Here is a 114,264-nt window from a genome sequence, read left to right on the forward strand (position 1 = left end):
ACCGACATCTCGGACCCGCATCAGCGTGAGGTCGCCTCGCACCGCCTGATCGCCAAGATGCCGACGATTGCGGCCTGGGCCTACAAATACCACACAGGTCAGCCCTTCGTGTATCCGCGCAACGATCTGGACTATGCGTCGAACTTCCTGCGCATGTGCTTCAGCGTTCCGGCCGAAGAGTATGAGGTGAACCCGATCCTCAGCCGTGCGATGGATCGCATCTTTACCTTGCACGCGGATCACGAACAGAACGCCTCGACCTCGACCGTGCGTCTGGCATCGTCTTCGGGTGCGAACCCGTTTGCCTGTATCGCCGCCGGTATCGCCTGCCTCTGGGGTCCGGCGCATGGTGGTGCGAACCAGGCTTGCCTTGAGATGCTGGAAGAGATCGGCACCGTCGATCGTATCCCCGAATACATAGCCCGCGCCAAGGACAAGAACGATCCGTTCCGCCTGATGGGCTTCGGTCACCGGGTTTACAAAAACTTCGATCCGCGTGCGAAGGTCATGAAGCAATCGGCGGATGAAGTGTTGGATCTGCTGGGTGTCGAAAACAACCCCAAGCTTCAGGTCGCAAAAGCGCTGGAAAAACAGGCGCTGGAAGATCCGTATTTCGCCGAGAAAAAGCTGTTCCCGAACGTGGACTTCTATTCGGGCATCATCCTCGAGGCGATGGGCTTCCCAACCTCGATGTTCACACCGATCTTCGCCCTGTCGCGCACTGTTGGCTGGGTTAGCCAGTGGAAAGAGATGATCGCCGATCCTCAGAACAAGATTGGCCGCCCGCGTCAGCTGTATCTAGGCGAAACACTCCGCGACTACGTGGATATCGAAAAGCGTTGAACCGCGCGTCAAACCAAACAGAACCAAGGCTCCGGACGTTCTCCGGGGCCTTTTTTGATCCTGAGTTGTTGTAGCGCTGCGTCACTTGCCCCGTCGGTTTTTGCACCTGCTTCTCTCAGCCTAAGACCATGGATATGGTCTCGTGAAATTGTAGAAACCCTGTGTTGCGATGGTATGTCGGTTCCTTCAAATAGCCTTTCTGGCGTTCTTTGCCTTTCCGGCGTCTGGCTTGGCGCAAGGGATTCTTGAGGACATTTTCAAACAGATCCAGCGCGAAAACGCGGCGGGTTCTCTGGCGATTTTAGGCCTTGCTGGCATCCCTGATGACTCAGCCAGTGCGATCTCGCTGCAATCGAACACGGGAAACCGCGAGTACGACTTCAAATCCGCGCAATTGGGCGGGGGCTTTCGGCTGAGCGAAGGCGTACCCATCTACCTTGAAGGCTATATCGGCTATGCGCGCTATGACCCGGTCCTGTTCTTCTCTGGCTCCGGCGAGACCACCACGTTGCCACTCAAATGGACAAGCGCCGCTGTAACAGGCGGTATCGGCTACCAATTTGACTTGGGAGAGCGATGGAAACTGACGCCCATGGCGCATATCTCGATCGGGCGCACCCAATCTGACACGTCAGTCGCCGCTCAAGTGATCGCCGAGCGGCTTGGCATAGAAGCTGATTTCCTCGAAAGCGGCGGTCTCTGGGCCGGAGGTGCGGGCGGTTCGCTGACGCTGGATTACGCACGCCCTCTGACCAATGACCGAGAGTTCGAGATGAGCCTTCGCTACACGCATATCGAATACTGGCCCATTGGTGACGACGAAGACCTCCTCGTGCAATCGACGGCTGCAAATGCAGTGCTTTGGTCACGGTACCGGTTTCCGACAGGCGGTCGGATGTTTGGCCGACCGGTACGTTGGGTCGGGGATCTGTCTATCTCTTACCTGGCCGGGGATCAGTCGATTGTTCTGGGCACAGATTGGCTGGCCCGCGTCGGCGGCGGGATCGAGGTTGATCTGTCCGACACCTGGGTGCCATGGGTGAGTACCACACGGATCATGGTCCGCTACTATGGCAGCGACACGGTCAACGGGTTCACAGCCGGGATCGGTATCAGTTTCTGACGCGCGACCTAAAACAGGCTCATCTGATCGCCCGGCTGCGCAGGTTTTGCGAAAAGATCGCGACGCAGTTCGTCGGACTTCACCTTCAGGCCCAAACGTTTAACGGCTACCTTGAAGCGCTTTGAGATCAATTCGGCATACTCGCCTTCTCCCCGCATCCGGTGACCCCAGCGCGGGTCATAGTCGCGACCTCCATGCATCTCGCGCAGCCGCGTCATGACCTTTTCGGCCCGCGCGGGTTCATGTTCGGCCAGCCAGTCCTGCCACAGCACCGAAACCTCTCGGGGTAGGCGCAACATGATCCAGCTCGCGGTGTCGGCACCGGCCTCATGCCCGGCCTCCAGCAGAGCCTCCAGTTCATGATCGGTTAGCCCGGGCACAACGGGCGAGGTCATTACCCGCACCGGCACCCCTGCCCCGGTGAGACGTCGAATGACCTCCAGCCGCCGTTTGGGAGACGGCGCGCGCGGCTCCATCCGGCGAGAGAGGCCCGCGTCCAAGGTTGTTAGGGATATCCCGACCCGAACTAGACCCTGCGCGGCCATGGGGGCAAGAATATCCAGATCCCTCTCGATCAGGGTCCCTTTGGTCACGATCGCTACGGGGTGGTTGAAATCCCTCAGAACCTCAAGACAGGCCCGCGTGATCCCGCGTTCTTTTTCAACGGGTTGATAAGGGTCGGTGTTGGTGCCCAAGGCAATCGGCGCGACTTTGTAGGACCGTGCGGACAATTCCTTGCGCAGTACCTCGGCTGCATTGCCACGCGCGGTCAAACGGGTCTCAAAATCCAGCCCTGCCGACAGTCCAAGGTAGGCATGACTGGGCCGCGCAAAGCAATAAACGCAGCCATGTTCGCACCCCCGATACGGGTTGATCGAGCGGTCGAACGGCAGGTCGGGAGAGCGATTATAGGTGATCACACTGCGCGCCACCTCGTCCCGGACCTCGGTCCTCAGAAGCGGTTGGTCTTCTTCGATGTCCCAGCCGTCATCCGTTTGGACCGTGGCAAGTTTTTCAAAGCGACCCGCGTCGTTGGATGCGGTCCCCCGAGCGCGGATATTGGTTTGAGGTTGCATTTGTTCACCATACGTTCTCATACTATAGGTAAGCGAATACTGAACGCGAGGCAACCACCCCCTGTTTTAGCTAACCTGAGCCAGACACAGGATGATCATGCATATTATTCTGTCGCCCGATGCCGATTTTTGACATAAACGTCGGTCCCGAAACCGCCGAGGTCGCAATCGTCACAGTAAATCTGCGACGTTTTGGCCAAAACGAAAAAAATGCCACCCCGGACCAAGGGTCCGCACAGCTCAGGAAAACACCCCATGTCCGACGAAGAAGACATCATCCTGTCCGAACTGAACGACGAAGAGCTTGTTGAACAGATGTTCGACGATCTCTACGACGGCTTGAAAGAAGAGATCGAAGAAGGCACCAACATCCTTCTCGAGCGCGGCTGGACCCCCTACGACATCCTGACCAAAGCTCTGGTCGGCGGCATGACCGTGGTTGGCCACGACTTCCGCGACGGTATCCTGTTCGTGCCCGAGGTTCTGCTGGCCGCCAACGCCATGAAGGGCGGTATGGCGATCCTGAAGCCTCTGCTGGCTGAAACAGGCGCACCGCGCGTGGGCAAGATGGTCATCGGCACCGTGAAGGGCGACATCCACGACATCGGCAAGAACCTTGTTTCGATGATGATGGAAGGCGCTGGCTTCGAAGTTGTAGACATCGGCATCAACAACCCGGTCGAGAACTACCTGGAAGCGCTGGAAAACGAACAGCCCGACATCCTGGGCATGTCGGCCCTGCTGACCACGACCATGCCTTACATGAAGGTTGTGATCGACACGCTGGTCGAGCAAGGCGTTCGCGATGACTACATCGTTCTGGTCGGCGGCGCACCGCTGAACGAAGAGTTCGGCAAAGCCATCGGCGCTGACGCATATTGCCGTGACGCGGCTGTGGCTGTTGAGACCGCTAAGGACTTCGTCTCGCGCAAGCACAACCAGCTGGCGGGATAAGAACACCGTTTCTGTTCTGAAAGGGCCGCTCGATTTCGGGCGGCCTTTTTGTTTCAAGCCGCGTTTTCGGGCAAAATCACCCGGACCAGCCAGCCAGAGGACTCCGGAATGTCACAGAACCAGCATCCCGATGACGCCCGTCTAACGACCGATGGATATGACGAAACCGGCAAGGGGCGTATCCTTTTGCTGGCCTGCGGGGCCTTGGCGCGCGAGATTCTGGACCTCAAGAACCGCAACGGCTGGGACCATATGGACCTGACCTGCCTACCCGCGATCCTTCATGTCCACCCTGAGAAGATCACTCAGGCCGTTGAAGATGCGATTGCCAAGCATCGTGAGCAGTATGATCAGGTCTTCGTCGTCTACGCGGATTGCGGCACCGGTGGCCTGCTACAGCAGGCCTGCGACCGGCTTGGTGTCGAGATGGTCAAGGGCCCGCATTGCTATTCGTTCTTCGAAGGGAATGAAGCCTTTGCCGCACAGGGCGAGGACGAGACAACCGCCTTTTACCTTACCGATTTTCTGGCCCGGCAGTTCGACGCATTTGTCTGGAAACCGCTGGGTTTGGATCGCCATCCCCAGCTGCGAGACATGTATTTCGGGAACTACACCAAACTGGTCTATCAGGCCCAAACGGATGATCCCGCGCTAACGGCGCGCGCGCAGGAATGTGCCGAGCGTATGGGACTGGATTTTGAGCGCCGCTTGACCGGCTATGGCGATCTGGAAACCACGCTAACCGATTGGGCGACTAGAACGCGCTGACGCTACGCTTTTTCCTGCGCGACTTCGCGGATGCGTTCGATCATCGCCCTCAGACCGTTCGACCGCTGAGCGGACAAGTGGTCATTCAGGCCCAGCCGCGCCAACTCTCCGCCGGCGTCGACCTTGATCACCTCAGCAACCGGCAAGCCGTTGTAAAGAAGACGTAAAACCGCAATCAGACCACGAACGATCAGCGCATCGCTATCCCCATCGAAACGAAACACGCCGCCATCGATCATAGGGTGCAGCCACACCTGGCTGGCGCAACCGTCCACTTTGGTGGCTGGAACTTTGAGCGCATCGTCCAGCGGCTCCATCGCTTTGCCCTGCTCGATCACATGGCGATAGCGGTCCTCCCAATCTTCGAGGAACTCGAAGTCTTCGACAATTTCTTCAAAGGCGGGCGTTGCCATGGCGCGGCGGTCCTTCTGTTTCATTCACAATTGTGACCTATGCCGACGATAGCCACCTGTCCAGCCCTCGCCGTGGCTTTTCAAGGCAAGGAAATTGCGCTAACCCATTGCGTGAATGACTGTTAAAGCCGTGGGTCCATGCAAAAATCACTGTCTCTTCTTATCATCGCCGCGTTGACCCTGTCTGCCTGCAACAGCTGGCGCAATTCTCGAGCGAACCCGTCGAACTGGTTCGGATCCAGCCAGCCCGCCCCAGTCGAAACAGCCCCGGTAGACGAGGCCTATGCGCTGGTGCCAAGACAAAGCGATGGCATCGGCCTTTTTGACCGTCCCATAGAAGAAGACACCAGTGTTCCAATTGCAAAAATTGACGAACTGCGGATCGACGCAACACCGACCGGAGCGATTGTCTATTCTTCGGGCACGGCGCAACGCCAAGGCGCGTTCAACGCCCGTCTGGTGCCCGTGAATTCGGAGGAAAACCAGAAGAACGCCGTGATGGAGTTCACCTTCCTAGTGAATTACCCCAAGGCGCAGACTGCGCAGGGTACAGAGCGTTCGCGCATGGTCTCCGACGCCATCAACGTCTCCCGGCAAGAGCTAGAAGGCATCCGTCTGGTCCGCGTGGTTGGGCAGCAAAACGCCTTGGAATCGCGTCGCCGCTAAGCGATCAGAGGGGCACGACCTTCACGTTTTGCCCCATTGCAGCCAGTGCGATCTTGCCTTCGCACAGCTTCAGAGCATCCTCACCGAACACCTCGAACCTCCAGCCGGTCATTGAGGGAAGGCCGCGCTCGCCCGCTGCGATCTGGTCCAGTTCGGCGCTGGTGGCGATCAGCTTTGCCGCCACGCCCGAGCTTTCGGTTTTCGATTTCAGCAGCACCCGCAACAGATCAGCCAGCGCTGGGTTCACCTTCAGTTTGTCGCGGCTCGTGTCGACCTTGGGCAGCTGTTCGAGTGGGCAGTTCACACCCTTTTTAACGGCCGCCAGAATGCCTTCCGCAATTGCCCCTTTGCGCGCCTCTCGCAGCAGTAGGCGCGAGCCGCCAAGGTCCGATGGCGTTTTGGGTTTAGTTGAGGCCAGTTCGATCAGCGCGTCATCTTTGAACACGCGGTTGCGCGGGATGTTGTTGTCCTGTGCGTGAGTTTCGCGGAACTGCGCCAACTCCCGCACAACCGCCAGAAACTTGGCCGAGTTCGTCCGCGTTTTAACACGCTTCCAAGCATCCTCGGGCCGGATGTCATAAGTGCCGGGCTGGGTCAGGATGCGTAGTTCCTCGGACACCCAATGGCTGCGCTTGGTTTTCTCAAGCTCGGCCGCGAGATGTTCGTAAATCTTGCGCAGATGGGTCACATCGGCCAGCGCATAGGTCTTTTGCGCATCTGTCAGAGGACGCCGCGACCAGTCGGTAAAGCGCGAGGTTTTATCCACCCCCTGCTTGCAGATCTTGCGCACCAGCGTCTCATAGCCGACCTGTTCACCAAAGCCGCAGACCATCGCGGCAACCTGCGTGTCAAACAGCGGGGTCGGGAATACATGCGCATCGACCCAGAAGATCTCAAGGTCCTGACGTGCGGCGTGGAACACCTTGACCACGCTCTCATTCCGGAACAGCTCATAGAGCGGCTCAAGCGAGATACCTTCGGCCAGTGGGTCAACCAGAACGGCACTGTCTTCTTCCTCGGAGGGGACGGCCAATTGCACCAGACATAGTTTTGAATAGTAGGTCCGCTCGCGCAGAAATTCTGTATCTACAGTGACATAGGGAAAGGCAGCAGCAGCCCAGCAGAAATCAGCCAGCTCTTGCGTCGTTGTCAGAGTTCTCATGCGCCGTACTATTCTTGTTCTTTGTGTGACTGCCCGTTTTTCTACCGTCCCGAGCGTTATCGGCGACCATAGGACGAATTTCCGCCGGGTGTAAATCACCCAAGGACGATCAGGGCAGCATAAGAACGGACCTGTTGCCTTCCGCATACCGCCGCAGCACCGGCGGGTAGAGCTGATGCTCAAAAACCAACACTTTGGCGGCCAGGCTGTCGGGGGTGTCCTCGGGTTCAATGGCGACCCGCGCCTGCCCCAGAATTGGGCCATCATCCAGCGCCGCGGTGACCTCATGCACGGTGCAGCCGTGTTCGGCGTCACCGGCTTCGATCGCGCGGGCATGGGTGTGCAGGCCTTTGTATTTCGGCAGCAACGAGGGGTGAATGTTCAGCATCCGCCCCTGAAAGCGCGAGACGAAATCGCCGGTCAGGACCCGCATGAACCCGGCCAGACATACAATATCGGGTTGCGCGGCCTCAAGCGGCTTCAGTAACTCCGCCTCAAACGCCGCTCGATCCCCATTAAAAGGGCGGTGATCAACCACAGCCGTTTCTATCCCGCGATCCCGCGCCTTTGCCAGACCACCGGCCTGCGCGTCGTTAGACAGAACCAGACATGGGCGCGCAGGGTGATCTCCGGTCATGCTGTCGACCAGAGAAACCATGTTTGACCCGCCGCCGGAAATCAGGATCGCGACGCGCTTGTGGCTCACAGCAGTTTGCCCGAATAGGCCACGCCAGCCTTGTCAGTCACGGTGCCGATGCGCGACACGGTCTCACCCGCCTCAGTCAGCAAAGCAGTCAGCGCGTCGGCCTGATCTTCGGCGCAGACCACGATCATGCCGATGCCGCAGTTGAAAGTCTTCAACATCTCAGCTTCGGCAGTCCCGCCAGTTTCGGCCATCCAACCGAAGACAGGCGGCAAATCCCATGCGTCCAGATCGATCTGCGCGCCCAGCCCTTCGGGCAGAACACGCGGCAGGTTTTCGGTCAGACCGCCGCCGGTGATATGAGCCAGCGCATGCACACCCCCAGCGCGGATCGCGGCCAGTGCAGGCTTTACATAAAGCCGCGTCGGCGTCAGCAGCGACTCGCCCAACGTGCCGTCGCTAAAGGGCGAGTCGGCCTCCCAGCCCAGCCCGGAAATCTCGACCAGTTTGCGCACCAGAGAGTAGCCATTGGAATGCACCCCGTTGGAGGCTAATCCCAACAGAACGTCGCCCGCCGCTACGCCGTCGGGCAGATCGGCACCGCGCTCCATCGCGCCGACCGAGAACCCGGCCAGATCGAAATCGCCATCGGGATACATGCCCGGCATCTCGGCAGTTTCGCCACCGATCAAGGCGCATCCCGACTGCGCACAGCCTTCGGCAATCCCTTCGATGATCCGCGCGGCAGTATCGGTGTCCAGCTTGCCAGTGGCGAAATAATCGAGAAAGAACAATGGCTCAGCGCCCTGGCAGATCAGGTCGTTGACGCACATGGCCACAAGATCAATGCCAACGCCATCCACAACACCAGTATCAATCGCGATCCGCAGCTTGGTGCCGACACCGTCGGTGGCCCCCACCAGAATCGGATCTTCATAGCCAGCGGCCTTGAGGTCGAACAGCGCGCCGAACCCGCCCAGACCGCTCATGACACCGGGGCGATTGGTGCGTTTTGCAGCAGGCTTGATGCGGTCGACCAGAGCGTTGCCTGCATCAATATCCACACCCGCGTCGGCGTAGGTGATTCCGTTCTTGCCCGCTGTCATGGCCTATCCTTCATGAATGGTTTGCGGGCGAGTTAGTCGATTGTGCGCTTTGATGCAACGGTCAGGCTTGACGCGGGCGTTCACCGTGGTACTCAAAGCGCTCAGGCGGGCCTGTAGCTCAATTGGTTAGAGCAGAGCGCTCATAACGCTTTGGTTGCGGGTTCAAGTCCTGCCGGGCCTACCAAATTCCGCTGTTTTCATAAGAACGCCGCGCCTCTAGCGCCCTACAATGATGTCGGCACACAGCCCGCCTAATCTCTCGCTTTTGCCAAGGCGCAAGACGCCGCCATGGGCACGGGCGATGTCGGCCACGATGGCAAGGCCCAGACCAACACCGCTGCCTTGGTTCTGATTGCGTGCAGGGTCCAGCCGGGAAAAAGGCTTAACGGCCTCGGTCCGCTGTTCGGGCGGGATACCTGGCCCATCATCCTCGACCCGGATGCGTAGAGATTTGGGCGTCAGCGTCAGGCTGACATCCGCCTTGCTGCCATACCGCACGGCATTACCGATCAGGTTCTCGACCGCCCGGCGCATGGCTGATGGTCGCAACATCGCTGTCCCCTGCCCGTCGACGGTAACCAGTTCCGCCTTATGGCCAGCCCGTCTTGCATCGCTGACGATCTGCGTCAGCAAAGCTTCGGGATCGACCTCTTCGGGAGCACCTTCGGCAGCACCGCGGGAAAAGTCGAGGAACGCATCCAGAAGCGATTGCATCTCGGTTACGTCCTGCTGCAACGGCGCAGCCTCTTCTTCGGGCAGCATAGACAGGCCCAGTTTAAGCCGTGTCAGCGGAGTACGCAGGTCATGGCTGACACCCGATAGCATCATTGTCCGCTGCTCCATCTGCCGCTCAATCCGCGCCCGCATGTCGAGAAAAGCGTTGCCCGCGGCCCGAACCTCGACCGCGCCGCCGGGGGAATACGGCACCACCCGTCCGCGACCAAAAGCCTGTGCAGCATCCGCAAGCCGCGTAATGGGTCGCAGTTGGTTGCGCATGTATAGAAACGAGATCGAGGTCATGATGATGGCAAAGAAAACCATCGTCACAATCAACTGATGCGGCGCCGCGGGGGACAGACGCCGTCGATCAAAGGTCAACTGCAACAGGCCCAGATGGGTGGGCATATAGAGGCGCGCCTCTTGCCCACTAGGCAGGGCAACCGCTTCAAGGTCAGGCAATTCTGCAATGAGATCTGCCTCAACCTGTGGCGCAATAAAATCGTACCATCTGCGCCGGCCGATTTCTGGCATCTCATCCGCATCGAGGAACTGCATCTTCATCGACAGAGCGCTTAGATCGGGACGCACGGCGGCCAGCGCCTGTTGCCGAGTCTCAGATTCGGCCATGGTCTGAGTGATCAGACGGACCTCCCGCGCGGCGGCTTGCGTCATTTGCGCGGTCACGTCCTCCAGATGCTTTTGCAAGAACGCAATGCCCACCACCAGCAGCAAAGCCACCACCGGCAGGACGAGAATCAGCGCAGCCCGGACATACAGGCCGCGCGGCATATAGGGTTTGAGCCATTGCGTGGACATGCGCTAAACCTAGCGGGCTGCCCGGACAAGAGAAAGAGGACAGAATGCAGGCACCTGACGAATTCAACCCGCCGGCTGGCGTGGCGCAGGAGTTGCACCCGGGTTTACGGCGCATCCTGGCTCCGAATCCTTCGCCGATGACGTATCGGGGCACAAACACCTATCTTCTGGGGACGCGGGATCTGGCGGTGATCGATCCCGGACCACTGAGCGACGCGCATCTGGAGGCGATTCTGGACGCGCTGACACCTGATCAGAGAATCAGCCAAATCCTCGTGACCCACACCCATTTGGATCATTCGCCTCTGGCCGCCCCGCTCGCGGCCCGTACCGGCGCCCCGATTCTGGCCTTTGGAGGCCCCGAGGCCGGGCGCAGTGCGGTCATGTCCGACCTCGCCCAAACTGGCATGGTGCAAGGCGGAGAAGGCATCGACACCGCGTTCCGGCCGGATATCGAATTGGCGGACGGAGAACGCGTCACAGGTGACGACTGGCAGCTTGAGGTCATTCACACCCCCGGTCATCTGGGCAATCACATCGCGCTGGCCTGGGGCGATGTGTGCTTTACGGCGGATCACGTGATGGGTTGGGCCAGCTCGCTCGTCTCTCCCCCTGACGGAGATCTCACCGATTTCATGGCGGCCTGCCACCGGCTGCAACAGCGCGACTGGTCCGTCTTTCACGCGGGTCACGGCGCGCCGATCGAAAATCCTGCCGAGCGGCTGCAGTGGTTGATTCAGCATAGGCTAGGACGAGAAGCGCAAATCCTCGCGGCGCTGGCAGATCGGCAAGGCTCGGCCCGGCAATTGGCCGAGCGTATCTACACCGACACCCCGAAAGCTCTGCTGCCCGCAGCCGAGCGTAACGTCCTGGCGCATTTGATTGATTTGACGGGAAAATCCAAGGTCACCTACGATGGCGCCCTCGCATCAGATGCGGTTTTCCGGCGACTTTCGTGAGCATGAGAAAAAATTCTGATTTCGCGCGCTTCCCCTCTGGACGTCAAAAATCGGGGTTGTTATACGCCCCTCAGTTCCGGCGTAGCTCAGCGGTAGAGCAGTTGACTGTTAATCAATTGGTCGTAGGTTCGATCCCTACCGCCGGAGCCAATCTTCTCAGCAAGTTGGTTAGTTTTCCTCTGCGTAGAACCTTCGCAGGTCTTGGTGAGAAAAAGACAAATAGGGTTAGAGCTTTTTCGGGTATTAATCGGACAATAAAGCCCACCGCCTCCGTTTGGTAGAACCCACACTATCCTAACGCCTATGAACAAATCATAGCACCTACAGAGCCACACAACGTGGGGTCGAAGGATTCGACTAGGCGGTTGTCAACAAACGAATCACACGAACCAACCGATCTACTGGAATTTCCATAGGCTCTACGTCAAAAATCGCCATCCGACCGACAAACTTCGGAGCCCTAAGAAACTCTTCGGCAGCGCGCATACGCGGGCGGTGAAGGTAGTCATCAAACAAAAGTGTCACCGGTCGCTTGATGTTAAAAGCCGTCGCCAGGGCACAACCGACGCGAAACCGTCCGTCCACCAGCACTACATCAGGATGCTGAAACCCATCGCTTTGCCAAATTGACAATGGGTATCTGGGAAACAGGTTCGATTCCTTCGTATTTACCGGGAAACCCCATTTCTTTGTCTTCCCAATGTTCACCCATGAAATATTGACTTCAGTACTCGTCTTAGGAGGATTTTCCTGGAACCACCGATGCATCATTTGAGCCCAGTATTGATCACTTTCCACACTAAAGACTTTTTTATTCTCCAATTCCCCTGCCAATACAGTGGATCCCCCGGATCCATACTCCAGAATGACAGAAGATTTTTGATAATGCTCGCGCAGTACTTCCTGCACGTCATTAGGCATAGTTAGAACTGGTTTCTTGAGCTGAGCTGTGTTCAATTCGGTCTCCAAGTTGTTGCAATGCATCTAACTGACCTCCAAAGAAAAGTATCATGAACGACAGTGATTTGAACCAGATACTGCGCTCCGCAGCTGACAAACAAAAGAAAACTAAATCAAGGTCAAGCGTACTAAAATACGCGCAGAGGCCTTTGGGTTCTGAACTCATTGAGTTCTTTTGCAGCTAAATGAGTGTCAAAGCCAGGGCGATGGTCTAGGAAGAGGTTTTTGAGTCATCGGTCGCATCGCTCTACTTCGCGACGCCAGTGTTCAAGCCTGACAAACACCGTCTCGAAACGGCTGTTGCGTTTTATGCCGACGAGTGCCGTATTTGGCGTACTTCTTGTGCCTTTTTCGAACGACGATAGCAAATTGCAATTCGTTCTCGCGGCAAACGAACCGGGGGTTGAACCGAAGTCTGAAGAGATCAGTGCCGGGGAGAAGCGGCCTGTTTGATAATTTTACTCAAAATCCCACAAGATGATCTAGACGCCATGAAAACAGCTTGCTATACGGCGCGAACCGTTCCGGCGTAGCTCAGCGGTAGAGCAGTTGACTGTTAATCAATTGGTCGTAGGTTCGATCCCTACCGCCGGAGCCAATTCCCCCAAATCACCCCGTCAACGCGTCGGCAAACTGCGTGCGCAGGGTCCGTTTCAGCACCTTTCCTGTTGCGTTCAACGGCAAAGCGTCGATGAACACAACCTTATCCGGCACTTGCCATTTGGCGATCTTGCCATCAAAGAAGGACAGCAGTTCTTCCTCTGACGGCTCCTCTCCCTCGGCCTTCACGGCGACCAGAATCGGACGCTCGTCCCATTTGGGGTGCGAAACCCCGACCACTGCAGCTGTGGCGAGTTTTGGATGGGCGACTGCGATGTTTTCCAACTCAACCGAGCTTATCCATTCGCCTCCCGATTTAATGATGTCCTTTGACCGGTCGCGGATCGTCATGTAGCCGTCGGCATCCAGTGTTGCGACATCCCCGGTGGCGAACCAGCCATCCTGTAAAAGCGCCTCGTCCTGCATCTGGAAATAGCTGTCCAGTACCCACGGGCCGCGCACCATCAGGTCGCCCTGGGTTTCGCCGTCATGGGGCAAATCGTTACCGTCGTCATCCACGATCTTCAGCTCAACCCCGTAGGGAGGCCGCCCCTGGCTTTCGCGTAGACGGTGTTGCTCTTCGATCGGTAGGTCGCGATGTTTGGCAATCGGGACATTGGTTGTACCAAGCGGGCTCATCTCACTCATGCCCCACGCGTGGACGGTGTCGACGTCGTAGACCTCACGGAAGGTTTCGATCATCGAGGGTGGGCAAGCGGCACCTCCGATCACGGTGCGATCAAGGCTGGCGAGTTTGCTGCCGGATTGCGCGGCATGGGCCAGAAGGCCCTGCCAGATCGTGGGAACACCCATCGCGACCGTCACGCCATAGCTGTCAATCAGATTGACCAGCGCCTCACCATGCAGTCCCGGCCCCGGCAGAACCATGCGCGACCCGGACATGGCACAGGCATAGGGCGACCCCCAGGCATTGACATGGAACATCGGCACCACGGGCATCACGACATCCATGGCCGAATAGCCAATGACGTCTCGCGCATTCGAGGCAAAGCCATGCAATACGGTCGAGCGATGCGAATAGAGCACCCCCTTGGGATGGCCCGTCGTGCCCGAGGTGTAACACAGGCCGGAGGCAGTGTTTTCATCCAAGACCGGCCATGCGAAATCGGTATCACCCGTCTGGATCAATTCAACATAGAATTGCAGCCCGTCGATCTGCGCCGCCGCTTCGTCATCACGAGGGCCCATCAAAACAAAGTGATGAACCTCGCCTAGCCCTTCTTGCAACGCGGCGACCAGAGGGATGAAGGTGGCGTCGAAGAACAGAACGCGATCCTGGGCGTGGTTGATGATGTAGGTCAGCTGCTCGGGGAAGAGGCGCGGATTGATCGTGTGACACACGAAACCGGCGCCCGAAGTCGCATAGTAGATCTCAAGGTGGCGGCGGTTGTTCCAGGCCAGGGTGCCGATGCGGTCTTGTGGTTCCAGTCCAAGCTTGGTTAATGCCGATCCCAACCGGCGAGCGTTGCGTGCCACTTCGGACCAATTGGTCTGCGTTACGGTGCCGTCTGTTTCAACCGACACGATTTCCGTCTGACCGTGGTAGCGCTCGGCGTGATCAATCAGTGACGAGATCAGCAAGGGCTGCGTCATCATCTGTCCCAGCATGGACATACTCCCTTTCTTGTTCAGGCCACGCTGTCGGCGGCCATTCCGTACATTGAGAGATACGCGGGCCTGTGGCAGGGCGATCAATCATGACGGTTCATTGGAAAGAACCCTGCCAAGCAATTATTTGTCTGACAATAAAAAGATTGCGGCCCGAGATTGGCCCGGGCCGCATTTCAGCACGTCAATTGCGGTGGCGCAGGGCATAGGCGACAAGGGCGGCGGTCGAGCCATCCTTGTCGTCGGCGCTTTCTTCTCCGTCCACGATCGGCCCGAGTGAAGTGGCAAGTTCTTTACCCAGTTCGACGCCCCATTGATCGAAAGAATTGATGCCCAGAAGAACGCCTTCGACGAACACCCGATGTTCATAGAGCGCAATGATCTGCCCCAACACAAAGGGCGTCAGTTTGGGGTAGATCAAGGTGGTCGAAGGCCGGTTGCCCGGAAACACCCGATGCAGTGCCTGACGGTCGAGTTCATCGCCCTGCAGGCCTTTGGCAGCCATACGGGCGCTGGCTTCGTCGAGAGACCTGCCGCGCATCAAAGCCTCGGACTGGGCAAGGCAATTGGCGAGAAGCAGGCGGTGATGATGGGCCAGTTTAGGTTCATGCCCTTCGGCAGCGACCATGAATTCGCAGGGGATCACGTCGGTGCCCTGATGGATCAACTGGTAGAAGGCATGCTGACCATTGGTGCCCGGCTCACCCCAAACAACAGGCCCGGACGGCACCGAAAGCGCGCTGCCATCCATTGCAACCGATTTGCCGTTCGATTCCATCTCGAGCTGCTGAAAATAGGCCGGTAGGCGCAGCAGCCTTTGGTCATAGGGCAACACCGCTCGGCTAGCATGGCCCAGCACCTGACGATGCCAGATTCCGACCAAAGCCAGCATTACCGGCACACTCTCGGCCCATTCGGCCGAACGGAAATGCAGGTCCATCGCCTGTCCACCCCGCAGGAAAGCATCGAATGCATTCGAGCCGATCGCGATCATCACCGGCAAACCGACAGGTCCCCAGACAGAGTACCGCCCGCCGACCCAATCTGCGAAACCGAATACGCGATCCTCGGGGATGCCGAAGGCGTGTGTTTTGTCCAACGCGCTTGAGACGGCGGCAAACTGCTTAGAAGGATCGCCTCCGCCCTCGCTCATCCAGGCCCGCGCGGTGAGGGCGTTGGTCATGGTTTCAATCGTCGTGAAGGTTTTCGAGGCCACGATCACCAATGTCCGGGTCGGGTCCAGCTGGCGCAACGTATCAGCGATATGCGCGCCATCGACGTTCGAGACATAGTGCAAACGCGGCCCATCATGGTAGGGCGACAGCGCGTGGGTCGCCATCACCGGCCCCAGATCCGAACCTCCGATACCGATATTCACAACATCGGTAAAGCTGCCCCCTGCCCCGGCAGCGGTACCTCCGCGCACTTCCTCAGCGAAGACGCGCATCCGCTGCAAAGTGTCCAGAACGTCCGGCATGACATCCTGACCATCGACCTGCACCGCGTCGCCGTCCAGGTTTCGCAACGCCGTGTGCAACACCGCGCGATCTTCGGTCTCGTTGATTTTCTGGCCAGAAAACATCGCCTCGCGGCGTGCTTCCAGATCGGCTTGGTCACATAGTTGGATCAGAGCGTCCCGAATCTCGCCGTCGAGCTGCGTTTTTGAGTAGTCGAACAGCATATCGCCGGTTGTGGCGGAGAAATTCTGTGCACGATCCGCGTCCGCTTCGAACAGGTCTAGAATGCGCGCCTGCTGCGATGCTGCTAGTGCTTTCAATCTATCCAGTCGCATGGCTCACTCCGCCCAATGCACGGTCATGCCGCCCAGAACGGCCGCGATCGGCGCCTCTTCGGGCGGCAGAGACATGGCCTTCTCCAGCGCTTCCCGCTTCTCGGCGCTGAAGATGATCAGATGTTTCGACAAGGCCCCATCTAGGACCGGAGCCGTCAGGGTGATACGCGGTTCCGGCTGCACATCCGTCCGCGCCACAGCCAGCGTCGGCGCGTTGCTGTCCAACGCTTCGGCCAGCCCCTGCATTCCCGGAAACAGCGAGGCGGTGTGCATATCACCACCCATCCCCAACACCAGCACCGACAAAGGCAGCACTGGTGCGATCAATGACTCGATCTCAGGCAGTGCGTCCTCAGGAGCGACCCCAGGGACATAGAGAGGTACATATTGCGCCACCGAGGCACGGTTGGTCAGAAGACGTTCGCGGATCAGACGCTCGTTCGAGCGGTCACTGTCGGCAGGTACACAGCGTTCGTCGGTCGGCAGCACGCGTATCCGCGCCCAATCGAGATCTGCAGCGCAGAGGACATCGAAAACCGGCCCCGGAGTCGTTCCGCCCGGCACTGCAAGGGCCACCGTGTCGTCATGCAACAACGCGGCCTCCAATTCTCCGGCCAATGCGTTGGCCACGTCGATCGCCAACATGTCGCGGTCGGCATATTCCTGAATATTCATGGCTTGATTCCTTGCCAGTGGCGACCGTCTCGTTTCATCAGCAGCTCGGCGTCGCCCGGCCCTGTGCTGCCACTGTCATAGGGTTTGGGGACATCGCCCCGCGCCTGCCATCCGGCGATGATCGGATCGGTCCAGGCCCAGGCGGCCTCGACCTCATCACCACGCATGAACAGGGTCTGGTTGCCCCGGATCACGTCCATGATCAGGCGTTCATAGGCATCGGGCGGGTCTTGATTTTCCGGCCCGAGCGCCTCGGCAAAGCTCATGTCGAGCGGGACGTCGATCAAACGCATTCCACCTTGCCCCGGTTCCTTGATTGTCACCTTCAGGGTGATCCCCTCATTCGGTTGCAACCGGATAGATAAGGCATTGGCGTGTCGCCCCGCCGCCTCTCCAAAGATCGAATGCGGTGCATCCTTGAACTGCACGTTGATCACCGAGGAGCGCGCCACCAGCTGCTTGCCGGTGCGCAGGTAGAACGGCGTCCCGGCCCATCGCCAGTTGCTGATATGCGCCTTCAAGGCCACGTAGCTTTCCGTAGTCGAGCGGGGATTTCCGACAACTTCACGATAGCCCGCCCCATCAGCCTCGGCGGCGAACTGCCCGCGTACAATGTGGTGCGGCTCAACCGGATCAAGCGCGCGGATGACCTTGAGCTTTTCGTCGCGTACAGCGTCCGGATCGAATTTTGCGGGCGGCTCCATCGCGATCAGGCACAGCAGTTGCATCAGGTGGTTCTGCACCATGTCGCGCATGGCTCCGGCGCGCTCGTAATAGTCTTCGCGCCCTTTGACACCGACCGTTTCGGCCACGGTGATCTGGATGTGATCCACATACTGGCTGTTCCAAAGCGGCTCGAACAGCATGTTGCCAAACCGCACGGCCATCAGGTTTTGGACGGTTTCTTTCCCCAGATAGTGGTCGATCCGATAGATCTGCCCTTCGTCGAAATGCGCCGCCAGCGTAGCGTTCAAATCCCGTGCGCTATCTAGATCGTGGCCAAAGGGTTTCTCTACCACGATCCTTGTATCCTCGGTTGCAAGCGCATGCGCGCGGATACGTTCGGCCAGAGGGGCAAACAGGCTGGGACCGACCGAGAAATAGAAAGCCCGCACCCGGTCCGGGGTCAGTTTGCCTGCCAGCTCATCCCACCCGCCGGTTGAGAGCGCATCCAGCCGAACATAGTCGAGGCGCTGCAGGAAACCTTGGAGATTTTCAACCTCACCCGACCGCCTGGGCGCATAGCTCCGCAACGACTCGGCCACGAGGATCCGGAACGCATCCGCCGAAAGCTCACTGCGTGCAACCGCAATGATGCGCGCGCTTTCGGGCCACTGCCCCGCGCAGAATCTGCGAAACAAAGCGGGCAGGATCTTGCGCTGCGCAAGATCCCCGGTGCCGCCGAAAATGACCAGATCGAACGGATCGACGGGAATGACGCGTGAAACCATGAGTTGTCCTTAACCTGCACCTAAGGTCATGTCCAATGTTAGCGCAATCATATTGCGTCTTTTTTCCGTCGCATGACCTGAAAACCGCCTCTTATTCGACTGGTACAGCCAAAGTAATCCAAATCACTGAGGGACGCGGCGGTTTTCCGATATAGATGTAACAGGATCATTCCAGTTTGGGTTGTTGAGATGAACAAGTTTCTGTTTTTTCTGTTTGCATGTTTCGCCGCCCCGCTTTGGGCGCAAGAGCGTTTGGCGCTGGTGATCGGCAATGATCAGTACAACTCGGTCGTTGATTTGAAGAAAGCCGTCGCCGATGCCGAGGCTGTTTCCGACAAGCTGGAAAATCTGGGTTTTGAAACTATCCAAGGTCTCAACCTCGACCGGCGCGGCATGAACCAGAAAATCGCCGACTTTACGGCTCGGCTTGAGGCTGGCGATACCGCTTTTGTGTTCTTTGCCGGTCACGGCGTCGAGATTGACGGAGAGAATTACCTGCTGCCCACCGATATTGTCGCGCCCTCGTCCGGCGAGACCGATTTCGTGAAGTCCGAATCCATCGCCCTGTCGAACCTGCTAGACCGCGTCCGTGCCACCGGCGCGCGCACCTCAATCGCCATTATTGACGCCTGCCGCGACAATCCGTTTGAAACCGTATCGGGGCGCAGCGTAGGGCGTACGCGTGGCTTGGGCCGCATCAACGCGCCTGAGGGTATGTTCGTGATCTTCTCCGCCGGGGCTGGCCAGATGGCGCTGGACCGCCTGAGCGATGATGAACCCGCGAAGAACTCGGTCTTCACCCGCGCATTGCTGCCGCGTCTGTCAGAACCCGGTCTTGAGCTGCGCAGCATGGTCTCAGACCTGCGGCGCGAGGTGCGTGATCTGTCCCGCACCGTTCAGCATACGCAGATCCCCGCCTACTATGATGAACTGTTGGGAGAATTCTATTTCACCCCAGCTGTCGCAACGGTCCCGCGGACCGCACCAACGCCCCCGACAGATGACATGCGCGCCGATCTAGAGCTTGCGCGCTCGGTCGGAACGGTGACCGCACTGGACGCATTTCTTGAGAAGTATGAGGATCGGTCCGAGAACTACTCCTACGAGGTGGCTCTGCAATTGCGCGACAGCCTTGCCTCGGTTGAGCTGCCAATCGAGACAGAGCGTACTCCGGCCCCCGAAGCCCCAGACACCCCGATTATTTCAGATTCGCGCGAAGTGATGCGCGCCACGCAATCGGCCTTGAACGCGCTGGGCTGCAGTGCAGGCGGCGCAGATGGTGTCGCCGGACCGCGCACCCGTCAGGCCTTTGCGCGCTACCGTGAAGCGAGCGCGTCGCAATTGGGGGCGGATGATTTGGGAACTCAGCACGCATTGGAAGAGTTGCAGGGCAAAAGCGGCACGATCTGCAAAGTGGTCGCTGCTCCATCCCCCACACCGTCCCCTGCGCCGTCGGTATCCACCAGCCTTTCTATGGCTGGCACCTGGCAGTTCAAGGCCACCTGCGCGGTGGTCGTGAAAGTGACCGGAACAGTGCGCTACTCTCATGCCGGAGGCAACAAATACACCGGAAGCCTCACCGACTCGTTGGGTCAAAAAGCCAACACGGTGATCTACGTGAATGACCAACAGATCAGCGGCACCGACTATTTCCCTGGCATCACAGTTCAATGGCGCGGTCGTCTGGCTGAAGATGGCAACAGCTTCACCAGCTCGGGCTCAACCGGGTGTTCGGTCTACGCGTGGCGGGCGGGATAAGGCGTCAGTTCACGCGGAACTCACCCACCATATTGCGCCATTCCCCCGGCGCGATCATCTTGCGGTGGGTGAACTTGACCGAGTGCAAAGGCCCCTCAATCTCTCGCTGCCAAAAGTCGATAAATTCGAACAGTTTTGGATGATCTGGCGCCAGATCATATTCCTGCCAGATGAACGTGTTCAGGACATGGATATAGTCAGGCATATGGTAGAAGAATTCCGCCGTCGTCAGACCGTATCCCTTCAGCATCAATTCGGTTTCGCTTTGCTGCATTCAGACCTCCGATTTCATTCAGGGTCTCTCCATGATAGCAGCAAAACCACCTAACAGTTGGATAACAAGATGTTACCCGAGTGTTACTTTGGATTTTCACGCGCGGATTCGTTGCTTGCTTGCACCTTATGTGCTGGGTCTGATAGAGTAGAACCACAAAATATAGAGTCTGCACAAGAAACGAGCAGTTTACGTGAGCGATACGCCAGAAACACCTGAAAACATGGATGAAACCCCGCCCGAGCGCCCTGTCTATGACGGCCCGACGGTCTCCATCGAATCCGAGATGCGCACGTCCTATCTGGACTATGCCATGTCGGTCATCGTTTCCCGCGCGATCCCAGATCTGCGCGATGGCCTGAAACCCGTGCATCGGCGGATTTTGTACGCCATGCACGAGACGGGTAACACGCATGAAAAGGCGTATCGCAAATCGGCCCGTCCGGTCGGCGATGTGATGGGTAAATACCACCCACACGGCGATAGCGCGATCTATGACGCGCTGGTGCGGATGGCGCAGGATTTCTCGATGTCTTTGCCGCTGCTGGATGGTCAGGGCAACTTCGGCTCGATGGACGGCGATAACCCGGCGGCCATGCGTTACACCGAAGTGCGGATGGACAAGCCCGCCGCCGCCCTGCTGGCCGATATCGAAAAAGAGACGGTCGATTTTCAGGACAACTACGACGGCAAAGACAAAGAGCCCACCGTCCTGCCCGCCCGCTTCCCGAACATGCTGGTCAATGGTGCTGGCGGTATCGCCGTGGGTATGGCCACGAATATCCCTCCGCACAATCTGGGCGAAGTGGTCGACGCCACTCTGGCTCTGATCGACGACCCGGACCTGACCTCCGAGCAGCTGATCGAATACGTCCCCGGCCCCGACTTCCCGACTGGCGGTGTGATGCTGGGTCGTTCCGGTGCGCGCAAAGCCTACTTGGAAGGCCGTGGCAGCGTCATCATCCGTGCCAAGACCCGTGTCGAGGAACTGCGCAAGGATCGCTACGCCATTGTCGTGGATGAGATACCGTATCAGGTGAACAAAGCCTCGATGATCGAAAAGATTGCCGAAGCGGTGCGCGAAAAGCGCATCGAAGGCGTGGCGCATGTGCAGGACGAATCCGACCGCAACGGTGTGCGTGTGGTGGTCGAGTTGAAGCGCGACGCGACACCTGAGGTGGTATTGAACCAGCTTTATCGTTTCTCGCCAATGCAGACGTCGTTTGGCTGCAACATGCTGGCCCTGAATGGTGGTCGGCCCGAGCAGCTGACCCTGCGCCGGTTCCTGACATCCTTCATCGACTTCCGCGAGGATGTGGTAGCCCGCCGCACCGCATACGATCTGCGTAAAGCGCGCGAGCGTAGCCATATCTTGTGTGGTTTGGCCGTGGCCGTCTCGAATGTGGACGAAGTGGTTGCCACCATCCGTTCGTCGGCAGACGCGGCTGAGGCACGCGAGAAACTGATGACCCGACGCTGGCCCGCCGCCGAGATCGAAGGCTATCTGCGCCTGATCGACGATCCTCTGTCCAAGATGAACGACGACGGCACCTATAACCTGACCGAGGTTCAGGCCCGTGCGATCCTCGAATTGCGCCTGCAGCGCCTGACCCAACTGGGCGTCAAAGAAGTCACGGACGAGCTGGAGCAACTGGCTGCCAAGATTAAGGAATACCTGGATATCCTCTCCTCGCGCGAACGCATCATGTCGATCATCGGCGATGAGCTGCGCGAAGTACGAGATCAGTTCGCCGTGCCCCGTCGCACCGAGATCGTCGACTGGTCCGGCGACATGGAAGACGAGGACCTGATCGAGCGGGAAGACATGGTCGTGACCGTCACCTCGGGCGGCTATATCAAGCGTACTCCGCTGGCCGATTTCCGGGCGCAGAAGCGTGGTGGCAAGGGCCTGTCGGGGATGCAGACCAAGGAAGAGGACGTGGTTACCACCCTCTTCGTGGCCAACACGCATACGCAGCTGCTGTTTTTCACGACCGACGGGATGGTCTACAAGCTGAAGACTTGGCGCCTGCCGCAATCAGGGCGTACCGGCAAGGGCAAGGCGATCGTCAACATCCTGCCGATCCCGACCGGAGTCTCCATCGCGGCGATCATGCCGGTCGACGTTCCGGACGAGGAATGGGAAAACCTTCAGGTCGTCTTCGCCACAAGCGCGGGCACCGTACGGCGTAACCGCCTGTCGGACTTCACCAATGTGAAGCGCAACGGCAAGATCGCCATGAAGTTCGAGGATGAGCATGCCGAGACGAAGCTGATCAACGCGCGCATCTGCTCGGAAGAGGATGATGTGATGCTGGTCACCAAATCCGGCCGTGCGATCCGCTTCCCGACGACAGATGTGCGAGTGTTCAACAGCCGCTCTTCGGTCGGTGTGCGCGGCGTGCGCCTCTCCGGCAATGACGAAGTGGTTTCGATGTCTGTCATCCGCCATTTCGATGCGACCTCGGATGAGCGTGCCGCCTACCTCAAGATGCGCCGTCTGATGGCGGGCGTCACTGATGAGGCCGAGGGCGATGAGGAAGAAGGCAATGCCGACAGCGTCTTGCCTCAGGAGCGCTATGCCGAGATGTCGGCTGCGGAGAACCTGATCCTGACCATCACAGCGGGCGGTGCAGGCAAGCTGAGCTCCAGCCACGACTACCCCGTCCGCGGACGTGGCGGCATGGGCGTTGCGGCAATGGACAAGGCGATGCGCGGCGGCGAACTTGTCGCCTCGTTCCCGGTCGAGATTGATGACCAGATCATGCTGGCCACTTCAAAAGGTCAGTCAATCCGCGTGCCGGTCGATGGAATTTCCTTCCGGTCCCGCAGCGCCGGCGGTGTGCGGGTATTCAACACCGGCAAAGGAGAAGAGGTCGTCAGCGTCGCCTGGATCGCCGATCAGGGCGATGAGGACGAGGCCGAAGAATAATCTTTCGGCTAGAGCACATGAAACAGGCGCTAACTGGACCCGGGCAGCGCCTGTTTTGATTCAGTGCCCAATAGATCAGCCACAGCCCAGAGCCGATCCTGACCCCAAATGCTCTGACCGTCGACGTGGAAGCTGGGAACACCCCAAAGGCCAACGTCTTGCAGCCTGTTTTGGTTCTGCTCAACCCGCCGACGCCAAATCTGTGATTTCAGCTCATCGCGTGCCGTGGGCCAATTCAGACCGGCGGCTTTGACGATTTGAGAGAGGCCCTTGTCGCTGGCCGCGTCTACGCCTTCCGACCAGACTGAGCGCATGAAGGTAGAGCAAAACACTGCCATCCGACCTTCGGATTCGGCGTAATCGAACAAGGCATAGCCGCGCTCGACCCCGGCGCCCAAAGGATCACAGATGCGGCCAAACGGGATACCCAGCCGCCGCGCCTCACGCGAGCAATCCTGCAGGATGTATCGGGATTTCGCCTTGGGCACTGGCAGGCCGCGCATCAGCATTGGCAAAACAGGGCTCAGGATCAGTTCCGCGTTGCATTGTTCTGCCAAGTGCTGGACCCGGTCAAAAGCCAGATAGGAAAAAGGGCTGCGGAAGGAGAAAAAGAACTCCAGAGTTTTCGGGGTGGCGGCATGGCCGTCGAACACCGGCTCTGGGGGTGGCACCAGAAGGGGGCCTGTGCCCAGCCCGGCATTTTGCAACCTGTCTTCAAGATAGTGCAGCCGATCCACACCCCAGTACCATTCGCCGCCATAGTAAAACGTGCCACCGAGGTAGTGCCCCATGGCCCGCAACGCCTGATCCCCGGCGTGCATGGCAGCGGTGGGATCAATCTGTTTGCCCGCAGGTAAGTCCCGCCCGGCCCATTGGGCGGAGCTGATGGCTTTGAGATGTTGGGCGAAATCCGACTCTCCAAGATGGGCCGCCAGACCAGCGTTGACCTCTGGCGTCACACTATCCGCCTTCGGCGCTTCCAAACCTAGCTTTTGGGCCAAGCGCGTTGCATCTTTGAGCGCGTTCTCGCGATGCGCTTTCGGATCAGGAACCGCCTCGGCTGGCGGGCCTGAGATCAAATGCGGGCGTAGCGCAATGTCATAGCGCGCCTCAAATGCTGGCAAAACCTGCGCCGTCAGCGCGCAATACGGGTCTGACGCATCGTGAAAATAGTGAACCTCGCGTCGCGCACCACGCGCCCTACGACCAAGTTCGTGCAGGCCACGACGCGCGTTTTGCAGACCTCGGCTGGTGATAATTTCGGCCAGCCGGGGTTTTACCAAAGATGTGAAGGGCACAGTCGTCTCCGCCGGGGTCAGATGCCCTACCCTAGCCACTCCCGCGCGGAATACCACGCGGGCACACGGCAACGTGAGTGGCCCGGGTTACAGCCCGTAGAGCGCGCCGAATTTCTGCTCAAGATAACTCAGCAGCGGGTCCGGCCCCGGTTCAACACCACTTGCACGCTGGATGACCTCACGCGGGGCGTAGAGTCCGCCATATTGCTGGACATTCTCGCGCAACCACGTGGTCGCGCCCGAGGTATCACCCTGGGCTAGTTGATCGTCCAGCCCAGGCACGGCGCCGCGCAGCGCCTGATAGAGACACCCGGCATAGACGTTGCCCAGCGAGTAGGTCGGGAAATAGCCGAACAGACCCACGGACCAGTGGACATCCTGCAAACACCCATTCGAGGGCTTGTCGACCCCATAACCGAAAACTGCCTTGAAGCGGTCGTTCCACGCGGCCTCAAGGTCCGAGACCTGCAGTTCCCCAGCCATCAACGCGCGCTCCAGATCAAAGCGCAGCATGATGTGCAGGTTGTATTGCACCTCATCCGCCTCGGTCCGGATATAACCGTTCTGGACGTGGTTCACAGTCGCGTAGAAGGCGTCGGCATCCGCGATCCCGAAATCTCCGAAGGCGTCGCGCATCTGGGTGAACAGCCATCCGGTGAAGGCGCGCGAGCGGCCAAGCTGGTTTTCATAAATCCGGCTTTGGCTTTCATGCACGCCCATCGACACGCCCTGTCCCAGAGGCGTCAGCGCGTAGTCGGGGTTTATACCCTGTTCATAGGCGGCGTGGCCGACCTCATGAATAGTTGAGTAAAAGCAGTTGAACGGGTCAGTCGCGCTGGTTCGGGTCGTGATCCGCACGTCCGAGCCACTGCCCGAGCTGAATGGATGCACAGCCTTGTCGACCCGGCCTCGGTTTAGATCATAGCCGAAGGCACGCGCCAGTTTTTGCGACAGGCGCATCTGTTCGGTTTCGTCGAACGAGCCATCCAGAGCCTTTGGGGAGGGTCGATCCAGAACCGCCGCCCGCAGTGCCACCAAGCGGGGGCGCATCTGATCGAAGATCTCGGCAATCTGAGCTCCGGTCGTATAGGGCTCATAGTCCTCGACCATAGCGTCGTAGACGTCACCACCTTGTGCCAGCGCGGCCCCTTCCTCGCGTTTCAGCGCGACGACTTCTTCCAGCACGGGCAGGAAGGCCGAGACGTCCTCATCCGCGCGCGCCTGCGCCCATTTGCCTTGCGCGGCAGAGGTGACCCGAGCAAGCGCCTTGGCCAGATCGGCGGGGACTTTGATGGTGCGCTCATAGGACCGGCGGATCTCACGCAACTGGGCCTTGCCCGAAGGATCGGTCGTGTCGGCCTGGTCCAGCCATTCGGCCACGCGCGGGTCGGATTTGCGGGCGTGCAAAACGGCCTCGATCGCGGCCATTTCCTCGGCCCGTTGCGGAGCAGCTCCGCGCGGCATCATGGTTTCCTGATCCCAGCCAAGCCGGCCGGCAATCTGACCAAGGGCCGAGGTTTCACGTTGAAAGGCCATCAGGTCGTCAAAGGCGCTCATCGGGTCACGCTCCACGGATTGAGGTTGCAATGGGATAGCCGCTCAGGAACCGCGCACGCAGGATCAGGGTCCAGACCACGACGGCCATGAATTGGTGGAAAATGGCGATCTGCCAAGGGGCTGCGTAGACGACCGTGACGATCCCGACCACCACCTGCAGAGACAGGGCTGCAAAGGCTGTGTTGAAGGCGAAACGGGTCTGTGGATGGGCGCTGCCCTGCCCCCGACGCCAGACGATGATGGCGAAGATGAAAAGCAGATAGCCCGCGCAACGGTGGATGAACTGCACCAGTCCGGGGCTTTCGAAGAAGTTGCGCCACATCGGCTCCAGCATGGTAGCATCTGGCGGCAATAGCTGCCCACCGATCAGGGGCCAATCGGTGTAGGACCGCCCAGCGTCGATCCCGGCCACAAGCGCACCGATGAGTATTTGTAAAAAGGTGAAATGCAGGAGGCCGGTCGAGAGCGAGTACAGCTTCGCCTCTTTCGCGCGGCGCGCCTGCATCAGGTCACGCTCGTCCCGGCCCAGCTCAAAGATATACCATGCAAGGAACCCAAGGATCACGAAGGCCAAGCCCAGATGCGTCGCCAGACGATAGCTGGCAACGGCCGTCATCCCTTCGCCTTGCGTCACACCCGAGGCGACCATCCACCAGCCGACCGCACCCTGAACGCCACCCAAGGCACCGGGGATCAGCAGTTTGCCGGTCCAACCCGTCGGGATTTTGCGCGCGATCAAGAAGCAAAAGAAGCCAATCGCCCAGACAAGACCAATCAAGCGGCCCAGTTGGCGGTGGCCCCATTCCCACCAGTAGATGAATTTGAAATCATCCAGCTCCATCCACTGGTTCTGGATGCGCCACTGGTCGATTTCCTTGTATTTGTTGAATTCGGATTGCCAGTCGGCCTCGGTCATCGGCGGAATGGCCCCAGTGATCGGACGCCATTCGGTGATCGACAACCCGCTATCGGTCAGGCGCGTCAGGCCACCCACGGCGATCATCACAACGACCAGAGCGAACAGGATCATCAGCCACGCCCGGATCGCCCTGCGTGCCCCGCCCCGGCCCTTGTCGATCATACCGGGTTGAACGGCTTGTTGTTTTTCGGTGTCTGAGACTTCTTCGAAGATGCTGCGCTTGGCGCTCATGCTGTCCTCATATGTCCTGGATTTTGTCGCAAGCTAGGGCCAGTGAGGGGCAAGGTCCAGCCTTACCCTTTGTCTTTCCAACGGACCATCTGACGCATGACACCGTGCAACATCTGCACATCCGCCCGCGTCATCCGCATCCGCGACCACAGGTTGCGCAGATTGGTTTTCATGCCTTCGGCCTTTTCCGGCGGGTAGAAGAAACCAGCCTCTTCCAGCCGATCTTCATAGTGTTCGACCAGCTTCTCGACCTCGATCCCGGTCGCCCAGTCGCCCTTGCCCAGATCGGTGGCCTCATGCACCACATCACCGGTCTGACGCATCCATTCATAGGCGGTCAGCAGCACGCATTGCCCAAGGTTAAGCGAGGCATATTCCGGGTTCACGGGCACGGAGATGATGGCATTGGCCTTGGCGATATCCTCATTCTCAAGCCCGGCGCGTTCGGGGCCAAAGAGAACCGCCACCTTTTCGCCCGCAGCAACCTTTTCAGCCGCGATCTGCATGGCGCGTTCCGGGCTGTAGACGGGCTTGGTCAACCCGCGTTGCCGTGCGGTGGTCGCAAACACGAAGGTTGTGTCAGACAGCGACCCAGCCAGATCTTCAAACAGTTGCGCTTCATCCAGAAGCCGACCAGCGCCGCTGGACATCGCCACCGCCTTAGGGTTCGGCCACCCGTCCCGAGGGGCCACGATCCGCATCCGGTCCAGCCCGAAATTCCACATCGCCCGCGCGGCGGCCCCGATGTTTTCGCCCATTTGCGGGCGCACGAGCACAAAGGAAGGCTGAGAGGTGTCACTAGGCATGGCTGTCTCCGAAAGTTCCGCCTGCTCTAATCACCCAGCCTCATCAGGGCAACCCGATCCTCTTCTTCTGTTCCCAAATACCCGCTCGGCAGGCATAAAAGTTTGCTTCCCCCACTCAATCCGCTAAACCGCGCCAAAGAATGAAAGCGAAGGACGCGCTAATGGACACCCCCGAGCAGCCTCAGATCTATCTGATCACACCGCCGACCATCACGCTTAGTACCTTCCCCGACCAATTGGCGCGGGTTCTGGACGGGACCGAGATTGCCTGCATCCGGCTGGCCTTGGCTGGCAGCGACGAGGACACGATCGCCCGCGCCGCAGATGCCTGCCGCGAGGTTGCCCATGCGCGGGACGTGGCCATCGTGATCTCGAACCACGTTCTACTGGCGCAACGGCTGGGGCTGGACGGCGTGCATCTGGACGATGCAGCGCGCTCGGTCCGGGCTGCGCGAAAGGAGCTCGGCACAGATGCGATTGTCGGCAGCTTTTGTGGGGCCTCCAGCCATGACGGCATGACGGCTGGCGAAGCAGGCGTTGACTATGTCGCCTTCGGCCCGGTCGGAGCATCGTCATTGGGCGACGGCACTCTTGCCGAAAAGGATCTGTTCCAATGGTGGTCGGAAATGATAGAGGTTCCGGTCGTGGCCGAGGGCGGGTTGACCCCAGACCTGATCCGCAGCCTGTCACCGCATACGGATTTCTTCGGCATCGGTGATGAAATCTGGTCGGCCGAGGACCCGTCGGCAGCACTGAACGACCTGTTGTCCCATATGGCTAGCTGAGTATCAGCGGCTCGGCCAACCAATAGACGGAAATTCCCGCAATCAGGATCGAGGCCAGAACCGATATCCGGCCTCGCATCCTCTCAGACGCTCCGGCAATCAGCGTTGAAATCGCAAAACACGCGGCGGCTATGGCGTAAAGCGCCACCAGCACCCCGCCCGCATAGCCGAATATCGCGGGTGGCAAATGATCCGGTGGGACTCCAATCGTCGCCAGCGAGGTGTTTAGCGCGATCCCACACAACAATCCGGCACCAAAAACAGCGAGCAAGCGGAAAACGGTCAGACGCCTGAGAACCAAATTCCACAGCGCCAACAAAAGCGTTGCAGCCGTAAGCGCTTGAGAGGCAAACGGCAAAGCAACCGCGCCGTAGACCGAAACCGCCAGACCGAAGATCAGCCCGAGGGACACAAACAACATCTGCGCCAACAACGGACGCAGGCTGAGGGTCAAAAAGACCAGCGACAGCACAAGGGCAATCTCGTGATAGCCATACGGCAGGATGCGAGAGAGCCCCTTTGGCAGAAACACCTGCAGCACCTGTTGCGGGCCGAGCGCGGCACCGCCTTGCAACGGGATTAGAGGGCTGACCTCTCCGGCGACCAGATAGCCCGTGTAGGGTGCGTCGACACGCTGTTGTTTAACGACGGCAGGCCCATGCCCCTCGGGCCATGTCAGGCGCAGACTGGACGCGCCTTCCGGCAGCGGCGCAGCCAGCAGCAGCTTTGACAAACGCGGAGTATCAGGATCACCGACAATGGGAATGCGCACGCCCTCATAGGACAGCCGGACCGGGCCTGCGAGTTCGACCCTCAGCGTCTCGGCCCAGTCTTTGACAAACGACCGAACCTCAGGCTCCAGCTCTGAGGAGACCCGCCGGCGCAACTCTCTGTACCGCGCGTCATCGGCGAAATCCGGGCGGGCTTCTGGGTCGATCCCGGCCACGAACATCTCGGCATTCAGCGTGACCTCAAGGAACAGAGTGTCTGCTTTCGTCCAGAACTCGACAATCGTCGGAGTGGTCTGAGCCTTCGCGGGCCACGCCGAAAGCACCAGAAAGACAGGTAAAATCAGGAGAAAACGGAAAATACCGTTCATCTGCGACGCTCATCAATAAAATCATCAATCATACAGGTCGAGTGTCCCGCCGAACGCGTCGGATCGCAAGTCGAAACGACCGCGGGCGAGATCACAGAGGCCTTATCTCTGTTACCGCTGACGTTCTGACTTGCACGGCCCTCGGTGCTGCGGCATGACAACACCATGACTCAGAACAGTGAAATCCTGTGTATCGGCTCGGTCCTGTGGGACGTGATCGGACGCTCAGCCAGTGCCATGCGGCAAGGATCGGACGTGCCGGGGCGGATCACGCGCCTGCCCGGCGGCGTCGCCATGAACATCGCCATGACGCTTGTGCGGTTTGGCATGACCCCAACCCTGCTGACTGCCATTGGCCGCGACCCGGAGGGTGACGAGCTGGTCCACGCTTGCGCCCGGCTCGGCATGGTCACCGACCATATCTACCGCTCGCAAGACCTGCCGACCGATCGCTACATGGCGGTCGAAGGGGCCAACGGTCTGATCGCGGCCATCGCTGACGCCCACTCGCTTGAGGCTTCGGGGGCGAAAATCCTGCGTCCGTTGATGCACGGGCCGCTGGGCTATGAGAACACGCCGTTTGAAGGGCCCATAGCGCTAGACGGCAACCTAACGCTGGACCTTTTGGAAGAAATCGCCCAAAGCCCCGCCTTCGCCAAGGCGGACCTACGGGTTGCACCCGCCTCACCCGGCAAAGCCGAGCGACTGCTGCCCTTCCTAAAACATGCCCGCGCGACGCTCTATGTGAACCTCGAGGAGGCTGGCCTGCTGTGTCAGCGCGAGTTCACCGATTCCGAATCCGCCGCCAAAGGCCTGCTGGACCGGGGCGCGCTGCGCGTTCTCGTCACCGATGGCGGCAATTCGGCCACCGTTGGCTCGGCCTCGGGCGTTCTGACCCAGACACCTCCGTCTGTGCTTGTAACTCGCGTGACCGGCGCGGGCGACACATTCATGGCCGCTCATATCGCTTCAGAATCAGACGGCGCCGATGCGCAAACGGCATTGACCCGCGCGCTCCACGCCGCTGCAACCTACGTTTCAGGAGAAACTCCGCTGTGATCCCTATCCACTACTCTGCCGAGGTCCGCGCCGCGAAAGACGCAGGCCACCCCATCGTGGCGCTTGAAAGCACCATCATTACCCACGGCATGCCCTACCCTCAGAACGTTGAGGTCGCCGCGCAGGTGGAACAGGACATCCGCGATGCCGGAGCTGTGCCAGCCACCATGGCTGTGATCGAAGGCGTACTGCATGTGGGCCTTGAACCCGACCAGTTGCAGGCGTTGGGCCAGGCTCAGGGTGTTGCGAAAATCTCACGCGCGGATATGGCGGCGTGCATCTCGACCGGCGGGACCGGAGCCACAACCGTGGCCGCAACAATGATCGCCGCGCAATATGCGGGGATCGAGGTGTTTGCGACCGGCGGGATCGGTGGCGTCCATCAGGGGGCCGAGACCACGTTTGATATCTCAGCCGACCTGCATGAGCTGGGCCAAACCCCTGTGACGGTCGTGGCAGCGGGTGCCAAAGCGATCCTCGATCTCGCCAAAACGCTGGAAGTGCTGGAAACGCTGGGCGTTCCGGTCATCGCCTATGGTCAGGACACGTTTCCCGCCTTCTGGTCCGCGCAATCCCCATATGCCGCACCGCTGCGCATGGACAGTGCCGACGCCATCGCCAAGGCTCATGCGACGCGCCGCGCGCTGGGCCTACCGGGCGGTCAGCTGGTCGCGAACCCAATCCCAACCGCAGACCAGATCCCGGCCGAGGAAGTGGCCCCGATCATCGCTGCAGCCCAAGCAGATGCCGATGCCCATCGGATCACCGGCAAGGCCGTCACACCCTACCTACTGCAGCGGATCTTTGAAAAGACCGAGGGCCGTTCACTCACCGCGAACATCGCCTTGGTACGCAACAACGCACGATTGGCGGCGAATATTGCTAAGGCACTGGTAAACGGCGCGTAAACCTGCCCTATTGCACCGGCGCATCGGACTGCTTAGGTAGTTTTGCAAACCACTCGGACCTGTAATGAACACACCGTTTGACGAAGAGCCCCACCGCCGCCCCGGCCTGTTCTCGCGCCTGCGCGGTTCTTTTCTGACGGGCATCGTTGTTATTGCGCCAGTCTGGCTGACAATCTGGCTGATCTGGTCCGTCGTGGGCTGGATCGACAGCGCTGTGTTGCCGCTGGTGCCACAGCAGTTCCGCCCTGAGGAATATGTGGGAATCAACCTGCGCGGCGTCGGGGTCATCATCTTCCTGGTGTTCACCATTCTGGTCGGCTGGGTTGCTAAAGGTATCTTGGGCCGGTCCTTCATCTCGTTCACCGAGAGCCTCGTCGATCGGATGCCCATCGTCCGTTCGATCTATTCCGGGATCAAACAGATCTCGGAGACGGTATTTGCGCAAACCGAGCGCTCCTTCGAGAAAGCCTGCCTGGTGCAATATCCACGCCGTGGCATCTGGGCCATCGGGTTCGTTTCGACCACAGCAAGGGGTGAGGTTAGCAATCGCGCGGAAACAGGCGGCAACCTCCTGAGCATCTTCATCCCGACAACGCCCAACCCAACTTCCGGCTTTCTGCTGTTCTTCCCGGAAGAAGATGTGATCCTGCTGGACATGTCGATAGAAGAGGCCGCAAAGCTCGTAATCTCGGCCGGTCTGGTCTATCCCAACGAAAAAGACCCGACGCAGCCGCCAGAGTAATCAGCCAAACATCGCGGGCAGATCGACGGTACTGTGCTGTCCAAGATCATCCTTGTGGCGCGCCAGAAACCCATCTGCCGCGTCGCGGCCCGCGTGCTTCAACTTGTGCAGGATCACCGGATTGGGCACCGTTTTGGTCGCCACAGACAAGCTGTTCATCAGCTCATTATCCGCAATCATGTGGACCAAAACGCGGCTCATCTCACCGGCTTTCAGCTTGCCTTCTTCCAGCAGTCGCTGAACAAAATTAATCGCCCGCAGCTCGCGGAACAGGGATGAGTTAAAGCTGATCTCATTGATCCGGTTCTGGATTTGCTGCGGCGTAACCGGCAACTCGTCCCGTTCCAGAGGGTTGATATTCACGATCACCACATCATCCGGCAGGTCGTCCTCGAACAACGGGTACAGCGCCGGGTTGCCGGTATAGCCGCCATCCCAATAGGCCTCAGTCCTGTCGGTCTTGGTATCATAAATCTCGACCGCTTTGAACAGCGTCGGCAAACAGGCCGAAGCCAAAATCGCATTTGTCGAGATCTCATCGCCCGTGAACACGCGGATCTTGCCGCTGCGCACACAGGTGGCGCACACAAACAGACGTGGCCCCTGATCAGCGCAAACCTCATCAAAGTTGAACCGGTCCACCACGGATTCCAGAGGGTTCGAATAGAATGGACCATAAGCATAGGGCGACACCATCCGCGACCAAGCATCGCCAATGGAGTAAGGCAGCGAATACTCCATCGCCTGCGCAATGCTCGCAGGCTCAAGCCCCCTGAACCAGTTGGCAATACGCATATCACCAAGGGCCCCCATGCGTTTCCACAATCCGTCCAGCCGCGCCCGCGCGCCCTCGCGCCCATTTGCAACCATGCCTGACTTGAACGCAGCCCCGTTCAATGCCCCGGCTGAAGTTCCGGTGATCGCCGCGACCTCGATATCCTCTTCATCCAAAAGCCGGTCGAGAACACCCCAGGTGAACGCCCCATGCGCCCCACCGCCCTGCAAAGCCAGATTGATCCGTTTCATGGTTCCGCCTCTTCATCTGGCCAACAATACCTCGGGGGTTTGGGGGCAGAGCCCCCATGAAACCTCACAAAGCCGTCCAGCCCCCATCGACCGAGATCGTCGTACCAGTGATCTGCGCCGCTGCATCCGAGCAGAGGAACTGTACCGTCCCGCCCAATTGCTCGACCGTGGCGAACTCCTTGGACGGTTGCCGCTCCAGCATGACGTTCTTGATCACGTCCTCACGGCTCATGTTGTATTCCTTCATCGTGTCAGGGATTTGCGCTTCGACCAGAGGGGTCAGCACATAGCCCGGACAAACCGCATTGCAGGTGATCGGCTCTTGCGCGGTTTCCAATGCGACGGCCTTGGTCATGCCAACAACACCATGCTTGGCCGCCGCATAAGCCGCTTTGAACGGAGAGGCCGTCAAACCATGGGCCGAGGCGATATTCACCACGCGCCCCCACCCGCTCGCGCGCATCAACGGCAAGGCGGCGGCGGTCGTGTGGAAGGCCGAGTTCATGTTGATCGCAATGATCGCGTCCCATTTGTCGATCGGGAACTGGTCAATTGGCGACACGTGCTGAATACCCGCATTGTTCACCAGAATATCGCAGGAGCCCGCCTTCTCGATCAGGGCGCGACATTCATCCCCTTTGGACATATCGGCCTGAATATAGCGCGCGCTCGTACCGGTCTCTTTCGAAATCTCTTCGGCCAAAGCGTGATCTTCATCCCGATCCGTGAACGAGTTCAAAACCACGTCCGCCCCGGCCTTCGCCAGTTCGCGCGCGATGCCCAGACCGATGCCCGAATTTGATCCCGTGATGATTGCCGTTTTTCCCGAAAGGCTCATGACTGCATTCCCTCTGAGTTCACCTGAAACGCAGAGTGCCATGCTGCACCTGCAAAGAAAACGGGGAACTGCAGAATGAGTGGCTGCAAATCTGCAAAAAAAAACGCCCGCACGAAGCGGGCGTTAAGTTATTGAGGCAGGTTTCATACAGGCAAGAAACCTATCGAGCAGTGAGACCTTTATAAGCAATTCTGCGCTTTCGTCCAAGCTAAAAGTTTGAAAACAAGAAAAATCATCGCTACGATGAATCCCAACAAAATAAGGCCAGAGCAGGATTGTTTCCAAAATGAGCCCGTATTTTTCACACCCGCTTCGTGGTTTGGCAGCGGGAATCGCCCTGCTTTTTGCGTCCTCACTGGCACAGGCAGAATCGACTCATGGCATAGCTATGTATGGCGACCCGGCCTTACCACCGGATTTTGTGTCTCTACCCTATGCGAACCCAGAGGCACCCAAAGGCGGCAAAGTCGTTTTCGGAAATACCGGCGGCTTTAACAGTTTGAACCCGTTTGTGCAAAAAGGCACCCCTCCGTGGCAGTTAAGATTTTGGACCCACGAGAGCCTGATGGGCCGCTCCTGGGATGAACCTTTCACTCTTTACGGGCTGTTAGCCGAATCGGTTGAGACTGCACCAGACCGGTCATGGGTGGAATTCACCCTCCGGGAAGAGGCTCGATTCTCCGATGGCACCCCGGTCACAGTTGACGATGTGATCTGGTCTTTCCAGACCCTCGGGACCGAAGGGCATCTGCGCTATCGCGGTCTCTGGTCCAAGATCGACAGTATCGAACAGACCGGTCCGCGCTCGGTCCGGATCAGCTTCAACGAGGCTGACCGCGAACTTGCATTGATCGTGGGGCTGCGCCCGATCCTTCAGAAAGCTCAATGGGAGGGGAAGGATTTTGCCGACGCGCAGCTGCACGACGTTCCTGTCGGAAGCGGACCCTATGTGGTCGAAGATTACGAGGCCGGTCGCTACGTGAACCTGCGTCGAAATCCGGACTATTGGGGCGCTGATGTTCCGTTTCGCCAAGGCACGATGAATTTCGATGACATCCGGATTGAATTCTACGGCGATGCCACCGTTCTGTTCGAAGCCTTCAAAGCCGGAGAGCTTTCCGCCGTGCGTGAGTTCAACGCCGACAAATGGGACACGCAGTACAGCTTCCCCGCCGTTCAACGTGGCGATGTGATCAAGACCGAGATCCCGCATGGTAAGCCCTCGGGCATGACCGGGCTGGTGATGAACACCCGCAAAGCTCCGTTCGACGACTGGCGCGTGCGTGAAGCCCTGATGCTGGCCTTCAACTTCGAATTCATCAACGACACGATCACCGGCGGTGCGCAGTCGCGGATCTCATCCTATTTCTCGGGCTCTGATCTGGCGATGCAACCGGGACCCGCGACGGGGCGCGTTGCGGACCTGTTGGCGCCCTATAGCGCAGACCTGATCCCCGGAACGCTTGAAGGCTACGCCCCACCCGAGGGCGACGGCTCGGCCCGAAACCGCGCGAACCTGCGTAAGGCGGCAAAACTGTTGGCCGAGGCTGGCTGGACCATTCAGGACGGCGTGCTGCGCAATGCAGCGGGTGAGCCGTTTCAGATCACCGTTCTGCTGCAACAAGGCGATGGTGAGATGCAGACAGCGGTCGAGATCTACACCCGTGCGTTGGAACGTCTGGGCATTCAGGTCACGACTGAGCGTGTCGACAATGCGCAATATACCGGGCGGGTATCTGAGCTAGATTTCGATATGACCCCGTTCCGCCGTGCCCTGTCACTGTCACCAGGCAATGAACAGCGCCTCTATTGGGGCAGCGAGTCCGCTGATGCACCGGGCACGCGCAACCTGATGGGCGTCTCCTCACCCGCTGTTGACGGGATGATCGACTCCATGCTGGCTTCGGAAAGCCGCGAGGATTTCGTGGCCGCCACCCGCGCCCTCGACCGCGTTCTGACGGCTGGCCGATACGTGATCCCGATCTGGAGCTTCGACGTCGGCCGCATCGCCCATGTCAGTGCGCTGAAATACCCCGAAACTCTGCCGATCTACGGCGATGGCCCGCAATACCTGCCCGAGGTCTGGTGGTACGCTCAGTAGAACCACGCGCATAGGGTGTAGCGCACCGGACCTAACACCTTATGCACGCGATGATCGGCAAAAACTGGCACATTCTGCGATGAACAAAATCATGGGTTCATAGCACAAAGGCCCCCTATATATGGGCGTTTCACCGGATTTTGCACCAGACCCGCCGCGCAAACCTGACTCTGATCGGCATAATTCTGATCAGGCCAGGGGTGCGACATCTTGTCATGTCTTACGCAACGTTAACTCCTCCGTACCCTACTCGTAGGGGAGAGCCGTCCTGAAACCCGAAGAAGGAAAGCTCGCAGATGCTGAACTGGACCGATCTGACACAAGACTGGAACGCGTGCTACGCCCGCGCGAAACGCCGTTTTCCCAACCTGAGGGACCAGGACATGCCGCGCGTTGGCAAGGATCGCAAACAGTTCGAAGCCTATCTGGCCGAACGCCATCACCTGACCGTCAATGAAGCTCACGAAGAGGTCGAGGATTTTCTGTTCACGGAATCGCTGAACCGCGAATTGAACTGATCCTAGGCCAGTGACGTCACCCAGAGGATGGTCGCATCCTCATCGCTGACCGAAATCACATTATGCCCCATGCTGCCGTCGTAATAGGCGCTGTCGCCCCGGCGCATCTCCACTGGTTCGTAGAACTCGGTGTACAACCGCACGACGCCGGTCAGGACGTACATAAACTCCTCCCCGTCGTGACGCACCCAACCTTCGAACTCATCCATCGAACGGGCGCGGACGCGGGCGCGATAGGGTAGCATCTGCTTTTTGGTCAGGGTTTCGGCCAGCAACTCATGTTCATATGTGGCGGTGGCATGTGCAGCCCCTTCGCCAGACCGGGTCACGGCCATACGGCCAATCACCTGCTCACGCTGCGGCGGGGTGAAGAGCTGAGGCACCGAGATCTCCAACCCGATGGCCAGCTTTTTCAGCGCATCGTACGTGGGCGACATCTGGCCATTTTCGATCTTGCTGAGCGTAGAACGCGCCAGACCGGCCTGCGAGGCCGCCTGCTCCAGCGTCCAGTTGCGCGCCTTGCGCAATTCGCGCACGCGGGCGCCCAGGTCCAAAGGCTCGGGTTCCGTGTGTTCGCCTGCATCGCGGGCAATGCGGATCAGGGATTTGGGATCTTGGGTACTCATGCCATCGTCTATAGGGCGCACAAGCCGCGCTTGCAACGCGCCATGGGCCGGGTTAGCCAGTTGCCATGCTGTCAATCTTCGATCAGGGGCCACCGACGCCCTGCCCGACCCCGTTCAATCTGGCCGCTCATGTGTTGGGCAAGGCGGATGCGTTGACCGATAAAACGGCCCTGTCCGTGTTGCGCCAAAACGGGTCCGAAAACTGGAGCTATCGCGCATTGAAAGCCGCCGTTCTGGGAACGGGTCAGGGCCTGTTGCAGGCCGGACTGCACCCCGGGGACATCGTGCTGATGCGTCTTGGAAACACCGTCGAGTTTCCGATCGCCTATCTTGGGGCCATCGCCGTCGGTATCGTTCCTGTTCCGACCTCATCGCAACTGACCGAGCCGGAAACCGCGCGGATCATCGCGGAGCTTTCGCCCGCCGCCATCTTGCGCGACCCTTTGGTGGATTGCGCCCATCATCCACGTCAGATCCATCTGGACGACCTGATCGCCATGCATGACCTACCGCCCGCATCGTTCGATATGGGCGACCCCGAGCGTCTGGCCTATGTGGTCTATACCTCGGGGACCTCCGGCAAGCCCCGCGCAGTCGCCCATGCTCATCGTGCGATTTGGGCGCGTCAGATGATGGTCGATGGCTGGTACGGGCTGACTGAAAAGGACCGCCTGTGCCACGCGGGTGCGTTCAATTGGACCTATACGCTGGGCACCGGCCTAATGGATCCGTGGACGATCGGCGCTTCGGCCCTGATCCCTGAACCCGGCACCGATATGTCTCAATTACCGCAAATGCTGCGCCAAAACCGCGCGACGATCTTTGCTGCGGCACCGGGTGTTTTCCGCAAGATGCTGTCCGGTACGGATCGGATTGAGCTGCCCGATTTGCGCCACGGCCTATGCGCCGGGGAAAAGCTGTCTCGGTCGCTGCATGCCCAGTGGGAAACGGCCACCGGAACGGAGCTCTACGAAGCGTTCGGCATGTCCGAATGTTCAACCTTTGTCTCGTCGAGCCCGACCCATCCTGCGCGCGGGGATGCCCTCGGACAGCCGCAACCGGGCCGCCGAGTCGCGATCCTCGGGCCGGAGGGACCCGTGCCGCAAGGGACCGAGGGGACCATCGCCATTCACCGCTCCGACCCCGGCCTGATGCTGACCTATCTGAACGCACCCGACGAGGCGGCCGACCGACTGCAAGGCGACTGGTTCCTGACCGGCGATCAAGGCGCCATGGCCGTCGATGGGCAGATCACCTATCTGGGGCGCGACGATGACATGATGAACGCAGGCGGCTACCGCGTCTCGCCGGTTGAGGTCGAATCCGTCCTGTCCCGCTATCCCGGCATCACTCAGGTCGGGGCCGCAGCCGTCGAGGTTAAACAGGACACATTTGTGATAGCGGCCTTCTACTCCGGCCCCGATAGACTGGACGAAGACGCTCTGCACGCCTATGTCCAAGCCAATCTGGCGCACTATAAACAGCCGCGCGCCTTCGTTCACCTTCCCGAGTTGCCAACCGGCGGCAACGGCAAACTCCTGCGCCGCGCGTTGCCGGCCTATTTCAAGGCGTCCACCCCATGAGCCAAACAGACACCCAGACCGTCAAGCTTGATATCCTGTCCGATCCGATCTGCCCGTGGTGCTACATCGGCAAAACCCATCTGGACAAAGCTTTGGCAAAACTGCCGGACCATCCGTTTGTGATCGAGTGGCACCCATTCCAGCTGAACCCCGACATGCCCGATGCCGGCATGGATCGGCGCGAATATCTGGAACGGAAATTCGGCGGCAAGGACGGTGCGGTGCGCGCCTATGCGCCCGTGGTCGAACATGCCGAAAATGCGGGCCTCAAAATCGACTTTGAGGGGATGAAGCGCACACCAAACACTCTGGACGCGCATCGCCTAATCCACTGGGCTGGGATCGAGGGCAAGCAGAACGCCGTTGTCGATGCTCTGTTCGACGCTTACTTCGTTCAAGCGCGTGATATCGGCGACCCAGAGGTCCTGTCCGACATCGCTGACAGCGCTGGTATGGACGCGGCAGTGGTGATGAAACTGCTCAAATCCGACGCCGACCGCGAGGATATCCGCAACCGCGACACCCACTCACGTGAGATGGGCGTCAGCTCGGTCCCGACCTTCATTGTTGCCAATCAGCATGCCGTTCCGGGCGCGCAACCTCCTGAAATGTGGGAGAAAGTGATCGGAGAAATCATGTCTCAACTTGAGGCTTCCTCTGCATAGAAGCACAGAGGTCTGTGCGAAATTCCGGTCTGGCGCAACCTGATCTGCCGTGATAGCGCGATCAGGTAAGGAGTCCCCATGACCAACCGCATGTCTCGTGGAGAGTTCATTGCGCTGATCGCAATGATGTTCTCGACCATCGCCTTTTCGATCGACTCGATGCTGCCCGCCCTGCCCGAGATCGGCGCGCAGCTCAGCCCGGATGACGTCAATCGCGCACAGCTGATTCTGACGTCTTTCGTGCTTGGGATGGGGATTGGCACGTTCTTTACCGGCCCTCTGTCGGATGCGTTTGGCCGCAAACCGGTCATCTATGGCGGTGTTGCGCTCTATATTGCGGCCTCGGCCGTAGCTTGGGCCAGTTTCTCGCTTGAACTCGTTCTGGCTGCCCGTGTGGCGCAGGGGCTGGGTGCTGCGGGTCCACGGGTTGTGGCTATGGCAGTCATCCGCGATTTGTACTCGGGCCGGATCATGGCGCGCATCATTTCGATCGCGATGCTGCTGTTCACGCTTGTACCCGCCGTGGCGCCCATGTTGGGGGCCGGAGTGATCGCCCTGTTCGGCTGGCGCGGTATCTTTATGTCCTTCATTCTGTTCGCGCTGATCGTCTGCGTCTGGATGGGAACCCGCCTTCCCGAGTCGCTGGCCGTAGAAAACCGTCGCCCCTTCCGCCTTCCACTGATGGTCGCCGCAACGAAAGAGATGTTCGCCCATCCAACCGTGCGTCTGTCGATCATGGTGCAAACGCTGTGCATGGGGATATTGTTCACCATGCTGACCATGGTTCAGCCCGTCTATGACGTCATCCACGACCGGGCCGAGAGCTTTCCGTTCTGGTTCGGGTTCGTCGCCCTGATGTCCGGATCGGCCAGTGTGTTGAATGCGGCCCTCGTGGTGCGCGTCGGCATGCGCCGCATGGTAACATGGGCGCTCGGGGCGCAGATTGGCATCACGGCGCTGGTGATCGTGACCAATTCCTTCCCGCTGTCGCCCGACGCCTCGTTTGGCCTGTTCGTTGCCTGGCAAACCACCGTTTTCTTCATGGCGGGTGTCACCATGGGCAACCTGAACGCCATCGCGATGGAGCCGATGGGGCATATTGCCGGCATGGCGGCCTCTGTCATCGGCTCGGTCTCGACCGTGCTCGCCGCGGCCATTGCCGCTCCGGTCGGGCTGCTGTTCGACGGCTCAATAGTGCCTTTGACCACCGGCATTCTGACCATGTGTATCCTGGCCTTTGGCCTAATGATCCACATGGGGCGCATCGAAAACAGACTGCTCGCCTGAGGATTTTCAGCCCGGATCAAACGCGCTACGCTGTCCCGACAAACATGGCGGAGGGTCAGTTATGAGCGAGTACTACGATCTGGGCACCTATTCCTGCCCTGTTTCTACAGCATCCGCTGAAGCCCAACTCTGGTTTGACCGAGGGCTGGTCTGGACCTATGGCTACAACCATGATGAGGCCGTCGCCTGCTTTGAAAAAGCCGCCGAACATGACCCAAACTGTGCCATGGCGCATTGGGGCGTCGCCTACGCGGCTGGCCCGAACTACAACCTGCCGTGGGATTTGCAAGATGACCGGGGACGGCAAAAAGCCCTGACCAAAGCCTTTGACGCCACGCAAAAGGCGCTGAGCCTAACCGATAGCTGTACCGAAGTTGAAAAGGCTCTGATCCACGCCCTGCCGTCCCGGTATCCGCAGCGCGACACGACCGAGGGCATGCATGATTGGGACTATGATTTTGCCGACGCTATGCGCGCGGCCTTCAAAGCTCAGCCAAATCACCTGGACCTGCGTACAATCTATGTTGAGGCGCTGCTCAACCTGACGCCGTGGCAAATGTGGGACCTGTCAACTGGTCAACCCGCCGACGGGGCCGCCACGCTTGAGGCGCAAGAGGCGCTGGAATGGGCTATGCAGAACGACACCGACGCCATGTCTCACCCCGGCCTTCTGCACCTGTACGTTCACCTGATGGAGATGTCCCCAACCCCCGAAAAGGCCCTCAAAGCGGGCGATATCCTGCGCACTCTGGTCCCGGATGCAGGCCACCTTGTGCATATGCCGACGCATATAGATATCCTCTGCGGCCACTATCAGAACGTGGTGCATTGGAACCAGAAAGCCTCGGAAGCGGACCTGAAATACTATGAGCGTGAAGGGGCGTTCAACATCTACACAGGCTACCGCCAGCACGACTATCATTTCACCATCTATGGCGCGATGTTTCTGGGTCAGATCGAACCGGCCCTGCGGGCCAACCAGGGTATCTGGGACACGACCCCCGAAGAGATGTTGCGCATCGAGAGCCCGCCCATGGCGGATTTCTTTGAAAGCTACATGTCCATGGGGCCTCACATCCTGATCCGCTTTGGCCGATGGGAAGAGGCAAAAGCGCTGGCGCTACCCAACGACCCCAACCTGTACCGCACGCTTACAGCAACCACCCACTACGCCCGCGCGCTTGCTTTCGCCGCGACCGGCGACGTGCCCAAAGCCGAGGCCGAGGAGCAGCTTTTCCTTAAAGCAAAGGACCGAGTGCCCGAGGCTCGGCGATTGCACAATAACCGCGTCATCGATCTGCTGGAGATCGCGACCGAAATGCTGCGCGGTGAGATCGAATACCGAAAGGAAAACTTCGATCTCGCCTTCGCCCACCTGCGCCGATCTGTCGAATTGGACGACACGTTGCCCTACGACGAGCCTTGGGGATGGATGCAACCCACCCGCCACGCGTTGGGCGCGCTGCTCTTCGAACAAGGCTATTTGACCGAGGCGGAAACCGTTTACCGAGAAGATCTGGGCCTTGGTGGAACTCTCAGTCGCGCCTCGATCCATCCGGACAATATCTGGAGTTTGAAGGGCCTGCACGATTGCCTGAAAGCCCGCGGTGATACGATTGAGCTACCTCAGATCAAACAGAGGCTGGACTTGGCCCTGGCAAGGGCCGACCGCGCAGTCGCCGCATCCTGTTTCTGCGCCCAGTCCGCTATGCAGACCTGAATCGCGCTACGCGCGATGCCTCCGGCGGAGGTATTTTTAGCCAGATGAAGTCCGGATCCAATGCTTCATCTGGCCGGAAATATCCCGGGGGAGTCGCGGCTTGCCGCGGCGGGGGCAGCGCCCCCCTTCCTAACTATCCGCCTGTTTTGGCCTTTTTTCTTTCTGCCACGACTTTCTCAGCAAGGTCACGCGCAATCGCAAAAGCGCCTTTGATCTTGTCGCTGTCTTTCTTCCAGTCGCGCCGCACAACGATTTTGTTGTCTTTGACCTTCGCCATGCCGCGCTGGTTCTGGATGAATTCGACCAACCCTTGCGGCGAGGCGAATTTATCATTGTGAAACTGGATCGTCGCCCCTTTCGGCCCGCCATCCAGTTTTGCAATACCCGCGCGCTTGCACATGGCCTTGATGCGGACGACCAGCATCAGGGTGTTCACCTCTTTTGGCAGCGCCCCGAAGCGGTCAATCAGTTCCGCGGCAAAGCCCTCAAGTTCGACCTTGGTCGAGAGCGATGACAAACGGCGATAGAGGCCCAGGCGGACATCGAGGTCAGGCACATAATCCTCGGGGATCAGTACCGGTACGCCCAGATTGATCTGAGGCGCCCATTGGTCATCGGCGTCCGAAAGCCCTTCCATCTCGCCGGCCTTGATCTTGGCAATCGCCTCTTCAAGCATCGACTGGTAGAGTTCATAGCCCACATCGCGCATCTGGCCGGATTGTTCTTCGCCCAACAGATTTCCGGCCCCGCGAATATCGAGGTCCTGACTGGCCAGCGTGAACCCGGCCCCCAGCGTATCGAGCGACCCCAGAACGCGCAGGCGCTTTTCGGCGGTGGCGGTCAGCTTCTGGCGCGGCTTGGTTGTGAGGTAGGCATAGGCGCGGGTTTTTGAGCGCCCGACCCGACCTCGGATCTGATAGAGCTGCGCGAGGCCGAACATATCGGCCCGATGCACAACCATGGTGTTGGCCGTTGGGATATCCAACCCACTTTCCACAATGGTCGTCGCCAGAAGCACGTCATATTTACCATCGTAGAACGCGTTCATGCGGTCGTCGAGTTCACCTGCCGCCATCTGCCCATGAGCGACGACGTATGTCAGTTCTGGCAATTGCTCCTTCAGGAACTCTTCGATCTCAGGCAGATCCGAGATGCGCGGCACAACGTAGAAGCTTTGCCCACCGCGATAGTGTTCGCGCAGCAATGCCTCGCGGATCGTCACAGCGTCGAACTCGCTGACGTAGGTGCGGATCGCCAGTCGGTCGATGGGTGGTGTGCCAATGATTGACAGGTCGCGCACTCCGGTAAGTGACAGTTGCAGCGTCCGAGGGATGGGCGTTGCGGTCAGTGTCAGAACGTGGATATCCGAGCGCAGTTGTTTCAGGCGCTCTTTGTGGCCAACGCCGAAATGCTGTTCCTCGTCGATGATCAGCAGGCCGAGATTGTTGAAACGGACACCTTTCGCCAGCAGAGCATGGGTGCCGATCACAATATCGACTGTCCCGCGCGCCAGCCCGTCTCGAGTCTGTTGCGCCTCTTTCGCCGAAACAAAACGCGATAGCTGCCGGACCTCCAGAGGGAAGCCTCGGAAGCGTTCCTTGAACGAGGCTGCGTGTTGACGAGCAAGCAGAGTGGTCGGCGCAACGACGGCTACCTGCACGCCTGACATGGCGGCGACAAAGGCCGCGCGCATGGCGACTTCGGTCTTGCCAAAGCCCACATCGCCGCAGATCAGACGATCCATCGGCGCGCCGGAATGCATGTCCTCCATCACCTCGGAGATTGCGCGCAGCTGGTCGTCGGTTTCCTGATAGGGGAAACGCGCGCTGAACTCCTCCCACGCGTGGGGCGGTGGGTCCATCACGGGAGCTTTGCGCAGGGCGCGTTCGGCCGCGATGCGGATCAGCTTGTCCGCCATCTCGCGGATGCGCTCTTTCAGCTTGGCCTTTTTCGCCTGCCACGCGCCGCCGCCCAGACGGTCCAGCAGCCCTTCGTCGTGGCCGTATTTGGACAGCAGCTCGATATTCTCGACCGGCAGGTACAGCTTGGCTGCTTCGGCATATTCCAGCAGCAGGCATTCATGTGCCGCACCGGCGGCTGTGACGACCTCCATCCCCATGTAGCGACCGATGCCGTGGTCAACATGAACGACCAGATCGCCGGGGCTTAGGGATTGGGTCTCGGTCAGGAAGTTCTCGGCCTTGCGGCGTTTCTTGGGCTGACGGATCAGGCGGTCGCCCAGAACGTCTTGTTCCGCAATCACGGTCAGGTCAGCCGTCTCAAACCCATGTTCCAAGGCCCAGACCGCCAGATGGAGGCCCCTTTTGCCGATGCGCGTACCATCGGTGACCGGGATCGCCTCGGCCAGACCTTCGTCTTCGATCAAGCCGGTTAGACGCTCTCGCGCGCCTTCGGAATAGGACGCGATCAGCACCGGCCCCTTGTCCAGCTTGCCCTTGATGTGATCCGCCAGAGCACCGAACAGGCTGATGCTTTCCTGTTGGCGTTCGGGCGCAAAGTTCCGCCCGATCCGCCCGCCCGCGTCGATCACGCCGGGTCCGCTGGCCTGCGGCAGAGGGCTGAATTGCAGCACGCGCCGATCGCCCACGGCCCGATCCCACGCCGCGTCATCGAGATAAAGCAAACCCGGCGGTGTCGGCTTGTAAACCGTATCCATGCGTGAGCGGTTTTCCAGCGCCAGCCGCCGTGTCTCATACTGATCGGCAATCGTATCCCACCGCGCCAGACGCGCGGGTGAGACCTGATCGTCCAGAGAAATCGTCGCCTCCGGCAGATAGTCGAACAGGGTTTCCAGCTTTTCGTGGAAGAACGGCAGCCAATGTTCAATGCCCTGATGTTTTCGGCCCGCACTGACGGCCTCATAGAGCGGATCATCCGTGCCCGCCGCGCCGAATTCGATGCGATAGTTCTGACGGAACCGGGTGATGGCGGCCTCGTCCAGAATAACCTCGGATACGGGGGCAAGCTCGATCACGTCAAGCTTTTCGGTGGTGCACTGCGAGACCGGATCAAAGCGGCGCGCGCCGTCCAGAACGTCTCCGAACAGGTCCAACCGGATGGGGCCGGATTCGCCCGGAGGGAAGATGTCGATGATCCCGCCCCGGATCGCGTAGTCTCCGGGCTCCATCACGGTCGGGCTTTGGGTGAACCCCATCCGCACCAGGAACTTGCGCAGGGCGTCTTCGTCCACGCGTTGGTTGACGCGAGCGGTAAAGGCAGCCTCGCGCAGAACCTCGCGCGCAGGCACGCGTTGGGTCGCGGCATTCAGTGTGGTCAGCAGCACGAAACGCTCGGGCATCTGGTGGACCAGCGCTGCTAGCGTCGCCACCCGCGCTGCGGCGATATCCGCGTTGGGCGAGACCCGGTCATAGGGCAGACAATCCCAACCGGGGAAAACGAAAACCGGCACATCAGGGGCAAAGTACGCAAGTGCTGCGCGCATCCCCTCGAGCCGCTTGTCATCTCGTGCCACATGGCAAACCGGCCCACCAGAACGCGCGATCTCGTTCAGGACAAGCTGTGCATCATACCCTTCGGGGGCGCCGCCGACTGTCACGTGGTTCGGAGCCTTCATCCCTGACCCTTTCAGATTTCGCTATCCCAGAACGCCGATTGAAAGGTTCTGATACATGCCCCACATCGAAGTGACCAGTATCGAGATCATGCCGATGATCTGCGTATACAGGCGGCATCGTGACAGCGTCTTGGAGACGCGCTCCAAAGTCAGCTCGTGCCGCCGCAAAAGGCGTGCGTGAAAGATGTTGATGAAGGTCACGATCACCAGGGGAAACAACAGTAGGAACACGGCCTGTGCAAACTCGACCCAATAATAAAAGCCGAGCGTCGCCAGTGCGGTAAAGACGAAACAGGCCATTGCCAACATCACCATGCCCGACACCTCGACATAATAAAGCATACGGTTGGTGTTGATGCGCACGATGTCCAGCAGGTCGACCTCAAGCTGGCCGCCGACCCGGCGGGCGCGGACTACCATGTCGTAGGGTACCCCCATCGACCAGTGACTGGCCGAAGACCAGATCACCGCCAGAACAATCCAGAACCACAGATTCGAAAAGCTGCGCATGTCGATGAGTTCGAAAATCTTAGCGTACCAGTCCAAACGCAGCCCTTTATTCACAATCCTCAGGGGGGGGTCTGTCGCGATGGCGCGTCCATTGATGCCCTTGAGCCCTTGGCGGATTCATGCCACCCAATGCGGCAATGTTCAAGGAGGACGCGCCATGAAACCGACCATCGCCCCCTACCCCCAAACCCGATTTCGCCGGGCGCGTCAGTCCGATGCGATCCGCGGGCTGGTGCGTGAGCATACGCTGACCACCGACGATCTAATCTGGCCGGTTTTCGTGCGCGATGGAGAAGGTATTGAAGAGCCCGTGCCCTCGATGCCCGGCGTGTTGCGGCGGTCGGTCGACTTGATTGCCAAATCAGCGGTCGAAGCGCAAGCCCTTGGAGTCCCCGCGATCTGCATCTTTCCCTATACTGATGCGTCGCTCAAGACCGAGGATTGCGCTGAGGCCTGGAGCCCTGACAACCTCTCGAACCGCGCGATACGTGCTATCAAGGCCGTGGCGCCGGATATCGCGGTCATGACCGATGTTGCGCTGGATCCGTACAATATCAACGGCCATGACGGCTATGTAGTGGATGGCGAGATCGTGAATGACCAGACCGTTGAGGCGCTGGTCAAGATGACCCTCGCGCAGGCCGAGGCCGGGGCCGATATCATTGGTCCGTCAGACATGATGGATGGCCGGATCAGCGCGATGCGCTTGGCGCTTGAGGCGGCGGGTCATCACAACGTGATGATCCTAAGCTATGCCGCGAAATACGCCAGCGCCTTTTACGGCCCGTTCCGCGATGCGGTTGGTGCCTCTGGCGCCCTGACCGGCGACAAGAAAACCTATCAGATGGACCCTGGAAATTCGAACGAGGCCCTGCGCTTGATCGAGCGCGACCTGACCGAAGGGGCCGATATGGTGATGATCAAGCCGGGCATGCCCTATCTGGATATCTGCCGCCGCGTGAAAGACACGTTTGGTGCGCCCACCTACGCCTATCAGGTCTCGGGCGAATACGCGATGATCCAGGCGGCCGCGCAGAACGGGTGGATCGACGGCGACAAGGTGATGTTGGAGAGTCTGCTGGCGTTCAAACGCGCAGGCTGCGACGGAATCCTGACGTATTTCGCGCCGCAGGTCGCACGGGTTCTTCAAGGCTAAAACCCCGGCACCTCGCGATTTTTCGCCGACTGTTTCGCGGGCCGTGGCAGCTTTGTCGTGACATGCAGGGCCAATCGGCGTATTCTTGCACGTAAGATCGGGAACACCCGACGTATCAGGCACAGTTACAGAGAAAAAAACCATGAGCAGTTCCACCCTTCCCCGACTGAACCGTCGCGGCTTTGCCTTGGGCATGGCAGGTCTGACCCTGACCGCAGCCTGCGGCAACGGCGTCGGAAACTCGAACGCGGCCACCCTTGATGCCCGTGTCGACGCCACCCTGACTGAGATGTTTGCCCGCTACCCCAACACGGTCGAGATCGCAGAAAAAGCCAATGGCATGCTGGTCATGCCCCTGATCACCGAGGCCGGGTTCGTATTCGGCGGCGGGTATGGTCAGGGCGCACTGCGCATCAATGGTGCCACGGTTGACTATTACTCGGCCGTCAAAGGCACCGCGGGTCTGCAGATCGGCGCGCAGCAATACGCACATGTCCTGTTCTTCATGACCGAGGACGCACTGAACGACTTCCGCCGCTCCAGCGGGTGGACCGCCGGTGCCGATATCGGCTACGTGGTCAGCGATCAGGGTGACCAGTTGTCGACCGATACGACAACCCTGCTCAGCCCGGTCTTGGCAGCCATCTTTGGCCAGGCGGGCCTGCAGATCGGCGCAACCGTCGAAGGCATCAAATACACCCGCATCATTCCTTGATTTTGCACTACCACGCCCCTCACTGAAGGACCTCGTCCCCTCTTGGGGCGGGGTCTTTTTCATTGCCACTTCAAGGCAGGTTTCCGCAGTGTTCCTCTTTCGGTCGGGGCGGCCTTGAAGTAACCTCTCGCCACGTGAAGAACGAATACAAGTGGGACGTCCATGGCTCTTGTCTTTCGCTGGTTGATACGCATCACCACGGGTCTTGTCCTGCTGGTACTTGCCGCCATCGGACTGGTCTATTTTCTGGCCAGCCAATCGCTGCCCGAATACGACCAAACCCTTGAGGTACAGGGTGTCACTGCCCCGGTTGAGATTATTCGTGATACGGCAAACGTGCCCCATATTCTTGGCGAAACCGACCCGGATGTGTTCTTTGGCTTGGGCTATGCGCACGCGCAGGATCGTTTGTGGCAGATGACCGTTATGCGCCGAACCGCCCAAGGCCGTCTGTCCGAGGTCTTTGGCGCGCGCACCGTTGCCATCGACAAGCTGCTGCGTAGGCTTGACCTCTACGGTCTGGCCCATCGCTCGGTCGAGGCGCAGGACGACTACACAAAGGCCGCGCTGCGCGCCTATTCCGCAGGAGTCAACGCCCGCCTCAGACAGATCAACGAAGAGGCTTTGGGCCGTGGCGCGCCTGAGATGTTTCTGTTCAACGCCCCAGTCTCTCCTTGGCAACCAGGCGACAGCCTCGCCGTGATCAAACTTATGGGGTTACAGCTGTCGGGCCACCTGAAAGATGAGGTTCTGCGCGCCCGTACCTCGCTGATGCTGGACGATCCGGCGCGGCTGGCCGACATTCTGCCGGACGTGCCCGGTGCTGGTATCGCCGCCCTGCCCGAATATGCCCAGTTGTTTCCCGGCCTGCCGCGCTATGCCACTGGGGCGCCTATGCCGGATACGCCGCTGTCGCCATTCCCCAAACGTGGTCTAGCCGGAGCGTCAAACGCATGGGTTGCCGCGCCGTCCCGCTCGGCCAGTGGCGGAACCCTGCTGGCCAACGACCCGCATCTGGGTTTCACCGCACCCGGAGTTTGGTACCTCGCGCATCTGGACCTTGCAAAGGGCGGCGTGATCGGTGCAACGATCCCTGGTATTCCCGCCGTGATGAGCGGCCGCAGCGACCGTCTGGGCTGGGGCCTGACCTCCTCTTATCTGGACGATCAAGACCTGCATATCGAGCAGCTCAACCCTGACAATCCCGAGGAATACCTGACCCCCGACGGGTTCAAGGAATTCCAAAGCCGTCCTTCGATCATCGAAATCAAGGACGAAGCCCCCATCACTCTGACCCTGCGCTGGACGGAAAATGGCCCGGTTCTTCCCGGCAGCCACTATGATCTGGAGACGATAACGCCACCCGGACATGTCGCGTCATTGTCCTGGACCGCACTCAGCCCGAATGACACGTCGATGAGCGCCTCAATGGCGCTGATGAACGCTGATACCGTGCGCGAAGCCGTTGACGTCGCAGAGAAATTCATCGCGCCGTCGCAGAACTTGTCCCTGGTCGACACCGAAACGATTGGCCTGAAACTGATCGGAGCAGTCCCTAAGCGCGACCGCCTGAACCAAAGCAAAGGGCGCATTCCAACGCCCGGCTGGATTGCGGAAAACCGGTGGCAAGGCCGCATGCCCTATGCCACCAACCCCGAGTTCACCTCACCCGCCGGTGGTCTGTTGGGCAATACCAACAATAAGATTATCGACCGTCCATTTCCCAACCATGTCTCATTCGAATGGGGTGACACGCAGCGCGTTCACCGCTGGGAACGGCTGATGCAATCACGCGAGGTCCATACCCGCGACAGCTTTATCGAAGCACAACTGGACACCGTCAGTTTCACCGCGCGCTCGCTGCTACCGCTGATCGGGGCTGATCTTTGGTTCACCGGCGCCTCGGCCCCCGAAGGCACGCCCGAGCGCCAGCGCCAGATCGCCCTGTCCCTGCTGGCCGACTGGAATGGCGAGATGAACGAACATCTGCCAGAGCCATTGATCTATGCCGCTTGGCTGCGTGCCTTGCAGATCCGCCTGATCGGCGATGAACTCGGCCCGCTGGCCAGTGAGTTCAAACATGTCGAACCTCTCTTCATCGAACGGGTTTACCGCGACATTGATGGCGCGTCGGTCTGGTGTGACGTACGCCAAAGCGCCCCGGTCGAGACCTGCTCGGACATGGCAGAGCTGGCGTTGGACGACGCGCTGATCTGGATCGCCGAGACCTACGGCACCACGCTGGAATCCCTTCGCTGGGGCGATGCCCATCAGGCCACCCATGATCATCCGGTTCTTGGGAGGGTTCCGGTCCTGCGCTATTTCGTTAACATTCGCCAATCGACCAGCGGAGGCGACAACACTCTGCTGCGTGGACGGACCTCGGGTGAAGGCCCCGATCCCTTCCTGAACGTGCATGGTGCTGGCTATCGCGGAGTCTACGATTTCGCTGATCCCGACAGTTCGGTCTTTATCACCGCAACCGGGCAGTCCGGGCATTTCCTGTCTCGCTACTATGACGATCAGGCGCAGCTGTGGCGGCGCGGAGAGTATATCCCGATGTCCCTCGACATTGATCTGGCGCGGGCCGCCGCGGTGGGTGTCACCACCCTCACCCCGCAATAATCCGCCCACTTGGCAATTCCCCGCCCCGAATTCCGAGGTGCCGTGGCATGATCTGTGGTTTCGTCCTACCATAATCAGGCGAAACCGCATCTAAAGGGGGGGATCATGGCCAGCATACGGGATACTCTGAACACGCTTGCGCGCGACTATGCCATCGCCTGGAGTTCGGGCGACCCAGATTCGGTCGCAAGTTTTTATGCACCTGACGGGCAGATCATCATCAACCGAGGCGACCCTCTCAAAGGCCGGGACGCCATCGCCGAGATGGCCCGAGGGTTCTATGCCGAATTTCCCGACCTCGAGGTCCGTTGCGACATGCTCCGCTGGGCCGGGTCACATGCGATCTTTGTCTGGACCCTTGAAGGGCACCATGCGGAAACCGGCAATCACGTGGTCACGCGAGGTTGGGAAGAGTGGGAGTTGACCGAAGACCACAAAGTACGGTCCTCATTGGGATGGTTTGACGCCGAGGACTATCAAAGACAAATCGACGGCAAATAGCCTTCAAAGCCCGGCAAACTGCGCCGCCTGTTTGTCGGTCCAAAGTACCGTAATCTCAAACCCGTCTTCCGTCTGCTCTTCGGATCGAACCACATCTTGTCGGAACAGCCACGCGCGCTTATTCCCTTCGGCGAAGCTCAGCGAGAGAGTAGTTTCGCGCCGGACCCCCTGCAGTTTTGTCGCGATATCAGCCAGCAGAGGCGCGATCCCTTCCCCGGTCACGGCCGAGATCGCGAAGATCAACGGATCGCGGTCAGCGCGCGCCAAAACCGCCTCGCGCTCATCCGCTTCCAGCAGATCTGTCTTGTTCCAAACCTCCAACATCGGCCGCTCATCATCCACACCCAATGAGGTGAGGATGGCCTGAACGTCATCGGCCTGCGCTTGTGACTCGTCATGGCTGATGTCGCGCACATGCACGATCAGGTCCGCGCCCAGAACTTCCTCAAGCGTTGCCCGGAACGCAGCGACCAGCTCGGTCGGCAGGTTCGAGATGAAACCCACCGTGTCCGACAGGATCACCTCGGGGCCGTCGGGAAGAACAACGCGGCGCATGGTCGGGTCCAACGTGGCGAAAAGCATGTCCTTGGCCATCACCTCAGCCCCGGTCAGGCGGTTGAACAGGGTGGATTTGCCCGCGTTGGTATAGCCTACCAGGGCAACGATCGGATACGGCACCTTGGCCCGCGCGGCCCGATGCAACGTGCGCGTTTTGACCACCTTTTGCAGTTGCCGACGCAAACGCACCAGTTGCTCATCAATGGCACGGCGGTCGGCCTCGATCTGAGTCTCACCGGGGCCGCCAACAAAACCCAACCCGCCCCGTTGACGTTCCAGGTGAGTCCAAGCCCGGACAAGCCGTGTGCGCTGATAGCTGAGCGCGGCCATCTCGACCTGCAAAACACCTTCACGTGTACGTGCGCGGTCGCTAAAAATCTCAAGGATCAAACCCGTCCGGTCGAGGATCTTGACCTTCCATGCTTTCTCTAGATTGCGCTGCTGAACCGGTGTCACGGGGCCGTCGATCAGAACCAGCTCGACCTCGCTATCGTGCAACCGTTCGGCCAGTTCGTCGATCTTGCCGCTGCCGAACAGAAGACCCGGTTGGGCGCGCGGCAGGCGCACGATCTCGGACCCGATCACATCCAGATCGGGCAATGCGGCAGCCAGTGCCACCGCCTCTTCCAGCGCGGGTCCGGGGACGCGGCGCTGTTCATCTGATTTGATTTCAGGATGCAGCACCCAGGCCCGGGTGCGCTTCCTTTCATGTTCCATCAAGAGGCGTCTTCGCCCTCATACAGGTTGATCGGCTGCGATGGCATGATGGTTGAAATCGCGTGTTTGTAGACCAACTGCGACTGTCCGTCGCGGCGCAACAATACGCAGAAATTGTCGAACCAAGTGATCACACCCTGCAATTTCACGCCATTGATCAGGAAAATCGTGACCGGGACTTTTGCTTTCCGTACATTGTTCAGGAACGCGTCCTGCAGATTCTGTCTGTCCGAAGCCATATTTTATTAACTCGCCATTGTTCTTGCTACGCGCTGCGGACCAACGCGCTCCCTCTGGCAGAGTATGGAGTGACGCGCACAGATATTCCAGACGAAAAATCAGGCAGTAACGCCGGGCACGCGCAGTGGTTCAATCCCGCCACAGGGTCGGCGTGATCAGCGCGATGATCGCCAGCGTCTCAAGCCGACCGATCACCATCGCCGCACAGAGTGTCAGTTTGGCCCCGCCCGACAGGTCAACCAGGCGGATCGGGACATCCGTCGCAAGCTCGATCAACGGTCCGGTTGTGCTGAGAGCAGCGACACTCAGCACCATGGCCTGCTCAAACCCCGACCCCATCAGGGCCAGTAGGAGGTTAAACAGGGCAAGGGTCAGCGCGAACATCATCAGGAAGATCCACGCGATGAAAGCTCCGTCGCTTTGAATGCGGCGGTTGCCGCCGCCGGTACCACTGACCGAGGACGGGTGGATCAGCCGGTCAATCTCGCGCGCACCATTGAGGTAGAGCGCAAAGACCCGCAGCAATTTGACCCCACCTGCCGTGGTCGCGACACCGCCGCCCACCAGCGCCAGCCCCATCAGAACCAACCCCGGAGTCCCCAGACCCGAAAGCTGCTGGGCATCGTTCCAATTGGCACTCTCGAACCCAGCTGTGGTCAGGAAAGCAAGGCCCGTGAACAGCATACCCCAAATGACGTGTAGGGCTTGCAAGGGTTCCAGCTGGCCTCCGATTTCATTCACCCCTGCCCAAACGCGGAAGAACAGCAGCACAGCGACAGCCAACACGATGAACAGCCCGATCCGGAACTCGGGGTCTTTGTCCAGCCGGGCAAAGCCGCTGGCGGCCGTGTCGGTTGAAAAGGTCAGGCGCGACAGGGCGAAAAGCAAAAACAGAAACAGGATCATTTCTCCTGTGATGCCCGCCTGCGCGCCCTCCAGCCCGCCAACAGGAGAGATACCCGAGGTCGCCATCACCGACATCGCATGGCAAATCGCAGTCAGGCCCTGCTCTCCGGCGATCAACAACAGGATGCAGACCACGGCGGTCAGGCCCGCATAGATCGGCGTCAGGGTGCGGGTCACACGCAACAGGCGGCCACGCGGATCGACCTGTTCGCTCTGGGCCACGCCCGAGACCGGCCGACCGGGTTGACCGCGTGCCGTGACCTCGAACCCGCCCAGTGACAACGGTGCCAAGATCGCAGCGGCGGCGATCCACATCAGCAGACCTCCCATCCAGCCCACCAGCGCGCGCCACAGATGCAACGGTGCGCTGAGGCGGTTGGGGTCGGGGAACAGGTCGGCTCCGGTCGTGGTCAAGGCGCTGACCATGTCGAAATAGGCGTTCAGAAAGGTGGTATTGCCAAGCGCGTCGTGGAACGGGATGGCCAGAAAGATCGGCAGAATGGTGAAGCAACCCAGTAGCACCGCCAACTGCCCCAGCGTCCCCCGCCGCGGCACCCGGTTCGAGGCCGCCAGCGCAATTGCGGATACCAGAAACAACCCAAGCAACCCGGAATAGAGGAAAGACCGCGAGGTATCGTGATCATCCAGCGCCAGCGCATAGCCCGCTGGCACCCACATAGACAGCGCCGAAATTCCCCAGATCAGCAGAAACAGCGGCAAGCGCCGCAATACCCCGATCCGAGCTGTGACCACACGCGCCATCAGAAGAAATCAATCGAAACCTGCAGCAGCCGTTCGACCTCGGGGACGTCCTTAGCCATGGCAAAGATCGACAGCACGTCCTTTTCGTCAATCCGCAGACTGCCCGTTGGGCGCAACAGTTCATCGCCTTTGAGAACAGCGCCAACCAGAACACCCTCGGGGAAGTCGATGTCGCGCAGTTTCTGCCCGGCCATGGGCGAGGTCGAAAGCACCTCGGCCTCAATCACTTCGGCCTCGGCGTCGCCGATGGAATAGACCTGCCGCACCCGTCCATGCCGGATATGGCGCAGGATCGAGCTGACGGTCGTGGCCCGTGGGTTGATATAGGCGTCAATGCCCAGAGGCCCCATCAACGCGACCATACTGGGGTCATTGATCAACGCAATCGCCAGCGCACAGCCTTCGGCCTTGGCGCGCACGGCGGCCAGCATGTTGGTACGGTCATCATCTGTGACGGCCAGCATCGCATCGGCACGCTCAATGCCCGCCTCGTTCAGCAAAGCCGAGTCCAGCCCGTCGCCATGCAGGACAATGGTCCGCTCAAGCGCTTCGGCGGCTTTTTCGGCACAATGGCGATCCCGTTCGATGATCTTGGCCCTCACGCGGCTTTCGCGTTCTTCCAGCGTTCGCGCGACCTCAAGCCCGACATTACCGCCGCCGACGATCACCACACGGTCTTGCCGCTTTTGCGCTTTGCCGAACACCTCCATCGTCCGGTCGACATCCTTCACGCTGGTGAAGACATAACATTCATCACCAACGAACAGCTGATCTTCGGATTCAGGCGCAAACAGGCTGCCCTCGCGCCGGACCCCGACCACGATCGAACTGAGGGTGGAAAACAAATCGGTCAATTGCCGCAGAGGCGTGTTCACGATCGGGCAATCCTCGTCGATCCGAATGCCCAGCAGCTGCGCCTTGCCGTTCATGAACATCTCGGTGTCAAAGGCGGACGGGGCTGACAAGCGGCGCATAGCGGCGGCGGCGACCTCACGCTCGGGGCTGATCACCACATCAATTGGCAGGTGGTCGCGGCGATAGAGGTCCGAGTGGATCGCCTGAAGGTAGGATTGCGACCGCAAACGCGCGATCTTGCGCTGGATGGCAAAAACCGAATGGGCCATCTGGCAGGTGACCATATTCACCTCGTCCGAGTGGGTCGCGGCGATGATCATGTCGGCATCGCGCGCCCCTGCCCGTTCCAGCACATCCGGGTAGCTGGCAAAGCCCGCAATCCCCTGCACGTCCAGCGTTTCCGTCGCCCGGCGCACAAGATCAGGGTTGTTGTCCACCACCGTGACGTCGTTCAGCTCGCCCGATAGATGCCGCGCGATCTGCCAGCCAACCTGACCCGCACCGCAAATGATGACCTTCATGTTTCTGGCCCTTCTGCCTGAAATCTTTGAATGACAGATGGTCCTGAGAGGGTCAATTGAATTGTCATACCCGACCTTTTCGGGCAGAATAAGCATATGAAAACACTCGTTCCCCTGCTTGTTCCAGTGATGCTGCTGACCGCCTGCGGCCCGCTTTCCATATACTATCGCGAGGGGGAAAGCGTGTCGAAGATGCAGGAACAAACCACTCAGTGTAAGGTTCAGGCGCTTGAACAGGCACCGGTTGCCAACCAGGTCCGTCAGGGTCCGCCGACCTATTGGCCGGGCCGCACCTATTGCGACGGAAGCGGACGGTGCTATCGGTCGGGCGGTTGGTGGGAGCCTGGGCGCATATACACGGTCGACGTCAACCAACCCCTTCGCAACACGGTTGAGGCACAGTGCATGGCGCAGAAAGGGTTTCGCCCTGTCAGCCTGCCGCCCTGCAAATCCGGGGTGAAATCCCGCGTTCCGGCAACCCGCACAACGACCCTGCCTCCGCTGAATACGGAATCTTGCTTCGTCAAATTCGATGACGGGTCGTTTCAGATCATCACGCCCGGTCAGGCCGGCTGACGGAGCGCTCGTTTTCGCGCCAATGCGACATGCGCAAGGATCGCAACCGCGTAGATTCCGATCACTGTGATCAACATACCGGCCTCGCCCGTCCGCCCAAGGACAGCCAACAGAACAGGCGTTCCCAACAGGTTCCCCGCATTGCCCATCTGCGCCATAGCGCCGTAGCTGAGGGCCTGCGTCTCGGGCGTTTGGTTCAGGATCGGCACGGCGGCAAAGCTACCCCCTTGCACCAGGCCCAGCACCGCAAACAAACATATACAAACAAGTTCGAGCGGCACGCCGAGAAAAACGCCGACGATAGCCAACATTCCGAGCGCAAATCCCAGATTGACGACCGCGACGCAGGACATGCGGGATAAGAGGATCGGGACCGCGAGCCAGCTCAGAACAATGCCCGCCAAAGGCATGAGGCCCGCAACCGTCGCGGCATGCTCCTCGGGCAGCCGACCCGGCAGGATGGCCAGCAAAGAGACGAAGGTTAAAGTGTAGAAGAACCAGCCTATGGCCGGGGCCGACACAAAGGGCGACTGGTAGGTGCGCAGATGCACGTCAAAGAGTTCGACCCAACGCCAAGGGGCAGCACCCTGAGATGGTTGAACGTTTAGTCCACAAAGCAGGATCAGACCCGCGATGGTGATCATCAGACCACCGTGCAGAGCGAAGAAAAAGGGCAGCCCGAAATGCTCAACGACCGGCAGGCCGATCCAGGCGTTCAGCGCAAAGGCCACACCGAAGAATGTGCTCCACAACACCATCGAGATATTGCGCGCCTTGCCGCTGGTGATCTGAGCGATCAACGTGGGTGCTGCGACAACGATGGCGAGATGTGAGACCCCCTCAACAAACCGGGTGGCCAGCATGGTGTAAAACCCGGGAAGGCTCGCCTGAAAGATCGACAGCGCGCCGCCCAGACACAACCCGCCTATAAGCAGTTTCAACGCCCCAACGCGCCCGACGACGGCACCGGACACAGCACCCAGAACCGCGCCCAACAGGCTGATGATTGACAACAGCCACCCCATGCTCTCGGCATGGCTGGCATAAAGCAACACAAGCTCAGGAAACGGCACGGCAATCTTGGCAAATTGCGTGGCCGCGCCCAGACCGGCCAACCAGAGAAGAAGAACCTGAGATGCTTGTATCATGGAGCGCTTCTACAGCGCCTGCTCAGCCCACGGAACGCATAAATTATGCGCCCGCTTTTGTCCCGCTGACCAGACGAACCGGCGTGCCGTCAGACAGGTAGAGACGTTCCCAGAAGATTTCTCCGGCACTGATCCGAATACGATCGTGGATCGCTTCGGAGGTCTGGAAGGCCTTGGGCGCGGGCGTGTGCGTATCCCACCATCCTTCGGCCTCCAACTCGGCCTCGGCCTTCTGGATTTCTTCGGTCGCAAACTGCCAGAGCGACACGCCCAAAAGCGCGTTCTGGCTGGTTTTCCAGTCCCTTGACCGACTGGCAGAATAGGCAAGGCACTTGTGGCTCGCCTCTTCGACTAGATGAAGGCAATCGGAGGAATTCAGCACCAAGCGCCGCAACGCACTGTCATCCGATCGCTTTGGACCAAGCGCGGCAAAGACCGCTTGTTGCGTGTCCGGAGGCGGCGTCTGCCCGCCTCTCTCCCAACGCGAGATAGTGGCCTGATCCACCTCAAGCAGCTCGGCCAGATAGGCCTGTTTGTACCCGACGGATCGGCGCAACCGTTTCAGGCGTTTGCCGAAGCCCGGATAGCCCCGACTCTCTAACTGCTTGCCCGAGGTTGGTGCGCCAATACCCATCGTGATCCTCCCGGCAGATTACTCCGCCGGTTCCGGCTCATCAATTTGGGCAACGCGCGCGCCCGATTTGTTCGAGGTCACAACGCCCAGCGATTTCAGCTTGCGGTGCAGCGCGCTGCGCTCCATCCCGACAAAGCTGGCCGTGCGGCTGATATTGCCACCGAACCGGTTGATCTGGGTCAGCAGGTATTCCCGTTCAAACGCTTCACGCGCCTCGCGCAGTGGCAGAGTGGCCAGTGCCCCGGACAGGACCACACGACCCGAATCCTCAGCCTTGTCCTCATCGCTCGGCAGCTCGCGCGCCTCAATCGGACCCGTGCCATCGCCGAGGATCAGGACACGCTCGATCAGGTTCTTCAACTGACGGACGTTGCCGGGCCATGTCATGGTCTGCAGCAGAGCAACCGCTTCCTCGGACAGCTCCCGAACCGGCAAGCCCTGAGTTTCATTGCACATTTCGATGAAATGCTGTGCCAGAACCGGAATATCCTCGCGACGGTCCTCAAGCGATGGTACATCAATCGGGACAACGTTCAGGCGGTGATACAACTCTTCGCGGAACCGCTCGGCCACGATCTCATCATCGAGGTTTTTATTGGTCGAGGAAATAACGCGCAGATCGACCCGCACCTTGTCCGAGCCGCCAACGCGTTGGAATTGCTGATCGACCAAAACCCGCAAGATCTTGGACTGGGTACCCAACGGCATATCGGCCACTTCGTCGAAATAGATCACGCCGCCATGCGCTTCTTCCAGCAGGCCCGGCTCTACGCCGCGCTCGCTGCTTTCGCGCCCGAACAGAACCTCTTCGACCCGCTCTGGTTCGATCCCGGCGCAGTTGACCGTCACGAAGGGCGCGTTGGCTCGGTTGGAATGCGCGTGGACATAGCGCGCCGCGATTTCCTTCCCCGACCCGGCCGGACCGCTCAGCATCACGCGGCCATTCGACTTGGTGACCTTGTCCAGCTGGCCCTGCATCGCCCGGAACGAGGCCGATTTGCCGATCATATCCGAACAGCTGACTTCTTTGCGTTTCAGCGAGGCATTTTCGCGACGCAAGCGCGAGGTCTCCATCGCGCGGCGGATCACGACCATCAACTGGTCGATGTTGAAGGGCTTTTCGATAAAGTCATACGCGCCCTGTTTGATGGCGGCGACGGCGATTTCGATATTTCCGTGACCCGAAATAATCACCACCGGCACATCCGGGTTGTCGCGCTTTACCGCCTTCAGAATATCAATCCCGTCCATGCGGCTGTCTTTCAGCCAGATATCCAGGATCAAGAGCCCCGGCGGCTCGGAATTAATAGACGACATGCACTCATCCGAGTTCGCCGCCAGTCGGGTTGAATAGCCTTCGTCCTCCAGAATGTCGGACACCAGTTCGCGAATATCGCGTTCGTCATCTACGATCAGAATGTCGCTCATCTTTGGCCTGCTTTCATTATGTTGGTTTTAATCGCCTGCTTCTGTGGCGCTGAATTGGGTGGGAGGTTCGCCCCCGGTAAACGGATCACAGCCATCGCGCCGAAATGGTCCTGTCCGTCAAAGGTGGGCGCGTCTTCTAGCGTCAGCGCTCCGCCGTGTTCTTCGATGATTTTCTTGACGATAGGCAGGCCTAGCCCGGTCCCTTCGTCGCGTGTGGTTACATAGGGCTCAAACAACCGCGCACGGTCTTCCGGCAGCCCGATCCCGTTATCCGCGATGGTGATGATAGTCCCAGCATCGTCGCTGGAGACAGCCACCTTGATCTGCGGCTTCAGGTTTTCAGGAGCGCCCTTTTCTATCAGGGTTTCAATGGCTTCCCCGGCATTCTTGATCAGGTTGGTGAAGGCCTGATTTAGCATTGTCGCGTCCACATCCACCGGGATCGGTTGGTCTGGAAGATCCGCATCAATCTGCACTTCGGGTTGACCAGCCTGTTGCAGCAGCACCGCCTCGCGCACCAGCGCAACAACATCTTCTTCGCTCCGTTCAGGCTCGGGCATGCGCGCGAACTTCGAGAACTCATCCACGATCCGGCGCAAGTCATTGGTCTGACGCACGATCACGTCGGTCATGGAGACAAGGATATCGCAATCCTCTTCATCCAGCTTGCGCGAGAATTTCCGCTTGATCCGCTCAGCGCTCAACTGAATCGGGGTCAGAGGGTTCTTGATCTCGTGTGCAATCCGCCGGGCCACATCGCCCCACGCGGCCATACGCTGCGCGCTGACCAGATCGGTGACGTCATCAAAGGCGACAACATAGCCCTCAAGCCCGCCATCCTCGCCCCGCCGCGTGGCCATCCGTACCAGCAGGTTCTCCAGCTGGCCTTTGCGGGTGACCTTGATCTCACCTTGCACGGCCTCTTGTCCGCTGTCTTTCAGGCTTTCGAACAGAGGCAGGAATTCAGGCACCGCGATGCCGATGGCCAGATGCTCCTCGCCCCGGGACCAATCCAGCAGCCGCTCGGCTGAGCGGTTGACGAAGGTCACGCACCCTTCCGGGTCCACGCCCACAACGCCCGAGGTCACCGAACTCAGCACCGAGTCGAACAGGCGTCGGCGGCTTTCGATTTGGCGAGTGTTTTCGAGCAGCGTGTCCCGCTGGCCCTTCAGCTGCCGTGTCATCTGGTTGAAGTAGCGACCCAGCATAGCAATTTCGTCATCGCTGGCCTCTTCGATCACCTGCACGCTCAGGTCGCCCGCCCCGACCCTCTGCGCCGCTGTGGTCAGGCGCCCCACGGGCCGCGAGAGGCGTTCCGCGAACCACATCCCCAGCGACATCGCGGCAAGGATCAAGATCAGCGCAAAGCCCAGATAAAGAAGACCGAACTCGAACAGCACCCGCCCGCGTTCGCTTTCAAGCTGTTGATAGAACTGAGCTGTTTCCTTGGTGTCATCCAGCAGCGTCAGCAATTGGCCGTCGACCTCACGACTGACATAGAGGTATCGGTCCAGATACGCCTGCAAGGGCACCAGCGCGCGAAATTCGTTGTTCTGCCAGTCCGCGATGATCAGAAGGCCACTTTCTGTGGCTGCGGCCATCTGCTCGGGGGTCGGCGCTTCGTAGTTGAACAGGTAAGAGCGATCACCGCGCGACCGGATCTCACCGTCGCCGTCTATTACATAGGCCTCACGCAGGCCACGCTGGATCTGAGCCTGCCCCTGCGCCAGAACCTCACGCAGCTCGGCGTCCGAGATGTAAAAATCGCGCGCGCGCGCATTATCGAGGAAAAGCGCCAGAACGGCGGCGTCTTGTGTCAAGCCCTGCCGGTGCTCAAGCTCATACGCCTCAGCTGCGGTGAGGGACGATCCCACAACCTGCCGAACCCGGTCCGAGAACCAGCCTTCAAGGCCGATATTCACCGTCAGACCAGCGAAGATCGCGACCGTCACCGTCGGCACCAACGCCAGCAGTGTAAACGCGCCGATCAAACGCAAATGCAGGCGCGAGCCAGCCGATTTGGCCCGCCGCGCTGCGATCAGACTACCCAATTGCCCCAGCACAAGGGCCGCAACGACCAGCACGTAAACAAGGTCGGCGAGCAGAATCAGGCGCAACGTCGGGGCAGTTGCGCCCAGATCGAACGGACCAATGACAAGATACGTCGCAAGCGCCAACACTGGCCCTAGAAGAACCAGCCCGAAGGTGCTGTAATTGCGCAGTTTCCGGGATCTGCGCCACCGGTTAACCGATGGGAGAATCCCGCTCTGTGCCCGGGTTGCCACCGTCTGCCCTCATCCTGATGTGCTGCTTTCGCAGCGAACCGCCATATCTCGTGGTCTATTCCCGGGCGATACCCGAATGCCACGCTTTGTGTGGCGATATTACATCAGTTTGCGACGGCGTGTCACCTGAATATCGAGGTCCGTGATCTTTTTCCGCAGCGTATTTCGGTTAATCCCAAGTAAATCCGCGCATTTTGCCTGGTTTCCGCCGGTGGCTTCCAGTGCAATTTCGATCAACGGCGCCTCAACCTCGCGCAAAATGCGCTGATACAGGCCCGGAGGCGGCAACATATTTCCATGCAAATCAAAATAACGGCGCAGATGGCGCTCAACCGACGTTGCCAGCTTCTCACGCTCTCCTCCGCCCAGAACGGGCTCGGCTTCGGGCTGGCTGCCCAGAACCATCTCAACCTCGGCTTTCGAAATCTCATCGGACCGGCTGGTCAGACTGAGCCTGCGGATCGCGTTCTCCAACTGCCGCACGTTGCCGGGCCAGGAATAGCGCCGGACCAACTCAACCGCATCAGCGCTGAGCCAGCGTTTGGACCCAAGGTCCTTTTCCTCACGGGCCAGAAAATGCTCGGCCAACAGGGTAATATCATCCACTCGCTCGCGCAGGGCTGGAACGTGAATCGTTGCGCCGCAAAGGCGGTAGTAGAGGTCCTGACGGATACGCCCGCCCTCCATCCCGGCAGTCAGATCCGATTGGCTGGTCGCCATGAAGCGGGGCACGTGGTCGCCTGGCGTATCCATCATCCTCACGATCCGCGCCTGAATCTCGTCATCGATATCGGCGATCTCATCAATCAGCAGCGTCCCGCCACGCACCCGCGCCATAACGCGTGCGGGGCCTTCGAGGTCGCGCAAATCAGCCGCAGTTGCCGTCACAAACGGAAGCGTCCGACGATCCGAGAAGTCATGGATAGCCCGCGCAATCAGTGACTTACCGGTCCCACTTTCACCAGAAATCATAACCGAGAGATCGGTGTTCATCACCCGCGCCACCAGACGATATAGCGACTGCATCACCGGCGTGCGCCCGACCAGAGGCAACTCATCCGGGCGCTCATTCTCTTGAGGTTCGGGATCGCTCTGCAGGCGTTGCTTCTGCTCCAAAGCTCGCGCCGTCCGCTTCATCAGATCCGGCAGGTCAAACGGCTTGGGCAGGTAATCGTAAGCATCCGCCTCGGCCGCCTGGATCGCGGTCATGATCGTGTTCTGAGCCGAGATCACGATCACCGGCAATCCCGGCCGGTCCTCGGCGATCTTTGGCAGCATTTCCAAACCGTTGCCGTCCGGCATGACCACGTCCGAGATCACCACGTCCCCTTTGCCTTCGCCAACCCAGCGCATCAGCGTGGTCAGCGAGGATGTGGCATGCACCTTACATCCGGCGCGCGTCAGAGCCTGTGTCAGAACGGTGCGGATCGTGCGGTCGTCATCCGCGACCAGAACGGTGCCATCCATCAGATACTCTCCTCTTTAAGTTTTTTATTTTCAGCCGGCGCACGGCGCAGCGACAGTTTGAAAACGGTCCGCCCCGGCACGGAATCAACGGAAATCCAGCCGTCATGGTCCGAGATGATCTTGCTGACCAAGGCCAGCCCCAGCCCTGTCCCGTTTTCCTTGCCCGAGACAAAGGGGTCAAAGATGTCACTGCGGATTTTCTCCGGCAGGCCCGGACCATCGTCGATGATCTCGATCTGCAGCGGCAGCGAGTGCCCCGATCCATCGCTGCGGCGCAGGCGGAAGGAATGTTCGAAATAGGTGCGCAGGCGGATTGTACCTCCCTGCGGACCCGCCGCCTCGGAGGCGTTTTTCAACAGGTTCAGAACAACTTGCAGAAGTTGGTCCGGGTCCCCAAAGGCCAGCGGCAGCGAGGGGTCATAGTCTTCGACAATGGCCATATCCGCGCCGAAGCCTAACAAGGCCGAACGGCGGGCGCGGTCGAGAACATCGTGGATATTCACCGGCTTGAAATCCGGTTGCTGCAGGTTTCCGAACTGCTCGACCTGCTCCAACAGCTTTACGATCCGGCGGCTTTCGGCAACGATTAGATCCGTGAGTTCTAGGTCTTGCGGCGCGATATTCATGCTTAGCAATTGCGCGGCACCCGTGATCCCCGCCAGTGGGTTCTTGATCTCATGCGCCAGCATTTCGGCCATTCCGATGGCGGATTGCGCGGCGGATTTGACCGTATTGCCCCGCGTCATACGCCCCGCCAATTCGCGCGGGGATATTATCATGATCATCGATCCGGGATGCCCAACCAGCGGCGCAATCTGTAAGGCACATTGCAGCGGTGCGCGGTTGCCCGACCCCGCGTCCACATCGTTGACGAACAAAGGCGTTCCCTGAGCGCGCGCGCGGTCAAAGGCTTCCTCTAGCGGCGCATCAACGGCGATCTGATCCCAGACGGGGTGGCCGATCACCGACTTGCGCGAGGCGTTCAGAAACCCTTCGCCCGAGGAGTTCACATCCGAAATCCTGTCGTCTTGGTCGATGATGAAGGCTGGAACGGGTAGCGAGTTCCAGATGCTCTGATCCGAGGTCATGCGGCCACTCCCTGCTGACTCTCAAGCGCATCGCCCAACAGGCGCAGCACCTCATCCGTATCGCGCGAGGTCAGGACTGCGCGACGCAGAGGCGCAGGCGTTCCGGCGTCATCCATGTACCAGCCAAGATGTTTGCGAGCGACGCGGAGGCCAAGGTCGGTACCGTAAAAACTCAACATCGCCTGATAGTGCGCGCGCACCATGTCGATCAGATCCGCGTTTTCGGGGATCTCCGGCGCATCGGTGCCATAGACCTCATGGCAGATTTGCGCCAGCAGCCATGGCTTGCCCTGCGCCCCTCGGCCAACCATGACGCCATCCGCGCCCGATTGCTTCAGCGCTGTGCGGGCCGCATCCGTATCCACGACGTCCCCATTGGCGATGACAGGGATTGAGACCGCCTCTTTCACTGCTCGGATTGCCTGCCAATCGGCATGGCCTTTGTAAAACTGACAGCGTGTCCGCCCGTGGATCGTGACCATCTGGACCCCCGCCTCCTCGGCCCGGCGCGCCACGTCAGGCGCGTTCAGCAACGCGTCATCCCATCCAAGCCGCGTTTTTAGCGTCACGGGGACATCGACGGCCTCAACCACAGCCTCGATCAAACTCAGGGCGTGATCCGGTGTCTTGAGCAAGGCCGAGCCGGAATAACCGTTGGTCACTTTCTTGGCCGGACAGCCCATGTTGATGTCGATCACGCGCGCGCCACGATCTGCCACCTGACGGGCAGCCTCAGCCATCCAATGCGCCTCACGCCCGGCCAGCTGAACCGCTGTGTTCTCCACATCTGCCGACAGCTCGGCCCGCTCGCGCACGCCAGGTTTGGCCTGAACCATTTCCTGACTGGCGACCATTTCACTGACCACCATGCCCGCGCCAAAGCGCATCACCAGATCGCGGAACGGGCGATCCGTGATTCCAGCCATCGGGGCCAGTAACACAGGCGGAGATACGGTTTTGTCGGCGAGGTGCAGCGTCAACGTGCTTAATCCTTGGGCAATTGCGGATTTGATATCGAATTCGAAGCATATGAACAACAAAACGACGGCCATCAAGCCTGCAAAATCATCACTTGCCCATTTTTTAATCACAATACCATGGGTGATTGCCTCTGCATTCACCGCACCCTAAACAAAGCGCAGCATTCCGGAGAAACCCGACCATGACCACAGCCGCCATAATCGTTGCCGCAGGGCGCGGATTGCGCGCCGGAGGCGGCACGCCCAAGCAATGGCGCGCGCTTGCCGGTCGACGCTTGGCGGATTGGACGATCGACCGGTTTCGCGACCTTGTCGATCACATCGTTTTGGTCTTGTCGGAAGACGACGCCCGGGCTTGGGAGGAGTTTCGCGACACCGACCTGATACTGGCCGCAGGTGGCGCGGATCGGGCAAGTTCGGTTCGTAACGGGTTGCACGCATTGGAAAATCACCAGGTGAGCCGCGTGCTGATCCATGACGTCGCACGGCCCTGTGTCTCAGCGCATCTCATTCAGGACGTTCTGAGCGCGCTGGATACCCACCAGGCTGCCGCCCCCGGTTTGCCCGTTACGGATGCGCTTTGGATCGGGCATGATGGCTCGGTTTCTGGGACGCAGGACCGCAGCAACCTGTTTGCCGCGCAAACCCCTCAGGGATTTGACTACGATGCCATTGTCAAAGCACATGCCGCGCATCCGGGTGGCGCTGCGGATGATGTTGAGGTCGCACGGGCCGCAGGTCTTGAGGTTTGCATTGTACCGGGCGATGCGGACAATTTGAAAATCACCCGCCCCGAGGATTTCGAACGGGCGGAAAGCATAATGGGAACGACTATGGATGTGAGGCTGGGCAACGGCTATGACGTGCATCGTTTTGGCAATGGCAATCACGTGATCCTCTGCGGCGTGAAAGTTCCGCATGAGCGCGGGCTGCAAGGGCATTCCGACGCGGATGTCGGCATGCATGCGGTCACCGACGCGATTTACGGCGCGCTGGCGCAAGGGGATATCGGCCAGCACTTCCCACCCTCGGACCCGCTGTGGAAAGGCGCGGCAAGCGAGATCTTCCTGCGCCATGCAGTCGAGCTGGCCGAGACGATGGGCTACCGCATTTCGAACGTCGATTGTACGCTGGTCTGCGAATACCCCAAGATCGGCCCTCATGCCCCCAAAATGAAAGAAGAAATGTCTAAAATCATGGGATTGCGCGCCGATCAGGTCTCGGTCAAGGCCACCACGTCTGAGCGTCTGGGCTTTACCGGTCGTAGCGAGGGCATCGCGTCGCTCGCCACTGCTTGTCTGGTGAAAGCATGAGTATCGCGCGTCTGATCGGAACTGTCTGCGGCGTCGGATATCTGCGCCCTGCCCCCGGCACATGGGGATCGCTTGCGGCTTTACCCCTAGTCTGGGTCCTGCACGTTTTGGGCGGCTTCCCCCTGCTCATCCTTGCGACGCTCGTTGTGTTCATCGCAGGGCTGTGGGCCACCAAGGTGATGACCGCCGGGCAAGAGGATCACGACCCTTCCGAGATCGTCGTTGATGAGGTCGCGGGCCAATTCATCGCGCTCTGGGCCATTTCCTACCCAAGCTGGGCACACGGGATCGAAATCACTGCGCTCTGGCCCGGTTGGGTCGCGGGTTTCCTGCTGTTCCGGCTATTCGACATCACCAAGCCCGGCCCGGTCGGCTGGGCCGATCGCAAAGGAGACGCGATGGGCGTGATGCTGGACGATGTGATCGCCGGGATCTTTGCCGCCATCGGTGTGATGGTTCTGGCCGGGATCGCACATGGAGTGTTGGGCCTATGACCGTATCCGAGCTGCTGGACCAAGCCAAAGCCCAAGGCATCATGATCGCGACTGCAGAAAGCTGCACGGGCGGCATGGTGGCTGCTGCTTTGACCGACATCCCCGGCAGCTCGGCCGTAGTGGACCGCGGGTTCGTCACCTACACCAACGACGCCAAGCAGCAGATGCTAGGCGTGCGCGGCGAGACACTGAACGCCTATGGCGCGGTCTCAGAGCAGGTCGCACAAGAAATGGCCGATGGCGCACTGAGGCAGTCGCGCGCGCAACTAGCCGTGTCGATCACTGGCATCGCAGGCCCCGGAGGGTCAGAATTCAAACCCGAAGGTCGGGTGTGCTTTGGCCTTGCTGCCGCAGGGCAACCCACGCGCACCGAAACTGTCGAGTTCGGCGCTCTGGGGCGCGAAAGGGTTCGTCAGGCCGCGCGGGATCATGCACTGAAAATGCTTTATTTCGGTCTTTCGCAAACCGCTTAAATTTACATCAAAGACGTCACCATGACGCAAAATTATGCGTCAGTTGACAAAAAGCTGCCAAAATAGGCGTCTTTTTGCACCTCTGCCTCTTTTTTCCCCGATCCAGCTCAGCTTCAACCCGCCGCACACCACTCACGAGGTGTCGGCCGTGGCGGTTTGCCCGGCCGACGCCCAAACGGCAAAAAAGGAGACCGGCCCATGAACGGAGCCGATACAGCCTGGATCATTGTGGCAACCGCACTGGTCCTGTTCATGACATTGCCGGGCCTTGCCCTGTTCTATGGCGGGCTTGTGCGTGCCCGAAATGTCCTCAGCGTGTTTATGCACTGCTTCTCGATTGCCTGTTTAATGAGCATCCTTTGGCTGGTCGCGGGCTATTCCATCGCTTTCGGGCCCGGTGAAAGTGGGTTCTGGGGTGGATTGGGCAAAGCGTTCCTGAGCGGTGTCGATACCGACAGTCTGGCGGGCACCCTACCCGAAATCCTATTCTTTGCCTTCCAGATGACCTTCGCGATCATCACCCCCGCCCTAATCGTCGGCGCCTATGTCGAGCGGGTCGGCTTTGGCTTTGTCCTCACCTTCTCGAGCCTGTGGATGCTGCTGTGCTATGCACCGGTGGTCCACTGGATCTGGGGCGGTGGGATGCTGTCCGATGGCGGCATTCTGGGTGAGATCGGCGTGCGCGACTTTGCTGGCGGCATTGTTGTTCACGAGACCGCGGGTCTGGCCGCGCTGATCATCGCCGTGATCCTCGGCCCACGCCGCAACCGCACGACGCCTCCGCACAATCCGGGCTTTGTCATGATCGGCGCCGCGATGTTGTGGGTCGGCTGGTTCGGTTTCAACGGCGGTTCGCAACTGGCCGCTGACGGAGGCGCCGCGATGGCCATGACCGTCACACATCTGTCCGCCGCGACTGCATCCCTGACCTGGGCACTGTGGGAGAAGATCCGCTTTGGCAAAGCGTCAATGGTCGGTCTGGTCACAGGCACCATTGCTGGTCTGGCCTCGATCACTCCGGCCTCGGGCTTTGTGGGTCCGGTGCAAGCGCTGAGCATCGGGGCCGTTGCAGGTGTTCTCTGTCAGGAGGCCGTCTTTATCATCCGCAACAAGCTGAACATCGACGACACGCTGGACGTTTTTGCCGTGCACGGTGTCGGGGGCATCTTTGGCACCCTGATGATTGCGCTGTTCGGTCTGGGCACATGGACAGCACAACTTGGAGGCCTTTTGATTGTGGGTGCCTTTACGGCAGTTGTCACCTTTGTGTTGATTAAGGTGGTTGCAGCCATCACTCCGCTTCGCGTAGACGCCGAGACCGAGACAAACGGCCTCGACCTGTCGGTACATGGCGAGCGTGCCTATGACATGAGCAGCTAAGCCCACCTTGGTTGCCCATTGCCCGTAAGGGCAAAAGCGGACCTATCGCGGGTCCGCTTTTTCTTTGTTCGGCCCTCTCGACTCCGGGCCGATGGACAGGCTATCAGCCCGCAACACTCTTTCAGCCCCGAGGTTTGCGCCATGATCCCCAGTTCATTTCCCGACAGCTCTGAAATTGCCCGCCTGACCGCGCGGATGCTGCTGGAGATCAAGGCCGTTCACTTCAACTCGCGTGAGCCGTTCACGCTGGCCTCGGGCCTGCCAAGCCCGACCTATATCGATTGCCGCAGGCTGATCTCATACCCCCGCATCCGCTCGACCCTGATGGACTTCCTGACCGTCACAGTGATGCGCGAAGCCGGGTTCGAGGCGTTCGACAATATCGCGGGCGGTGAAACGGCGGGCATCCCCTTTGCCGCCATGGTCGCCGAGCGTATGGCCCTGCCCATGACCTATGTGCGTAAAAAGCCCAAAGGCTACGGCCGCAACGCCCGCATCGAAGGCGCGATGAGCGAAGGTGAACGCGTGCTGCTGGTCGAAGATCTGACCACCGATGGCGGCTCCAAGCTGTCCTTTGTCGATGCGATCCGTGAAACGGGCGCGACCTGCGGCCATACAGCGGTGATCTTTTACTACGGCATCTTTCCAGAGACCGAGAAGACCCTGGGCGATCACGGCGTGAAGCTGCATTCGCTGTGCACTTGGTGGGACGTTCTGGCCGAGGCCAAGGCGCAAAAGGCCTTTGACGAAGAGACCCTTAGCGGTGTCGAAGCCTTCCTGAACGACCCGCGCGGGTGGCAGGACGCGAATAAATCGTAAAATTCGGCCTGTGGGTAAGCTGGGGATAGTTGATTTTCGAATCGATCCAACGCGCGCCTATCTAGTCGAATTTCGCGCCCATCACACCAAATGTTGCGATAGCTTTCGTCCCGTGCAAAACTGGGCGGAAGTTATCCCCATTCAGATGGGCAGTTATCCCGAAGCCGGGGGCGGTTATACCAACTTACCCCCATTCATTTGCAGATAGCTTGAACCGGGGCTTGGCGTGTAGAACCTCGGAACGGGCAGCGGGGACAATATGAACGAGATCAGCAGTATCGAGCAGGCAGCGGCGCAGATTCAGAACGCCGAGACCATGCCGCATTCCATTGAGGCCGAACAGCAGCTTTTGGGCGCGATCCTAACCAATAACGACCTCTATGACCGGGTCGCTTCGATCATCGGGGCCGAGCATTTCTACGACCCAGTTCACTCGCGGATTTACGAGGTCGCAGCCACGCGCATCGCCAAGAATGCGCTGGCTTCACCCGTGACGCTGAAATCCTTCATGGCGGATGACGAGGGCCTGAAGGAATTGGGCGGACCCGCCTATCTGGTCAAACTCGCCGGAGCCTCGATCAGTGCCTTCGCGGTGCATGACTATGCCCAGATGATCTATGATCTGGCGATCCGGCGCGAGCTGATCCGGCTGGGTCGCGACATCTCGGACAAGGCCGCGCGGGTCGATGTGTCCAGTGAGCCCAAAGAGCAAATCGTCGAGGCCGAGCAACAGCTCTATCAGCTCTCCGAGCAGGGCCAGACCGAACAGGGTTTCCAATCCTTCCTAAAGGCGGTCACAGAAGCCGTCAACGTCACCAATGAGGCGTACCAGCGCGGTGGCGGCATGGCGGGGATTTCCACCGGTCTGGCCGACTTGGATAAACAATTGGGCGGGTTGCACCCATCGGACCTGATCATTCTCGCGGGTCGTCCGTCGATGGGTAAAACCTCGCTAGCGACCAACGTGGCGTTCAACGTGGCCAAGGCCTATAAGCGCGGGCTGAAACCCGATGGCAGCGAAGGCGCGATTGATGGCGGTGTCGTGGGTTTCTTCTCGCTCGAGATGAGCGCCGAACAGCTGGCAGGTCGTGTTCTGGCCGAAGCCTCGGAAATCTCCAGCCACAAGATCCGTCAAGGTGACATGACCGAGGCCGAGTTCCGCCGCTTCGTTGATGCCGCCAAAGAACTGGAGGCCTGTCCCCTGTTCATTGACGACACGCCTGCCCTGCCGATTTCGCAGTTGGCAGCGCGTGCGCGGCGGTTGAAGCGGACGCACGGGCTGGACCTGCTGGTCATCGACTATCTGCAGCTGTGCCGCGGCATGTCGGACAACCGTGTCAACGAGATCGCCGAGATTTCGATGGGCATGAAGGCAATCGCCAAAGAGTTGAACATCCCGGTGATCGCCCTGTCCCAGCTATCGCGTCAGGTCGAAAACCGCGATGACAAGCGCCCGCAACTGTCCGACCTGCGGGAATCGGGCTCGATCGAGCAGGACGCCGATGTGGTGATGTTCGTGTTCCGCGAGGAATACTACAAGGAACGCGAAAAGCCCGGCGATCACGAGTTGGAAAAGATGGAAGAGTGGAAACAGGCCATGGAGCGCCTGCATGGCAAAGCCGAGGTCATCGTCGGCAAGCAGCGCCACGGCCCCATCGGCACGGTCGAGTTGTCGTTCGAGGCGCAGTTCACCCGCTTTGGCAATCTTGTCAAACCCTGGCAACAGGGCGGCGAGATCGAAGGGTACTAATAGTCACCTTTCACATTCAAACAGCCGATTTTGAATGCCAATCGTCCTGTGTTAGTGTGTACTGAATGACGGCACGTACTGCCGGATTTTAGCAAGGCCTACGTCATTGCCCGCAATCATCTCGGAAATACGATACAGAAACGGGCCGAATTTTGCGCCGGACGGCGATTTCATCGAAATCCGCGTTCCGACCGGTACGGATGTCTCGGGCCTGAGGGTGCAGGTTTACAACGCCAATGGCTCCGTCCGGAGCTCCACGGATGTCGACACTGCGCCGGTGAACACGGTCAGCGGTTTCGACTATTACGTGGTCTCTGCCCGCATCAACCGGCTGGGCGCGGTGTCGCTGGATGACAATGGCGCTGTGCTCAGTTTTGTGTCCTTCGACAATGAGGTCACTGCAACACAAGGCGCCGCCAGCGGGCAAACCTCTACCCAGATCGGCAGCAACGGAACAGATGACACCTCGTCCCTTACCTCGACCGACGGGGTGAATTTCGTCGAGAACCCCAACCCGAGCCCCGGCGCGCCCTGTTTCACGGCAGGCACTCTGATCGGCACGCCACGTGGCAACGTTCCCGTTGAGGCACTCCGCGCCGGAGATCAGGTTCTGACTGAAGATGGCCCGCCCGAGGCGCTGCATTTGACCCTGTCGCGCAGCCTTAGCCGGGCCGAGTTGATAAAGACCCCGCGGTTGTTTCCAGTTCGCATCGTCGCTGGCGCGCTTGGGCAATCGCTGCCGAAACGTGATCTTATGGTCTCGCGCCAGCATCGGATGCTGATCCGATCTCCGATTGCGCAGCGCATGTTCGGGACCGAATCCGTTTTGGTCTCGGCTATTCAATTGACCCGAATGCCCGGCGTTTTCGTCGACACCAGTGTCTCGCAGGTGACCTATCACCACCTTGTGTTCGACCGCCACATGGTGCTGTTTGCCGAAGGCGCGCCCAGCGAAAGTCTGTTTACCGGCCCGCAGGCGCTGCAATCCATGGATGACGCCTCACGCGAAGAGTTGATGCTGCTGTTCCCGCAACTGGCTCTCTTTGCCGCCCCACAGCCTGCTCGCTACATTCCAAGCAATAAACGCCAACGCAAATTGGTGACCCGGCACCTTAACAACAACAAGCCCCTGCTTGACGAGCGGCGATAAGACGGGTCACCCGCGTGGGTCACTCTGAACGATCCGCCGTTCAAAGGACCTTTGACTTGTATCGCTGCACAATCCCGTTACGCGCATCACTGCCAGTCAAAAGCCCCTCGAACCTGCCCAAATTCCTGCGTCAGATGGCCGTATGCCGCCTATCTTGCGGATTTTCCAGACAGGTTGTGTACGATCCCCTCTTGACCTGCCGCGTTCCAGTGTCATGAACAACTCCATGAGTACCGCACGTTTGACGATCAATCTTCAGGCGCTCGCCAGCAACTGGCGGGCGCTCGATGCTAAAACGGATGTCGAAACCGGCGCCGTCGTTAAGGCCGACGCCTATGGTCTTGGGGCCGAACCTGTCGCCTGGTCTCTGGCCGAGGAAGGTGTCCGCAAGTTCTTTGTCGCCGTCGCCGAAGAAGGCGCAGACGTTCGCGAGGCGGTCGGGCCCGGTCCGATGATCGCTGTATTCTCAGGTCATATGGACGGGGATACCGAGCTGCTGCGCGATCACGACCTGACACCCCTGATCAACTCGGGCGAGCAATTCCAACGCCACCAACAGGCTCTGCCTGAACATGGGTTCGGCATCCAGCTTGACACCGGCATGAACCGTCTGGGGTTGGAGCCCGCCGACTGGGCCGAGTTGCGCCCCAAGGCCGAGGCGTTGAACCCGGCGGTTGTGATGTCCCATCTGGCCTGCGCGGACGAGCCGGACCACCCGATGAACCAGCAGCAGCTGACCGCGTTTCGCGGGATGACTGATGGTATGACGGCCCCACGGTCTCTGGCCGCGACCGGAGGCACTTTGCTGGGACCTGAATTCCACTTTGACTTCTGCCGCCCGGGCATCGGCCTATATGGCGGGATGCCCTTTGCCGATGCCAAGCCCGTCGTCACCGTCGATCTGCCGGTCGTGCAGGTGCGTGACGTCGCGGTCGGAGAAACCGTAGGCTATGGCAACAGCTGGACGGCACGCCGCCCGTCGAAGATCGCAACCGTCACAGCAGGATACGCAGACGGCCTGCACCGTGCCATTGGCGGTGGCATTGACGCCTTCGCAGGAAACCAACCCTGCCCGGTCGTCGGTCGCATCTCGATGGACCTGATCACCATCGACGTCACCGATCTGGGCTTTGAGCCGGAGAAACTACGCATCCTCAACGGACATCAAACCGTTGACGATCTGGCCGAGGCTGCAGGCACAATCGGCTATGAAATCCTGACCTCTATGGGCCGCCGTTATTCACGAGGGTACGTGGAATGAACCCGCTGTCTCTGCTGGGTGGGCTGGGCCGCACAGTTCTGACCCTGCTGGCCGCGTTTGGGCGCGTGACCCTGTTCGCTCTGGACTCGCTGTCGCACATCCTGCGCCCGCCCTACTACCCGCGCGAGATCGCGATGGCGCTGCTGAATATCGGCTGGCTGTCGCTGCCCGTGGTCGGCCTGACCGCCATCTTCACCGGCGGCGCGCTGGCCCTACAGATCTATGCAGGCGGCGCACGGTTCAATGCCGAGGCCGTGGTCCCTCAGATCGTCGCCATCGGCATGGTGCGAGAGCTTGGCCCGGTTCTGGTCGGGTTGATGATCGCCGCCCGCGTGACCTCCTCCATCGCCGCCGAAATCGCAACGATGAAAGTGACCGAGCAGATTGACGCGCTGGTCACCCTATCGACCCATCCGATGAAATACCTGACCGCCCCACGCGTGCTGGCGGCGCTGATCACGGTGCCGATCCTTGTCGGTATCGGAGACATCATCGGCATCATGGGCGGCTATACGGTGGCGACACAGAACCTCGGGTTCAACCCGGCCGCCTATCTGCAAAACACGGTCAACTTCCTTGAGGCCCGCGACATCGTCTCATCCCTTGTCAAAGGCGCCGCCTTCGGCCTGATCGCCGCCATCATGGGCTGCTACTACGGCATGAACTCGGGCCGAGGCGCACAGGGCGTGGGTCGCGCCACCAAGGGTTCGGTCGAAGCCGCCGCCGTGCTGATCCTCGCCGCCAACTTCGTTCTTACAGGAGTGTTCTTCTCGCTATGATCCGGATGGAGAACGTCAAAAAGTCCTTCGATGACAACCACGTGCTGCAGGGCATGAACCTTGAGATTCCCAAGGGCACCTCGATGGTGATCATCGGAGGATCCGGCACGGGTAAATCGGTCGCGCTGAAATGTATCCTTGGATTGATCAAGCCCGACAGCGGCATGATCTATGTCGACGGCAAGGACGCCAGCAAAGGCGACCGAGACGCATTTCTGGCGCGCTTTGGCATGTTGTTTCAGGGCGCGGCCCTTTTTGACTCACTGCCCGTTTGGCAGAACGTGGCCTTCCGTCTGCTGCGCGGGTCGCTGAAACGCCCCACGGATGAGGCGCGCGAGATCGCCATCGAGAAACTCCGCCGTGTTGGCCTGAAATCCAACGTCGCCGACCGCTTTCCGTCCGAGCTGTCGGGGGGCATGCAGAAACGAGTGGGCCTTGCCCGCGCCATCGCCGCCGAGCCCGAGATTATCTTTTTCGACGAACCCACAACCGGGCTCGACCCGATCATGTCTGGCGTCATCAACGATCTGATCCGAGAGATCGTGACAGAGATGGGCGCAACCGCCATGACCATCACCCACGACATGACCTCTGTCCGCGCAATTGCCGACAACGTGGCGATGCTGCATGACGGGGTGATCCAGTGGACCGGGCCTGTGGGTCAGATGGATGCCTCGGGCGATCCGTATCTGGAGCAGTTCATCAGCGGAAGCGCGGAGGGGCCGATTGAGGCGGTGCGGTGATAAAACCAGTCGATCAATTCGTTGAATTCGAGTAGAGTTTGCTCTCAAGCAATTTTGAGCATCCATATGGTCGACAGTATAAAAGTTGGCTCCATTGTAGACTGGCTAGTCGCGGGAGCACCCCCGCCCAAGTCAATTGAAGAACTTTTGTTAGAGTGCTCTTCTCGTCTTATCGACGCTGGGGTGCCGCTTTCTGCATGTGTGGTTAACGGTATTTTCGTACATCCTCAAATCAGAGGTATTCGGTACAGCTGGACACGAGAAAAAGGCGTCAGAAGAAGAACTTTTGATCATTCCTTTATGAAATCTCCAGAGTTCCTCGAAACGCCGCTTTCCAAGATGATTGAAAATCCAGAAGAGATTCGTTTTCGCTTTTCGAGCGGAAAAACGCGAGTTACGTCAAGGTTTCAAAGAGCCTACAAAGACTTGGGGTATAGCGACGTCTTGATTTTACCTCTAGTGAACACTGACGGAAGCGCCACGGGAAACATAGAGTTTTCGACTAAAGACGCAGGAGGCTTCAATGGCCAGCAAGTTGAGGCTCTCAATGCGCTCCGGAACCCAATTGCAAGGCTGAAGGAATATCACACCGAGCATTTTGACAAAAAATATGTTCTCGAGTCCTATGTCGGACGCGAACCATGCAAAAAAATCCTTAGCGGCAAAGTAAGTCGAGGTGAAGGCGAAGTGGTTACAGCGGTCGTCTTGTTTGCGGACCTTTCGGGCTTCACTCAGATTGCTGATGCATCAAATTATGAGAGCGTGTTGGGAACTCTTAATTCCTTTTTTGGAATCGTCGGGCAGAACGTCGAAAAGTACCAAGGTGAGATTTTAAAATTCATTGGAGATGGAGTTTTAGTAATTTACAGCTCTTCATTTTCTAGAGACGCGCAAAAAGCAGCTGCGCAATGTGCCTTAGCAACTGTTGAAGATATAAAAAAAGAAATGGAAGCTCAATTTCCAGAGAAGCATCTTTCGTTCAAATCGTCCCTCCATGTAGGCGAAGTGTTCCTAGGAAACATTGGAACAGAGTCGAGATTAGACTTTACTGCGATAGGGCCAGCAGTGAATTTAACAGCGCGGATGCTCGAAGAGGCGACCAAACAAGGTATCAAGATGATATGTTCTGCTGCTTTTCAAGATCTTCTCGACGACATCGAAACGGTTGCGATGGAGCGTGAGCTTCGTGGTTTCAAAAAAAGCCAAAAAGTCTACCAAATTCGAAACTACTCCATCCCTGCAACGTGGAAAGGATTCTCATAGTGTCAGCCAGATCAGTTTGTACATGACTAGTAAGGACTCAGTACTTTGTACGTTTTCGTGTATCCGCGTTCTTGTTCGAGACTATGACCCTCCGCCTCGCCACCCTCTCTCTCCTGATCCTCTACCCCATCGCGTGGTTCGCCCCTCTGATGCGCGCAGGCCTGCTGCCGATCTTCGGACTTTCCGAAATCAGCGTCATCACCGGCCTCCAATCCCTGTGGAAATCCGACATCTTCCTCGCGCTGGTCGTCACCGTCTTCGCCCTCTTCGCGCCCTACATCAAAACCATCGGCACCGCCCTGATCCAATGGGACCTGCTAGATGCCCGCGTCCAACCCGCACTGAACATCGTGGGCAAGCTCGCCATGGCCGATATCTTTCTCATCGCGCTCTATATCACGCTGGCCAAGGGGATCTCTTACGCGACCATCGAGACGGCCTGGGGCCTCTACCTGTTTACCGGCTGCATTCTGGCCTCGATCGCGCTGGGATATATTACCGAGATGACATCCACTTCACGAAAAGCTTAGACCGTGTTGATTGAAAACACATTTCTAAGTATCATCTTTATATTTCGAGCAGCAAATTTCTAGTGTGTACGGGTCCGCAGAGGATCACCTTGCGTGTTTGATATGTCCTCCGCTTCGGCCCGATTTGTATCGGTTTGAGAAGGAGATGGACGACCATGCCCGCCCTCAACAACATTACATTGCAATTTCAGAATGCCTTTTTAAGACTGACTTTTTTCATGATCTGCATCGCGGCCCTTGGCGCGGTGGTTGCAACTTCACTCTCGGCGCTGGGGGTTTTGCCCTGGCTGTCCCTTCAGGCCGGATTCGGCCAGACCGGCGTGATCGACGCCGGGATTTTTGTTCAGATCGGCCTGACCTGCTTGATTCTCATGCTGGGCTTCTACCTACCCTCCAGCGCCCGGATGATGGCGCTCGAGAACGCGCACAGGAAGTTTTCGCTGAACATGCAGGACATCGTCGAGGCCTACCAGATCGCCCATGCCGCAGACCGCAGCGGCGTTTTCGCTCTGGCCTCGGAGTTCGATGCGGTCAAAGAGCGTATGGCCTTTCTGCGCGACCACCCCGACCTTCAGGCGTTGGAACCTGAGATCCTGGAAACCGCCGCTCAGATGAGCCAGATCAGCCACGAACTGGCCGAAACCTATGGCAACGAGCGGGTCGAACGCGCCCGCACATTCCTGAAACAGCGGCAGGAAGAGGTCGAACTGTTCCAACAACGGATTGAAGACGCCCAGACCATCCTGCACGAACTCAGCCAATGGACGCGAGATATCGAGATCGAGGAATCCATCGCCAAATCCCAACTGACGCGCCTGCGGGATGAACTCTTCGACCTTCTTCCTGAACTTTCGGCGCAATTGCAGACACCCCCCGACGGCAGCGACCCAAGCGCGTCCAGCGTGGTCGCCATGTCGCCCCCACGCGCTGCAGAATAGGCGCGTCAGCGCCCGCCGCACCCGATGGCCCGCAGGGCCTGAGGGCGCGGCGCGCCACCGGCGGAGAGGAAAGCCCGCAAGGGCTTGAAGAACCGCCCATCCTCGGGCACCAAAGGCCTCATGGCAAAGACGACTTCTTTCTCCTGTTCGGCCTGCGGCGCGACACATACAAGATGGTCCGGGCGATGCGACGCCTGCGGCGAATGGAACACGATCACCCAGGACGTGCCCCTGTCGGCGGGCCCGGCAAAGAAATCCCTCGGCGGTAAGCGGGGCCAGTCCATTGCACTCACGGACTTGTCGACCGAGGAGACCCCGCCACCCCGTACACTCAGCGGGGTGGATGAGCTTGACCGCGTTCTGGGCGGCGGCCTCGTCCCCGCCTCGGCCCTGCTGGTGGGCGGAGACCCTGGCATCGGCAAATCCACCCTTCTGCTGCAAGCCGCCGCTCGGTTCGCGCGCGCGGGCGTCAAAACGATCTATGTCTCGGGCGAAGAAGCCAGCGCGCAGGTCCGTATGCGTGCTCGCCGTTTGGGGCTCGAGGACGCGCCGGTTCAACTGGCGGCTGAGACCAACCTGCGCAACATTCTGACAACGCTTGAGGCTGAAAAACCCGGCCTCGCCATCATCGACTCGATTCAGACCATGTGGGCCGACAATGTGGACAGTGCGCCCGGCTCGGTTTCACAAGTCCGGGCCGCAGCGCATGAATTGACCACGTTTGCAAAACGACACGGTGTTTCGATCGTGATGGTTGGTCATGTCACCAAAGAGGGCCAAATCGCAGGCCCGCGCGTTGTCGAACACATGGTCGACACCGTTCTCTATTTCGAAGGCGAACGCGGCCACCAGTTCCGCATCCTGCGCGCGGTCAAAAACCGTTTTGGCCCCGCAGATGAAATCGGCGTGTTCGAGATGACGGGCAAAGGGTTGGCGCAAGTCACTAATCCCTCGGCCCTGTTCCTGTCCGAACGCGGCACGCCGAGCCCCGGCTCGGCCGTTTTTGCCGGGATCGAAGGCACTCGCCCCGTCTTGGTGGAATTGCAGGCACTCGTCGCCCCGTCACCGCATTCGCAACCCCGCCGTACCGTCGTCGGCTGGGATAGCGGACGGCTGGCGATGATCCTTGCCGTGCTCGAGGCCCGCTGCGGCATCCCCTTCGCGGGTCTCGACGTCTATCTGAACGTCGCCGGAGGGCTGAAGATCAGTGAACCCGCCGCCGATCTGGCCGTTGCCGCAGCGTTACTAAGTGCACGAGAAGACAGCGCCCTGCCCGCTGATACCGTCGTTTTCGGAGAAATCTCGCTGTCCGGGGCACTTAGACCGGCCCCTCAGACCGAAAACAGGTTGAAAGAAGCACAAAAACTTGGTTTCACATCGGCAATCGCTCCGGCGGGCGGCAAGACCGGCACTGTGGCAGGTCTGACACTCACCCGACCCTCTGATTTGGTCGGGTTTGTTGGCGAAACCTTCGGAGCAGGTTAAAGTCCGGCCCTGAGGGGCAGAAAAGAACAGGCGAGGGCCATGGAAGGTTTTACAATTATTGACGGGGTTGTGGCCCTGATCATCGTGCTGTCAGGCATTCTGGCCTATTCGCGCGGGTTCATGCGCGAGGTTCTTGCCATCGCGGGCTGGGTGGCAGCAGCCGTTCTGGCATTCATCTTCGCACCGCAGGCCGTGCCGCTGGTCAAAGAAATCCCGGTGGTCGGAGATTTCCTGCGCGACAGCTGCGAATTATCGGTCATCACCGGCTTTGCGGCCGTGTTTGCAATTGCCCTGATCATCGTCAGCATCTTCACGCCGCTATTTTCATCGCTGGTGCAACGGTCGGCACTGGGCGGTCTGGATCAGGCGCTTGGCTTCTTCTTCGGCATCGCGCGGGGCATCTTGCTGGTCGCTATCGCGTTCTTTGTCTACGACACCGTGATGACCGGCCAGTCCTACACGCTTGTAGACGAAAGCCGCTCGGCCAAGGTGTTCGAACAGTTCAGCACCCAGATCGAAGAACAAAACCCCGAGGCCGCGCTGGGTTGGGTCACTGCACAATACGAAGAGCTGGTGGCCAGCTGCACCGCAGGCGACTCGGCCCCTGCTGCGGAAACCACCGACAGCTAAATCACACAGACAGTTAATCGAAAAGCGCGGCCTCGCGCCGGGCTTTTTCATTGAACGAACCCCTCACCCCCGCAGACCGTGCAGCGGGTGGTTTTCAAGCCGAAACAGCCATCACACCGGCTGGAAATCGGTTTACCCAGAATATCACGACTTTTGACCACTTCACCTGCCCCATTGCAGATCGGGCACGGCGCACGCCCCATGCCGCGGCACCGATGGCAGCGCCTTTTCGGCGGCTCATCTTTCTTGTTTGGTGAGCGTTCCTGCCACATTCTGGCCCCCTCCCCGATAAGATCCGCGATGAAATTATGCATATGTCAGCACAAATGAATTCATATGTCACCACGCCGCAACTGAAGAAATCGGAACTGCGGCCTATAGAAATGTGATCCTTTGATGACAGCCGCGTTCTAAGGCAGTATGTGGAGGCCAAAATGCCACGGAATCGGAGCTGTCGGGTTTGTCCTTTCAATGTTCATCTGCCTGCAATGCGGTGATAATGCACCGTCTGGCCTGCAAGATACGAACGGTACGACCCCTCCCTATCCGGCCGTCACTCAACCCTCTGGTCAAAACGTCATAGAAATTGGAGCCCGTACATGTGTGGGATTTTGGGGATCGCAAGCCGGACACATGATGTGTTTGCGGAAATCTATGACGGGCTGTTGATGCTTCAGCACCGGGGGCAGGACGCCTCGGGGATCGTCACATACAACGGTGAGTTCTTTCGCGAGAAAAAAGCAAACGGTCTTGTCAAGGACGTGTTCAACGCGACGGACGCCGAAACGCTTCTGGGCAAGGTCGGCATGGGGCATGTGCGCTATCCCACGGCAGGGTCGCTCAGCGCGTCCGAGGCGCAGCCATTTTTTGTCAACGCGCCCTACGGGATCTATCTGGTCCATAACGGCAACATCACCAACACCGCCGAGCAACGCGAAAAGGTCACCGGCAAGTACAGCCGTCACCTGCGCACCACGTCAGATTCCGAGATCCTGCTGAACGTTCTGGCCGACAAAGTGGCCGACGCGATCAAAGTGAACGGAAACGCCGAGCCCATCCGCAACATCTTTGCCGGAGTTAAGATGACGATGGAGCGTGTGCAAGGCGCTTACTCGGTCATCTGCCTTGTCGCCGGTGTTGGCATGCTGGCCTTCCGCGACCCGCACGGCATTCGTCCGCTTTCGGTTGCAATTCGTGAGACCGAGGGCGATGGCAATGACTACGCCTTTGCCTCCGAGGATGTGGCCTTTGGTATCAACGGCTTTACCAAGATCCGTGACCTGAATCCGGGCGAGGCGATCCTGATTGATCTGGACGGCAATATGCACGAGTTTCACGCCGTCGAAGGCAAGCTGACGCCCTGTATCTTTGAATATGTCTACCTCGCCCGTCCGGATTCCCTGCTGGACGGCGTCTCGGTCTACAAAACCCAGATGCGTATGGGGCAAACGCTGGCCAAACAGATACAAGACTCGGGTCTTCAGATCGACCGCATCATTCCCGTCCCCGACAGCGCACGCCCCGTGGCGCTTGAGGCCGCCAAGATCACCGGCATCCCCTATCGCGAAGGTCTGGTGAAGAACCGCTATGTCGGTCGAACATTCATCATGCCCGGTCAGGCAGAGCGTCAGAAATCCGTCCGCCGCAAGCTGAACGCCATTCCGCTGGAGTTCAAGGATCACAATGTCCTGCTGATCGACGATTCGATCGTGCGCGGCAATACGATCAAGAAGATCGTGCAGATGTGCCGTGAGGCCGGGGCCAAGAAGGTCTACATCGCCAGCGCTTCACCGCCGGTGAAATACCCCAATGTCTATGGCATCGACATGCCCACCAAGCACGAGTTGATCGCCAATGGCAAAGAGATCGAAGAGATTCGCGAAGAACTGGGTGCGGATGCTCTGTTCTATCAGAACCTCGACGATCTGATCTGGGCCGCAAAGGAAGGCAACCCTGAGATCGAGGCGTTCGACTGTTCCTGCTTTGACGGCAACTACATCACCGGCAGCGTCAGCGGTGACTATCTCGACAGTCTCGAAAACAGCACCCGCGTCAGTAAAAAGCGCGAAGACATGCAGGTTGTTGGGGGGTCGTGGAACGCGGCGAAACTGGCGTCGGGCTAAAGAGACAACGCGAATCAGAAAACAACGCAGGCCGTGGGCATCGCCACAGCTTTGGCTGGATTTTGCCGATAGGAATGACCTGATTGCAAAGGCTTCCGGCCCCCTCACCCCGCCGTGATCTGAAGAGAGCGGGGTGATCTTTTGATTTACTTTGCGGTTTGGTAGGCAGCGCTTCACCACCACTCACACAAGGGGTTCGAACCGGGTTCGAGCCGCAGAATATGCCAAATGCCAATGTCAAAAGCGCGGCCACGCAGCGGGGCGCGTTGAAAAGAAATTCGGTCTCGGTTCTGGGTGTCTTTGGCCCGAAAGCCGACCTACGCGCGTTGATGCGCTTGTCATCGGGGCGTGTAAAAGAGGTCAAGCCAGGAAGCCGCGTGGCGTCGGGCACAGTTGTCGCCATTGATGAACACGGGATCATGCTGCGACAAAGCGGCCAGACCCGCCGGATTGGAATTCCGGGGGGCTAGCGCCCTCTTGACGACCCGCGCGCAGGCGTTCAAACCGCTGCCATGACCGATCAGACCAAAATTGCCACCAAAATTGCCCTCGTCACTGGGGCCTCTCGCGGGTTGGGTGCAGCCCTGGCCGAAGCGCTGGCCCCCGAATATCACATCGTCGCCGTCGCCCGTACCACCGGCGGGTTGGAAGAGCTGGACGACCGGATCAAAGCCAAGGGTGGTTCGGCTACCCTTGCGCCCATGGACATCACCGATCCCAACGCGATGGCCACCCTGTGCAGGGGTATTCATGACCGCTGGGGCAAAGTGGATTTGTGGCTTCACACGGCCGTCCACACCTCGGCCCTCACACCGGCGCATTTCGTTGATCCCAAAGAGTGGAAAAAGGCGATGAACACCAACGCCAATGCCACCTCGGTTCTGATTCCTTATGTGACGCCTCTATTGGGTGAGGCCGGTCATGCCGTGTTCTTTGATGACCCCAAGGCGGGCGAGAAGTTCTATGGCATCTACGGCGCCACCAAGGCCGCCCAGATGGGACTGGCACGCAGTTGGCAGGTTGAGACTGAACGGACTGGGCCTAAGGTGTCGATTGTCGAGCCCGCCCCGATGCCGACAGCCGTGCGCGCGCGGTTTCACCCCGGTGAGGATCGCGATGTGCTGACCAGCACAGCGGATGAAGCGGCTCGGATTCTGGCGTTGTTGTAGGGAGTGGCCGGTTGGGCCATGCCTCCGGCGGAGGTATTTTTAGCCAGATGAAGCTGGGATCACGCGATATGGACGCCGTTGCGCCCTGCGAGATCTACGAAGAATTGCCACGCTACACGGCCCGAGCGTGACCCGCGTGTCGCTTGCCATTCAATGGCTTCTGCGCGCAGGGTTTCCGGGTCGACCGACACATTGTAGGCGGCGCAGTAACGGTCGATCATGGCCAGGTATTCGTCCTGGTCACAGGGATGGAAGCCGAGCCAAAGCCCGAACCGGTCGGACAGTGAGACCTTTTCTTCGACTGCTTCCGACGGGTTGATAGCGCTGGAGCGTTCGTTCTCGATCATGTCCCGTGGCATCAGGTGGCGGCGGTTCGAGGTGGCGTAGAAGACTACGTTTTCAGGCCGGCCTTCGATGCCGCCATCCAATACAGCCTTGAGCGACTTATAGTGCTGGTCATCGTGGCTGAACGACAGGTCATCGCAGAACAGGATGAACCGGTGCGGCGCTGCGCGCAGGTGGTTCAACAGCCGCGCGACCGAACTCATGTCTTCGCGCTGAAGCTCGACCAGTTTCAGGTTTGCGTGCTCGGTTTGCAGCGTGCCATGGACGGCCTTGACGAGGCTGGACTTCCCCATCCCTCGCGCGCCCCACAGCAGCGCGTTGTTGGCCTTGTACCCCGCCGCAAAGCGCCTTGTGTTGTCCAACAGCGTATCGCGTGAACGGTTTATGCCGACCAGCAGTTCCAGATCAACGCGGTTGACCTGAGGGACAGGCTCAAGCCGGTCTGGCTCAACCTGCCAGACGAAAGCCGGCGCGGCAATGAAGTCCGGAGCCGCCAAAGGGGCCGGAGCCATCCGCTCTAACGCGTCTGCGATACGGTTCAGGGCTTGGGTATCCATGGTGGCCTCCGGGGTCATATTCCAACGGTGTCAAACCACGTTCGGCTTTTGGCAACAAGGGGTTCCAACGAAAAAGGCGCGCCAGTCATGGCGCGCCTGTCTTGGGAACAGCAAGAGATTACTTCCCGTCTTCTTCCTGCATCAGGTCCTCATCCGCTCCGGCCTCGTCATCATAGTAGCCATCCGCGCGGAGTTGTTCTTCGCGTTTCTTTTCAACACGCGCCACAAGGAAGATCGACACCTCATAAAGGCCGTAGACCACTACGAACAGAATGATCTGTGTGATCACGTCGGGAGGCGTCACAAGCGCAGCAAGCACCAGAATGGCGACTACCGCGTATTTGCGGACACTCCCCAGCCCCTCAGCCGTGACCAGCCCCGCCTTGCCCATCAGCGTCAGCAACACGGGCAGTTGGAAACACAACCCGAAGGCCACGATGAACTTGATCGTCAGGTTCAGATATTCCTGAGCGGAGCCTTGGAACACCACGCTCAGTGGTGCGGCGGTGGCGCCATCCACGACGGCCTCACCTTCAGCGCCGAACTGCTGGAACCCGAGGAAAAAGTCATAGGCCAAAGGCGTTACGACATAGAAGGCGAAGCTTGCCCCCAACAGGAACATGAAGGGCGAGGCCAACATGAACGGCAAGAACGCGTTCTTCTCGGATCTATAAAGCCCCGGAGCAACAAAGCGCCACATCTGCATCCCGATATAGGGGAACGCCAGTATGAAGCCCCCCAGCAGCGACACCTTGATCGCAACAAAGAAGCCTTCCTGCGGCGAGATGAAGATCAGCCCGCAGTCCTGCCCACGCTCGTTCAACACCTCACACAAAGGATGCGTAAGAAAGTTGAAAAGAGGGGTCGCAACCGTGAAACAGATGATCATACCGATCAGAAACGCAACAACGCAGTGAATGAGTCGTGTGCGCAATTCGGCCAGATGCTCGATCAGCGGGGCCGAGCTGTCTTCGATTTCGTCGGTCTTGCTCATGTCTTGTTCTCAGTGTTCAGCGCGGCTTCGGCCTCTTCGGCCTTGGCCAGCGCGTCAGCGGCTTCTTTGGCCTTTCGCTCGGCAGCAGTGCGGGCGGTTGTGGCTTGAATCTTCTTGGCCTGTTCAGCCCGCTCAGCCGCCAGCTTGCCCGTTTCGCTTTCAGGATCGAACTTGGACGGATCGATGCTGCTGCTCAGATCCTGAGCGGCCTTTTTCACACCGTCCATCGCGCTGTTCACGGGATTCGTGGCCGCGTTCAGACCCTTCTTGATCTCGTTCACACCTGCCTGATCTGCAGCCTCGTTCATGGCGCTGGTGAATTCGCGCGCCATGCCGCGGGCCTTGCCGACAAACCGCCCGACATTGCGAAACAGCACGGGCAGGTCTTTCGGCCCCACCACAATCAGGGCAACGATGCCGATGACCAGAAGCTCGGTCCAGCCCAGATCAAACATCCGGGTTTAGACCTTGTCTTTCTCGGTTTCGGGCGTGACGTCCTTGGCCACTTCCGCTGCGTCCTGCTCCAACTCGTCCGCGCCTTCCTTGACGCCTTTCTTGAACGAGGTGATACCCTTGCCCACTTCACCCATCAGCGAGCTAATCTTGCCGCGGCCAAACAGCACCAGCACCACAACAGCGATCAGCAGCAGGCCGGGAAGTCCGATATTGTTGAGCATGTTTATTCTCCTTCTAAAAGGCGCACTGCGCCTGAACCCTTGTCTGACCCCGTGTTTACGCGGCAAGCCGCGTTCTCAAAAGGTGGCCGAGCCAATTCGGGCGGCAAATTTGATGTGATCTTGCGGATTCATGGCTCTCGCTTTTCTCAACTGACAGGTTTATGTCAGTTGTAACAGGCTAGGACAGCGGTATTGCAACCTGGTCAACGGAGAAACACATGACCCATGTCGCCGAAATCGTCACCTTCACCCTGGCCGAAGGCACCTCGCCCGAGGCCTTCGTCAAACTCAGCCAATCGACCGAAAGTTTCGTTCGCGCAGCGCCCGGCTTTGCCCATCGCCACCTCAGTCAAGGGGAAGATGGTCGCTGGACGGACTATGTCGTTTGGCAAGATATGAAGGCCGCTCAGACGGCGGCTGCAGAATTCCCGCAACAGGAGTTTGCACCGGCCCTGATGGCAGCCATCAATCCCGAAAGCCTGCAGATGCGGCATGAGGCAGTACTATGGAACATGACCTGACACAGGTCAGAACGGCGTATCATGCGCCGGACTGATCGCCTGTTCGACATCATCCAAATCCTGCGCGACGGTAAACTGCACCGCGCGCAGGACATCGCGAACCGGCTTGAGGTGTCGGTCCGCACGATCTATCGCGACATGGACACGTTGGTCGCCTCGGGTGTTCCCGTCGAAGGCGAACGTGGCGTGGGTTACATGGTGCGCGAGCAGATCACCCTGCCCCCGCTCAACCTGACCACGGCCGAGCTTGAGGCGCTGAACCTCGGGATGGCCATCGTCGCCGAAGCAGCTGACCCGGACCTGAAGGCCGCAGCCGAGTCTCTGGCAGAAAAGATCGACGCCGTCCTACCCACGCAGGTCGTGGCCGAGGCCGATACTTGGAAATTTGCGGTCTACCCCTTCGCCGATGCTGCGCGCGGATTGGCACATATGGCCCCGCTCCGCGCCGCCATCAAAACCCGCCAGAAACTGCACCTGTCCTACCGCCGCATCGACGGCGCCCTAACCGAACGCACCATCCGTCCCCTCCATATGGAGTATTGGGGCCGCGTCTGGACCCTCACCGCATGGTGCGAGCTGCGCAACGGCTTTCGCGTTTTCCGCATCGACCTGATCGAAACCGTGACTCCCCTGCCCGAGCTATTCACAGACGAGCCGGGAAAACGCCTAAGCGACTTCGATCCACACGGGTGATCCGCCCTTCATCTGGCCAAAATATCCCCGCCGGAGGCATGGCCCGGAACGGGCCATTCTGGTCACCTGAGATACGGCTCAGGATCAACCGACTCGAAGCCTTTGCGGACTTCGAAATGCACATAGGCGTTGTCGCCACCGCGCAATTCCGCCAGTTTCTGCCCCCGCCGCACGCGATCACCTTTCTTGACGGTGATATCCTCAACATTGGCATATACCGTCAGCAAGTCATTGTTATGCTTAACAACAATGATCGGCACCTGATCGGCATCTGCGGTAATCGCAGCTACGGTACCTGCCTCGGCTGCAGTGACCGACGTACCCGGTGCGGCTGCGATGTCGATGCCTTCGTTCTTACCCTTGTCATAGGTCCGGATAATGTTGCCCGCGACCGGCAAGGACAGCGCTGAGGAACTGGAACTGCGGGTTGGCGCTTCGGCAGTGACATCCGGCGCCTCGGGCGCCTCGGCCAGCGGCGCGACCTGTTCATCCGGGAGCGGCTGGGTCGCACTCGGCGGTGTCGGCGTCGGAGAACCCTGCCCCGGCTGCGTCACCTCGGTCGCAGCGACCGGAGCCGCTGCTGCCGCCTGACGCGGGGCGGCCTGGTTCTTCACCGGAATCAGCAAATACTGCCCCTCACGAATGGCGAAATCCGGGCCCAACCCGTTCCACTCTCCCAAAGCCTCAACCGGCACCTGATAGAGACGCGAAATGGTAAAGGCCGTCTCGCCCCGTTTCACCTTGTGGCGCACCGGCTCCGGTCCAGAGGCGACCGGCGCAGGCGTTGGCGCCGGTTCAACCGGCTTCAGCAGCGTCGTCTGCACCCCGCCCGTATCCGGGGCTTGATCAATCGCGTTTCCAGCGATCGAGGCAATATCCACACCGCTTGACGCGCCAACAGATCGCGGCAAGGCCAGAACCTCACCCTCGCGCAGCGCGTCGGTTGTCTGCAAGCCGTTGAACCGCGACAGCTCACCTTCGGGCAGGCCAACCCGGGCCGCCACATCGCGCACGGTATCGCCCCGGCGCGCTACGGCGACCTGATAGTTCGGGTAGGTGATCACCCCGCGCGCATCAGGCGCAGGGCGACTGGTGGTTGCGGATTGCGCAGCATCCGTGGTGGAAAACCCACCGAGCTGTCCGCGCAGATCGTAGTCCAACGGCCCCTCGCACCCGGCCAGAATGGCCAGAGCCGCAACTCCTGTCGCACAACGGCGCATCGTTGATTTGGTAACTGCTCTCATGACTTTTGTCCTCAACACCTGCCCCTGTTATCCGGGGTTCCGGCGATCCATTCCAAAAAACCTGTTACGTCTCGTCCTTGCCAAGCCCTTCAAGCAACGGCACGAACCGAACCGACGTCAATTCATCATAGTCCAAACCGGTCTCGGTGCGCGTCACCTTAATCAACTGCTGCACCGCATCCGACTGCCCGACGGGTAGCACCATGATACCCCCGATTTTCAGCTGCGCCAAGAGCGGGCCTGGCGGGTCCTCGGCCGCGGCGGTCACGATGATTCGATCAAAGGGTGCCTGTTCCGGCAAACCGAACGAGCCATCCGACAGCATCGACGTGACATTGGTCAGCCCCAGTTCGGCAAACAGCTTGCCGGTCTCGCTAACAAGCCGCCTGTGCCGTTCAACCGTGTAAACGCGACGCGCCAGTTTCGCGAGGATCGCCGCCTGATATCCCGACCCGGTCCCGATCTCGAGCACAGTGTCACGCGGACGCACATCCAGTGCCTGTGTCATCAACCCCACCACCGACGGCTGGCTGATCGTCTGACCGCAGGCGATAGGCAGCGGCATATCCTCATAGGCGCGGTCGGCGAACAGGCCGGTGACGAAGCGCCCCCGGTCGACCGCCTCCATCGCGGCCAGAACACGCGCATCGGTCACGCCTCGCTTACGCAGGGCGAACAGGAACTGCATGACGGTTTCTGGGTCCAGTCCACTCATTCGATCGACTTCAATGCCTCTAGCGTGTCATGCGCGGTCAGATCCGCGCGCATCGGCGTGACCGAGATATAGCCTTCCAGATTGACCGCCGCGTCCGTGCCGGGCGCGGTCGGGTTGTGCTGGTATCCGCCCTTGATCCACAGAAACCGCCGCCCCGAGGGCGAGCTGTGTGGCTCGACCGAAAAATGCGTATCGCGGCGGAACCCTTGCGGGGCAACGCGCGTGCCCAGAACCTCATCGGCGGGAACGGGCGGGAAATTCACATTGTAGAACAGGCGGTAGTCGCCCTGTTCCGTGGGCGTCGCGTCCAAAATACGGCGCACCAGATCGGCGCCAAAGCGACTGGCGGCCTCGAACGGATCCTCGAGCCCCAGATTGCGTGGGCCGAAATACTGCGACAAGGCAATGGCCGGCACACCCTGCAAAGCGGCCTCCATAGCGCCGCCAATAGTGCCGGAGTAGAGTGTATTTTCCGCCGAGTTGTTGCCCCGGTTCACGCCAGACAACACCAGATCGGGCGGGCAATCCTTCATCACGTCATGCAGACCCGCCAAAACACAATCCGCCGGAGAGCCTTCGGCAGCAAATCGCCGCTCATCCAGTTTGGCGACCATCATGGGATGGGTGTAGCTTATGCAGTGGCCGACACCGGATTGCTCGAATGCTGGGGCCACGACCCAGACCTCACCGCCAGGTCCGGACAGATCCTTTGCAATCGCCTGAAGCGTGATCAGCCCCGGCGCATTGATGCCGTCATCATTGGTAATCAGAATACGCATGACCGTCCCACCCCCGCGTTTCGCCCTTGATAGACCCGACCCCGCGTTGCGGCAAGCAATGCAGGCCCGCAATCTGCGGCTTTCGCGCACCACTTGCGGGTAAATTGCGTTCTATCTAGGGAAAACGAAACAGCGGTCGCGTCGGATGGTCAGCCACATCGCCCGCCCAGGCGCGGGGACAAACACGTTCGGAACCGTCGCCTTCAGGATCGAGCCGTCATAGTCCATCCGAAACTCGACCAGACTTTCATTGCCCAGGAACCGGGCGCGTTCAACAACGCCCCGCGCGGCGACGCCGTCTGTGGCCGTGGGCAAAGGCCCTTTGCCGTTTCGGTCGAAATCCAGCCGGAGGTGTTGGGGGCGGAAAACAATCTCGACATCGGTGCCGTCCGGAAAGCCCGGTGCCAGGAATTGTCCGAACGGGGTCTCGGCCAAGGCACCATTCACTTGCGCCTGCAACACGTTGACATCACTGAAAAAGGCCACGGCCGCCTTGTCCGCTGGCCGCGTGTAGACGTTGTAGGGCGCGCCTTGTTGCACGATCTTGCCGCCCCGCATCAGGGCGATCTCATCGGCCATGCGCATGGCCTCTTCCGGCTCGTGGGTGACCAGCAGAACGGCGGCGTCTTCCTCTTTCAGGATCGCGAGCGTTTCGTCCCGGATACCGTCGCGCAGGCGGTTGTCGAGGCCCGAGAACGGCTCGTCCATCAGCATGATCCGGGGGCGCGGTGCCAGAGCGCGCGCCAAAGCCACCCTCTGCTGTTCTCCACCGGACAGTTGATGCGGGAACCCGTCGATGAACCGCATCAGATCGACTTTGGTTAGCAGTTCCTCGACCCGCGCACGTTTCAGGTCCTTGCTGCCTTTCAGGCCAAAACTCACGTTGTCGGCCACGCTGAGATGCGGGAACAGGGCAAAGTCCTGAAACATCAACCCAATCTCGCGGCGTTCAGGTGGGACACGGAACACCGTGTCACAGATCAGCTTGCCATCGACATAGATCTCGCCCGAGTCCTGCATCTCGACCCCGGCGATCATCCGCAAGGTTGTGGATTTGCCGCAACCGGACGGCCCAAGCAGGCAGGTCACCCGCCCCGCCTCGACCGTCAGCGAGACGTCATCCACCACAACCCGACCTTCGAACCTGCGGATCATATTGCGAATTTCCAAACGAGGAAGAGGTGTGTTGCCTGTCACAGATGGGTCCTGTTGCCTTTCCCGATCAATTCCATCGGGCTTGAGCGGGGATAGCAACCCCGCCCGTCCGGCGCAAGGGATCAGCTATTCCGCAAGCAGCTCGAAATCGACACCGGCGCGGATTTTTCCGTTCACCTGAACCTCAAGCCGATGCGCGCCCGGCACCAGTTTGAACGTGGTCGCATTGCCTTTGAGCTTGTAGCGTTTGTCCAAACGCAATGCGCCGTTCCTCAGCGCGGCCTGTTTCAGCTTGTGAACCTTAGCTGAGGTTTTCCCGTTAGGGCGTTGAAAGTGAATGATATAATCTACAAGGACCGGTTGATCAGCAGACCCTTTCAAATCGACCGAGAACGCCAACGCGCCATTGATCCGGGCCTCGCCCTCAACAGAAATGATTGCAGTGACATCCGCGTCCGGGTCATAACCCAGCATCTTCATCGCCCCCGGATGCCCGGCCTTAACAAGCCCACGCAGGGTATGAGAGACCATCCACTCCAGCTCTTTCTCTTCTTGCTCACCCGCCTCGCGCCAGCGCTGCAGGCATTCCAGAACCAGATCGGGGTCCTTTTTGGTGATATCGTTCAGATGGTTCGCAACCGAGCGCGTCACATAACGTGTTTTGTCCCGATGCAGACCATCCAGCAAAGGCAAGGGGTCGGTCAGCGCGAGCCCCACCGCCTGCCCCCATGGCAAGCGGGGCCGCGTGCCCTCGCTGACCAGACGGCGCACATGATAGCTGTCGTGTTGGCTCCAACGCTGCATCCGAGCCAAGACCAGATCGGGATGGCTGTTCAGGAATGGACGGATCGCCCATTCCATCGAAAAGCGTTGAGTCAGCTCCTCCAGAACATCCAACGCCAGCTCTGGATGCTCGGCCCCAACTGCGACAACCCAATCCCCAAGTGGCGCAAAGATGAAATCGCCAAAATCGTCATCTGTCTTGCTGGGATCCAATGGCGGCGGCAAGGCGCGCAGGATCAACGGCGCGACCGCTGGCAAATTGCCCGGATAGGACTGCTGCAGGCAATCGGCGATCCAGGTCATTCTCTCTTTCAGCTCCAGATCCAACAGGCGCGACATAACCTGCGCTTCGAACGCATCGGCGTCGAAGTCCGGGTCCGCCGTCTGGAATAAACCCGCTAGGTAGCGGGTCTTTTCCATGTTGAACAATTGGTCCTTCAGAGAGAAATTCTGTGCCATTCCTACATCGTCAAATTGGTTGCGCCGCCATCCAGCAGTATGTTCTGCCCAACGATAAAGCCCGCATGTTGAGAACACAGGAAAGCGCAGGCCGCGCCGAACTCTTGACGCGTGCCGTAGCGACGCGCCGGGATCGTCGCGGACCGGGCCGCGCGGGCCTCATCCAGCGAAATGCCCTGTTGATTGGACACACCGGTATCCAGCGACAAGGCGCGGTCGGTGTCATGAATCCCCGGAAGCAGGTTGTTGATCGTCACACCTTGCGGGGCGACCTGACGCGCCGTTCCGGCCACATAGCCGGTCAGCCCGGTGCGCGCCGCATTCGACAACCCCAGAGCCGGGATCGGCGCGCGCACGGATTGCGAGGTGATATTCACCACCCGCCCCCAGCCTTTTTCCATCATCCCTGGCAGCAGCGCTTTCATGAAAGCGATCGGCGTCAGCATGTTGGAATCCAGTGCCTTGATGAAATCCTCACGATCCCAGTCCGACCACAAACCCGGAGGCGGCCCGCCCGCATTTGTAACCAGAATATCAACACTTTGCGCGGCCTCGATCACTTGCGCCTGACCTTCGGTTGAGGTCACATCGCAGGGCACCGTCTCAACCGCGACGCCATGGTCCGCACGCAACCGCGCCGCCTCCGATTCAAGCGCCTCAGCACCACGCGCATTCATCACCAGATCAACGCCCGCTTCGGCCAACGCCTCGGCACAGCCCAGCCCAAGCCCTTTGCTGCTGGCACAAACCAACGCACGCTTGCCGCGAATTCCAAGATCCATTCTGATCCCCTCTGTCTGTTGTTGCCCGCATGTCTAGCACCAGCCAGACAGAGAAGACCAGAATTCAACAGGCCTTAGTAGAAGAACTCTTCCCTCACAATTTTGCCATCGGCCACGTGGTAGACACCCACTTCGCTCATATCGAAATTCTCACCGCTTTCTATGAACTTGCCCTTGATCTCGAAAATTACGGCAAAGCGGTCGTCGCCATGCAACATCGGATCGCTGACCGAGACATGGCTGACCTCTGTCGCGCTGTCCCACCATTCATGTTTGCCGCGAATGGCATCCAGACCCTGGACCTCACGCCCCATGCCAACGTCATCTACCGCCTCGGCCGAGACAGCATCCGCGGCATAGAGTTTACCCAGATTTTCGGCGGTCCGGTTTTCGCGGCAACCGGCCACAAGCTCGTTCGCAATCTCTTTCAATTCCATTGGTTCACTCCCATAATTTGTTCACTATATGTTCTCTTTGCCACAGCTTGCCGATTCGAACCAGTCCGTTTGTCTTGCTTCGGCGGGTTTCCCCGCCTATACGCGCGCTCATGCTTGATACCGCCTCGAACCAACCCGTATTGCCGCCCGAGATCGCTCGTCGTCGGACATTCGCCATCATCTCGCACCCGGATGCGGGGAAAACGACGCTGACCGAAAAGTTCCTGCTGTATGGGGGCGCGATTCAGATGGCCGGTCAGGTGCGCGCCAAGGGTGAGGCGCGGCGCACGCGGTCGGACTTCATGCAGATGGAGAAGGATCGGGGTATCTCGGTATCCGCCTCGGCGATGTCGTTCGACTATGGGGATTTCCGGTTCAACCTTGTCGACACGCCCGGCCACAGCGATTTCTCGGAAGATACTTATCGCACGCTGACTGCGGTGGATGCGGCTGTGATGGTGATCGACGGTGCCAAGGGTGTGGAGAGCCAGACACAGAAGCTGTTCGAGGTCTGCCGCCTGCGCGATCTGCCGATCCTGACCTTCTGTAACAAGATGGACCGCGAAAGCCGCGATACGTTCGAGATCATCGACGAAATTCAGGAGATGCTGGCGATCGACGTCACGCCTGCCGCATGGCCGATTGGCGTGGGCCGCGACTTCATCGGCTGCTACGACATGCTGCGCGACCGGCTTGAGCTCATGGACCGCGCCGACCGCAACAAAGTGGCCGAAAGCATCCAGATCGACGGTTTGGACGATCCCAAACTGGCCGAACACGTGCCCGAACACCTGCTGGAGAAGCTGCTGGAAGAGGTCGAAATGGCGCGCGAGCTTCTGCCCGCGCTCGACCCTCAGGCCGTGTTAGAGGGGCACATGACCCCGATCTGGTTCGGCTCGGCGATCAACTCGTTCGGCGTGAAAGAGCTGATGGAGGGTATAGGCGCCTATGGTCCTCAGCCGCAGATCCAATCGGCAGAGCCCCGTCAGATCTCTCCGGATGAAAAGAAGGTCGCCGGGTTTGTCTTCAAGGTGCAGGCCAATATGGACCCCAAGCACCGTGACCGGGTGGCGTTTGTACGGATGGCCTCGGGCCATTTCAAACGTGGCATGAAGCTCACCCACGTGCGTTCCAAGAAACCCATGGCGATCTCGAACCCGGTGCTGTTTCTAGCCTCGGACCGGGAACTGGCAGAGGAAGCCTGGGCCGGGGACATCATCGGCATCCCGAACCACGGTCAGCTGCGCATTGGCGATACGCTTACTGAGGGCGAAGCGATCCGCGTGACCGGCATCCCGTCCTTTGCACCGGAATTGCTGCAGACGGTCCGTCCGGGCGATCCGATGAAGGCCAAGCATTTGGAAAAGGCGCTCATGCAGTTTGCCGAAGAAGGCGCGGCCAAGGTGTTCAAACCCTCGATCGGCTCGGGCTTTATCGTGGGCGTCGTGGGAGCGCTGCAATTCGAAGTGCTCGCCAGCCGGATTGAGATGGAATACGGCCTGCCGGTGCGATTTGAGGCGTCACAGTTCACCTCGGCCCGTTGGGTCAGCGGCGAGAAACCCGAGGTTGAGAAATTCGTCAACGCCAACAAACAGCACATCGCTCACGACCACGATGGCGACATCGTTTATCTGACCCGCCTGCAATGGGATATCGACCGGGTCGTGCGGGACTATCCGGCGCTGAACCTGACGGCCACCAAAGAGATGATGGTGTGATCCAACTGCCTGATTGCACAGCCAATCCAGGCTGTGCAATTCTGCCCGCATGAGCGATGACGACCTGACCTTTCCCGGCGGCCTGCCCGATATGCTGGAGATCCTGGAAAACAGGCGCGCGCCTTTTGTGTTCGGCACCCGCCCCCTACCCGATCTGGACGTCGATCTGGATGCACTGGCGCAGCAGATCGTGCCGGAACGCGCGACCCTCGCCCCCGAAGGCGACGATGCCACCGCGTGGGACCAGAAGCGTGCCAAGATCGCCACCGAGTTCGTGGGCAATTCGGAACTGGCGTTTCTGAACGCCCAGTTGATCGCCAATCTGCGCAAACGCTCCTACCCGCGTCACACGCCCGCTTTGTTCCGGCGGCTTTGGGCTGAGCAATCCCGGCATCTGCTTGAAGCGCTCGATCTGCGCTGGCTCGTCTCGTCGGTGCAGACCTTTGCCGATCACGGCGACACCCCGACCCAGCGCGAGGTTGGTCAGGCGCTGCGGATGCTGTTCGGGCTGATGAAGCTCTATGAGTTCGAACGGTTGTTCTCCAAACGCGGCCCCGAGGAAACCCATTGGTTTCGCGGCAAAAGCACCGCTCCGCTGCCGTTGCAGATGCAGTCTTTCTCACTGGAGCGCGGCGGGCTGGCCGTATCGCTCATCGCGCCGATCTGGACCAAGGCGCTGACCGATCCGACCATCGCGCCGCTGGCGGATCACCTGATGACCGAACTGAACAAAGACCCCGGAACTGTCTTTCGTCGCCTGAAAAAGATGCGCGAACGCCGTCTCGCCCGGATACAGCGACGATGACCACATGGGGTGTTGTCTCCATGGTGCGAGGGCCCGCGCAGGATATCCTGCGGTTCGCGGCCCATCACTTCGATCTGGGGGCCGACCGGCTATACCTCTATCTGGATGAGCCCAACCCCGAGGCGCAGCACCTGTTGGAGCAGCATCCAAAGGTGCAGGTGACCCTCTGCGATGATGCTTTCTGGCGTGGCCGGAATCGGACGCGCCCGGGCAAGCATCAGGTGCGCCAATCCACTCATGCCAGCTATACCTATCGCAAAACCGATCTGGATTGGCTGGCCCATATTGATGTGGATGAGTTCCTGTGGACAGACACGCCCATCCCGGAGCTACTGGATACCGTGCCCGCAGACATCCCCGCCGTTAGGGTCCGCCCGATCGAGGCCATTGCCGGGGCCGAGGGCCTGTACAAAGCGCATATCCCCAAAAGCCCGGACCGCGAGGCTTTGGTGCAGGCGCTCTATCCCACCTATGGCGCTCATGTTCTTGGGGGTTTCCTCAGCCACGTGCAGGGTAAACTGATCGTGCGCACGGGTCTGAAAAAGCTTAGTTTTCGCATCCACAACCTGTTTCAGGACAAGACCCTCCTGCCCTGCAAATTCGAACTGCCGGGGCTGGAGTTGTGCCACCATCACGCCCCGAGTTGGGAGCATTGGTTCAAACATTACCGTTTCCGGATGGAGCGTGGCTCATACAAACCCGGCATGTCCCCAAACCTGCCCCGCGATCAAGGCGGTGTGAACAAGAACGAGCTGTTCAGTCATATCGAATCCGCCCATGGTCTTGATGGGCTACGTGCGTTTTACGATGAACTCAGCGCTACCGACCCGGACGTCCGTGCCCGGCTTGAAGCGCATGACCAGATCCGACACCGCCCGTTGCAACTGGATGAAAAAGTGGCGAAACACTTTCCCAGAAGCTGCTGAATTGTTGCAAAAAATGCCAATTCCAGCCGGTTGACCCCGTCGGGATTTCAGTTCATTTGACCCCGCCCCACGTTTTTGTTATGTCCCGCCTCAAGCCGAAACGCGCATGGTGCGCATGGTCAGATTGACCCGGCATGACGCAGACGCGCGGGCCAGGTAAAGTGTCCGCAATAATCGGACATATATGACAAAGTTTACCGAACTGAACCTGAACCCGAAGGTCCTCAAAGCCATTGAGGAAGCCGGATACGAAACCCCCACTCCGATTCAAGAAGGTGCGATTCCACCCGCGCTGGAAGGGCGAGACGTATTGGGCATCGCCCAGACCGGCACCGGGAAAACCGCTAGCTTCACGCTACCGATGATCACCCTGCTGGCCCGTGGCCGCGCCCGTGCGCGGATGCCGCGTTCGCTGGTGCTATGCCCGACACGGGAATTGGCCGCGCAGGTCGCCGAGAATTTCGACACCTATTCCAAACACCTGAAACTGACCAAAGCGCTGCTGATCGGCGGTGTCAGCTTCAAAGAGCAAGAGGCCCTGATCGACCGCGGCGTAGACGTTCTGATCGCCACTCCGGGCCGTTTGCTGGACCATTTCGAACGCGGCAAGCTGCTGCTGACCGGCGTGCAGATCATGGTCGTGGATGAGGCCGACCGGATGCTGGATATGGGCTTCATCCCCGATATCGAACGCATCTTCTCGCTAACTCCCTTCACGCGTCAGACGCTGTTCTTCTCGGCCACCATGGCCTCGGAGATTGAGCGTATCACCGACACCTTCTTGTCCGCGCCCGCCCGGATTGAGGTCGCCCGTCAGGCCACCGCGTCCGAGACGATTGAACAAGGCGTGGTGATGTTTAAAGGCGGTCGCCGGGATCGTGAAGCCAGCGGCAAACGCAAGGTTCTGCGCGCGTTGATCGACGCCGAAGGTGACAAATGCACCAACGCGATCATCTTCTGCAACCGCAAGACGGATGTTGATATCTGTGCGAAATCGCTGAAGAAATACGGCTATAACGCCGCCGCGATCCATGGCGATCTGGACCAGTCGCAGCGGATGAAAACGCTAGACGGGTTCCGCGATGGCTCACTGCGCCTGCTGGTTGCCTCAGATGTGGCGGCGCGCGGTCTTGATATCCCGTCAGTTAGCCATGTGTTCAACTTCGACGTGCCCGGCCATGCCGAGGACTATGTTCATCGCATTGGACGCACGGGCCGTGCTGGACGTGAAGGCAAGGCCGTGACAATCTGTTCGGGTCGTGACGAAAAGGCACTGGATGCGATTGAAAAGCTGATCCAGAAGGAAATTCCGCGCCTCGACAACCCGGTCAAGGAAGAACCCAAGCCCGAGAAACCGAAAGCCGAGAAGCCCGCCAAAGCGGCGGAAGGCAAGCGCAGCGAAGGCAAGAAAGAACGCGAGCCCCGCGAACCCAAGGGTCGCGGTCGTGGCCGCAAGGACGATCATGGCCCGGCGGTTGTCGGCATGGGCGATCACCTGCCCAGCTTCATCGCCCTCAGCTTTGATGAACGCCGCGCGGGCTAACCACCCAGACGCTTAGATTGACAGTACCAGCGCCAGTATCGACGCGCCCAGCAACAGCATCCCGGCGATCTCGCGCCGGGTGATGATCTCACGGAAGAAGAGGGTCGAGGCAAGCAGGCTGAGCAATAGCTCGACCTGTCCCAATGCTTTGACATAGGCCGCATTCTGCAGGGTGAAAGCGAAGAACCAGCAGAACGATCCGCACAGGCTGGTCAGGCCAACGAACACGCCGGTTCGGCGAGTGTTCCAGACCGCGCGCAACTCGGCCCGGTCGCGCCACAGCAGCCAAATCCCCATGCTGACGAATTGGAACGTGACTACTGCGGCCAGCGTGACCAACGCGCGAAACCACGCGTCGATATCGCCTAGCTCAAGCGAGGCTCCGCGATAGCTGACCGAGGAGAAGGCGAATAACACCCCCGAGCCCAACCCAAGTCGCGAGGCGCGATTGGTCAGATGTTGCCACCACGCCCCGTCCCCTCCGGGTGTTTTGGACAAAAGCAGCACCGCCAGCAGCCCCACGACGATCGCACCCAACGCCCCGGTCGAGACCTGATCGCCCAGCACCACAAATCCAACGATCGCGGTTTGGATGACTTCGGTTTTCTTGAACGTGATTCCGACGGCAAAGTTGCGCTGCTTGAACAGCGCGACGACACAAATCGTCGCCAAAATCTGGGAGGTGCCGCCAATCACTGCAAACACCCAGAACCGCGCGGACAAATCTGGCAGGCTCAAGCCGGTGACCTGAATCGCGATGACCAACCCCAGCAAGGCCAACGGCAAGGAATAGGCGAAGCGCGCAAAGGTCGCCCCCGCCGCAGACAGTTTCACGCTGCTCAGCGATTTTTGCAGCATAAACCGGACCGTCTGAAAACCGGCGGCGGCGATGGTGATTGGAATCCATAAACTCATGAACTCCCTTCTGTCTTTAAATCAGGGTTTTGGCCAGAGCGGATGCGGCACCGGGTCCTTCGCCCTCCAGAAATACGTCCTGAAGATCTCGGCATAGGATGCGTAGACATAGGCTTCATTGCAATCCTGATACCGCTCTTTTCCCGATTGATAGAGCGCGGGTAGTTCGTACCACGGGGCCGATGGATTCATGTGATGAACCACGTGCAGGTTGTTGTTCAGAAACAAGAAAGCCAGTAAACCGCGATCTTCGACGATCACCGTGCGGGCGCGTGATTTCTCATGCGCGCGGTGTTCAAGGAAGGTGCGGATCTTAACAACACCCAAACCGATATAGGCCGACATGACATAGGCCCAAATCGGCATGGAGGAGTGCGCGACGACCCACAGAACCACCGCAATTCCAGGGATATGCAGCGCCCATGCAAGCGCGACCGAACGGTCACCACCGATCAGGCTGTTCCATTCGTCCCGCAGAAACGTAAGTTGCCCGATCGCAGGCCCCAACACCATGCGCCCGAGCAGGGTGTTGTTGGCGGCAAGCAGCCTCTTTTGCCATCCAGACAGCTGCGCCCAGACCTTTGGGTCATGGTAGTTGCTTTCGGGGTCGTCATAAGGGTCGGTTAGGATCGAATCCTGATGATGCGCAAGGTGTAGGTCACGAAATCGATTAAACGGAATGAAAAGGGTCAATGGCAGGGCCATCAACGCCTCGTTCAACCATTTCGTGCGAAACGGATGTCCGTGCAAAGCCTCATGCGTCAGCGAGGAATGAAGGGCGGCAACCGCTCCCATCATCGGGATAGCAAGCCACAGGCTCCAATCCGCCACGTAGAAAGTGGCAATCAACCAGGCTGCGTAGCATGCGGCGATCACGGCCAGCGTGTCCCATTCGGGCGTTTCAGCTTTCCCCATGACGCCCCCATGAGATACCCGCCCAGACCCGCTCATAGACAATGTAAAGCGTCAGACCGATAGCGGTGTTGACCAGCGCTACTACGCCACCCAAGGCAACCGACCCGGTGGCGATCAGGCCCACCAGCGTCATCATCACCAGCCCCATCACATTCCAAATGAGTGCTTTCACGACCGATCTTCGTCGCGTTTCCATTCCGGACCCCGTTTTTTGTTGTTGTCACAAAAGCGTTACTCAACGGGCCGCGCGTTGGGAATTCTGAATATGATTAACAAAAATCATCAAAAGTGTTAATTTCCATCACATGATAGATAAAATCGACAAACGAGTGCGCGCTGTGCAGTTTCGCCAGCGGCTTTCCCGCGCGATGGAGGACTCCGGTGTCAGCCAAAGCGCCCTCGCCCGACATATCGGTGTCGACCGCTCGACCGTATCACAGCTACTGACCGATGAGGGCGCCCGCCTGCCCAACGCCCATGTGGTCGGCAGTTGCGCCTCTGCTCTGGGCGTCTCGGCGGATTGGCTGCTGAGCCTGTCAGACCGCCCCGAAAGCGCCGCCGAGTTGCTGGCCAGTTCTCTGACCATGACCGAGGCCCCCCGCGCCCTTGTCGATGAGCGTATTTTCCAATGGCATCAAGAGGCTGCGGGCTACAAAATCCGTTACGTGCCCGCCACCCTGCCCGATATGCTCAAGACCCGCGCCATACTCGAATGGGAATACGCCCCGCATTTGGGCCGCACTGCGGATCAAGCCATAGGTGCGTCCGAGGATCGCCTGTCCTGGATGCGCAGCGCCCAGTCGGACTATGAGATCGCCATGCCTCTGTATGAGATCCGCAGCTTCGCACTCGGCACCGGCTACTACGAAGGCCTGCCCTTAACGGTCCGTCTGGAACAGATCGACCACCTTCTGGACCTCAGCGAGCAGCACTATCCCCGCCTGCGCATCTATCTGTTCGATGCCAAACGCCTGTATTCCGCGCCTGTCACGATCTTCGGGCCCTTGCTTTGCGTCTTCTATGCGGGCAGCCACTATATGGCCTTCCGTGACCGCGACCGGATCGAGGTGTTCAGTCGGCATTTCGACACCCTGATCCGCGAGGCTGAAATGACCGCCCGCCGTTTCCCCGAATACCTGCGCGGGTTGCGGGCCGAGATTGCAAAGGGCTGACGCCTCAAACGTGCGGTTTTTCAGATCCTGTAGTATAGTGACACCGCGAACGCGCAGACACTCTACGGAGGATGATCAGAATGGACGCACTACAAACCGCTCAATATGCACGCGCCCTCTATTCCGCGCACGGCGACCGGGCCGAGGCGGAAGCCGCTCAGAAGATGCGCGAATGTGAGGCCGCCGGAAACACGCAAGAGGCCAAAGACTGGCAAGCCGTCCGCCGCACAATCCGCCAGATCCGGGGCCCGAATCAAGGCTGATGCCCTAGCTCTACGCGCTTGTCGCGCCATCAAAAACAACACGCTCCGCCCATCCGGTTCGCGGGCCAATTCGGCTGGCCAGCAGATCGAAACACGGTGCCCGGCCCTCCCTAATGGTTCGGGTCCGAATGGTGCAATAGCTGCCGTTTTCCGGGCAAAAACGTTTTCCCCAAGTTATACCCAGTTTTGACCAAAGTTTTCCCCAGGCTTCTCCCCGGATTCCGATTTGCGCAACCGCCGCCTCTGACGCAGCCTTGTGGGAACACTTGTCAGAATGCGAATCGAACTTGATGAAATCCGCAAAAAACATACTGCAGCCGGAACATCGCGCCCTTAAAACGGCGCTGTTGGTCTTGGATGAATGCAGCACGCTCAGCTTTGCCTCGGCCGTGGATCCGATGCGCGCCGCCAACCGTCTGGCGGATCGCCCGGCCTTTGATTGGGACTACGTGACCCCAACGGACGCGCCAGTCATGCTGACCAGTGCGCTCACCGTTCCCGGCATTCCGCTGGCCCGTCTGCAAAGCTGCGACCTGATGATTGTGGTTGCCGGGTTTCAAATGGCCCGCCAAGCAACCCCCAGCCTGATCGCGGGGTTGCGGCGCATCGCGGCCACGGGTGCCACCATGGCCGGCATAGACGGAGGGCCCTGGCTGCTGGCCGAGGCTGGTCTGCTCGATGGTCACAGCGCGACCACCCATTGGGACGATCTCGACAGTTTCGCGAGCCGCTTTCCCAAGGTCGATGTACAGGCAAACCGCTTCGCAATCTCCGAAAACCGCCTGACCTCGGGCGGCGCGATCCCCGCGGTCGATATGATGCTGCACATCATCGCCGCGCGCCATGGTGCGGGTTTTACTGCACGTGTCTCAAACCAGTTCCTGTACCAAGGCGCTTCGGCCCAAACCAAAACAGACGCCCCCAAGGCGAACCACCACTCCGCGCTGACCTCCAAGGCCAATAGCCTGATGGAGGCCGCGCTCGACGACCCGCTGCCACTGAACCATATCGCCGACAGATTGGGCACCAGCCCGCGCACCCTGCAGCAGCAGTTTCGCCTGCGCCTGAACACCACGCCGCAGGACCACTACCTGCAGCTACGCATGGCCGAGGCCCGCCGTCTGGTGACCGATACCGATATGTCGCTGATGGACGTGGCCCAAGCCACCGGGTTCACCTCGCAATCCAGCTTCTCCCGCGCGTTCCGCACCGCCCACGGCCTATCGGCCCGTGACCTCAGACAAGGCAGCGCCAACCCTACCCATCACTGACCGGATCTGCTTCATCTGGCCAGAAATACCTCGGGGGAGGCGCGCGGCACGCGCGGCGGGGGCAGCGCCCCCTAATACGGCATCGGATGCGCTTTGTGCGCCGCCTCGATCTCGGACAGAACCTCATCGGACAAGCGCAGGTCGATACCAGACAGGATATGCTCCAACTGCGCCACTGTCGTCGCGCCAAAGATGGCTGACATCATGAACGGACGGGTCCGGCACCACGCCAGCGCCATCAATGTCGGGTCCAGCCCATGCCGCGCGGCAATCTGCAAATAGACGTCAACGGCATCAAAAACCCGCTCGGACTTGCGCCCCCCCAGCTCCGGCGTCAGTGACATGCGCGAGGCTTCCGGAATGGCACCGCCCTGATATTTGCCGGTCAGCAACCCAGTTCCCAAAGGCGAGAACGCCATCAGGCCCACGTCTTCATGAACGCTCAACTCGGCCATGTCCGTATCAAACAGCCGGCACAGCAGAGAGTATTCATTCTGAACCGACGCCACCCGTGGGGCGCCCATCTGCTCTGACAGGCGCAGCCATTGCGCCGTACCCCAGGCACTTTCGTTGGACAGACCAAAAGCCCGGATATTGCCCTTGTCGACCTGAACCTGAAGCGCCTCCAGACACTCCTGCATATTCTCCAGCACTTCATCGGTGTTGTGCCCCTTCGGGGAGAACGTCCAATTCTGCCGGAACATATAGCTGCCGCGATTGGGCCAGTGAAACTGATAGAGGTCGATATAGTCGGTCTTCAAACGCTGCAGTGAGCCCTCGATGGCCTCGGGGATTGTCTGAGCGGTGATCGGCGCGCCATCGCGGACAAAGCGAAGCCCCTCACCCGAGTGCTTGGTGGCCAGAACATAATCCCCCCGACGCGCAGAATTGGCCGCATTCCAGTTGCCAAGGATTTCCTCGGTCCGGCCAATGGTTTCTTTGGCGACCGGGTTGACTGGGTACATCTCGGCGGCATCGACAAAATTGATCCCGGCTGCCAGCGCCACGTCCATCTGCGTATGCGCGTCGGTTTCCGAGGTTTGCGATCCGAATGTCATCGTCCCAAGACATAGATCAGACACCATGATCCCGGTGCGGCCCAAAGGCTTCATTTCCATTTGTCGCTCTCCTGATTTCCGCAACAGCCGCGCGCTAGGCTTCGGCTTTCTTTTCCCAACGGCCCGATTCCTCGGACCAATATTGCGCTGAACACCCCGCGCTGGTCAGCGCTTTCCACTGGCCGCGCGCATGTTGAACAGCCTCCATGTCATTGCCGTCGAACAGAATGCAAACTCGGTCCAGCGCGGCGACCTCATCCGGGTCAACCGCCGCCCCGTCCACCGCCATTACGCAGCTGGCATCATTTGCGGCCTGCATGTCCGACGTCAACAGGATCGGTTGCATCGCATCATGCGCCCCACCAGCCCGTCCATGCGGCAAGAACCCGTCCTCGGGTCCCAACCAGAGTTTTTCATCCAACCAGTCCAGCCGGGCGGGATCAGTGCCCCGCACGGCGATCTTCCACCCGGCCTGACGCGCCTTGTCCAGCAGGACCGGCAAAGTATGTTCCAGCGGCTGACGGGTCAGGTGATAGAAATAGACAGCCCCCATGGGTTTACTCGAAATTGTCCTGCACAAAACGGCTCAGCGCGCGCACGCCCCAGCCTGTGGCCCCCTTGGGGGCATAAGATGTCTCAGCCGCGACAGAGGCGACACCCGCGATATCGAGGTGAATCCAAGGTGTCTCTTCCTTGACGAAGCGTTGCAGGAACTGCGCCGCGGTGATCGAGCCTGCAGGCCGTCCGCCCACATTCTTCATATCCGCGATGCGCGATTTCAGCTGCTTGTCATAGGCCGCGCCCAAGGGCAGTCTCCACGCGCCTTCGTCCTCGGCCTTGGCCGATTTCAGGAAGGCATCGCAGAAGGTATCGTTGTTCGAAAACACTCCTGCATTCTCATGGCCAAGTCCGATGATGACCGCCCCGGTCAGGGTCGCCAAGTCGATCATGCCGACCGGAGAGAACCTCTCCTGCGCGTACCACATCACGTCGCATAGAACCAAACGGCCCTCGGCATCTGTGTTGATGATCTCGACCGTGTCGCCCTTCATTGATTTCACCACGTCGCCCGGACGGGTCGCATTGCCCGAGGGCATGTTCTCGACCAGCCCTACAAGACCGACCACATTGGCCTTGGCCTTGCGCTTGGCCAGCGCGCGCATGGTACCGGCCACGACGCCCGCGCCGCCCATGTCCATGGTCATATCTTCCATGCCACCCGCCGGTTTCAGCGAGATCCCTCCGGTGTCGAACACAACGCCCTTCCCGACCAGAGCCAGAGGCGCATCGTCTTTGTCGCCCCCGTTCCACTGCATCACCACAACTTTCGACGGGCTAACCGAGCCTTGCCCAACGCTTAGCAGCGTGCGCATGCCCAGTTCGGCCAGCTTGTCTTCCTCCAGAACCTCAACCTCAAGGCCCAGCGATTTCATCTCGTCCAGACGGTCGGCGAATTCGGTAGTGGTCAGGATGTTCGCAGGCTCATTCGTCAAGTCGCGGGTCATCCGCACACCGTCGGCAACCGCATACATCGGGGCGAAGGTAGCCTCAGCCTCGTCATGCTTGCTGTGGCTGATCGTGACCGAACCTGCCGCATCGCTCTCCTTGGTCTTGTGGACATCGAAATCGTAGCTACGCAGAGCGATGCCCATCGCCAGATCCTCCACGCGCACCTGATTGCCCGCCATCACCAACAGGTCTTTGCCGCCGGCCAGTTTTGCCAATGCCGCCCCCGCTTTGCGCGCTTCGTCCACTTCGGGGCGGCGTGGCAGAACCACGATATCCAACGCTTGCGCGGCCATACCAACCGGCCATGCCAGAGAGATCACATCCCCGGTTTTCACCTTTTCGAACCGATCGCTTTCCACCAATCGAGCAACCGCTCCACGGGTCAGTTTGTTGGCACGTCGCACGGCTGGGCTCATCTTGCCATCGGCGGGAATGATGATTGCCACGCGCCCCTCCGCCTGCGCCATGGCATCCACGTCAAAAGCCTCAAAACGAATTGGTACCAGACTGCTCATAGCAAACTCCTCAAAATCTGTTCCCCAAGACCTAGCCCGCGCTGCACGACTTGACCAGATAGCAGTTTTCCCCGCCCGCCATTTGCATTAAAGTCGTGCAAAAATAAACGGCAGGCTCGGGGGAGATCTAAGTGGCACCAAACGGCAGGCATTCGCTGTCGCGCATGATGACATGCATTGGCGAACCGGGCGTGAACCCCTGCGTTTCAAGCCCTGAGAGGGTCTTTCCGTGATCCTCGACCGCTATTTCGCGCGCCGCTTTCTCCAAAGCTTTGTGGTCATCGGCGGCATCTTTCTGACCCTGATGATTCTGATCGACCTGATCGAACAGCTGCGCCGCTTTGACGACTATGACCTGTCCGTCGGCCAACTGCTGGGCCTGACACTGCTGAACACCCCAGCCGCGATCAGCGAAATGCTGCCCCTGCTGATTATCCTGTCCACCATCGCGCTGTTCGTTGGGCTGGCGCGCACCTCAGAACTGGTGGTGACCCGCGCCACCGGGCGCTCGGGCCTGCGGGCGCTGGTGGCCCCCGTCACCCTGGCCCTGATGATTGGCATTCTGGCCGTTGCGTTGCTGAACCCGATCGCCGCCGCGACGTCGGAAGAGTTCGAGCGTCTATCGGATGCCTATCGCGACGATGGCAGCTCTGCCCTGTCGATCAGCCGCGAGGGGCTGTGGTTGCGTCAAAGCTCGGACAATGGCCAATCGGTGATCCACGCCAAGGGTACATCTAACGGGGATACTCTGGGTCTTGACGATGTGACCATCATCACCTTCTCGGGCGGCGGAAAGCCAAACCAGCAGATCGTCGCCGAACGCGCGGAGCTAACCAACGGAACCTGGGTTTTGACCGACGCCAAACTCTGGCCGCTGCGAGACGACCTCAACCCTGAAACAAACGCTGTTTCGCATGAACGTCTTGAGCTGCCGACCACGCTGACGCGCGAACGCATTCTGGACACGCTGGGTAAGCAGGACTCGGTCTCGGTCTATGATCTGCCCAAACTGATCCGCGATTTAGGTGAGGCCGGGTTTTCGACCAAGCAATATGAGGTCTGGCTGCATGTCCAACTTGCCCGGCCCCTGTTTCTGGTTGCCATGGTCCTGATCGGAGCGGCCTTCACCATGCGCCATGTGCGGTTTGGTGGAACCGGTGTGGCGGTGCTGACTGCGGTTCTGTTGGGCTTTGCGATCTATTTCGTGCGCAACTTCGCGCAGATACTTGGCGAAAACGGCCAGCTTCCGATCTACGTCGCCGCCTGGGCTCCGCCCTTTGCAGCGATCCTACTCTCGCTTGGCCTATTGCTGCACGCGGAGGACGGCTGATGCGACGTTTTCTGCCGTTTGCAGCGACCAGCCTGCTGGCCCTGACCCTGCCCCTTGGCCTGGCCGCGCAGAATCTGTCCGATCCGACCGTCACCCAAAGCCCGGCCCAAGAGGAAGAACCGGCGCTGCTTGTAGCCGACAAGATTTTTATAACGCCCGACCGCAAGCTGGTGGCTGAAGGCAATGTCGAGGCGTTTCAGGGCAACGTCAAACTCAGCGCTAATCGCATCGTCTATGACCGCGAAACCGGAGAGCTAACGCTGGATGGCCCCTTCCGCATTGATCAGGGTGGGCAAACGACCGTACTGGCGGAGTCGGCGCAGCTGGACAACGGGCTTCAGAATGGCCTGCTGGTGGGCGCAAGGATGGTGTTCGAGCAGCAGGTGCAAATCGCATCCGTTCAAGCCCGCCGCGCCGGAGGGCGCTACACGCAATTCAGCAAGATCGCCGCAACCTCGTGCCATGTCTGCACCGATGGCCGTCCGCCTCTGTGGCAGATCCGGGCGCGCAAGGTCACGCATGACTCGCTAGAGCGACAGCTTTACTTTGAGGGTGCGCAGCTGCGGGTGCTGGACGTCCCCGTTTTCTACTTCCCCTATCTGCGCCTGCCCGACCCGACGCTGGAGCGTGCGACCGGATTTCTGGTGCCGTCCATTCGCACCACCTCGCAGCTCGGAACCGGGGTGCAGGTGCCGTATTTCTTCAAAATTGGCGACCACAAGGACCTGACCCTGACGCCCTATATCTCGCCCAAAACCACAACGCTTGGCTATCGCTATCGACAGGCTTTCGTGAATGGTCGGATCGAGATCAACGGCGCGCAGACCCGGGACGACATACAACCGGATCAGGATCGCGGCTATCTGTTCGCCGAAGGCTGGTTCGACTTTAAAAATGACTATCGCTTTACCTTCGATCTGCAAACGACCTCGGATGATTCCTATCTGGCCGATTACGGCCTGCCCGATTTGGACCGCCTCCGCAGCGAAGTTGCGTTGGAACGGATCAAGCGCGACACAGCGTTCCGGACCAGCTTCATTCACTACAAGACTCTGCGTGACAGCGAAGATCAGGATGAAATCCCCTCGCGCATATTCGATCTGAACTTCCAAAAGCGCTATTTCCCAACCTCCGTCGGCGGAGAAGTTCGGGTAAACGTCATCGCCCACGCGCATGAGCGCACCAGCGATGAGGACGTGGTCGGACGCGACGTGGCGCGCACAACCTTTGACGCCGAATGGCTGCGCAGCTGGACCTTTGCCACCGGATTGCGAGCTGATGCGTTGTTCGGTGCCTCCATTGACGCGTTCAACATCCGCCACGACAGCAATTTCCCCACGCAAGCCACCCGGACGACCCCTCGGGCCGCCCTGACCTTGCGCTATCCGATGACACGCCGCGAAAAATCCGGCGCGACGCAGTTTCTGGAACCCATCGTTCAGTTCGGCTGGACCAATGTTTCCGACAATGATGTGCCGATCGACGAAAGCACGTTTCAGGAATTCGACGAAGGCAACCTACTGTCTCTGTCGCGCTTTCCGGCCGAGGATCGCCGCGAGGATGGCGCAACCGCCGCTGTCGGCGTCAACTGGGCGCGCTATGGTCGCGGAGGCTGGCAGGCGCTTGCCACGGTGGGCCAAGTATTTCGTGCGGATGCCGATCCGGATTTCACTCTGACTTCGGGACTGCAGGGCACATCGTCCGATATCCTGCTGGCCGGTCAGCTCAAAACCGCTAATGGCTGGTCTTTGGCCGGGCGCGGAATTCTCAACGGTGACCTTAGCTTTGCCAAGGCCGAGCTGCGTGGAGAGTGGGCGAAAGAAGGTTCAGCCTTCACCGGCAGCTATATCTGGCTGGAACCCGACCCGGCTGAAAACATCGAAGAGGCGGTCTCCGAGGTCTGGCTGCGCGGGCGCTATCAGGTTGACCAGAACTGGCTGACCCGGGCCGAGGCCCGCTACGACCTGAACGAATCCGAACCCATTCGCCTGGGCCTCGGCGTGACCTACCAGAACGAATGCGTTCGGGTTAACATGTCCGTAAGGCGGCGCTTTACTTCAACATCAACTATTGAGCCTTCGACCGAATTCGGCTTTACCGTATCCCTGACAGGATACGCCCTCGAAGGCGCTGGTAACACTTACAAGAGAACATGCAGTTGATATCAACTTTCTCACGGTTTCTTCGTTCCGCTTCGATCCGGCTGGTGCTTCCGGCCCTGGCCGCTACGACTCTTACCTTCACCGCGCCCCATACGTTTGCGCAAAGCCTGTTTTCGCCAGCGATCCGGGTCAATCAGGACGTGGTAACTTGGTATGAGTTGGAGCAACGTCAGCAATTCATAAACGCACTCGGTATCTCTGGCGGGTCCGAGGCCGAAGTCCGGCAAGCACTGATTGATGACCGCTTGCGCAAACAAGCCGTGCGCGAAGCCGGGATCGAGGTCCCGCCCGAGGCGATTCAGGCGGGTGTCGATGAATTCGCGGCCCGCGGGCGCCTCAGCACCGAGCAGTTCCTGCAATTGCTGGCCAACGAAGGCGTCGATCCGGAAACGGTCCGCGATTTCGTCGCCGATCAGCTAACATGGCGCAACTATATCAGCGCTCGTTTCCTGTCTCAGGCCAACCCCTCCGAGGAAGAGATCAACCGCGCTCTGGGTCAGGGCGGCGGTGGCGGACTTCAGGTCTTGTTGTCTGAAATCATCATTCCTGTAAACCAGCAGACCCTCGCCCAAACCGAGCTTCTCGCTGAAGAAATCGCCAATCTCGAAGGGTTTGACGCGTTTTCGGCTGCGGCTGCGCAATACTCGGCTGCAGAAACCCGCAGCAATGGCGGCCGGCTCGACTGGCTGAACCTGTCCGGTCTACCCCCAGCACTGCAGCCCGTGGTTCTTGGCTTGAAGAATGGTGAGATCACCAGCCCGATCGCCCTACCCAACGCCATCGCTCTGTTCCAGATGCGCGGCCTGCGTGAGGTTGCAACCGGCACGCCCTCTTACTCCAAAATCGACTACGCCATCTATTTCATGGCCGGCGGCCGTAGCGCCGAAACACTGGCCGCCGCCGCGAAACTTCGCGAAGAGATCGACACCTGTGATGACCTATACGGCATCGCGCAGGAGCAACCGGCCGAAGTGCTGGAGCGTGTCGACGCCGCTCCCTCAGAGATCCCGCGCGACATTGCGGTCGAGCTGGCCAAGCTGGACCCGAACGACGTCTCGACCACGCTGACACGCAACAACGGCCAAACGCTGATGTTCCTGATGCTGTGCAACCGCACCCGCGATCTGGGCGAGAACACCTCGCGCGCGGATGTGGCCAATGCGCTGACGCAACAGCGCCTGCAAGCCTTTGCGGACAGCCTGCTGGAACAACTACGCGCCGACGCCAGCATCATCGAACAATGAACGCCCCCATCGCGCTCAGCTGCGGCGATCCGGCGGGCATAGGCCCCGAGATCGCCGCCAAAGCATGGGCGGAATTGCGCAACACCTGCCCCTTTTTCTACATCGGGGACGTCGCGCATCTGCCCTCGGGTACACCGGCCCAGCTGATCAGTGACCCGGCCGAGGCCATCTCGGTTTCCCAAACCGCGCTACCGGTCCTGCAACTGGGATTCCCAGCCCCCAACACGCCGGGTCGACCCGACCCGGCCAATGCACCATCGGTTATCGACGCCATCGAACAGGGCGTTTCCCTTGTGCAATCCGGCGCGGCTTCTGCCCTGTGTACGGCCCCGATCCACAAAAAGGCGCTCATCGACGGTGCGGGTTTCTCTTACCCCGGCCACACCGAATTTCTGGCGGCTCTGGCGGGCCGTGAACGGGTGGTGATGATGATGGCCAGCGATCAACTGCGCGTCGTGCCCGCGACCATTCACATCCCCCTCTCCCGTGTCCCGCAAGAGCTGACCCCGGCCCTGCTCCACAACACGATCGAGATCACCGCCACCGGCCTGCGCACCCAGTTCGGCATTGAGGCGCCGCGCATCGCCGTGGCTGGCCTGAACCCCCATGCGGGCGAAGGCGGCAAAATGGGAACCGAAGAACTGGACTGGATCGCCCCGATGCTGGCGAACCTGCAACCCGAGGGCTACAGTGCCACCGGCCCGCACCCCGCCGACACGATGTTCCATGCCGCCGCGCGCAGCCGCTATGATGCAGCTATCGCGATGTATCACGATCAAGCCCTGATCCCGATCAAAACGTTGGATTTCGACCGGGGCGTGAATGTTACCCTCGGCCTGCCCTTCGTCCGCACCTCACCCGATCACGGCACCGCGCTGGATATTGCAGGGCAAGGCATCGCCAATCCCACCAGCCTGATCGAAGCGCTGAAACTCGCGCAGAAGATGGCACAAAGCGCTTGATCCTTCACCTGGCTGGAAATATCCCCGCCGGAGGCAAAAAATCTCTGGCGCTAACCACCCCAAACGCGTCACGGTAACCGGATCATGAGCGCTATCGACACCCTCCCTCCGCTGCGCGAAGTCATCGCGACCCACCAGCTGTCCGCCCGTAAATCGCTGGGCCAGAACTTTCTGCTCGACCTGAACCTGACCGCCAAGATCGCGCGTCAGGCCGGAGACCTCAGCACTTGTGACGTTCTGGAAATCGGCCCCGGCCCCGGAGGGCTGACCCGTGGGCTGCTCTCTGAGGGCGCGCGCAAGGTTGTGGCGGTGGAAAAAGACACCCGCTGCATCGCCGCCCTGAACGACATCGCCGCCGCCTATCCCGGCCAGTTGGATGTGATCAACGGCGATGCGCTAGAAATTAACCCGCTGGAGCACCTGACCCCGCCCATCCGCGTCGCGGCCAACCTGCCCTATAACGTCGGTACCGAGCTGCTGGTGCGTTGGCTGACCCCGCCGGAATGGCCGCCCTTCTGGCAAAGCCTGACGCTCATGTTCCAGCGCGAAGTGGCCGAACGCATCGTCGCCCAACCCGGAAGCAAAGCCTATGGTCGACTTGCGATTCTGGCCCAATGGCGGGCCGAGGCGCGCATCGCCATGTCTCTACCCCCCGGTGCGTTCACCCCACCACCGAAAGTCTCCAGCGCAGTGGTTCACCTGACCGCCCTGCCCGAGCCGCGCTATCCCGCCGACGCCAGCACCCTGTCCCGCGTCGTGGCCGCCGCATTCAACCAACGCCGCAAAATGCTGCGCGCTTCCCTGAAAGGCGTGACGCCTGATATCGAGGACCGCCTGATCGCAGCCGGCATCAAGCCTACCGAGCGGGCCGAACAGGTCCCGCTTGAGGCCTTTTGTGCCCTCGCGCGCGAAGTCAAAAAAACCTAAAGCGTTTTGCGTTTTAGCTGAGGCAAAGCCACCGAAATGCGCGTACGACCGCAGGGAGAGGCAGCGTATTTCGATTCCAATCAAACGCAAAGCGATCTAGGCGCAACAAAAAAGCCCCGGATAAAACCGAGGCTTTCTTTTTATCCGTGCAGGGCTTACTCAGCCGCTTCGGGCGCGTCCCCGTCGGTTTTTGGCGCTTCCTCAGCCGCAGGTGCAGCTTTAGGCTTGCGAGG

At 59.7% G+C, this 114,264-nt stretch carries 106 protein-coding genes and 3 tRNA genes (2 of these 109 only partly in view); 58 read left to right on the forward strand and 51 right to left on the reverse strand.

All coding sequences use genetic code 11. From position 1 onward, the window contains the following. Positions 1–843, forward strand: the 3' portion of a protein-coding gene (gltA, locus tag ACR0KL_RS01425) for a citrate synthase (protein WP_170676126.1). Its footprint begins 453 nt before the window's first position; only the last 843 of its 1,296 coding nucleotides appear in the window; its start codon lies beyond the left edge, outside the window; it ends in the stop codon at positions 841–843. A gap of 229 nt (positions 844–1,072) precedes the next feature. Further along, positions 1,073–1,966 (forward strand): autotransporter outer membrane beta-barrel domain-containing protein, encoded by an 894-nt coding sequence (locus ACR0KL_RS01430; RefSeq protein WP_480702661.1) that lies wholly within the window; start codon positions 1,073–1,075, stop codon positions 1,964–1,966. Positions 1,967–1,974: 8 nt separating this feature from the next. On the opposite strand, the gene ACR0KL_RS01435 is transcribed toward ACR0KL_RS01430, so the two are convergent. Further along, complete coding sequence (locus ACR0KL_RS01435) at positions 1,975–3,042, reverse strand: PA0069 family radical SAM protein (RefSeq protein ID WP_170659643.1); 1,068 nt, start codon at positions 3,040–3,042, stop codon at positions 1,975–1,977. A 255-nt stretch (positions 3,043–3,297) separates the two neighbouring features. Here ACR0KL_RS01435 and ACR0KL_RS01440 point away from each other — a divergent pair, with 255 nt between their 5' ends. Both ACR0KL_RS01440 and ACR0KL_RS01445 read left to right on the forward strand, forming a co-directional pair. Beyond that, entirely contained in the window at positions 3,298–3,996 is a 699-nt protein-coding gene (locus tag ACR0KL_RS01440) for a corrinoid protein (RefSeq protein ID WP_170373819.1), read from the forward strand. A 108-nt stretch (positions 3,997–4,104) separates the two neighbouring features. After that, positions 4,105–4,764 carry a DUF1638 domain-containing protein gene (locus tag ACR0KL_RS01445; protein ID WP_170676128.1) on the forward strand — a complete coding sequence of 220 codons (660 nt, stop codon included), beginning with the start codon at positions 4,105–4,107 and terminating at the stop codon, positions 4,762–4,764. A gap of 2 nt (positions 4,765–4,766) precedes the next feature. Here the strand turns inward: ACR0KL_RS01445 and ACR0KL_RS01450 are convergent, their stop codons facing one another. Then, positions 4,767–5,177 (reverse strand): SufE family protein, encoded by a 411-nt coding sequence (locus ACR0KL_RS01450; RefSeq protein WP_170659781.1) that lies wholly within the window; start codon positions 5,175–5,177, stop codon positions 4,767–4,769. 138 nt (positions 5,178–5,315) lie between these two features. On the opposite strand from ACR0KL_RS01450, the gene ACR0KL_RS01455 reads away from it, so the two are divergent. Beyond that, entirely contained in the window at positions 5,316–5,843 is a 528-nt protein-coding gene (locus ACR0KL_RS01455; RefSeq protein ID WP_170676129.1) for a hypothetical protein, read from the forward strand. A 4-nt stretch (positions 5,844–5,847) separates the two neighbouring features. Here the strand turns inward: ACR0KL_RS01455 and rnd are convergent, their stop codons facing one another. The 3 genes from rnd to purM form a co-directional block, all read right to left on the reverse strand. Then, positions 5,848–7,005: a ribonuclease D gene (rnd, locus tag ACR0KL_RS01460; RefSeq protein ID WP_170676130.1), complete on the reverse strand. Its 1,158-nt coding sequence runs from the start codon at positions 7,003–7,005 to the stop codon at positions 5,848–5,850. 109 nt (positions 7,006–7,114) lie between these two features. Next, positions 7,115–7,711: a phosphoribosylglycinamide formyltransferase gene (purN, locus tag ACR0KL_RS01465; protein ID WP_170676131.1), complete on the reverse strand. Its 597-nt coding sequence runs from the start codon at positions 7,709–7,711 to the stop codon at positions 7,115–7,117. Beyond that, on the reverse strand, positions 7,708–8,754 hold the full coding sequence (purM, locus tag ACR0KL_RS01470) for a phosphoribosylformylglycinamidine cyclo-ligase (protein WP_170676132.1): 1,047 nt from the start codon (positions 8,752–8,754) through the stop codon (positions 7,708–7,710). The genes purN and purM overlap by 4 nt, the downstream gene beginning before the upstream one ends. Positions 8,755–8,861: 107 nt before the next feature. Here purM and ACR0KL_RS01475 point away from each other — a divergent pair. Further along, positions 8,862–8,938 (forward strand) — tRNA-Ile (locus ACR0KL_RS01475). Positions 8,939–8,970: 32 nt separating this feature from the next. On the opposite strand, the gene ACR0KL_RS01480 is transcribed toward ACR0KL_RS01475, so the two are convergent. Next, the gene (locus tag ACR0KL_RS01480; RefSeq protein ID WP_170676133.1) at positions 8,971–10,290 is read right to left on the reverse strand and encodes an ATP-binding protein; all 1,320 of its coding nucleotides are present in this window, start codon (positions 10,288–10,290) and stop codon (positions 8,971–8,973) included. A 44-nt stretch (positions 10,291–10,334) separates the two neighbouring features. Here ACR0KL_RS01480 and ACR0KL_RS01485 point away from each other — a divergent pair, with 44 nt between their 5' ends. Both ACR0KL_RS01485 and ACR0KL_RS01490 read left to right on the forward strand, forming a co-directional pair. Further along, complete coding sequence (locus tag ACR0KL_RS01485; RefSeq protein WP_480776571.1) at positions 10,335–11,249, forward strand: MBL fold metallo-hydrolase; 915 nt, start codon at positions 10,335–10,337, stop codon at positions 11,247–11,249. A gap of 75 nt (positions 11,250–11,324) precedes the next feature. Beyond that, positions 11,325–11,399 (forward strand) — tRNA-Asn (locus ACR0KL_RS01490). A 207-nt stretch (positions 11,400–11,606) separates the two neighbouring features. Here ACR0KL_RS01490 and ACR0KL_RS01495 read toward each other — a convergent pair. Further along, positions 11,607–12,206 carry a hypothetical protein gene (locus ACR0KL_RS01495; protein WP_480554415.1) on the reverse strand — a complete coding sequence of 200 codons (600 nt, stop codon included), beginning with the start codon at positions 12,204–12,206 and terminating at the stop codon, positions 11,607–11,609. Between the two features lie 526 nt (positions 12,207–12,732). On the opposite strand from ACR0KL_RS01495, the gene ACR0KL_RS01500 reads away from it, so the two are divergent. Then, positions 12,733–12,807 (forward strand) — tRNA-Asn (locus ACR0KL_RS01500). A gap of 11 nt (positions 12,808–12,818) precedes the next feature. Here the strand turns inward: ACR0KL_RS01500 and ACR0KL_RS01505 are convergent. The 4 genes from ACR0KL_RS01505 to zwf all read right to left on the reverse strand — a co-directional run bounded on the left by ACR0KL_RS01505 (position 12,819) and on the right by zwf (position 18,356). Then, positions 12,819–14,438, reverse strand: a complete 1,620-nt coding sequence (locus ACR0KL_RS01505; RefSeq protein ID WP_170676152.1) for a long-chain-fatty-acid--CoA ligase — start codon at positions 14,436–14,438, stop codon at positions 12,819–12,821. 184 nt (positions 14,439–14,622) lie between these two features. Beyond that, positions 14,623–16,230 carry a glucose-6-phosphate isomerase gene (gene pgi, locus ACR0KL_RS01510; RefSeq protein WP_480776572.1) on the reverse strand — a complete coding sequence of 536 codons (1,608 nt, stop codon included), beginning with the start codon at positions 16,228–16,230 and terminating at the stop codon, positions 14,623–14,625. 3 nt (positions 16,231–16,233) lie between these two features. Continuing rightward, positions 16,234–16,905 (reverse strand): 6-phosphogluconolactonase, encoded by a 672-nt coding sequence (gene pgl / locus ACR0KL_RS01515; RefSeq protein ID WP_480776573.1) that lies wholly within the window; start codon positions 16,903–16,905, stop codon positions 16,234–16,236. Further along, positions 16,902–18,356, reverse strand: coding sequence for a glucose-6-phosphate dehydrogenase (gene zwf / locus ACR0KL_RS01520; RefSeq protein ID WP_170676155.1), 1,455 nt, complete (start codon positions 18,354–18,356; stop codon positions 16,902–16,904). Before zwf ends, pgl begins: the two co-directional genes overlap by 4 nt. 189 nt (positions 18,357–18,545) lie before the next feature. Here zwf and ACR0KL_RS01525 point away from each other — a divergent pair, with 189 nt between their 5' ends. Then, the gene (locus ACR0KL_RS01525) at positions 18,546–20,114 is read left to right on the forward strand and encodes a caspase family protein (protein ID WP_170676156.1); all 1,569 of its coding nucleotides are present in this window, start codon (positions 18,546–18,548) and stop codon (positions 20,112–20,114) included. 4 nt (positions 20,115–20,118) lie between these two features. Here the strand turns inward: ACR0KL_RS01525 and ACR0KL_RS01530 are convergent, their stop codons facing one another. Beyond that, positions 20,119–20,388, reverse strand: coding sequence for an usg protein (locus tag ACR0KL_RS01530; protein ID WP_170373832.1), 270 nt, complete (start codon positions 20,386–20,388; stop codon positions 20,119–20,121). A 193-nt stretch (positions 20,389–20,581) separates the two neighbouring features. Between ACR0KL_RS01530 and gyrA the strand changes: the two genes are divergently transcribed. Further along, positions 20,582–23,320 carry a DNA gyrase subunit A gene (gyrA, locus tag ACR0KL_RS01535; RefSeq protein ID WP_170676157.1) on the forward strand — a complete coding sequence of 913 codons (2,739 nt, stop codon included), beginning with the start codon at positions 20,582–20,584 and terminating at the stop codon, positions 23,318–23,320. 29 nt (positions 23,321–23,349) lie between these two features. On the opposite strand, the gene ACR0KL_RS01540 is transcribed toward gyrA, so the two are convergent. From ACR0KL_RS01540 to ACR0KL_RS01555, 4 genes are all read right to left on the reverse strand, one after another. Beyond that, on the reverse strand, positions 23,350–24,618 hold the full coding sequence (locus ACR0KL_RS01540; protein WP_480776574.1) for a DsbA family protein: 1,269 nt from the start codon (positions 24,616–24,618) through the stop codon (positions 23,350–23,352). Between the two features lie 87 nt (positions 24,619–24,705). Then, positions 24,706–26,175: a carboxypeptidase M32 gene (locus ACR0KL_RS01545; RefSeq protein ID WP_480776575.1), complete on the reverse strand. Its 1,470-nt coding sequence runs from the start codon at positions 26,173–26,175 to the stop codon at positions 24,706–24,708. A gap of 4 nt (positions 26,176–26,179) precedes the next feature. After that, positions 26,180–27,325 (reverse strand): heme A synthase, encoded by a 1,146-nt coding sequence (gene ctaA, locus ACR0KL_RS01550; RefSeq protein WP_480776576.1) that lies wholly within the window; start codon positions 27,323–27,325, stop codon positions 26,180–26,182. A gap of 62 nt (positions 27,326–27,387) precedes the next feature. Further along, positions 27,388–28,131, reverse strand: coding sequence for an RNA methyltransferase (locus tag ACR0KL_RS01555; protein WP_480776577.1), 744 nt, complete (start codon positions 28,129–28,131; stop codon positions 27,388–27,390). Between the two features lie 161 nt (positions 28,132–28,292). Here ACR0KL_RS01555 and ACR0KL_RS01560 point away from each other — a divergent pair, with 161 nt between their 5' ends. Continuing rightward, complete coding sequence (locus ACR0KL_RS01560; protein WP_170676161.1) at positions 28,293–28,916, forward strand: thiamine phosphate synthase; 624 nt, start codon at positions 28,293–28,295, stop codon at positions 28,914–28,916. Here ACR0KL_RS01560 and ACR0KL_RS01565 read toward each other — a convergent pair. After that, positions 28,909–30,015, reverse strand: coding sequence for a HupE/UreJ family protein (locus tag ACR0KL_RS01565; RefSeq protein ID WP_170676162.1), 1,107 nt, complete (start codon positions 30,013–30,015; stop codon positions 28,909–28,911). The two genes, ACR0KL_RS01560 and ACR0KL_RS01565, sit on opposite strands and share 8 nt — an antisense overlap. A gap of 165 nt (positions 30,016–30,180) precedes the next feature. Here ACR0KL_RS01565 and ACR0KL_RS01570 point away from each other — a divergent pair, with 165 nt between their 5' ends. The 3 genes from ACR0KL_RS01570 (at position 30,181) to ACR0KL_RS01580 (ending at position 32,724) form a co-directional block, all read left to right on the forward strand. Next, entirely contained in the window at positions 30,181–31,074 is an 894-nt protein-coding gene (locus ACR0KL_RS01570) for a PfkB family carbohydrate kinase (RefSeq protein ID WP_170466701.1), read from the forward strand. Continuing rightward, complete coding sequence (locus ACR0KL_RS01575; RefSeq protein WP_480776578.1) at positions 31,071–31,982, forward strand: pseudouridine-5'-phosphate glycosidase; 912 nt, start codon at positions 31,071–31,073, stop codon at positions 31,980–31,982. The genes ACR0KL_RS01570 and ACR0KL_RS01575 overlap by 4 nt, the downstream gene beginning before the upstream one ends. 64 nt (positions 31,983–32,046) lie before the next feature. After that, the gene (locus tag ACR0KL_RS01580; RefSeq protein WP_170373840.1) at positions 32,047–32,724 is read left to right on the forward strand and encodes a DUF502 domain-containing protein; all 678 of its coding nucleotides are present in this window, start codon (positions 32,047–32,049) and stop codon (positions 32,722–32,724) included. Here the strand turns inward: ACR0KL_RS01580 and ACR0KL_RS01585 are convergent, their stop codons facing one another. Together ACR0KL_RS01585 and ACR0KL_RS01590 are read right to left on the reverse strand one after the other, a co-directional pair. Continuing rightward, positions 32,725–33,750, reverse strand: a complete 1,026-nt coding sequence (locus ACR0KL_RS01585) for a patatin-like phospholipase family protein (RefSeq protein ID WP_170676164.1) — start codon at positions 33,748–33,750, stop codon at positions 32,725–32,727. Positions 33,751–33,814: 64 nt separating this feature from the next. Then, a complete protein-coding gene (locus ACR0KL_RS01590; protein ID WP_480776579.1) occupies positions 33,815–34,588 on the reverse strand; it encodes a 3-hydroxybutyrate dehydrogenase in 774 nt (257 codons plus the stop codon). A 286-nt stretch (positions 34,589–34,874) separates the two neighbouring features. Here ACR0KL_RS01590 and ACR0KL_RS01595 point away from each other — a divergent pair, with 286 nt between their 5' ends. Further along, on the forward strand, positions 34,875–36,689 hold the full coding sequence (locus ACR0KL_RS01595; RefSeq protein WP_170676166.1) for an extracellular solute-binding protein: 1,815 nt from the start codon (positions 34,875–34,877) through the stop codon (positions 36,687–36,689). Positions 36,690–36,985: 296 nt separating this feature from the next. Beyond that, the gene (locus ACR0KL_RS01600) at positions 36,986–37,207 is read left to right on the forward strand and encodes a hypothetical protein (RefSeq protein ID WP_170458509.1); all 222 of its coding nucleotides are present in this window, start codon (positions 36,986–36,988) and stop codon (positions 37,205–37,207) included. Between the two features lie 2 nt (positions 37,208–37,209). Here ACR0KL_RS01600 and ACR0KL_RS01605 read toward each other — a convergent pair whose 3' ends face one another. Further along, the gene (locus ACR0KL_RS01605) at positions 37,210–37,833 is read right to left on the reverse strand and encodes a helix-turn-helix domain-containing protein (protein WP_170373845.1); all 624 of its coding nucleotides are present in this window, start codon (positions 37,831–37,833) and stop codon (positions 37,210–37,212) included. A 65-nt stretch (positions 37,834–37,898) separates the two neighbouring features. On the opposite strand from ACR0KL_RS01605, the gene ACR0KL_RS01610 reads away from it, so the two are divergent. The 4 genes from ACR0KL_RS01610 (at position 37,899) to ACR0KL_RS01625 (ending at position 43,088) form a co-directional block, all read left to right on the forward strand. Further along, positions 37,899–39,416, forward strand: coding sequence for a class I adenylate-forming enzyme family protein (locus ACR0KL_RS01610; RefSeq protein ID WP_480776580.1), 1,518 nt, complete (start codon positions 37,899–37,901; stop codon positions 39,414–39,416). Then, complete coding sequence (locus ACR0KL_RS01615; RefSeq protein WP_170373847.1) at positions 39,413–40,081, forward strand: DsbA family oxidoreductase; 669 nt, start codon at positions 39,413–39,415, stop codon at positions 40,079–40,081. Before ACR0KL_RS01610 ends, ACR0KL_RS01615 begins: the two co-directional genes overlap by 4 nt. A 78-nt stretch (positions 40,082–40,159) precedes the next feature. Then, complete coding sequence (locus ACR0KL_RS01620) at positions 40,160–41,368, forward strand: multidrug effflux MFS transporter (RefSeq protein WP_170676168.1); 1,209 nt, start codon at positions 40,160–40,162, stop codon at positions 41,366–41,368. A gap of 61 nt (positions 41,369–41,429) precedes the next feature. Continuing rightward, positions 41,430–43,088 (forward strand): tetratricopeptide repeat protein, encoded by a 1,659-nt coding sequence (locus ACR0KL_RS01625; protein WP_170676169.1) that lies wholly within the window; start codon positions 41,430–41,432, stop codon positions 43,086–43,088. Between the two features lie 133 nt (positions 43,089–43,221). On the opposite strand, the gene mfd is transcribed toward ACR0KL_RS01625, so the two are convergent. Both mfd and ACR0KL_RS01635 read right to left on the reverse strand, forming a co-directional pair. After that, entirely contained in the window at positions 43,222–46,683 is a 3,462-nt protein-coding gene (gene mfd / locus ACR0KL_RS01630) for a transcription-repair coupling factor (RefSeq protein WP_480776581.1), read from the reverse strand. A 21-nt stretch (positions 46,684–46,704) separates the two neighbouring features. Then, positions 46,705–47,229, reverse strand: a complete 525-nt coding sequence (locus ACR0KL_RS01635) for a component of SufBCD complex (RefSeq protein ID WP_480776582.1) — start codon at positions 47,227–47,229, stop codon at positions 46,705–46,707. 121 nt (positions 47,230–47,350) lie between these two features. Here ACR0KL_RS01635 and hemB point away from each other — a divergent pair, with 121 nt between their 5' ends. From hemB to ACR0KL_RS01655, 4 genes are all read left to right on the forward strand, one after another. Next, positions 47,351–48,349 carry a porphobilinogen synthase gene (hemB, locus tag ACR0KL_RS01640; protein ID WP_480776583.1) on the forward strand — a complete coding sequence of 333 codons (999 nt, stop codon included), beginning with the start codon at positions 47,351–47,353 and terminating at the stop codon, positions 48,347–48,349. A 142-nt stretch (positions 48,350–48,491) separates the two neighbouring features. After that, a complete protein-coding gene (locus tag ACR0KL_RS01645) occupies positions 48,492–49,064 on the forward strand; it encodes a lipid-binding SYLF domain-containing protein (protein WP_170373852.1) in 573 nt (190 codons plus the stop codon). Between the two features lie 162 nt (positions 49,065–49,226). After that, complete coding sequence (locus ACR0KL_RS01650) at positions 49,227–51,689, forward strand: penicillin acylase family protein (protein ID WP_170676172.1); 2,463 nt, start codon at positions 49,227–49,229, stop codon at positions 51,687–51,689. A 105-nt stretch (positions 51,690–51,794) separates the two neighbouring features. After that, positions 51,795–52,190, forward strand: coding sequence for a nuclear transport factor 2 family protein (locus ACR0KL_RS01655; RefSeq protein WP_170676173.1), 396 nt, complete (start codon positions 51,795–51,797; stop codon positions 52,188–52,190). A gap of 3 nt (positions 52,191–52,193) precedes the next feature. On the opposite strand, the gene hflX is transcribed toward ACR0KL_RS01655, so the two are convergent. The 4 genes from hflX to trkA all read right to left on the reverse strand — a co-directional run bounded on the left by hflX (position 52,194) and on the right by trkA (position 56,749). Further along, positions 52,194–53,465 carry a GTPase HflX gene (gene hflX / locus ACR0KL_RS01660; RefSeq protein ID WP_170676174.1) on the reverse strand — a complete coding sequence of 424 codons (1,272 nt, stop codon included), beginning with the start codon at positions 53,463–53,465 and terminating at the stop codon, positions 52,194–52,196. Continuing rightward, a complete protein-coding gene (gene hfq, locus ACR0KL_RS01665; protein WP_005982826.1) occupies positions 53,465–53,704 on the reverse strand; it encodes an RNA chaperone Hfq in 240 nt (79 codons plus the stop codon). Before hfq ends, hflX begins: the two co-directional genes overlap by 1 nt. 130 nt (positions 53,705–53,834) lie before the next feature. Next, entirely contained in the window at positions 53,835–55,373 is a 1,539-nt protein-coding gene (locus ACR0KL_RS01670; protein WP_170676175.1) for a TrkH family potassium uptake protein, read from the reverse strand. Next, the gene (trkA, locus tag ACR0KL_RS01675) at positions 55,373–56,749 is read right to left on the reverse strand and encodes a Trk system potassium transporter TrkA (protein ID WP_170676176.1); all 1,377 of its coding nucleotides are present in this window, start codon (positions 56,747–56,749) and stop codon (positions 55,373–55,375) included. The genes ACR0KL_RS01670 and trkA overlap by 1 nt, the downstream gene beginning before the upstream one ends. Before the next feature lie 96 nt (positions 56,750–56,845). On the opposite strand from trkA, the gene ACR0KL_RS01680 reads away from it, so the two are divergent. Continuing rightward, complete coding sequence (locus ACR0KL_RS01680) at positions 56,846–57,325, forward strand: hypothetical protein (protein WP_170641851.1); 480 nt, start codon at positions 56,846–56,848, stop codon at positions 57,323–57,325. On the opposite strand, the gene ACR0KL_RS01685 is transcribed toward ACR0KL_RS01680, so the two are convergent. The 7 genes from ACR0KL_RS01685 to dusB form a co-directional block, all read right to left on the reverse strand. After that, positions 57,313–58,473 (reverse strand): MFS transporter, encoded by a 1,161-nt coding sequence (locus tag ACR0KL_RS01685; protein WP_480776584.1) that lies wholly within the window; start codon positions 58,471–58,473, stop codon positions 57,313–57,315. The two genes, ACR0KL_RS01680 and ACR0KL_RS01685, sit on opposite strands and share 13 nt — an antisense overlap. Positions 58,474–58,516: 43 nt before the next feature. After that, complete coding sequence (locus tag ACR0KL_RS01690) at positions 58,517–59,107, reverse strand: helix-turn-helix domain-containing protein (RefSeq protein ID WP_170676178.1); 591 nt, start codon at positions 59,105–59,107, stop codon at positions 58,517–58,519. Positions 59,108–59,125: 18 nt separating this feature from the next. Continuing rightward, on the reverse strand, positions 59,126–60,535 hold the full coding sequence (ntrX, locus tag ACR0KL_RS01695; RefSeq protein WP_170676179.1) for a nitrogen assimilation response regulator NtrX: 1,410 nt from the start codon (positions 60,533–60,535) through the stop codon (positions 59,126–59,128). Beyond that, positions 60,532–62,820 carry a sensor histidine kinase NtrY-like gene (locus tag ACR0KL_RS01700; protein WP_480776585.1) on the reverse strand — a complete coding sequence of 763 codons (2,289 nt, stop codon included), beginning with the start codon at positions 62,818–62,820 and terminating at the stop codon, positions 60,532–60,534. Before ACR0KL_RS01700 ends, ntrX begins: the two co-directional genes overlap by 4 nt. Before the next feature lie 99 nt (positions 62,821–62,919). Beyond that, positions 62,920–64,287 carry a response regulator gene (locus ACR0KL_RS01705; RefSeq protein WP_170373863.1) on the reverse strand — a complete coding sequence of 456 codons (1,368 nt, stop codon included), beginning with the start codon at positions 64,285–64,287 and terminating at the stop codon, positions 62,920–62,922. After that, positions 64,287–65,375 (reverse strand): ATP-binding protein, encoded by a 1,089-nt coding sequence (locus ACR0KL_RS01710; RefSeq protein WP_170676181.1) that lies wholly within the window; start codon positions 65,373–65,375, stop codon positions 64,287–64,289. Before ACR0KL_RS01710 ends, ACR0KL_RS01705 begins: the two co-directional genes overlap by 1 nt. Then, positions 65,372–66,355 (reverse strand): tRNA dihydrouridine synthase DusB, encoded by a 984-nt coding sequence (gene dusB / locus ACR0KL_RS01715; protein ID WP_480554428.1) that lies wholly within the window; start codon positions 66,353–66,355, stop codon positions 65,372–65,374. Before dusB ends, ACR0KL_RS01710 begins: the two co-directional genes overlap by 4 nt. Before the next feature lie 182 nt (positions 66,356–66,537). Between dusB and ACR0KL_RS01720 the strand changes: the two genes are divergently transcribed. The 18 genes from ACR0KL_RS01720 (at position 66,538) to ACR0KL_RS01805 (ending at position 84,655) form a co-directional block, all read left to right on the forward strand. After that, positions 66,538–67,668 (forward strand): bifunctional 2-C-methyl-D-erythritol 4-phosphate cytidylyltransferase/2-C-methyl-D-erythritol 2,4-cyclodiphosphate synthase, encoded by a 1,131-nt coding sequence (locus ACR0KL_RS01720; RefSeq protein ID WP_170676183.1) that lies wholly within the window; start codon positions 66,538–66,540, stop codon positions 67,666–67,668. Continuing rightward, positions 67,665–68,162, forward strand: coding sequence for a phosphatidylglycerophosphatase A family protein (locus tag ACR0KL_RS01725; protein WP_170676184.1), 498 nt, complete (start codon positions 67,665–67,667; stop codon positions 68,160–68,162). Before ACR0KL_RS01720 ends, ACR0KL_RS01725 begins: the two co-directional genes overlap by 4 nt. Continuing rightward, positions 68,159–68,635 carry a CinA family protein gene (locus ACR0KL_RS01730; protein WP_170676185.1) on the forward strand — a complete coding sequence of 159 codons (477 nt, stop codon included), beginning with the start codon at positions 68,159–68,161 and terminating at the stop codon, positions 68,633–68,635. Before ACR0KL_RS01725 ends, ACR0KL_RS01730 begins: the two co-directional genes overlap by 4 nt. Positions 68,636–68,833: 198 nt before the next feature. Further along, entirely contained in the window at positions 68,834–70,015 is a 1,182-nt protein-coding gene (locus ACR0KL_RS01735) for an ammonium transporter (RefSeq protein WP_170676186.1), read from the forward strand. 141 nt (positions 70,016–70,156) lie between these two features. Then, the gene (locus ACR0KL_RS01740; protein ID WP_480776586.1) at positions 70,157–70,834 is read left to right on the forward strand and encodes an orotate phosphoribosyltransferase; all 678 of its coding nucleotides are present in this window, start codon (positions 70,157–70,159) and stop codon (positions 70,832–70,834) included. 259 nt (positions 70,835–71,093) lie between these two features. Next, entirely contained in the window at positions 71,094–72,584 is a 1,491-nt protein-coding gene (locus ACR0KL_RS01745; protein WP_170676187.1) for a replicative DNA helicase, read from the forward strand. Between the two features lie 106 nt (positions 72,585–72,690). Next, positions 72,691–73,734, forward strand: coding sequence for a Hint domain-containing protein (locus tag ACR0KL_RS01750; protein ID WP_170676188.1), 1,044 nt, complete (start codon positions 72,691–72,693; stop codon positions 73,732–73,734). A gap of 226 nt (positions 73,735–73,960) precedes the next feature. Next, positions 73,961–74,995 (forward strand): alanine racemase, encoded by a 1,035-nt coding sequence (alr, locus tag ACR0KL_RS01755; protein ID WP_170676189.1) that lies wholly within the window; start codon positions 73,961–73,963, stop codon positions 74,993–74,995. Beyond that, positions 74,992–75,774, forward strand: coding sequence for an MlaE family ABC transporter permease (locus ACR0KL_RS01760; protein ID WP_170458563.1), 783 nt, complete (start codon positions 74,992–74,994; stop codon positions 75,772–75,774). The genes alr and ACR0KL_RS01760 overlap by 4 nt, the downstream gene beginning before the upstream one ends. After that, positions 75,771–76,517 (forward strand): ATP-binding cassette domain-containing protein, encoded by a 747-nt coding sequence (locus tag ACR0KL_RS01765; protein ID WP_170466619.1) that lies wholly within the window; start codon positions 75,771–75,773, stop codon positions 76,515–76,517. The genes ACR0KL_RS01760 and ACR0KL_RS01765 overlap by 4 nt, the downstream gene beginning before the upstream one ends. A gap of 66 nt (positions 76,518–76,583) precedes the next feature. After that, the gene (locus ACR0KL_RS01770; protein ID WP_170676190.1) at positions 76,584–77,780 is read left to right on the forward strand and encodes an adenylate/guanylate cyclase domain-containing protein; all 1,197 of its coding nucleotides are present in this window, start codon (positions 76,584–76,586) and stop codon (positions 77,778–77,780) included. An 83-nt stretch (positions 77,781–77,863) separates the two neighbouring features. Next, the gene (locus tag ACR0KL_RS01775; RefSeq protein ID WP_170676191.1) at positions 77,864–78,310 is read left to right on the forward strand and encodes a paraquat-inducible protein A; all 447 of its coding nucleotides are present in this window, start codon (positions 77,864–77,866) and stop codon (positions 78,308–78,310) included. A 155-nt stretch (positions 78,311–78,465) separates the two neighbouring features. Continuing rightward, positions 78,466–79,248, forward strand: coding sequence for a kinetochore Spc7 family protein (locus tag ACR0KL_RS01780; RefSeq protein ID WP_170676192.1), 783 nt, complete (start codon positions 78,466–78,468; stop codon positions 79,246–79,248). Positions 79,249–79,368: 120 nt separating this feature from the next. After that, positions 79,369–80,733: a DNA repair protein RadA gene (radA, locus tag ACR0KL_RS01785; protein ID WP_170676193.1), complete on the forward strand. Its 1,365-nt coding sequence runs from the start codon at positions 79,369–79,371 to the stop codon at positions 80,731–80,733. A gap of 39 nt (positions 80,734–80,772) precedes the next feature. After that, complete coding sequence (locus tag ACR0KL_RS01790; RefSeq protein WP_170641868.1) at positions 80,773–81,363, forward strand: CvpA family protein; 591 nt, start codon at positions 80,773–80,775, stop codon at positions 81,361–81,363. A gap of 599 nt (positions 81,364–81,962) precedes the next feature. Continuing rightward, a complete protein-coding gene (gene purF / locus ACR0KL_RS01795; protein ID WP_170676194.1) occupies positions 81,963–83,486 on the forward strand; it encodes an amidophosphoribosyltransferase in 1,524 nt (507 codons plus the stop codon). A gap of 221 nt (positions 83,487–83,707) precedes the next feature. Continuing rightward, complete coding sequence (locus ACR0KL_RS01800; protein ID WP_170373882.1) at positions 83,708–83,956, forward strand: hypothetical protein; 249 nt, start codon at positions 83,708–83,710, stop codon at positions 83,954–83,956. A gap of 42 nt (positions 83,957–83,998) precedes the next feature. Beyond that, on the forward strand, positions 83,999–84,655 hold the full coding sequence (locus ACR0KL_RS01805; RefSeq protein ID WP_170466605.1) for an SDR family NAD(P)-dependent oxidoreductase: 657 nt from the start codon (positions 83,999–84,001) through the stop codon (positions 84,653–84,655). 59 nt (positions 84,656–84,714) lie between these two features. On the opposite strand, the gene ACR0KL_RS01810 is transcribed toward ACR0KL_RS01805, so the two are convergent. The 4 genes from ACR0KL_RS01810 to ACR0KL_RS01825 form a co-directional block, all read right to left on the reverse strand. Further along, positions 84,715–85,557: an ATP-binding protein gene (locus ACR0KL_RS01810; protein WP_170676195.1), complete on the reverse strand. Its 843-nt coding sequence runs from the start codon at positions 85,555–85,557 to the stop codon at positions 84,715–84,717. 118 nt (positions 85,558–85,675) lie between these two features. Then, complete coding sequence (tatC, locus tag ACR0KL_RS01815) at positions 85,676–86,551, reverse strand: twin-arginine translocase subunit TatC (RefSeq protein WP_170676196.1); 876 nt, start codon at positions 86,549–86,551, stop codon at positions 85,676–85,678. Next, entirely contained in the window at positions 86,548–87,006 is a 459-nt protein-coding gene (gene tatB, locus ACR0KL_RS01820) for a Sec-independent protein translocase protein TatB (protein WP_170676197.1), read from the reverse strand. The genes tatC and tatB overlap by 4 nt, the downstream gene beginning before the upstream one ends. A 6-nt stretch (positions 87,007–87,012) precedes the next feature. Beyond that, positions 87,013–87,228, reverse strand: coding sequence for a twin-arginine translocase TatA/TatE family subunit (locus ACR0KL_RS01825; protein ID WP_170373887.1), 216 nt, complete (start codon positions 87,226–87,228; stop codon positions 87,013–87,015). A 218-nt stretch (positions 87,229–87,446) separates the two neighbouring features. On the opposite strand from ACR0KL_RS01825, the gene ACR0KL_RS01830 reads away from it, so the two are divergent. Together ACR0KL_RS01830 and ACR0KL_RS01835 are read left to right on the forward strand one after the other, a co-directional pair. Beyond that, positions 87,447–87,749: a hypothetical protein gene (locus tag ACR0KL_RS01830; protein ID WP_170466595.1), complete on the forward strand. Its 303-nt coding sequence runs from the start codon at positions 87,447–87,449 to the stop codon at positions 87,747–87,749. A gap of 21 nt (positions 87,750–87,770) precedes the next feature. After that, positions 87,771–88,442 carry a helix-turn-helix transcriptional regulator gene (locus ACR0KL_RS01835; RefSeq protein WP_170676198.1) on the forward strand — a complete coding sequence of 224 codons (672 nt, stop codon included), beginning with the start codon at positions 87,771–87,773 and terminating at the stop codon, positions 88,440–88,442. Positions 88,443–88,504: 62 nt separating this feature from the next. Here the strand turns inward: ACR0KL_RS01835 and ACR0KL_RS01840 are convergent, their stop codons facing one another. From ACR0KL_RS01840 to ACR0KL_RS01870, 7 genes are all read right to left on the reverse strand, one after another. Next, entirely contained in the window at positions 88,505–89,686 is a 1,182-nt protein-coding gene (locus tag ACR0KL_RS01840) for a peptidoglycan DD-metalloendopeptidase family protein (protein ID WP_170676199.1), read from the reverse strand. A gap of 64 nt (positions 89,687–89,750) precedes the next feature. Then, positions 89,751–90,401 (reverse strand): protein-L-isoaspartate(D-aspartate) O-methyltransferase, encoded by a 651-nt coding sequence (locus tag ACR0KL_RS01845; protein ID WP_170373891.1) that lies wholly within the window; start codon positions 90,399–90,401, stop codon positions 89,751–89,753. Continuing rightward, complete coding sequence (surE, locus tag ACR0KL_RS01850) at positions 90,398–91,180, reverse strand: 5'/3'-nucleotidase SurE (RefSeq protein ID WP_170676200.1); 783 nt, start codon at positions 91,178–91,180, stop codon at positions 90,398–90,400. The genes ACR0KL_RS01845 and surE overlap by 4 nt, the downstream gene beginning before the upstream one ends. 111 nt (positions 91,181–91,291) lie before the next feature. Further along, entirely contained in the window at positions 91,292–92,335 is a 1,044-nt protein-coding gene (locus ACR0KL_RS01855) for an ABC transporter ATP-binding protein (protein ID WP_480776587.1), read from the reverse strand. Between the two features lie 126 nt (positions 92,336–92,461). Further along, positions 92,462–93,577, reverse strand: coding sequence for a hypothetical protein (locus ACR0KL_RS01860; protein WP_480776588.1), 1,116 nt, complete (start codon positions 93,575–93,577; stop codon positions 92,462–92,464). Positions 93,578–93,579: 2 nt separating this feature from the next. After that, positions 93,580–94,359, reverse strand: coding sequence for an SDR family oxidoreductase (locus ACR0KL_RS01865; protein ID WP_480776589.1), 780 nt, complete (start codon positions 94,357–94,359; stop codon positions 93,580–93,582). A gap of 74 nt (positions 94,360–94,433) precedes the next feature. Beyond that, positions 94,434–94,796 (reverse strand): SnoaL-like domain-containing protein, encoded by a 363-nt coding sequence (locus ACR0KL_RS01870; RefSeq protein WP_170373896.1) that lies wholly within the window; start codon positions 94,794–94,796, stop codon positions 94,434–94,436. Positions 94,797–94,906: 110 nt separating this feature from the next. Between ACR0KL_RS01870 and ACR0KL_RS01875 the strand changes: the two genes are divergently transcribed. From ACR0KL_RS01875 to ACR0KL_RS01890, 4 genes are all read left to right on the forward strand, one after another. Then, a complete protein-coding gene (locus tag ACR0KL_RS01875) occupies positions 94,907–96,514 on the forward strand; it encodes a peptide chain release factor 3 (RefSeq protein WP_170466581.1) in 1,608 nt (535 codons plus the stop codon). 49 nt (positions 96,515–96,563) lie between these two features. Further along, positions 96,564–97,319 (forward strand): hypothetical protein, encoded by a 756-nt coding sequence (locus tag ACR0KL_RS01880; RefSeq protein WP_170676204.1) that lies wholly within the window; start codon positions 96,564–96,566, stop codon positions 97,317–97,319. After that, positions 97,316–98,245: a glycosyltransferase family 2 protein gene (locus ACR0KL_RS01885; RefSeq protein ID WP_480776590.1), complete on the forward strand. Its 930-nt coding sequence runs from the start codon at positions 97,316–97,318 to the stop codon at positions 98,243–98,245. Before ACR0KL_RS01880 ends, ACR0KL_RS01885 begins: the two co-directional genes overlap by 4 nt. Positions 98,246–98,429: 184 nt before the next feature. Continuing rightward, positions 98,430–99,788, forward strand: a complete 1,359-nt coding sequence (locus ACR0KL_RS01890; protein WP_170676205.1) for a DEAD/DEAH box helicase — start codon at positions 98,430–98,432, stop codon at positions 99,786–99,788. Positions 99,789–99,800: 12 nt separating this feature from the next. On the opposite strand, the gene ACR0KL_RS01895 is transcribed toward ACR0KL_RS01890, so the two are convergent. The 3 genes from ACR0KL_RS01895 to ACR0KL_RS01905 are packed head-to-tail and all read right to left on the reverse strand — an operon-like array spanning position 99,801 to position 101,814. Then, positions 99,801–100,703 (reverse strand): EamA family transporter, encoded by a 903-nt coding sequence (locus tag ACR0KL_RS01895; protein ID WP_170676206.1) that lies wholly within the window; start codon positions 100,701–100,703, stop codon positions 99,801–99,803. Between the two features lie 21 nt (positions 100,704–100,724). After that, positions 100,725–101,618, reverse strand: a complete 894-nt coding sequence (locus ACR0KL_RS01900) for a fatty acid desaturase (RefSeq protein ID WP_170676207.1) — start codon at positions 101,616–101,618, stop codon at positions 100,725–100,727. Beyond that, positions 101,605–101,814 (reverse strand): DUF2061 domain-containing protein, encoded by a 210-nt coding sequence (locus ACR0KL_RS01905; protein WP_170373903.1) that lies wholly within the window; start codon positions 101,812–101,814, stop codon positions 101,605–101,607. Before ACR0KL_RS01905 ends, ACR0KL_RS01900 begins: the two co-directional genes overlap by 14 nt. A gap of 109 nt (positions 101,815–101,923) precedes the next feature. On the opposite strand from ACR0KL_RS01905, the gene ACR0KL_RS01910 reads away from it, so the two are divergent. The 3 genes from ACR0KL_RS01910 (at position 101,924) to ACR0KL_RS01920 (ending at position 104,324) form a co-directional block, all read left to right on the forward strand. Continuing rightward, positions 101,924–102,790, forward strand: coding sequence for a helix-turn-helix domain-containing protein (locus ACR0KL_RS01910; protein ID WP_170676208.1), 867 nt, complete (start codon positions 101,924–101,926; stop codon positions 102,788–102,790). An 80-nt stretch (positions 102,791–102,870) separates the two neighbouring features. After that, complete coding sequence (locus tag ACR0KL_RS01915; protein WP_170373905.1) at positions 102,871–103,053, forward strand: hypothetical protein; 183 nt, start codon at positions 102,871–102,873, stop codon at positions 103,051–103,053. A 290-nt stretch (positions 103,054–103,343) separates the two neighbouring features. Continuing rightward, complete coding sequence (locus ACR0KL_RS01920) at positions 103,344–104,324, forward strand: GlxA family transcriptional regulator (RefSeq protein ID WP_170676209.1); 981 nt, start codon at positions 103,344–103,346, stop codon at positions 104,322–104,324. Between the two features lie 71 nt (positions 104,325–104,395). Here the strand turns inward: ACR0KL_RS01920 and ACR0KL_RS01925 are convergent, their stop codons facing one another. Genes ACR0KL_RS01925 through ACR0KL_RS01935 form a run of 3 tightly spaced genes read right to left on the reverse strand, consistent with a single transcriptional unit; the run spans position 104,396 to position 107,406 of the window. Further along, positions 104,396–105,442, reverse strand: coding sequence for an aldo/keto reductase (locus ACR0KL_RS01925; RefSeq protein WP_170676210.1), 1,047 nt, complete (start codon positions 105,440–105,442; stop codon positions 104,396–104,398). A gap of 34 nt (positions 105,443–105,476) precedes the next feature. Next, a complete protein-coding gene (locus ACR0KL_RS01930) occupies positions 105,477–105,935 on the reverse strand; it encodes a DNA polymerase III subunit chi (protein ID WP_170676211.1) in 459 nt (152 codons plus the stop codon). Between the two features lie 4 nt (positions 105,936–105,939). Beyond that, the gene (locus ACR0KL_RS01935; protein ID WP_170676212.1) at positions 105,940–107,406 is read right to left on the reverse strand and encodes a leucyl aminopeptidase; all 1,467 of its coding nucleotides are present in this window, start codon (positions 107,404–107,406) and stop codon (positions 105,940–105,942) included. 229 nt (positions 107,407–107,635) lie between these two features. On the opposite strand from ACR0KL_RS01935, the gene lptG reads away from it, so the two are divergent. From lptG to rsmA, 5 genes are all read left to right on the forward strand, one after another. Beyond that, complete coding sequence (gene lptG, locus ACR0KL_RS01940) at positions 107,636–108,736, forward strand: LPS export ABC transporter permease LptG (RefSeq protein ID WP_170676213.1); 1,101 nt, start codon at positions 107,636–107,638, stop codon at positions 108,734–108,736. Next, positions 108,736–110,898, forward strand: a complete 2,163-nt coding sequence (locus tag ACR0KL_RS01945; RefSeq protein WP_170676214.1) for an LPS assembly protein LptD — start codon at positions 108,736–108,738, stop codon at positions 110,896–110,898. The genes lptG and ACR0KL_RS01945 overlap by 1 nt, the downstream gene beginning before the upstream one ends. Continuing rightward, positions 110,889–112,142, forward strand: coding sequence for a peptidylprolyl isomerase (locus ACR0KL_RS01950; protein ID WP_170676215.1), 1,254 nt, complete (start codon positions 110,889–110,891; stop codon positions 112,140–112,142). The genes ACR0KL_RS01945 and ACR0KL_RS01950 overlap by 10 nt, the downstream gene beginning before the upstream one ends. Further along, positions 112,139–113,104 (forward strand): 4-hydroxythreonine-4-phosphate dehydrogenase PdxA, encoded by a 966-nt coding sequence (gene pdxA / locus ACR0KL_RS01955; RefSeq protein ID WP_480776591.1) that lies wholly within the window; start codon positions 112,139–112,141, stop codon positions 113,102–113,104. Before ACR0KL_RS01950 ends, pdxA begins: the two co-directional genes overlap by 4 nt. A gap of 84 nt (positions 113,105–113,188) precedes the next feature. Then, positions 113,189–114,031: a 16S rRNA (adenine(1518)-N(6)/adenine(1519)-N(6))-dimethyltransferase RsmA gene (rsmA, locus tag ACR0KL_RS01960; protein WP_170676217.1), complete on the forward strand. Its 843-nt coding sequence runs from the start codon at positions 113,189–113,191 to the stop codon at positions 114,029–114,031. Positions 114,032–114,186: 155 nt separating this feature from the next. Here the strand turns inward: rsmA and ACR0KL_RS01965 are convergent, their stop codons facing one another. Continuing rightward, positions 114,187–114,264: the 3' end of a DUF4167 domain-containing protein gene (locus ACR0KL_RS01965; RefSeq protein WP_170466528.1), read on the reverse strand. The gene runs 504 nt beyond the window's last position; only the last 78 of its 582 coding nucleotides appear in the window; its start codon lies beyond the right edge, outside the window; the stop codon is at positions 114,187–114,189.

It is taken from the genome of Ruegeria sp. C8 (assembly GCF_056537565.1).

Coding starts and splice junctions, on each gene's coding strand:
- ACR0KL_RS01435 (WP_170659643.1), bottom strand. CDS start 3,042: ATGCAACCTCAAACCAATATCCGCGCTCGGGGGACCGCATCCAACGAC.
- ACR0KL_RS01440 (WP_170373819.1), top strand. CDS start 3,298: ATGTCCGACGAAGAAGACATCATCCTGTCCGAACTGAACGACGAAGAG.
- ACR0KL_RS01445 (WP_170676128.1), top strand. CDS start 4,105: ATGTCACAGAACCAGCATCCCGATGACGCCCGTCTAACGACCGATGGA.
- ACR0KL_RS01450 (WP_170659781.1), bottom strand. CDS start 5,177: ATGGCAACGCCCGCCTTTGAAGAAATTGTCGAAGACTTCGAGTTCCTC.
- ACR0KL_RS01455 (WP_170676129.1), top strand. CDS start 5,316: ATGCAAAAATCACTGTCTCTTCTTATCATCGCCGCGTTGACCCTGTCT.
- rnd (WP_170676130.1), bottom strand. CDS start 7,005: ATGAGAACTCTGACAACGACGCAAGAGCTGGCTGATTTCTGCTGGGCT.
- purM (WP_170676132.1), bottom strand. CDS start 8,754: ATGACAGCGGGCAAGAACGGAATCACCTACGCCGACGCGGGTGTGGAT.
- ACR0KL_RS01480 (WP_170676133.1), bottom strand. CDS start 10,290: ATGTCCACGCAATGGCTCAAACCCTATATGCCGCGCGGCCTGTATGTC.
- ACR0KL_RS01485 (WP_480776571.1), top strand. CDS start 10,335: ATGCAGGCACCTGACGAATTCAACCCGCCGGCTGGCGTGGCGCAGGAG.
- ACR0KL_RS01505 (WP_170676152.1), bottom strand. CDS start 14,438: ATGCTGGGACAGATGATGACGCAGCCCTTGCTGATCTCGTCACTGATT.
- pgi (WP_480776572.1), bottom strand. CDS start 16,230: ATGCGACTGGATAGATTGAAAGCACTAGCAGCATCGCAGCAGGCGCGC.
- pgl (WP_480776573.1), bottom strand. CDS start 16,905: ATGAATATTCAGGAATATGCCGACCGCGACATGTTGGCGATCGACGTG.
- zwf (WP_170676155.1), bottom strand. CDS start 18,356: ATGGTTTCACGCGTCATTCCCGTCGATCCGTTCGATCTGGTCATTTTC.
- ACR0KL_RS01525 (WP_170676156.1), top strand. CDS start 18,546: ATGAACAAGTTTCTGTTTTTTCTGTTTGCATGTTTCGCCGCCCCGCTT.
- ACR0KL_RS01530 (WP_170373832.1), bottom strand. CDS start 20,388: ATGCAGCAAAGCGAAACCGAATTGATGCTGAAGGGATACGGTCTGACG.
- ACR0KL_RS01545 (WP_480776575.1), bottom strand. CDS start 26,175: ATGAGCGCCTTTGACGACCTGATGGCCTTTCAACGTGAAACCTCGGCC.
- ctaA (WP_480776576.1), bottom strand. CDS start 27,325: ATGAGCGCCAAGCGCAGCATCTTCGAAGAAGTCTCAGACACCGAAAAA.
- ACR0KL_RS01555 (WP_480776577.1), bottom strand. CDS start 28,131: ATGCCTAGTGACACCTCTCAGCCTTCCTTTGTGCTCGTGCGCCCGCAA.
- ACR0KL_RS01560 (WP_170676161.1), top strand. CDS start 28,293: ATGGACACCCCCGAGCAGCCTCAGATCTATCTGATCACACCGCCGACC.
- ACR0KL_RS01565 (WP_170676162.1), bottom strand. CDS start 30,015: ATGAACGGTATTTTCCGTTTTCTCCTGATTTTACCTGTCTTTCTGGTG.
- ACR0KL_RS01570 (WP_170466701.1), top strand. CDS start 30,181: ATGACTCAGAACAGTGAAATCCTGTGTATCGGCTCGGTCCTGTGGGAC.
- ACR0KL_RS01580 (WP_170373840.1), top strand. CDS start 32,047: ATGAACACACCGTTTGACGAAGAGCCCCACCGCCGCCCCGGCCTGTTC.
- ACR0KL_RS01585 (WP_170676164.1), bottom strand. CDS start 33,750: ATGAAACGGATCAATCTGGCTTTGCAGGGCGGTGGGGCGCATGGGGCG.
- ACR0KL_RS01590 (WP_480776579.1), bottom strand. CDS start 34,588: ATGAGCCTTTCGGGAAAAACGGCAATCATCACGGGATCAAATTCGGGC.
- ACR0KL_RS01595 (WP_170676166.1), top strand. CDS start 34,875: ATGAGCCCGTATTTTTCACACCCGCTTCGTGGTTTGGCAGCGGGAATC.
- ACR0KL_RS01600 (WP_170458509.1), top strand. CDS start 36,986: ATGCTGAACTGGACCGATCTGACACAAGACTGGAACGCGTGCTACGCC.
- ACR0KL_RS01605 (WP_170373845.1), bottom strand. CDS start 37,833: ATGAGTACCCAAGATCCCAAATCCCTGATCCGCATTGCCCGCGATGCA.
- ACR0KL_RS01610 (WP_480776580.1), top strand. CDS start 37,899: ATGCTGTCAATCTTCGATCAGGGGCCACCGACGCCCTGCCCGACCCCG.
- ACR0KL_RS01615 (WP_170373847.1), top strand. CDS start 39,413: ATGAGCCAAACAGACACCCAGACCGTCAAGCTTGATATCCTGTCCGAT.
- ACR0KL_RS01620 (WP_170676168.1), top strand. CDS start 40,160: ATGACCAACCGCATGTCTCGTGGAGAGTTCATTGCGCTGATCGCAATG.
- ACR0KL_RS01625 (WP_170676169.1), top strand. CDS start 41,430: ATGAGCGAGTACTACGATCTGGGCACCTATTCCTGCCCTGTTTCTACA.
- mfd (WP_480776581.1), bottom strand. CDS start 46,683: ATGAAGGCTCCGAACCACGTGACAGTCGGCGGCGCCCCCGAAGGGTAT.
- hemB (WP_480776583.1), top strand. CDS start 47,351: ATGAAACCGACCATCGCCCCCTACCCCCAAACCCGATTTCGCCGGGCG.
- ACR0KL_RS01645 (WP_170373852.1), top strand. CDS start 48,492: ATGAGCAGTTCCACCCTTCCCCGACTGAACCGTCGCGGCTTTGCCTTG.
- ACR0KL_RS01650 (WP_170676172.1), top strand. CDS start 49,227: ATGGCTCTTGTCTTTCGCTGGTTGATACGCATCACCACGGGTCTTGTC.
- ACR0KL_RS01655 (WP_170676173.1), top strand. CDS start 51,795: ATGGCCAGCATACGGGATACTCTGAACACGCTTGCGCGCGACTATGCC.
- hflX (WP_170676174.1), bottom strand. CDS start 53,465: ATGGAACATGAAAGGAAGCGCACCCGGGCCTGGGTGCTGCATCCTGAA.
- hfq (WP_005982826.1), bottom strand. CDS start 53,704: ATGGCTTCGGACAGACAGAATCTGCAGGACGCGTTCCTGAACAATGTA.
- ACR0KL_RS01670 (WP_170676175.1), bottom strand. CDS start 55,373: ATGGCGCGTGTGGTCACAGCTCGGATCGGGGTATTGCGGCGCTTGCCG.
- trkA (WP_170676176.1), bottom strand. CDS start 56,749: ATGAAGGTCATCATTTGCGGTGCGGGTCAGGTTGGCTGGCAGATCGCG.
- ACR0KL_RS01680 (WP_170641851.1), top strand. CDS start 56,846: ATGAAAACACTCGTTCCCCTGCTTGTTCCAGTGATGCTGCTGACCGCC.
- ACR0KL_RS01685 (WP_480776584.1), bottom strand. CDS start 58,473: ATGATACAAGCATCTCAGGTTCTTCTTCTCTGGTTGGCCGGTCTGGGC.
- ACR0KL_RS01690 (WP_170676178.1), bottom strand. CDS start 59,107: ATGGGTATTGGCGCACCAACCTCGGGCAAGCAGTTAGAGAGTCGGGGC.
- ntrX (WP_170676179.1), bottom strand. CDS start 60,535: ATGAGCGACATTCTGATCGTAGATGACGAACGCGATATTCGCGAACTG.
- ACR0KL_RS01705 (WP_170373863.1), bottom strand. CDS start 64,287: ATGGATGGCACCGTTCTGGTCGCGGATGACGACCGCACGATCCGCACC.
- ACR0KL_RS01710 (WP_170676181.1), bottom strand. CDS start 65,375: ATGACCTCGGATCAGAGCATCTGGAACTCGCTACCCGTTCCAGCCTTC.
- ACR0KL_RS01720 (WP_170676183.1), top strand. CDS start 66,538: ATGACCACAGCCGCCATAATCGTTGCCGCAGGGCGCGGATTGCGCGCC.
- ACR0KL_RS01725 (WP_170676184.1), top strand. CDS start 67,665: ATGAGTATCGCGCGTCTGATCGGAACTGTCTGCGGCGTCGGATATCTG.
- ACR0KL_RS01730 (WP_170676185.1), top strand. CDS start 68,159: ATGACCGTATCCGAGCTGCTGGACCAAGCCAAAGCCCAAGGCATCATG.
- ACR0KL_RS01735 (WP_170676186.1), top strand. CDS start 68,834: ATGAACGGAGCCGATACAGCCTGGATCATTGTGGCAACCGCACTGGTC.
- ACR0KL_RS01740 (WP_480776586.1), top strand. CDS start 70,157: ATGATCCCCAGTTCATTTCCCGACAGCTCTGAAATTGCCCGCCTGACC.
- ACR0KL_RS01745 (WP_170676187.1), top strand. CDS start 71,094: ATGAACGAGATCAGCAGTATCGAGCAGGCAGCGGCGCAGATTCAGAAC.
- alr (WP_170676189.1), top strand. CDS start 73,961: ATGAGTACCGCACGTTTGACGATCAATCTTCAGGCGCTCGCCAGCAAC.
- ACR0KL_RS01760 (WP_170458563.1), top strand. CDS start 74,992: ATGAACCCGCTGTCTCTGCTGGGTGGGCTGGGCCGCACAGTTCTGACC.
- ACR0KL_RS01765 (WP_170466619.1), top strand. CDS start 75,771: ATGATCCGGATGGAGAACGTCAAAAAGTCCTTCGATGACAACCACGTG.
- ACR0KL_RS01770 (WP_170676190.1), top strand. CDS start 76,584: ATGGTCGACAGTATAAAAGTTGGCTCCATTGTAGACTGGCTAGTCGCG.
- ACR0KL_RS01775 (WP_170676191.1), top strand. CDS start 77,864: ATGACCCTCCGCCTCGCCACCCTCTCTCTCCTGATCCTCTACCCCATC.
- ACR0KL_RS01780 (WP_170676192.1), top strand. CDS start 78,466: ATGCCCGCCCTCAACAACATTACATTGCAATTTCAGAATGCCTTTTTA.
- radA (WP_170676193.1), top strand. CDS start 79,369: ATGGCAAAGACGACTTCTTTCTCCTGTTCGGCCTGCGGCGCGACACAT.
- ACR0KL_RS01790 (WP_170641868.1), top strand. CDS start 80,773: ATGGAAGGTTTTACAATTATTGACGGGGTTGTGGCCCTGATCATCGTG.
- purF (WP_170676194.1), top strand. CDS start 81,963: ATGTGTGGGATTTTGGGGATCGCAAGCCGGACACATGATGTGTTTGCG.
- ACR0KL_RS01800 (WP_170373882.1), top strand. CDS start 83,708: ATGCCAAATGCCAATGTCAAAAGCGCGGCCACGCAGCGGGGCGCGTTG.
- ACR0KL_RS01805 (WP_170466605.1), top strand. CDS start 83,999: ATGACCGATCAGACCAAAATTGCCACCAAAATTGCCCTCGTCACTGGG.
- ACR0KL_RS01810 (WP_170676195.1), bottom strand. CDS start 85,557: ATGGATACCCAAGCCCTGAACCGTATCGCAGACGCGTTAGAGCGGATG.
- tatC (WP_170676196.1), bottom strand. CDS start 86,551: ATGAGCAAGACCGACGAAATCGAAGACAGCTCGGCCCCGCTGATCGAG.
- tatB (WP_170676197.1), bottom strand. CDS start 87,006: ATGTTTGATCTGGGCTGGACCGAGCTTCTGGTCATCGGCATCGTTGCC.
- ACR0KL_RS01825 (WP_170373887.1), bottom strand. CDS start 87,228: ATGCTCAACAATATCGGACTTCCCGGCCTGCTGCTGATCGCTGTTGTG.
- ACR0KL_RS01830 (WP_170466595.1), top strand. CDS start 87,447: ATGACCCATGTCGCCGAAATCGTCACCTTCACCCTGGCCGAAGGCACC.
- ACR0KL_RS01835 (WP_170676198.1), top strand. CDS start 87,771: ATGCGCCGGACTGATCGCCTGTTCGACATCATCCAAATCCTGCGCGAC.
- ACR0KL_RS01840 (WP_170676199.1), bottom strand. CDS start 89,686: ATGAGAGCAGTTACCAAATCAACGATGCGCCGTTGTGCGACAGGAGTT.
- ACR0KL_RS01845 (WP_170373891.1), bottom strand. CDS start 90,401: ATGAGTGGACTGGACCCAGAAACCGTCATGCAGTTCCTGTTCGCCCTG.
- surE (WP_170676200.1), bottom strand. CDS start 91,180: ATGCGTATTCTGATTACCAATGATGACGGCATCAATGCGCCGGGGCTG.
- ACR0KL_RS01855 (WP_480776587.1), bottom strand. CDS start 92,335: ATGATCCGCAGGTTCGAAGGTCGGGTTGTGGTGGATGACGTCTCGCTG.
- ACR0KL_RS01860 (WP_480776588.1), bottom strand. CDS start 93,577: ATGGCACAGAATTTCTCTCTGAAGGACCAATTGTTCAACATGGAAAAG.
- ACR0KL_RS01865 (WP_480776589.1), bottom strand. CDS start 94,359: ATGGATCTTGGAATTCGCGGCAAGCGTGCGTTGGTTTGTGCCAGCAGC.
- ACR0KL_RS01870 (WP_170373896.1), bottom strand. CDS start 94,796: ATGGAATTGAAAGAGATTGCGAACGAGCTTGTGGCCGGTTGCCGCGAA.
- ACR0KL_RS01875 (WP_170466581.1), top strand. CDS start 94,907: ATGCTTGATACCGCCTCGAACCAACCCGTATTGCCGCCCGAGATCGCT.
- ACR0KL_RS01880 (WP_170676204.1), top strand. CDS start 96,564: ATGAGCGATGACGACCTGACCTTTCCCGGCGGCCTGCCCGATATGCTG.
- ACR0KL_RS01885 (WP_480776590.1), top strand. CDS start 97,316: ATGACCACATGGGGTGTTGTCTCCATGGTGCGAGGGCCCGCGCAGGAT.
- ACR0KL_RS01890 (WP_170676205.1), top strand. CDS start 98,430: ATGACAAAGTTTACCGAACTGAACCTGAACCCGAAGGTCCTCAAAGCC.
- ACR0KL_RS01895 (WP_170676206.1), bottom strand. CDS start 100,703: ATGAGTTTATGGATTCCAATCACCATCGCCGCCGCCGGTTTTCAGACG.
- ACR0KL_RS01900 (WP_170676207.1), bottom strand. CDS start 101,618: ATGGGGAAAGCTGAAACGCCCGAATGGGACACGCTGGCCGTGATCGCC.
- ACR0KL_RS01905 (WP_170373903.1), bottom strand. CDS start 101,814: ATGGAAACGCGACGAAGATCGGTCGTGAAAGCACTCATTTGGAATGTG.
- ACR0KL_RS01910 (WP_170676208.1), top strand. CDS start 101,924: ATGATAGATAAAATCGACAAACGAGTGCGCGCTGTGCAGTTTCGCCAG.
- ACR0KL_RS01915 (WP_170373905.1), top strand. CDS start 102,871: ATGGACGCACTACAAACCGCTCAATATGCACGCGCCCTCTATTCCGCG.
- ACR0KL_RS01920 (WP_170676209.1), top strand. CDS start 103,344: ATGAAATCCGCAAAAAACATACTGCAGCCGGAACATCGCGCCCTTAAA.
- ACR0KL_RS01925 (WP_170676210.1), bottom strand. CDS start 105,442: ATGGAAATGAAGCCTTTGGGCCGCACCGGGATCATGGTGTCTGATCTA.
- ACR0KL_RS01930 (WP_170676211.1), bottom strand. CDS start 105,935: ATGGGGGCTGTCTATTTCTATCACCTGACCCGTCAGCCGCTGGAACAT.
- ACR0KL_RS01935 (WP_170676212.1), bottom strand. CDS start 107,406: ATGAGCAGTCTGGTACCAATTCGTTTTGAGGCTTTTGACGTGGATGCC.
- ACR0KL_RS01945 (WP_170676214.1), top strand. CDS start 108,736: ATGCGACGTTTTCTGCCGTTTGCAGCGACCAGCCTGCTGGCCCTGACC.
- ACR0KL_RS01950 (WP_170676215.1), top strand. CDS start 110,889: ATGCAGTTGATATCAACTTTCTCACGGTTTCTTCGTTCCGCTTCGATC.
- pdxA (WP_480776591.1), top strand. CDS start 112,139: ATGAACGCCCCCATCGCGCTCAGCTGCGGCGATCCGGCGGGCATAGGC.
- rsmA (WP_170676217.1), top strand. CDS start 113,189: ATGAGCGCTATCGACACCCTCCCTCCGCTGCGCGAAGTCATCGCGACC.